The following is a 115,343-nucleotide window of genomic DNA, read 5'->3' as shown; positions in this document are numbered from 1 at the left end:
TAGATGGTGTGCCTATTTCTAATGGAAATGCAAACTCAGGAGAAACTGCTAGAGGAGCAAGTGGATATGATTTTGGGAATTTCGCTTCAGATATTAACCCAGATGATATAGAGAACGTATCTATATTAAAAGGTGCTAGTGCAACAGCACTTTACGGTGAAAGAGGAGCGAATGGAGTTATTTTAATAACTACTAAAAAAGGTACTTCAAAAAATAGATTAGGGGTTACGGTTTCTTCTTCGGTTACATTTGATCAAATAAATAGATCAACGTTGCCTAATTATCAAGATCAATATGGGGGTGGAAATAAAACAACTTTTGATGAAGTTACTATAGATGGAAATACATATAAGGTTGTACAGTACGATGTAGATGAGAGTTGGGGACCAAAATTCGACCCTAATGAGCAAGTATTACATTGGGATGCTTTTGATGCTGCAGATAGTTCAACTTATTTGAAAACAAGACCATGGACAGTAGCTAAGAATGGCCCAGAAGCTTTTTTTAGAACAGGTGTTTTAAAAGTAAATAATGTAGCTTTAGAAGGAGCAGGAGAAAAAGGGAACTTTAGACTTTCTTATACGAATACAGATCAAGAGGGTACGATTCCAAACTCTACTTTAGAAAGAAATGTTGTAGCCTTTAATGGAGGTTTAAACCTAAGTGATAAATTATCTGCTTCGGTTGGGGTACAGTATATTAATACTTATGCAAAGAACCGTCCAGGTTTAGGGTATGATTGGCAAAATTCGTTGTCATTTATGGCGCATGCAGGAATGTGGATGCAAACAAATGTAGATTATGATCGTTTAAAAAATTATACGAATATGGATGGTACTATGAGAACATGGAATAGATCATCTGCTACTAATGGAAACCCTCGTTATTGGGAAAATCCATACTGGACAGTATATAAAAACTATCCTGAAGATACTCGTAATCGTTTAATTGCTAATGCTGTGGTTAATTACGAGTTTAACGACTGGTTATCAGCTATGGGACGTGCTACAATTGATCATTATGATTTTAATATTGAAACGAGAATAGCTAATGGTTCGTTTGCGCAATCAAGATATACTAAGTCTTTAAGATTAGGTACTGAGAAAAATTTTGACTTAATGCTTAATGCAGATAAAGATATTACTGATGATTTTAATATTAAAGGAATGATTGGTATTGGTAAAAGACAAAATAGTACTAAAGGTTTGAGCGGAGGAACTAGAAATGGATTAGTTATTGACGATATTTATTTCTTAAATAATACAGGTTCTTTAGAACGTACTTTAGGTGATTGGGAATCTTTAATAGAAACTCAAAGTGTGTATAGTACGCTTTCTTTAGGGTATAAAAAAATGTTATATCTGGAGTTTTCTGGGCGTAATGATTGGACATCATCTTTACCATCTAGTACTCGTTCATTTTTCTACCCTTCAGTTTCTACGAGTTTTATTTTCTCAGAATTGTTAAGTTCTAATGTGATTAGTTTTGGTAAATTAAGAGCTAACTGGGCACAAGTAGGTAGAGGTACTGGTTTTGCTAGATATACCAATACAATGGCTAATATAGGGAACTTTGGAAATGTTGTAAGGTATGGTACACGAGGAACTAGTGCTAATCCTAATTTAGTTGCAGAAAATTTAGAGTCTTATGAAATTGGTTTAGAAATGCAGTTATTCCAAAACAGAATAGGATTTGATGTATCTTACTATAACAAAAAATCTAAAAATTTAGTAGTAGACGGAACCGTTTCTTCTGCAACAGGTTTTTTTAGACAAACTGACAATATTGGAGAGTTAGAAAATGAAGGATTTGAAGTTGCTATTAATGCTACACCAGTAAAAACAGAGAACTTTACATGGAATACTGGAATTAATTGGGCAACTAATACAAGTCTTGTAAATGCTTTAGCACCAGGTATTGATTCACATACATTGAACTCAAACCATGTAGACGTGGTTTCTAGAGTAGGACAGCCTTACCCTATTTTAGTAGGTACAGATTTTGTAAGAGACGCAAATGGAAACAAAGTAGTAGATGCAGATGGTTACTATAAGCAAACTGAAGATAATGCGGTAATAGGAAATGTAAACCCTAAATGGAGAGCAGGTTTTAGTAATACTTTTACTTATAAAAACTTCTCATTAAGTACATTGATAGATACTAAAATTGGAGGAGATGTATTTTCTCTAACGCATCGTTGGGGTAGACATACAGGTATTTTAGCTGAAACAGTTGGTGTAAATGACTTAGGAAATGATATCCGTTTACCAATTGCAGATGGAGGTGGAATCATTGTTGATGGAGTTAAAGAAGATGGTACTCCTAATGATATAAGAGTAGAAACTAAGGATGCTTTTAACGATTCTCATAACCCTGAAGCAGCTTCTGTATTTGATGCTTCATATGTGAAATTAAGAGAAGTTGCATTATCTTATAATTTCCCAACCCAATTAACTGATAAATTAAATATCTCTACATTGAGTATATCTCTTATCGGTAGAAATTTAGCGATTTTACATAGAAATGTAGATCATATAGATCCAGAATCAACTTATAGTGTTGGTAATGTTCAAGGTTTAGATATAGGTACTTTACCTACCACTAGATCGTATGGAGTTAATGTTAAATTAGGATTTTAATTATTAAAAAAGGAAAAAATGAACGTGTTTAAAAATATATCAAAAGGTATTGTATTAGGAATGTTCTTAGTTATAGGGGCTTCTTGTACTGAAGATTTTGACAAAACAAATACGGATACTAAAAGTCCGGAGGAAGTAGAGCCTAGGTTTTTATTGCCAACTGCTCAGTCATTTTTAATGAATCATTATGTAAATCATAGTGTAAATAGTAATGTAATGTTTGTGCAATCACAACATTTCTCTCAAACATCTTTTAGCAATGAAAGTAATTTTAATTTTAGGGATGGGTTGTTGAATTCATACGTAGGTAATTATTATAATTCTATTTTTCAAGCTATAAAAATTGAAGAATATATTGCAAAAAGAACCGAAGCTGAAATTAGTAAAGAAGAAAGAGCCGCATGGAGTTTAATAGTTACTACATTGAAGGCTTTTGGTATGCAACATGTTACTGATGCAAATGGACCAGCTATTTATAGAGAGGCGTTTGATATTGTAGGGAAGAAAACTCCAGCATATGAGTCTCAAGAAGATGTTTACAAGGGATTAATGCAAGAATTATATACAGTATCTTCTAATGTTGATACTAGTGTTAGTTTAGGATTAGGAGCTCAAGATATCATCTATAAAGGAGATTTATCAAAGTGGCAAAAGTTTGCAAATTCAATTTTATTACGTTATGCAATGCGTGTTTCTGATGTTGCCCCAGATTTGTCTAAAGACTATTTTAATAAGGCTGTAAATGAAAATGGTGGAGTATTTGCTTCTAATGCTGATAACGCTCTTTTTCAATACATAGGAACGCCAAATGGAAGTAGGCTTTATGAAAGTATTTTAACAGGTTGGGGTATACCAGTAGCGCCTAGTAATACTATTTATGATTTACAACAAGCAAATCAAGATCCTAGAATTAATATTTATTGGTCATCTCAACCTTGGGGTAGTTCTGGAGGTATAGTGTATGGAAATACAGGTAGATGGTGGGATTTTTCACATATCAATGCTGCTTATGCAGGATATAAAACAATCGAGGCTTCAAGTTATTGGGCTAAAAACCATTATACAGGGAAACAAGATGCCCCTGGGGTATATATTGATTATGCTGAAGTTGAGTTTTTCTTAGCTGAAGCAGCTGTAAGAGGTGGATATGCGGTGTCTGGATCAGCAAAAGAGCATTACGATAAAGCAGTAGAAGCTTCAATTAGATTTCAAGCAGGAATTGTTGATTGGGCAGCAGCTGATATTGATAATGCAGTTTCAACTTATTTAGCTTTACCTAGTACTAATTTAGATAATGCAACTAATAAATTAGCTAAAATTGGTGAAGAAAAATGGGTAGCATTATTTATGCAATCACCAGAAGCTTGGGCTGAAGCAAGACGTTTAGATTCACCTACATTTAATGTGCCAGCAGGAAAAACTGCAGCTGATATACCAACTAGATTAATTTTCTCAGGAAGAGAAAAAATTATCAATGGTGCTAACGTAGAAAAAGCTAAGGCAATGCTTAAAGGAGGCGCAGATACGTATACTACTAAATTATGGTGGGACGTTAACTAAAAATAGCTAGAAAAAAGGTAAAACCAGAAATATATTATGTAACTATTTGAATTAAATTAAAATTTTTGAACAATTTTATCTTTTGAAAGCAGACTGCCTATATTATATAGGCAGTCTTTTTTTATAGTTATGTATTATTAAAAAAAGGAAGAAGTATATTTGCTAAAAATTTTCACATTGAATACATCAGACTTTATATATGAAGGTAGTTTGAATAAAGTTGAAAAGGCTTTATTTAAATGGAAAACACCAAGCAATATAGCATTGGTTAAATATTGGGGTAAAAGTGAACCTCAATTGCCCAAAAATGCCTCTATAAGCTTTACATTAGATAATTGTTATACACAAACTTCTATAGAGTTTATAAAAATACCAATGGTAGAGAAACCAGTTTTTGAACTTTTTTTTGAAGGTGAAAAAAAGGAAAGTTTTAAACCTAAAATAGCAAAGTTTTTTGATAGAGTTAAAGAGTATTGCCCATATGTTTTTGAATATGAAATGATAATTCGATCTGAAAACTCATTCCCACACAGTAGTGGAATTGCGTCTTCAGCAAGTGGTATGGCTGCAATAGCAATGTGTTTGGTGAGTTTAGAGCAAAAATTGAATCCTGAACTAACAGAAGATTATATAGTTAAAAAAGCTTCTTTTCTAGCGCGGTTAGGCTCAGGTAGTGCAAGTAGAAGTATAGAAGGACCAATGGTTATATGGGGAAAGCATGAAGAGATTGAAGGAAGTTCTGATTTATTTGGAGTTAAGTTTCCATACAAAATTCACCCAATTTTTGATAACTATCAAGATACTATTTTATTAGTAGATAAAGGAGAAAAGCAAGTGTCTAGCACGGTAGGGCATAATTTAATGCATGACCATCCATACGCTAAAGAGCGTTTTAAGCAAGCTAATGAGAATTTAAGTAAACTATCTATAATACTTCAAGAAGGGAATATAAAAGAGTTTGTGAATTTAGTAGAAAGTGAAGCTTTAACGTTACATGCTATGATGCTTACAAGTAATCCTTATTTTATATTAATGAAGCCAAACACATTAGAAATAATTCATAAAATTTGGGAGTATAGAAAGAAAACAGGAAGTAATGTTTGTTTTACTTTAGATGCTGGGGCTAATGTACATGTCTTGTATCCAGAGTCTGAAAAACAGCAGGTTGAGGTTTTCTTAAAGGAAGAGTTAGTAAGATTTTGCCAAAAAAATCAGTATATTTGTGATAATACAGGTATAGGTGCACAACCTTTTTAACTTATTAATTCCCTTAAATTATGAGAAATTCAACATTATTATTCGTAATTCTTGTTGGGTTTTTAACAACATCGTTAATTGCCCAAGAGAAAACGTGGTATGATGCCAATTGGCAAGAAACCACAGAAGATTTGGCAGTTTACTATCGTCCAGAACCTAAAAAAATTAAAGATGGGTATTGGATTGTAGATTATTATAAGAGTGGACAAGTCCAAATGGAAGGGTTTAGCTCTGTAAATGCAGCAGCAGAAGGAAAAGAGAAATTTAATGGGCTGGTAACTTATTTCCATAGCAATGGAAAAGTATCTCACAAGGCAAACTATAAAAATGGCAACTTGCATGGAGTTCGAAAAGTGTTTTATGAAACAGGAGAACTAAAAGAACAAGGAAAATATAAGAATGGTAAGAGAGAAGGAGTATGGAAAATTTTTTATAGAAATGGAAAAATTAAAGAAAAAGGAAAGTATAAAAATGGTGAAAAAGCAGGAGTTTGGAAAACGTTTTATAAAAATACATACTAATAAATTGTAAACTAGTAGTTTTACTTGTATTTTTGCATTGTAATTACAAAAAATGATGAAAGGACCTTTATTTTATGCTAAGATTTTACTCTTTGGAGAGTATGGAATTATTAAAGACTCGAAAGGGTTGGCAATTCCTTTTAACTCATACAAAGGAGCTTTGAAATCTGCAAAAAGTTTAACAGGAGAAGCTAAAAAGTCAAACGAAAGTTTGATTAAGTTTTATAATTATTTAAAAAACTTAGATACAAACATTGTTTCATTTGATTTTGAAAATCTTGAAGAAGATATTAAAAATGGAATGTATTTTGACTCTTCTATACCACAAGGTTATGGAGTTGGAAGCTCTGGAGCATTAGTAGCTTCTGTTTATGATAAGTATGCAAAAGATAAAATAACGGTTTTAGAAAACTTAACTAGAGATAAACTTTTACAATTAAAAGAGATTTTTTCTCTGATGGAATCTTTCTTTCATGGGAAAAGTTCTGGATTAGATCCATTAAACTCTTACTTAAGTTTACCAATTTTAATTAATTCCAAAGAAAATATAGAAGCAACAGGAATACCTTCACAGAAAGAAGGTAAAGGAGCTGTGTTTTTATTAGACTCTGAGCAAATAGGAGAAACTGAACCTATGGTTAGCATTTTTATGAATAAAATGAAAAACGAAGGTTTTAGAAAAATGATTAGCGAGGAATTTTCAACTCATACGGATGCATGTATTGAAGACTTTTTACAAGGAAACATTAAATCGTTATTCGGAAATGTAAAAAAGTTATCAAAGGTAGTTTTAACCAATTTTAAGCCAATGATTCCTAAAGCTTTTCATAAAGTATGGGAAAAAGGTATTCAAACCAATGATTATTATTTAAAATTATGTGGTTCTGGAGGCGGAGGCTATATTTTAGGTTTCACAGAAGATTATGAAAAGGCTAAACAGAGTTTGAAGGATTATAAATTAGAGTTAGTGTATCGTTTTTAAGTATCATTTTACTATGAGTGCACCAAAAGCAAACACTCTTTTTTTTAAAATATTTAGTCTCTTATCGGTAGTCAGAGGATATAACATATTAGTATTAATAGCAGCCCAGTATTTGGCTGCTATTTTTATTTTCTCAGAAAAAAGATCGCTTAAATATGTAATGTCTGATTGGCATTTATTATATCTAGTATTAGCAACTGTTTGTGTAGTAGCTGGGGGATATATTATAAACAATTTTTATGATGTTAAAGCTGATAGGATTAATAGACCTATAAAAGCAGGGCTTGATTCCTATGTAAAACAGGATACAAAATTGTCTTTATATTTTTTTTTAAACTTTATAGGGTTTTGTTTCGGTTTGTTGGTGTCTTGGAGAGCTGCATTTTTTTTTGCCGTCTATATTTTTGGAATATGGTTTTATTCACATAAATTAAAAAAATATCCTTTAATAGGGCTGGTTAGTGTAACTGTATTAACCATTCTTCCATTTTTTACCATTTTTGTGCATTATAAGAACTTCTCAAAAGTTATATTTATACATGCCATGTTTCTTTTTCTAGTGATAATGGTAAGAGAAATAATTAAAGATTTAGAAAATATTCAAGGAGCTATAGCAAATAATTATACTACTTTTCCAGTCAAGTATGGAGAAGTTACGGCTAAAAAAACTATTTTATTACTATTAGTACTAACATTAGTACCCGTAGTATTATTATTTAATTATCCAGCTATTGCTTATATGAAATACTATTTTTACCTAGCAGCAGTAGTGTTAATTTTTGTAGGGTTTTATATTTTTAAAGCTACCCATAGAAGTCAATATCGTTTTTTACATAATGTTTTGAAAATGTTATTATTAATAGGAGTGTTTAGTTTGATTTTTATTGATAAAACCTTAATTTTAGATAAGGTTGTTAATGTTTTAGATTAAAAATCAAATAATTAACGTACATTTGCGGCCGCTAAATTTAAATTAGATATGAATTCAAAAAACTCGTCGAGAGGACGACAAGCTGGGCGTAACAGCAATCCTCGTAATCAAGATAAATTTAAAAAAGATTTTAGAAAACCTAAACCTTCTACTTCTAAAAAAACAGAAAATACCGGAGTACGTTTAAATAAGTTTATTGCCAATTCAGGAATTTGTTCACGAAGAGAAGCGGATACCTATATTGAACACGGAAGTGTTACTGTTAATGGGAAGCTAGTTACTGAAATGGGGTATAAAGTGCAACCTACAGATGAGGTTCGTTTTGATGGAACTACTATTTCTATGGAGCAAAAGCGTTATGTTCTAATGAATAAACCAAAGAACTATATCACCACTATGGAGGATGATAGGGGAAGAAGAACGGTAATGGATTTGATACAAAATGCTACTAAAGAACGTATTTACCCAGTAGGTAGGTTGGACAGAAATACTACAGGTTTATTACTGTTTACAAATGATGGAGAGTTAGCTAAAAAATTGACACATCCTAAACATAATGTACGTAAACTATATCATGCTTCTTTAGATAAAAAACTAACATTAGCAGATTTAGAGAAGTTGAGAGGAGATGTAATCATTGAAGGAAGAAAGGTGTTTATAGATGCAGTATCTTATGTAGAAGGAGAAAAGAAGACAGAAGTAGGTATTGAGATACATTCAGGTAGAAACAGAATAGTACGTAAAATATTTGAACATTTTGGGTATCACGTAATAAAATTAGACCGTGTAATTTTTGCAGGACTTACCAAAAGAAATTTACCAAGAGGTAGATGGCGTGAGTTAACGCAGCAAGAAATTGGTAGTTTACATATGTTATAACAGTAAAAAAATAAAACCTCAAAACTTTGTCTTGAGGTTTTACTTTTTAGGTTACATCTGTTAACTTTTAGAATCACTAACATCTTGTAAAGAAGCAGCAAATTCTTTTTTAGAAAGCCTAGCATCTTTATTTACATCAGCTTTATTAAAGTCTTGTTTTACCATTTCTTTAAGTGACATCCCTTTTTGCTGGGCTATTTTTTTCTCATCTTCGTCGTCTTTTTGTATTTCCCATACTTCAGCAAAAGATAAATAACCATCTCCATTATCATCACCTTGTGAGAATATTAAATTAGTTAAGATTGATTCACCAGATTGTGAAGAGTTTTGTGTAGTACCACAGCTAGCAAAAAATGCCCCCATGATAATGATTGAAAGTTTAGTTGCTTTTTTCATTTTCTTTGTTTGTTTAATTTTAGTTTGTTTTGTTGTATTTGTGTTCTTTAATATTACTGTAAGTAACATTTTATTTATTGAATATATAGCCTTAATTTTTTGTATATAAAGAAGTGTATTTTATAAATAGCCGTAGGTTCGTTACTTTTTTTAGTTTCTAAACCTTGTTATTTAATCTAACCTTTTGGTTATTTAAAGGTAACTAGTTTTTGCTAAATATATTATTTAGTATATGTTAATGTATTGCAAATTTTTTGTAATTATGTTAAGGTAACTTTACTAATAAAAAAGTAGCTTTATAATTGAATTTAAATTAATCAATAATTTTATAAAAATTTATTTTGTTAAAAAAAGAGATTTTTTTAGTCTTGAATTATTACTAAAACAAGTAAACTCACTTGTACATATTAGAATACTTATTAAATTTGAAAAGCGCAGATATCACAAAGAAGTGTACAGTAAGAAAAAGGAATACTCAATAAAAAAACGACTATGCAATGAAGTACTACCTAACCGAAAATAACCTATCAGAAGAAACTAACTATATAGCCCGTATATTAGCAAAACCTTCCATAGATCAAGAAGCGTTAATAGATAAAATGCTAAGTAAGCGAAACCTGATTAGTAAAACCGATGTTGTAGCCGTACTAAATTTTTATTACGAAGAAATAGGAATCTGTATTAATGAAGGAAATAATTTAAACCTACCATTATTTAATCTTAGCTATTCCATAAAAGGTAATTTTGAAAGTGAAGAAGATTATTATAATCCAGAAAAGCATAAACTAGAAGTAAACATTCACTCTAGAAAAATAATCAAGAATATTGAAAAGCACATGCCACTGGAAAAAGTAACAGTACCTAGATATGTTACTCATATAAATACTTTTGAAGACTATGCATCAAAAACAATCAATACCTATTTAACGCCCAATAGCATCTTTGAGATTTTAGGAACTCGACTAAAAATAGCGGGAGAAGACGAAGAAGCGGTAGGTGTGTATTTTGTATCGGAAGACCAAACAGAATACAAAGTATCGCTAGTAGTAAATCAATACAAAAAATTGATAGGGCAAGTTCCCGAATTAGAGGCAGGAAACTATACAATCCGAATCAAAACACAAGCAACCAAAGGGAGCAAAGCCTACTTAAAACATGTTCGTATAATAGATTCGACATTTACGCTTACCGTAGTGTAAAAAATCTACATAAATCAAGATTAAGGTTTTCAACACTTCTCAAGAAACTTCCTGCTAGGAAATACATGCTTATGTTACATTAATAATTAATAGATGTAATAAAGTGGATGTTTATCATCCACTTTATAGGGTGTTGTTGATTTCCACCTTCGGGTGTTGTTGATTTCCACCTTCGGGTGTTGTTGATTTCCACCTTCGGGTGTTGTTGATTTCCACCTTCGGGTGTTGTTGATTTCCACCTTCGGGTGTTGTTGATTTCCACCTTCGGGTGTAAACAATTTAACAAGTAGAAGTAATAACTAAATCATAATGAGTAGCGTCATTACGAACGCAGTTTTACGGAGTGAAGTAATCTGTCAGTAGAATAAAGAGATTGCTTCGTGTCTTGCAATGACGTTGAGTTTTATCATACAAATGTAGTTTACGGAGTAGTATACACATAAGGTATGATGAGAATGATTAATACCAATTATAACTATTATTTTATAGGAGAAAAAAAATAAAAAATCACCCTTTTCGGGTTATATGGTCAGTTTAATTAATGAGTAGCTTTGAGGCGGTTTTTAAGTGTATATACACTTTTCATCAACAAAAAAGATTTAACTAAACTATTATGAAGACAAAGAAATTAAAAGAACATGCTAATGTTCTAAATCTCAAAAGCATTTTTGCAAAAGTAAGTGCAGTGCTTTGTATGCTATTTACCGGTGTACAACTGCAAGCACAAACAGACATTACGCTAACACCAGCAAATTATGGATGTGGGGCAACTATTAAATTATCACCAAATACCAATAATATAGATGTAAGTAAAGCTACCTTTACATGGAACGCTACAGGGCCACTTCTTTTTAAAGATGTAAATGCACCTAGTAATTCAACAGGAACTAGTTCATTAACTATTGCAGGAACTAGTGAAGTAAACTTGGTAGTTAGAGGAACAGGAAAAGTGTTTGTTAAAATTATAGATACTTCTACTACTCCAGATACTGTAGTACGATATGATATAGACATCAATCCTACAAGTAATCAATTGAATCCTAATTTTACGTTGTTGTATGGTGATATTAATCAACCAAATGGTATTCAAACAAGATCGCCATGGATTCCATTAAATGTACAGTCGGGTACATCAAATCCTACACATCAAGTAGTAAGTATTACAGATACAGTGCCTTTAAACGTAGCTTGGTTTGCTTTTGGAGGTATACAAATAACAAGTCAAAGTACTGCGGCTACTCCAGACGCTAACGGAAACTATGTGTCTACTGTAACCATTGCTAGTATTCCAGGAGCTATAAGTAAAGGATTTTTGAGTATTTCTTTTGTAGACGCTTGTACAGGTGTATGCGGAGGAGGACCAAGTAGAACGTGGGAAGTATTAAAAAACTTTACGCCATCTGAAATATTAGGAGTTACCTGTTTAAGAGATAATAATTTAGATGCTAGTAAATCAACAGCCTATACAGTTACAGATGCTATTGCAGGAAATGGACTTTTTGAGTGGGAATTATTAGACTCAAATGGGAATACTTTTGATCCTGCTATTTTAAAAATAGAGTCGAGTGAGTTATACGGAAATGCAGCAGCGGTTATTTACCAAGGAAATGCAAAGCCTTCTAACGTAGGAAATTTTATAATACGAATTTCAAATACGGTATTAGGGAAACATTCATTTGATAGAATTATTACAGCAAGTCCTGCAACACCTAAGTTGTCTCAACAAATTTATTGTGCTGATGCTACAACAGGAGCTACTTTAGAAGTTGAAGTAACCAATCCTGAAGCAGATAAAGTATACACATGGGGTACTGGAGGGAATGCCAATTGGACGGTTACTCCAAAAACAACCAATGGAAGTAAAGTTGAAATTAGCTTTACAGATACTGAGAGTGGTATTATAACAGTTAGTGCAGCCGATATTTCAGAGCCAGATTGTAAAAGTTCATCTGCAACTGCTTTTGTAAATAGATTTGGAGGAGGGAATACAGTAGCTATAGAAGGAGCTACTTGTATACAAAGTAATATAACCAATGATTTTACATTTACCGCTACACCATTTGCTAAATATAAATGGGACATTCCTGCGGAATTAACGAATAATGGTTGGCAACGTAGAGATAATGGAAATACCTTAACATTAATTCCTCCAGCAGGTGGGATTCCAGCAAATACAACAGGAAACTTTACAGTTACAGCTACTTTAGATGGAGCAAATAACTGTACCAATCCTACTACGCCACCATCAGCATCACATAATTTTGAGATAGCGCCAATTGCCCCAGGTATTACTGGAACTATTTGTGTGTTGCCTGATGCTGCTTATAATTATGCAATTGATTACAAAGGCGCTTCAAATGCAGAGGTGACTATAATTGATAGTACTGGGGGAATCAGTAGTCAACACATTACTGCTCCTGCTAATTTTAGTTTTACACCTACTAATGCACATAGAGCGTATACATTAAAAGTTGCTACTTATAACACAGCAGGTTGTGAGTCTGTAGCTACTTCTTTGGTGGTAACAGTACAGCCTAAAGCAACTATAACAAAAGGAGCAATTACTTGTGATAGACAAATTACATTTACAGCAGATACACAAGGTATTGCGGATGCACATCAATGGAGTTATCCGAAAGAATGGACACCGGTAGGACCAATTAATCAACAAGTGATTACTTTGCAATTAGATGGTAATGCAGGTACTGTTAGTGTTACGCCAAGCAATGGTGCTTGTGTAGGTAGTGCTACTAGTTTAGCAATTGCTGCACCATCAAAAGTAACGATTACTTCAAGCGCAGTACTTAATATTGGACATGTAGTAAGTGTAAGCAGTCCAGAACCGTTGATTATGAATTGGTACCAAGCAAGTAGTCAATCAGGATTAGATGCTGCTAATTGTACAGGAGGTACAGCTTATCCACTTAATAATGGGCAATCGGTAACAAATACTTCTATTTTTGCTACCAATGGATTAAATGATTGGTTACGATTGGAGTTAATTAACCCTAATACAGGTTGTAAAAGATGTTTTGTATTTAATGCAGCTACGCCACCAGCATCAAATACTACAGTAGCACCTAGATTATCATCAGGTAAAAAAGTTGCTTTTAAAGCAGACCTTGCTATTAAAACCTATCCTAACCCTACCAGTTCTATTTTGAATATAGAAGTCCCACAACAAGAACAAGTAGAAATGATAGCGTTAGTAAATCTTCAAGGTCAAATGGTTTATAAGAACTATAAAGCAAGTAATATAGAAGCTGTTGAAGTATCTAAATATGCCAAAGGAACGTATGTTTTATACATTCAGAATAAAGGTAGCTATGCTATAAAGAAAGTACTTATAAAATAAAAGAAGAATGATGGATTGTATATAAGTTTAAAAACCACTCAAATGAAACTGTCTAAGAAGTAATTCTTAGGCAGTTTTTTTATAGGCGGTAGCTTTGTTCATTACCAACGCAGTTTACGGATTGAAGTAATCTTTAGTTTAGAGTAAGCGATTAAGAGATTGCTTCTTCCGTTCTCACTCCATCGCAATGATGTTTTAGAATTTTGTTCATTTCCGTCATTACGAACGCAGTTTACGGAGTGAAGTAATCTTTAGTTTAGAGTAAGCGATTAAGAGATTGCTTCTTCCATTTTCACTCCATCGCAATGACGTTATAGGATTTTGTTCATTTCCGTCATTACGAACGTAGTTTACGAAGTGAAGTAATCTCATGAAAAACAGCCGATATTATATAAAAATAAAAACAAAAGGTCGCTTACCATTAGGTAAAACGACCTTTTTAACTTTTGGGAGACTTTATTGTATTACGCTCTTAATAAATTACCTTCTCCTTTACTTGGTAATAAATCGTTTTGAGTTAAGTAGGTATTTACAGCTTTAGCAGCTTCTCTGCCTTCAGAAATAGCCCAAACAATTAAAGATTGTCCTCTACGCATGTCACCAGCAGTAAAAATATTAGGTATATTAGTTTGGTAGTCATTAGTAGCTTTGTAGTTACTACGAGCATCTACTTCAAGCCCTAGTTTTTCTGCTAATGTTTTTTCAGGGCCTAAAAAACCTAGAGAAAGCAATACCAAATCGCACGGCCATACTTTTTCTGTACAAGGCTTTTCAATAAGTTGAGGTCTTTCCCCAGGAACGGTTTTCCATTCTACTTCAACTGTTTTAATAGCTGTTAATTGGTTGTTGTTGTCTACAATAAACTCTTTCGTATTAATCAACCAGTTTCTATCACAGCCTTCCTCATGTGAAGTGCTTGTTTTTAGCTGTAAAGGCCAGTAAGGCCAAGGGGTAGATTTACTTCTGTGATGTGGAGGCTTCGGCATAATTTCAAAATTAGTTACTGACTTAGCTCCTTGACGATTAGCGGTTCCAACACAATCAGAACCAGTATCACCACCACCAATAACAATCACGTGCTTATCTTTAGCAATAATGTTTTTGGTTTGTTCTTGACTAAATAGGTTTTTGGTTTGTTCGGTTAAGTAATCCATTGCTTGGTGAACTCCTTTTCCATCAATACCTTTAATAGGTAAGCTTCTAGGTACAGTAGCACCTCCGCAGAGTACCACAGCATCAAATTCCTTTAACTTATCTACGCTATAATTAACACCTACATTTGTGTTGGTTTTAAAAATAATACCTTCAGCCTCTAAAATACCAACGCGTCTATCAATAATACTTTTTTCTAGTTTAAAATTAGGAATGCCATAACGTAGTAACCCACCAATGGCATCCTCTCTCTCAAAAACAGTTACGGTATGACCCGCTCGATTGAGTTGCTGTGCAGCAGCCAAACCAGCAGGGCCAGAGCCTACAACAGCTACTGTTTTTCCAGTTCTTTCTTTAGGTGGTTTCGGAAAAATCCACCCTTCAGAAAACCCTTTTTCAACAATATATTTTTCAATATTCTCAATAGATACAGGCTCGTCAATAATTCCTAGTACACATGCTTTTTCACAAGGTGCAGGGCATAATCTTCCTGTAAATTCAGGAAAGTTATTAGTGGCATGTAGTATGTGTAAGGCTTTTTTCCATTCACCTCTATGTACCATCTCATTAAAATCAGGAATTAAATTACCCAAAGGGCATCCACTATGACAAAATGGAACCCCGCAGTTCATGCATCTAGAGCCTTGTTCCTTTAGGGTTCCTTGGTTTAATGGAATCGTAAACTCGTCATAGTTTTGTACTCTGTTTTTTACCTCCTGTTGTTTTTCGTTTATTCTTTTATAGATTTTAAATCCTCCTATTTGTCCCATAATTTATGCTGTTAGTTGTTGTTGTTCTACTGCTATTTTTTCTAAAGCTTTTTTGTATTCTTTAGGGTATACTTTAGTAAAGTTATTAACCTCACTTTGCCAATTGTCTAAAATGGTTTTAGCTAATGCGCTGTCTGTGTATTTTAGATGATTTTTAATAAGTGTATTTAGCTCCGCTTTATCTTCAGCAGTCAAAGTCTCTAAGTCAACCATTTCAAGGTTGCAGTTCTTGTTTTTAAAAGTGTCATTTTTATCATAAATAAAAGCAATACCACCACTCATACCAGCACCAAAGTTTTTGCCCGTTTCACCTAAAACAATTACTTTACCTCCAGTCATGTATTCACAACCATGGTCACCAACGCCTTCAACTACTGCTGTAGCTCCAGAATTTCTAACAGCAAAACGTTCTCCTGCTATTCCGTTAATATAAACCTCACCGGTAATAGCTCCATATAAGGTAACATTACCCGTAATAATGCTTTTATGTGCTTTAAAGCTTGCAGTACTTGGTTTTTTTATAATAATTTTTCCTCCAGAAAGTCCTTTTCCTAAGTAGTCATTTGTTTCGCCTTCAACGGTAAGTGTAAGTCCCTTGGTAGCAAAAGCGCCAAAACTTTGACCTGCAGCTCCTGTAAAGTTTAAATTAAGCGTGTCTTCAGGTAACCCATCTTCACCATGAATTTTAGAAATTTCATTAGATAAGATGGCTCCCACAGTACGATCCGTGTTTTTGATTTTATAAGCAAAACTTAATGGTACTTTATTTTGAATAGCCATTTTTGCTTCCGAAAATATTTTCATATCCAATACATTTTCTAGCTGATGGTTTTGCTTTTCGGTATTGTATAATGATGAGGTGTTGTTTTGTGGTTGGTATAAAATGCTAGATAAATCTAACCCCTTAGCTTTGTAATGAGTAATGGCTTTTTTAACGTTTAACTTGTGCGTTTGACCAATCATTTCAGTTAAGGTTCTATAACCTAATTGCGCCATGATTTCACGAAGTTCTTCTGCTACGAAATACATAAAATTAATGACATGCTCTGGAGTTCCTTTGAAGTTTTTTCGAAGCTCAGGATCTTGCGTAGCAATTCCAACAGGACAGGTGTTTAAATGGCAAGCACGCATCATAATACACCCAGAAGCAACTAAAGGAGCAGTGGCAAAACCAAATTCTTCTGCACCTAATAAGGCGGCAATGGCAACATCTCTTCCTGTTTTCAATTGTCCATCACATTCCAATACAACCCTACTTCTTAAATTATTTAGGACTAAGGTTTGTTGCGCTTCTGCAATTCCTAATTCCCAAGGTAATCCCGCGTGTTTTAAAGAGGTAAGAGGCGAGGCACCAGTACCTCCGTCAAACCCTGAAACAAGGATTACATCTGCTTTTGCTTTGGCAACCCCTGCGGCAATGGTACCAACTCCTACTTTTGATACTAATTTTACATTAACTCTAGCTTGACGATTGGCATTTTTTAAATCATAAATAAGCTGAGCTAAATCTTCAATAGAATAAATATCATGATGTGGAGGTGGAGAAATAAGCCCTACAAAAGGCGTTGAGTTTCTAACCTTAGCAATCCAAGGAAATACTTTTTCACCAGGTAATTGTCCACCTTCACCAGGTTTAGCACCTTGTGCCATTTTAATTTGTATCTCTTTGGCATTGGTTAAATAATTACTTGATACTCCAAAACGTCCAGAGGCAACTTGTTTAATAGCACTACTTTTAGAATCGCCGTTATCTAAAGGTTTAAAGCGTTCAATATCTTCACCACCTTCGCCAGAATTACTTTTTCCACCAATTCTATTCATGGCAATAGCAAGGTTTTCATGTGCTTCTTTACTAATAGAACCAAAAGACATAGCTCCGGTTTTAAAGCGTTTTACAATTTCTGTCCAAGGTTCTACTTCGTCAATAGGTATAGGATCTAAATTATTAAACTCTAGCAAGCCTCTAATAGTCATTAAGCTCTTGCTTTGCTCATTAATTTGCTTAGCGTAATTTTTATACGTTTCTTTACTGTTACTTCTTACGGCTTGTTGAAGTTTGGCAATACTGTTAGGGTTAAAAAGATGTTTTTCACCATTTCTTCTCCATCTGTACTCGCCACCCATAGGTAATGATAGTTGTGCGTCAATGTTTTGTTCTGGGAAAGCTTTTTTATGGCGAGTAACAATGTCTTTTTCTAACACATAGAGTCCTATGCCACCAATACGAGAAGGTGTATTTGGGAAATACTTAGTACAAAAAGACTTTTTTAATCCTAAGATTTCAAATATTTGAGAAGCTCTGTATGAATGTAAGGTAGAGATACCTATCTTGTTCATTATTTTTAAAAGTCCTTTTCCAATAGCAGTGTTGTAGTTTTCAATAGCTTCTTCTTCACTGCACTTTTTAATATTGCCTTGACGTACCTCTTGACCAATAATTTCATTTACTAAATAAGGATTAATGGCACTTGCTCCATACCCAAATAGGGTAGCAAAATGGTGTGGTTCTCTAGCTTCGGCAGTTTCAATGACAATGCCAAATTTAGAGCGTTTCCCTTTCTTATACATGGCATGGTGTAAATAAGAGCAGGCGAGTAAAGCTGGAATTGGTGCTTTCTTTTTAGTAACACCTCTATCTGAAAGAATGATAATGTTAGTACCTTTATCTAGTGCTTTCTCTGCTTCAATTAACATATTGTCTAAAGCAGCTTCCAATCCATTAACCCCTTTTTTGTATTTATATAGAATTGAAATAGATTTGGTTTGAAAGTCTGGGTGGTTAATATGTTTTATTTTATCTAAATCAGTATTAGAAATAACTGGATTTTGAATGCGTAACTTTTTAGATTGTTCTGCAGCGATATCAAAAATGTTTCTATCTCCTCCAATAGCTAGGCTGATATCAGTAATTATTTCCTCTCTAATTCCATCTAAAGGCGGATTGGTAACTTGCGCAAATAGTTGTTTAAAGTAGTTGTATAAAAGTTGAGGTTTGTCTGATAAAACGGCTAAAGGTGTATCGGTTCCCATAGAACCAATGGCTTCTTTAGCTTTAATAGCCATAGGTGCTATTACTGTGCTAATATCTTCAAAGGTGTAACCAAAAATTTGTAAACGGGTTTCGTAATCTGTTTCCTCTTTTGTGGGTGGATTGTTTGTGTATGGTACTTTGGCTAATGGCAATGCATGGTCTTTTACCCATTCAGTATATGGATGTTTAGAGACAATTTCGTTTTTTATCTCTTGATCTTCCACAATGCGTCCAGCATTCATATCCACTAAAAACATTTTCCCTGGTTCTAACCTACCGTGCTTCACCACATTTTTTGGATTAACTTCTATGACACCAGTTTCAGAAGCCATGATTACAAAACCATCTTTGGTAACCGTATATCTTGATGGACGTAGCCCATTTCTATCCAATACAGCACCAATATAATTACCATCAGTAAAAGGTACAGAAGCAGGGCCGTCCCAAGGTTCCATTATACAAGAATTATACTCGTAAAAAGCGCGTTTTTCTTCAGACATATACTCGTCTTTTTCCCAAGCTTCAGGAACCATCATCATCAATACTTCTGGTAATGAGCGTCCTGTCATTAGTAATAATTCTAACGCCATGTCCATAGAAGCAGAATCGGATTTTTCTTCAAGAACAATAGGGAATAATTCATCCATGTCTTTGAATAAAGGGCTCTTCATAAGCTCTTGCCTTGCGCGCATTCTACTTACATTACCTTTTAAAGTGTTGATTTCTCCGTTATGGCACATATAGCGAAAAGGCTGTGCTAAATCCCATGAAGGGAATGTATTGGTAGAAAAGCGTTGGTGCACTAATGCTAAGCGAGTTACTACGTCTTTTTCTTTTAAGTCTGTATAATACTCACCAATATCTTCAGGAATTAATAATCCTTTATAAATAATGGTAGTAGTGGAAAGTGATGGTAAATAGAAGTAATTCGCTTCAGAAAGTTTTGAGTTGTAAATAGTATGTTCACTAATCTTTCTAGCAGCATACAGTTTAGCATTGAATGCTAAGTCAGATAATTGTTGGTTGTTCTTGTCAATAAAAATCTGTTTTATGGTAGGTTCAGATTTTGCTGCAATTTCACCTACACAACGATTGTTAACAGGAACTTCTCGCCATCCAATAATACGTAAGTCTTGTTTTTTTATTTCCTTTTCAAAAGTATTAATACAAAATTGTTGCTGGTTTTTTCCTTTAGGAAGAAAAACCATTCCAACTGCATATTCGTTTGCTTCTGGTATTTCAAAGTTACACACTCTTTTAAAAAAGTTGTGCGGAATGTCAATTAAAATTCCTGCTCCGTCACCAGTTTTACCATCAGAGCTTACTGCTCCTCTATGTTCAAGTTTTACTAAGATTTCAAGTGCATTGTGTATAATGGAATTCGATTTTTTTCCGTTAAGGTTGCAAATAAAACCAGCTCCACAATTGTCTCTTTCAAACTCGTTTAAATAAAGTCCTTGATTCTTCATGTTAGCTAATGTTACGTTGTTTGTTATTCGTTTAATCTAAATTCAGGATAGGCGTTAATTCCATGCTCGGATTTGTCCAGTCCTTCTAATTCTTCTTTTGGTGCTACACGTATTCCAATTGTTTTTTTCAAAGGATATATGATTAAAAAAGAAGTAATGATACAGGTGATAGCATAGGTGAATACACCTATTAATTGTGATAAAAACTGACTCCAACCAGCTAATTGACCAAAAATACCAACCGCTAGCGTTCCCCAGATACCGCATACTAAATGAACGGCTATGGCGCCAACAGGGTCGTCTAGTTTCCATTTGTCTATTGCACTTACGGCTATAACCACTAGTGTACCAGAAATGGCTCCAATGATAATAGCATTAGTTGGAGACATTTGATCAGCACCAGCGGTAATTCCTACTAATCCGCCTAAAATTCCGTTTAAAAACATAGTAAGATCATAATTTCTATAAGCAATGGATGAACTTAAGAATGCAAGAACCCCGCCTGATGCTGCTGCCAAACAAGTGGTAACTAAGGTTAATGAGGTTTTAGTAGGATCGGCAGAAAGTACAGATCCTCCATTAAAACCAAACCAACCAAACCATAATATAAGTACTCCAGCAGTAGCTAATGGAATATTATGTCCTGGTATAGCATAAGATTTTCCGTCTTTAAATTTTCCTATTCGTGCTCCTAGTAGCCAAACAGCTATTAAAGCGGCCCAGCCGCCAACTGAATGGACTAAGGTAGAACCAGCAAAGTCATAAAAAGGAGTTTCCATTTTATCTAAAAAACCACCTCCCCATTTCCATGATCCAACTATTGGATATACGAAACCAACATAGATAAAGGTAAAAATGATAAAAGCATTTAATTTCATACGTTCTGCCACAGCTCCAGAAACAATAGTGGCGGCTGTTGCAGCAAACATGCCTTGGAAAAGGAAATCAGTCCAATACGTGTATCCAGTGTTGTATGATAAATCTAAAACACCATTTTGTAAAGGAGCTTGTAAGCCCCAACCAGCAAAACCTAATATTCCATATGAGTTAGTTGTAAAGTCAGGATACATAAAATTAAATCCAATACAGCAATAGAGAAGTAGGCCTACAGTAATGATAAAGATATTTTTAAATAAGATGTTTAAAGTATTCTTTTGTCTCGTTAAGCCTATTTCTAAAAAAGTAAAGCCTAAATGCATTATAAAAACTAATGCAGTACAAATCATCATCCATATATTATTGGTAGAAAGTATATCCATAAATAGTATTTTGTTAGTTAAGTGTATCATTCCCTTTTTCCCCTGTTCTAATTCTGTAGCATTCTTCTATATTGGAAACAAATATTTTTCCATCTCCCACATTTCCAGTAGCTCCAGATGATAGTATAGCATTAATTGTAGCTTCTTTAAACTCATCATTTACTACTATGGATAAATACCTTCTTTGAATGTCGCTAGTGCTGTAAGAAATACCTCTATACACATGCCCTTGCTTTTCATTACCTAATCCAGTTACATCCCAATACGAGAAGAAGTTAACGCCTACCTCATGTAGAGCTTCTTTTACCTCATGAAATTTTGATTTTCTAATAATGGCTTCAATTTTCTTCATTAAAAAGGTTTTAAAAGTGTTGTAAATGTTATGAATGGATACTAAAATTTAGCAACCAAAATTCTAAAGAAGACACCTTACGTGTTTTCAGGAGTAATTCCCATTATGGGAGTAGTTTTGATAATAACTGCCTAAAAAAATAGTTCTTTGATTAAGAGTCTATAGGGATAGGTATTGGGTTGTTGTATATCCGAAATTGATATGATGTATCAATTTTAAAGGGTATCAAAACTAGGTTCGTAAATGATCTTATATGTATGGTTATATAATTGGAAGATGTATGTGTCATTGTTTTTTCAAAAAAGGATATTAATGAACGACACAAATTGAAATAGCTATAAACATATTTAATAACATGCACTAGAAAAGTGCTAACTACAAGTACTTTTAAAATGAATGATATGTCTTTTTTTAAGCTAAACAGTGTGTTTGTATTTGAATTAATGACACTTCAAATTTCATGTAAAAACCCTTAAAAAACAAATGATTACTAGGTTTGGGGGCTTCGAAAACCTTTTCGAAAGAAGTAGCGTGTTAAAAAAGTATAGGTAAAAATGATGATATGATAAATTGGGGTTTTACAACACTTATCAAAAGTTAATCTGGTAAAAAAAAGGTTTAAAAAGTAAGGATTTAATAAAAATGCATTTTTCTTAAAAAAAAGTTGATATTGGTGTTTTTAATATAGGTGTAAAACCCGTTTTTAAGTGTTTTGTTGTTGAAATATTATTTTTATGTTAATTTTTTTAAGAATAATGTAATTAGTTTTGAAAGGGTAACTGGTTTAAAAAAGAGTAATTTCGCTTTTTAGATTATAAATATGGGATATCAACATCAATATATAGTAAACATTCAGTATTTAGGATTTCGTTTTCACGGATGGCAGAAACAACCTAATTTGAAAACAGTACATTGGGCGTTAGATAAAACATTGAAGTTTGTATGTAAGGGAATTCGATGTAAGTCTGTTGGAGTAGGTAGAACTGATGCCAAAGTTTCTGCTGAAGGTTACTTTTTTCAGTTGTTTATAGATGAGGTTTTAAATGTAAAGGATTTTGAAAGGCTGTTTAATATAAATTCACCATCGGATATTCGTTTACAAACTATTGAGAAGATTGAAGATCCTACTTTTAATATTATTCAACAACCAAAAGTTAAAGAGTATCGTTATTATTTCTCTTTTGGAGAGAAAAACCATCCATATTGTGCTCCTTTTTTAACAGGAATTTTAGGTAGTTTGGATGTTTCTTTAATGAAAGAAGGCGCTAAGTTGTTTAAGGGTTTTCATAACTTTAAAAGATATTGTACAAAACCATCTGAAGAAACAAAGGTAGAAAGAACAATTATAGATTGTAAAATTGAAGTAAATGAAGAAATTACGGCTTCTTTTTTTCCAGATAAAAGTTATGTGTTAATTGTTAAAGGAGAAGGTTTTTTAAGAAATCAAATACGTTTAATAATGGGCGCTTTATTTGAACTAGGGAAAGGAAATTATAGTTTAGATTTTATTAAAGACTCATTGAATCCGGATACTTCTATTGAATTTTTAAAAACGATAGCACCAGCATCTGGTTTGCATTTACATGCTATAGAGTTTAAAAATAATGAGTAATACCAATTGATTTTTAGAATATTTTATAAGGTTATTTTACTAAATAATGTCTCCACACCATTTTTCGAATACTTTTAAAGCCTAATTTTTCATATAGTTTTATAGCACTAACATTTTTATCGGCTACATGAAGTATAGGTATTTTTCCTTTATCGAGTATTTTTTTACAAGTATGTGCTACCAATTGTTTCGCAAGACCTCTTCTCGTATAGTTAGGGTGCGTTACTACTGCACTTACTTCTATAAATTCGTTTAGTTGTAGCCTTTCACCTGTAATAGCTACTAGCTTATTGTCAATAAAAATACCATAATAGTCTCCCATTTCAAAAGTTCTTTTTTTATAATAGCCAGGCATTACTAACCATACTAAATCGTAGATTTCTTGTATGTGGTTTTCTGTTAGTTTTTCAATTGTATGGCTGTAAGTAGGTTCAGCTAAAGCTTCTAAAACCATTTGTTCACAAGGAACTGCTTTGTCAAATAAAATAGAGGCTGGTTTTTTAGGTGTTTCACCAACTATAAAAAAATCTTTAGTTAACTCAGCGTACTTTAACATAGCCTGTTGAGTGTCTTCAAAATGAGTAAACGCTCCAAAAGGACATATATCTGGATGGTAAAATTTTACATTATTATAGGTTATTGCAAACTTTTCATGCGTTTCACAGAGTGAATGCCAAACGGGGTTTTCTAATTTCTTAAACGTATCCATGCTATAAAAGTAAAAAAGCCTACCCAATAAAGGTAGACTTTAACATTTTTTAAAGTTTTAATAGTTTTTAAAGCTTGAATACAATACCTAAGCCTACGTTAGACATATTGTTGCCATCATTTGTAATTCCGTTATAGCTTGCTTGTACAGCAATGTTATCAGCAAATTCATAGCTTAGCAAAGGCCTATAATAAAACCCGCCTTTATTTCCTGTGTTTAATCCAATACCATACCCTACATCAGCTCCTAAAGCAAATTCTTCAGAAAGATTAAATCTTGCAGCAGCAGCAACAGGAAGGAATTGAACATCTCCAAAGCCACTATTACCTTCTGTTTTGCCAGAATAATTAATGAAAGCTACAGAAGGACCAATTTTAAAATCATCAGAAACATTAAATAAGTAGTTAGCTTCAGCCGTTAAAGCATAAGAATAAACGTTACTAGTATCACCAAGAGGAAGGCCAAAGTTTGCACCTAAGCTAAATTGTCCGTCAGGTAATTTAAGATCTTCAGATATTGTAAAGCTAGCTCCGTCACTATTGTCATTAGGAAAAATAGGTTGAGCGTTAGCTGGTTCATTTGTTTGAGCGTTTACGAAGATTCCAATCATTAATACAAAGAAAAAGAATAGTTTTTTCATGTTTTAAATTTTAAATGTTAGGGTTGTGCTATCAAACATCATACCATACTGATGTTAATAAAAACACAACTTTAAAATTTAACTTTTGAAAAACTATTCCTTAAAAGTATATATTAAAAATTGTTAGTCTCTTAAAAGACTTCTAGAGATTACTATTTTCTGTATTTCAGAAGTACCTTCATAAATCTGAGTAATTTTTGCATCACGCATTAAACGTTCTACATGGTATTCTTTTACAAAACCATTTCCTCCATGAATTTGTACAGCTTCAACAGTGTGTTCCATAGCTACTTTAGAAGCGTATAATTTAGCCATAGCACCAGAACGGTCATAATTTTTACCAGCATCTTTTTCGCAAGCGGCTTGCATTACTAAGTGGCGAGCAGCTGAAATTTCAGTATACATATCTGCTAACTTAAATGCAATTGCTTGGTGATTGCAGATTTCAGTACCGAAAGCCTTACGTTCTTTAGAATATTTTAAAGCTAGTTCATAAGCTCCTGACGCAATACCTAAAGCTTGAGCAGCAATACCAATGCGTCCTCCTGATAAAGTTTTCATAGCAAATTTAAATCCAAACCCATCTTCACCTATTCTGTTTTCTTTGGGAACTTTTACATCATTAAATTGTAATGTATGCGTATCAGAACCACGAATTCCTAATTTATCTTCTTTAGGTCCAATGTGGAAACCTTCCATGCCTTGCTCAACAATAAATGCATTAATTCCTCTATGTCCTTTGCTTCTGTCTGTTTGTGCTATTACTAAATAAACTCCAGCACGACCACCGTTAGTTATCCAGTTTTTAGTACCATTTAATAAGTAGTAATCACCTTTATCTTCAGCAGTAGTAGCTTGTGAAGTAGCATCACTACCAGCTTCAGGTTCACTTAAGCAAAAAGCACCAATTTGTTCACCAGTAGCTAATTTGGTTAAATATTTTTGTTTTTGCTCTTCAGTTCCATAGGCTTCTAAACCATAACAAACTAATGAGTTGTTTACAGATACCATTACAGAAGCCGAAGCATCTATTTTAGATAATTCTTCCATAATCAATACGTAAGAAACACTATCCATACCGCTACCTCCATATTTAGGATCTACCATGATTCCCATGAAACCTAATTCTCCCATTTTTCTAACTAATTCGTTAGGGAATTCTTGTTTCTCGTCTCTCTCAATAACTCCTGGTAATAACTCGTTTTGTGCAAAATCACGTGCAGCATCACGAATCATTAAATGCTCTTCTGTAAGATTAAAATCCATTATCGTTAATATATTTGTTAAATTCGTAAAAAATGTTCCCAAAGATACTTTTTTAATGTTAAATTTTCAATAGATTTTTCTATTTTCACCAAATATGATAGGAGATTACACGCATGTTATCGGATTAATGTCTGGAACTTCATTAGATGGAGTTGATTTAGTTTATGTTAGATTTAAGAATGAGAATTACACTAATTTTAAAATATTGGCTTCAGAGACTATTCCATATACATTGGAGTGGAAAAAAGAGTTACAAGAAGCAATTTTTTATTCAAAAGAAAAGTTAGCATATATAAATGTAGCATATGGTGTTTTGTTAGCAGATATTCTGAACACTTTTATTGAAAGCAATAAAATATTTAAGGTAGATTTTATTGCTTCTCATGGACATACAATTTTACACCAACCAGAAAAAGGATATACATTACAAATAGGAGATGGTCAAACTATAGCTAATAAAACAAAACAAAAAGTAGTTTGTGATTTTAGGACACAAGATGTAAAGTTAGGTGGTCAAGGAGCTCCGTTAGTACCTATAGGTGATAAAATGTTATTTAGTTCTTATGACTATTGTGTTAACTTAGGAGGTTTTGCTAATGTTTCTTATGAAAAAGAAAACTACAGATTAGCATTTGACATTTGCCCTGTAAATATTGTTTTGAATTTTTATACAAGAAAATTAAATTTAGATTACGATGATGGTGGGCAGTTAGCGAGATCAGGAAAATTAAACAATAAATTACTTGAAGGACTGAATAAAATTCCTTTTTACAGTAAAAGTCCACCAAAGTCTTTAGGATTGGAATGGGTGCAAGAATCTATATTTCCTTTAATTGATACTTTAGAAAAAGATATTCCAGTAATACTAAATACGTTTGTAGAACATGCGGCTATTCAAATAGCTACTATCATAGAAATACCCTCTAAAGTTTTATTTACTGGAGGAGGTGTTTTTAATAGCTATTTAATAGAACGTATTGAATTTTACACAAAACAAAGGGTAGTAGTTGTAGAAAAAGAGCTTATAGAATATAAAGAAGCACTCATATTTGCTTTTTTAGGAATTTTACGTGTTCATAATAAGGTTAACTGTTTGGCTTCAGTAACAGGTGCAACAAAAGATCATTCTTCAGGAGAAATATTTACTCCTAATTTAAAGGAATGTTAAAATCTTAAAATTAACTGGAAACTTTTTGGAATAAAAAAGTTTCCATCGTATTTTAGCAACCGTTTTATTACAAGGTAATTTTAAACTCCACTTTAATGACCTTTAAAACATGGTTTAACAAATTTATAATGTTCAAGATATGTTTTTTTATGGTAAGTTTGTGGAATTAATAAAATCTAAAAATATAAAGAGATGAATCAGCTTTAACTCCCCTTTTGGGGAACTAATTTTTTATGGTAAGAAAGAATATGGAATAGAAAATCATAAAGTTGAACATTAATTTATATACAATGAAAGAATTATTAAAAAAATACGAAGAAAAACAACCAGAAATAGTTTTTAATTGGAAAGATTCCGAAACTGAAGCTGAAGGATGGACTGTCATTAACTCTTTAAGAGGAGGAGCAGCAGGTGGAGGAACTAGAATGCGTAAAGGTTTAGATAAGTACGAAGTAATGTCTTTAGCAAAAACTATGGAGGTGAAGTTCACAGTTTCTGGTCCAGCAATAGGAGGTGCAAAATCTGGCATAAATTTTGATCCACACGATCCTCGTAAAAAAGGAGTGTTAGAAAGATGGTATAAAGCTGTAGCTCCTCTATTGAAAAGTTATTATGGTACTGGTGGAGACTTGAATGTAGATGAAATTCATGAAGTAATTCCAATAACAGAAGATAGTGGTGTTTGGCATCCGCAAGAAGGAGTTTTTAATGGACATTTTAAACCAACTGAGGCCGATAAGATTAATAGAATAGGGCAGTTAAGGCATGGGGTTATTAAAGTAATTGAAGATAAAAACTTATCACCTGATGTTTTAAAAAAGTATACGGTAGCGGATATGATTACTGGGTATGGTGTAGCAGAAGCAGTTCGTCACTATTATGATATTTATGGAGGCAGTGTTTCAGGAAAAAGAGCAATTGTTCAAGGTTTTGGGAATGTTGGATCTGCTGCAGCATATTATTTGGCACAGATGGGAGCTAAAGTAGTTGGGATTATTGATAGAGTTGGAGGAGTTATTAATGAAGAAGGTTTTTCTTTTGAAGAAATAAAACAACTTTTCCTAAATAAAGATGGAAATACTTTAGTGGCTGAGAATATGATTCCTTTTGAAGAAATGAATGAACGTATTTGGAATTTACCATGTGAAATATTTGCTCCATGCGCTGCATCTAGACTAGTAAGACAAGAGCAGATAAATCAAATGATTAATACAGGTTTAGAAGTTATTTCTTGCGGGGCAAATGTGCCTTTTGCTGATAAAGAAATATTCTTTGGGTCTATTATGGAAGATACTGATAAAAAGGTGAGTTTAATTCCAGACTTTATTTCTAATTGTGGAATGGCAAGAGTATTTGCATATTTTATGGAAAGAAGAGTAGAAATGAGTGATGAAGCAATTTTTGAAGATACATCAAGAATAATAAAAAAAGCGTTACAAAAAACGTTTGCAAAAAGCGCTTCAAAAACTAAAATAAGTGAAACGGCCTTTGAGATAGCATTAAAAGAATTAATGTAAGAAGGCTACAAATTTAATACTATGTTTAAATATTTTTTGGGTAATAGCCCTAAGTGGTTTAAAATGACCATGCTTGGTTTTTTAATATTTAATGTTTTTTCTCTTTTTGTTTTTGGGAAAACAATAACTGCTTGGCTTTTTATAGGGGAGTTTATATTTACACTTGCCATGGCACTTAAATGCTATCCGCTTCAATCAGGGGGATTATTGGCAATTGAGGCTTTAGCTTTGGGGTTAACTACGCCTAAAAACGCTTATAATGAAGTAGATCAAAACTTGGAAGTAGTATTGTTGTTGGTCTTTATGGTAGCTGGTATTTATTTTATGAAGCCTTTGTTGATGTATGTATTCAGTAAGGTGTTTACTAAAATAAAGTCAAAACTAGTACTGTCTTTGTTATTTGTATTCTTAGCAGCAGTGCTATCAGCTTTCTTAGACGCTTTAACTGTAACAGCAGTATTAATAAGTGTAGCTGTTGGTTTTTATGGGGTTTATCATAAAATTCATTCGAGTTCTGAAGATTACGATGATGATGGTATATTAGATAGAAAGGAATTAAGTGGGGAAACATTAGAGCAATTTCGTAGCTTTTTAAGAAGTTTAATTATGCATGGAGTTGTAGGTACGGCCTTAGGAGGAGTATGTACGTTAGTTGGGGAGCCACAAAACCTTTTGATTGGAGAGAGAATGGGATGGGATTTTATTGAATTCTTTAAGCAGATGGCACCAATAACGATACCTGTATTGTTTGCAGGTTTGGGGACTACTGCAGTATTAGAAACTACCGGATGGTTTGGTTTTGGTGCAAAATTACCAAAGGTAGCAGCGGAAATAATTGAAAGTTATACTATTGAAGAAGATAAAAAGCGAACAGATAAGCAAAAATATGGTTTAATAGTACAAGGAGTTTCGGCGTTGCTTTTAATTGCTGGACTAGCATTACATATTGCACCTGTTGGTTTTATTGGTTTAGCTTTAATTATTGTACAAACTGCATTTATGGGGATTATTGATGAGCATCAATTAGGACATGCTTTTGAAGAGGCATTACCTTTTACAGGGTTATTAGTGGTGTTTTTTGTAATTGTAGCAATGATTCACGATCAACATTTGTTTAGTCCAATAATTGACTGGGCATTAAAACAAGATCCTGCTTCTCAGCCTGGTCTATTTTACATAGCAAACGGATTCTTATCGGCTATTAGTGATAATGTATTTGTGGCAACGGTGTATATTGGAGAAGTAGAAAATGCCTTTAAAAGTGGGGCTATTGATAGAGCGCATTTTGAGAAACTAGCGATTGCTATCAATACTGGAACCAATTTACCAAGTGTGGCAACGCCAAATGGGCAAGCAGCATTTTTATTCTTATTAACATCGTCTTTAGCACCATTAATTAATTTATCTTATGGTAAAATGGTAAAAATGGCTTTACCTTATACAATAGTATTAGGTGGTTTAGGATATTTAATGGTAAAATTAATCCTATCATAAATTTTAAAACATATTTATTTTATATTTTTAAATCCTGAATTGAAAAGTTCAGGATTTTTTTAAACAATTAAAAAAGAACTAATTCGTTAGTTATTTATCTAAATTTAATTTAATGTTAGCATATTTTCAAGATCAAGAAGAGTTGTTAGAAGGGGTGTCACAAGAAAAAACATTGTCAATCTATAATTTAATTATGGATGGAGGCGTAGGAGGGCAAATAATTATAGCGCTGTTATTTGTTTTATTAGCAGTAGCATTATATATTTATTTTGAACGATTTTTTGCGATTAAAGCAGCTTCTAAAGTAGATAAAAACTTCATGAATCAAATTAAAGATAATATTACGGAAGGGAAACTAGAAAGTGCTAGGGCATTATGTGATAATACAGATACGCCAACCGCAAGATTAATTGGTAAAGGAATTTCTAGAATAGGGAAGCCTTTAGATGATATCAATAAAGCTATTGAGAATGCTGGGAAATTAGAAGTATATCAATTAGAAAAAAATGTAAGTGTTTTGGCAACAATTGCTGGTGCAGCACCAATGATTGGTTTTTTAGGAACGGTAATCGGTATGATTGTTGCAATTCATGAAATAGCTAATTCTGGAGGGCAGATTGATATAAAAATGCTTTCAGATGGATTGTATACAGCAATGACTACAACGGTTGCAGGATTAATTGTTGGTATTATAGCGTATATTTCATACAACCACTTGGTGGTAAGAACAGATAAGGTGGTATATCAAATGGAGGCGAAGTCGGTTGAGTTTTTAGATTTATTAAATGAACCAGTATAATGAATTTAAGAGGTAGAAATAAAGTAGATCCAAGTTTTAATATGTCTTCAATGACAGATATAGTTTTTCTGTTATTGATATTTTTTATGTTAACTTCTACACTGGTAACAGTTAGTGCAATAGATGTATTGTTGCCTAAAGCAGGAGGAAAAACAGAAAACAATACTTCAGTGGCTGTTACAATTACTAAAAATTCATCTTTCTATTTAGATAAGTCGAAAGTGTCTTCAGGAAATTTAGAAAGCGAGTTGTTGAAGAGGGTTGGAGCTGATAAAAAGAAAACTGTGGTAATTAGAGGAGATCAAAACGTTCCTTATAAGAATGTGATGAAGGTGATAGATATTGCTAATAAAAATAAATTAAAAATGATATTGGCTGTAAAAGGCAAGTAAATATGTCGATTTTAGATACAAAACATAAAAAGAAATCAGCAGTTATAACAGCATTAATATTGTTGTTGTTATTGTTTGGAATATTTAATTATGGGATGCAGTACTTGGATCCGCCAATAGAATATGGATTAGCAATTAATTTTGGAAATTCAGAAGTAGGGAGTGGAGAACCTGTGGAGAAAACAAAAGAACAATCGGTTTCAGAGAAAGTAGAAGAGGTTGTGGAAGAAGAAGTAGTTGAGGAAGCTCCTTCGGAAACAATTAAAGAGGAAGTGGTAACTGATGATACAGCAAAAGATGTTCCTGTAATTGAGAAAAGCGAGGAAAAGAAAGAAGAAGTAAAAGAAATAAAAAAAGAGACAAAACCTAAAAAGAAGCCAAAACCAAAACCTTCAAAAGCAACAACGGACGCTTTGAATAGTTTGCTTAATGGAACCTCAAAAGATGGAGCTAATACTGGAGAAGGTGATGACAAAAAAAGCGGAGTTAAAGGAAATGAAAATGGCGACCCTAATTCTTCTAAATATTACGGAAATGCAGGAAGTGGTTCTGGAGGAAATTATAATTTGGCAGGAAGAAAAGCATTGTCAAAACCAATAAAAAAACCAAATTGTCAAGAAGAAGGAATTGTGGTTGTAAGTATAGAGGTAGATAAAAATGGAAAGGTTATAAAAGCAGTTCCAGGTGTAAAAGGGTCTACAAATACCGCTCCATGTTTATTAAAACCAGCCAAAGAAGCAGCTTTAAGAACAAAATGGAATGCTGATGGGAATGCTCCAACAAAACAAAAAGGAACAATTATCTACAAGTTTTCTTTATCACAATAACAAGTAATTTTTATTCAGTTAATGACTTATCAAGAAACATTAGATTGGATGTTTGGACAACTACCAATGTACCAACGTCAAGGTAAAACTGCATTCAAAAAAGATTTAACCAATATTTTAGCGTTATCTAAACATTTGGGAAATCCTGAAAAGCAATTTAAATCAATTCATGTAGGAGGCACTAATGGAAAGGGGTCTACAAGTCATATGATAGCATCAATATTACAGGAAGCTGGTTATAAAGTAGGCTTGTATACTTCACCACATCTTAAAAATTTTACAGAAAGAGTTCGGGTGAATGGAGAAGAGATCTCTAGAGATTCTGTGGTTAGTTTTATTGAAAAAAATAAAGTTTTTTTAGAAAAACAACAATTGTCATTCTTTGAAATGACTGTCGGTTTGGCTTTTAATGAGTTTGCTATAGAGGAGGTGGATATAGCGGTTATAGAAGTTGGTCTAGGAGGTAGATTAGATTCAACAAATATTATAACTCCTGAAGTGTCAGTGATTACTAATATAGGGCTAGATCATACCCAGTTTTTGGGAGAAACGTTGCCAGAAATAGCTTTTGAAAAAGCAGGCATTATAAAAAAAGAAGTTCCAGTTGTCATAGGTGAACGACATTCTGAAACAGAAAAGGTTTTTCTAGATAAAGCTAAAGAATGTAATTCTGATATCTTTTTTGCTTCAGATGCAAGTGATATAATGTATAAAACGGATTTGTTGGGGGCTTATCAGGAGAAAAATATGAAAACGGCCATTGAAGCGATAAGTAAGCTAAAAGACTTTGTGATTTTAAAATCAGATATTGAACGGGGTTTTTTAAATGTAGTAAAGAATACTAATTTAAAAGGAAGGTGGCAAGTTTTACAAGATTCACCAAAAATAATTTGTGATACAGCGCATAATAAAGAAGGACTTTTTTATACGCTAAAACAATTACAAGAAGAAAAATATGAAAATCTACATATTGTTTTAGGTGTAGTTGCTGATAAAAAATTAGAAGAAGTATTACCAATGTTTCCTAAAAAAGCAACGTATTATTTTTGTAAGCCAAAAATTCCAAGAGGACTTTCAGAAAAAGAGTTACAAGAGAAAGCAAAAGAATGTGGATTGATAGGTAGAGGTTTTTCTTCTGTAAAAGAGGCTTTTGTGTCAATGAAGGCTAATTTGAAAGATAAAGATATAGCATATATAGGAGGGAGTACTTTTGTGGTGGCTGAAATTTTATGAAAAAAAGTTTAAAAAAAGTGTTGTCAATTCTAAAAATAGTTATATATTTGCATCCGCAATTAACAAGCAAGGGCGCGTAGCTCAGTTGGTTCAGAGCACTTGGTTTACACCCAAGGGGTCAGGGGTTCGAATCCCTTCGCGCCCACAACCTTGAAAAGTTAATTGCAAACGGGCGCGTAGCTCAGTTGGTTCAGAGCACTTGGTTTACACCCAAGGGGTCAGGGGTTCGAATCCCTTCGCGCCCACAGAAATAAAAGCTGCCTTTCTATGGGTAGCTTTTTTATTTTATATAGCTATGAAATATTACGTGTATATACTGTATTCAAATTATTTGGGTAAATATTATATCGGGTCCACTTCAGATATTGAAAATCGTTTAGAGAGACATTTATCAAATCATAAAGGTTATACGTCTAAAGCGAAAGACTGGAGAGTTGTTTACAAAGAAGAATTTCAGACTAAATCTGAAGCGCTTTTTCGAGAGCGGGAAATAAAAAAATGGAAAAGTAGTAAGAAGATTGAGGTTTTGATAAATCAGGTGTAGCTCAGTTGGTTCAGAGCATCCCGATTATAATCGGGAGAGTCAGGGGTTCGAATCCCTTCGCGCCCACAAATAAAAATCCTCATCAATACCTGATGAGGATTTTTTGTTTAAAAAGAATTTGAGAATTTCATTTTTTGTAAATTCGTTGGCTAAAGTTTTCCCTGTGTAGGAGTGAGGCTGTTGATGTTTGGTTTTGGGGTGATAATTTTTTATTTATGAAGAATTTTGCAATGATTGGAGTGGCTGGTTATATAGCTCCAAGACATTTGAAAGCAATAAAAGATACCGATAATAAGTTAATAGCAGCGCTTGATAAATTTGATAGTGTTGGGGTGATGGATAGTTATTTTCCAGAAACTAAGTTTTTTGTAGAGTTTGAACGTTTCGATCGACATATCGAGAAGATAAAAAGACAGCTAGATATAAAGTTGGATTATGTAAGTATCTGTACGCCTAATTATTTACATGATTCTCATATTAGAATGGCTTTGAGAAGAGGTGCTGATGCGATATGTGAAAAGCCGTTGGTTTTGAATCCATGGAATGTTGATGCACTTCAAGATATAGAAAAAGAATCGGGCAATAAAATTAATACGATTTTACAATTAAGGTTGCATCCGAGTATTATTGCTTTAAAAAACAAAATTGAAAAAGAGAATAAAAAAGAAAAGTATGATGTTGATTTGACTTATATAACCTCACGAGGTGGATGGTATCATGTTTCTTGGAAGGGAGATGAAAGTAAGTCAGGAGGTATTGCTACAAATATAGGGATACATTTTTATGATATGTTGTCTTGGGTCTTTGGTGATGTTCAAGAGAATGTTGTACATTTGAGAGAGAATGATAAATCTGCAGGGTATTTAGAGTTTGAAAAAGCAAGAGTTCGTTGGTTTTTGTCAATTAATGAACAATCACTGCCAGTAGAAGTTAGATTGAAAGGTCAAAGAACATATCGTTCTATAACTGTTGATGGAGAGGAGGTTGAGTTTAGTGGTGGTTTTACGGAGTTGCATACAGAGAGTTATAAAGAAATATTGAACGGAAAAGGTTTTGGATTAAGTGAAGCAAGGAGGTCTATTGAAATGGTACACGAAATAAGGAATAAAGAAATTATAAATTTAGGAGAGAAACATTCTTTTTTGTATTAGAAGATATATATATTTGCCTAGCAAAAAATTAAGAGAAAATGAAAGTAGGAATAACATTTAGTGCATTTGATTTATTACATGCAGGTCATATAAAGATGTTGGAGGAAGCTAAGCGTCAATGTGATTACTTGATTTGTGGTTTGCAAACAGATCCGACTTTGGATAGACCAGAAAAAAACAGACCTGTACAATCTGTAGTGGAAAGATATATTCAGTTAAAAGGATGTAGATATGTGGATGAAATAGTTCCTTATGCAACGGAGCAAGACTTAGAAGATGTTTTACGTTCGTTTCATATTGATGTTCGCATTATTGGAGATGAATATGCTAATAAGCGTTTTACAGGTAGAGATTATTGCGAGAAAAAAGGGATAAAGTTATACTTCAATAAAAGAGAGCATCGCTTTTCAAGTAGTGGGCTAAGAAAAGAAGTTCATCAAAAGGAAAGTTTAAAATCCAAAGATAAATAATTTTATAAATGAATATAGCCATTGTAGGAGTGGGTTATGTAGGCTTGGTCTCTGGAGCCTGTTTTTCTGAAATGGGAAATAAGGTTTTTTGTGTTGATCTTGATAAAGATAAGATTGATAGGTTGAACAAAGGAGAAGTTCCAATATATGAGCCAGGTCTTGAAAGAATGGTTGTTGAGAACTTGGAAAGTGGAAACTTAATTTTTACCACGAATGTAAAGGAGGTTATTAATGAGGTTGAAGTTGTTTTCATTGCAGTTGGAACACCAATGGATAAAGATGGATCTGCTGATTTAACAGGAGTCATGGATGTTGCAGAAAAGATTGGGGAAGTTCTGGAAAAGCAACTTATTGTAGTTAATAAATCAACGGTTCCTGTAGGAACAGCAGATAAAGTTAGAGAAGCAATTAAGATAGAGTTAGATAAAAGAAAAATACGTGTTAAGTTTGATATTGTTTCAAATCCAGAGTTTTTAAAAGAAGGAGATGCTATAAATGATTTTATGAAACCAGATCGAGTTGTTATAGGTGGAGATTCTGAATTAGTCTTTAATAAAATGAAGGAGTTGTATAGCCCCTTTTTTAGAACTCATGATCGATTTATAACCATGGATGTTCGCTCAGCTGAAATGACTAAGTATGCTGCAAATGCAATGTTAGCAACTAAGATTTCATTTATGAATGAAATGGCTAATATTTGTGAAAAAGTAGGTGCTGATATTAGTAATGTAAGGTTAGGAATAGGTTCTGATAATAGGATCGGATATAGTTTTATTTACCCTGGTATAGGGTATGGAGGAACTTGTTTTCCTAAAGATATTTCTGCAATTAAAAAAGTTAGTTTAGATCAAGGGTATGAACCTTTGATAATAAGTGCTGTAGAAAAAGTAAATGAAGAACAAAAGAAGTGTTTTTTGAATAAAATAATTTCAAGGTTTAGTAGAGATTTATCTAAATATACTTTTGCTGTTTGGGGTTTGTCATTTAAACCTGGAACGGATGATATGAGAAAAGCACCGTCAATATACATTGTAAAAGAACTGTGTCGTATGGGAGCTCAAGTAAGAGTGTATGATCCAAAAGCATTAAAAAAAGCAAAGGAAATTTATTTAAAAGGAGAGAGAAATGTAGAGTATTTTGAGAATAAATATGAGGCTTTGAAAGATGCAGATGCTATGGTTTTATTAACAGAATGGAAGGAGTTTCGTTCACCAGACTTTAATAAAATAATAGAAAGATTGAAGCTTCCTGTTATTTTTGATGGAAGAAATCAGTATTTGAAAAATGATTTAGAAAAAAGAGGAATAGAATATTATAGAGTGGGTAAGAAATAATAATCCATGATTAATTTTTATAAAAGATGGTAATTGAAAGTAAACTTGAAGGGAAAAAAATACTAGTAACTGGAGGAGCTGGATTTATAGGTTCAAATCTATGTGAGAAACTTCTTGAGTTAAATAATGAGGTGGTTTGTCTAGATAATTTTGCTACTGGAAAAAAAGAAAATATTGAACATCTGTTTACGAATAATAAGTTTACTTTGTTAAAGGGAGATATCAGAGTTTTGGATGACTGTAAAAAGGCTGTTGCGGAGGTAGATTATGTTTTACACCAAGCCGCATTAGGTTCAGTTCCTCGCTCAATAAAGGATCCTATAACCTCAAATGATGTTAACATAAATGGGTTTTTAAATATGTTGGTAGCATCTAGAGATGCAGGGGTAAAAAGATTCGTATATGCAGCAAGCTCTTCTACTTATGGAGATTCTGAAGCTTTACCAAAAATAGAAGATAAAATAGGAAAACCTTTATCTCCTTATGCAGTTACAAAGTATGTTAACGAGTTATATGCAGATGTTTTTTCTAAAACATATGAGTTAGAAACAATAGGTTTACGTTATTTTAACGTCTTTGGAAGGAAACAAGATCCAAATGGAGCTTATGCAGCTGTAATACCTAAATTTGTTAGTCAATTAATGAAAGGACAATCACCAACTATTAATGGTGATGGTTCGTTTTCCAGAGATTTTACATATATTGATAATGTGATACAAGCTAATATTTTATCATTAATTACTGATAATCCACAAGCAATTAATACAGTGTATAATGTAGCTTTTGGAGATAGAAATACATTGAATGATTTAGTAGGGTATTTGAAAGAATATTTGTCAGAATTTGATAAAAAAATAAATCGTATTGAAGTTAATTACGGACCAAATAGGGTTGGGGACATACCCCATTCTCATGCAAGTATTGATAAAGCAAAAGAAAAACTAAATTACAATCCACAGTTCTCTTTACAAGAAGGTTTAAAAGAATCTGTAAAGTGGTATTGGGAAAATTTATAAAAATGAAACAACCAAAAATAGCAATTATAGGATTAGGTTATGTTGGATTACCTTTAGCAAGATTATTTGCTACTAAATATTCAGTTGTAGGTTTTGATATAAATCAAGAAAGGATAGATGAGTTAATGTCTGGGGTTGACTCAACATTAGAGGTAGAAAATGAAATTTTACAATCTGTTTTGTTGAAAGAGAATTCAAATGAGTTAGGGTTATATTGTTCTAGATCTACTGAAGATATCAAGGATTGTGATTTCTATATAGTTACTGTCCCAACTCCAGTTGATAAAAATAACCGACCAATATTAACTCCTTTAATAAAAGCTAGTGAAACTGTAGGTAGTGTGTTAAAAAAGGATGACATAGTTATTTACGAATCTACTGTATATCCTGGAGCAACAGAAGAAGAATGTATTCCAGTATTAGAACAGGTTTCAGGATTGAAATTTAACCAGGATTTTTATGCAGGATATTCACCAGAAAGAATAAACCCAGGAGATAAAGAACATACTGTAGAGAAAATACTTAAAGTAACATCAGGTTCAACAATTGAAATAGGAAAGAAAATTGATAAATTATATAAATCGGTAATTACTGCAGGAACTCATTTAGCACCTACAATTAAAGTAGCAGAAGCAGCTAAGGTTATTGAAAATTCACAAAGGGATATTAATATTGCTTTTGTTAATGAATTGGCAAAAATTTTTAATTTAATGGATATTAATACTCATGATGTATTGGAAGCTGCAGGAACGAAATGGAATTTTTTACCATTTAAACCAGGTTTAGTAGGAGGACATTGTATAGGAGTAGATCCTTATTATTTAGCTCAAAAAGCTCAAGAGTATGGTTATCATCCAGAAATAATACTAGCAGGTCGAAGGTTAAATGATAGTATGGGAGAATATGTGGCTTCTGAGGTAATTAAGCTAATGATTAAAAATGATATTAAAATCAAAGGAGCAAAAATTCTTGTTTTGGGTATTACATTTAAAGAAAATTGCCCTGATGTTCGTAATACAAAAGCAGTAGATGTAGTTAAGTCTTTAAAAGATTATGGTACCTATGTAACTATTTTTGATCCTTGGGCTGATGAAGAGGAAGTTGAGGAAGAGTATAATTTAAAGTCTACGAGAAAATCTCCAGACGAAAAATTTGATGCTATAGTGTTAGCTGTTGCTCATGAGCAGTATAAGAAAATGAACTTAGATAGCTTCAAAAAAGAAAATTATATAATATACGATGTGAAAAATGTTTTAGAAGAAAATACAAAGTATAATAGTTTGTAATCAATTGTAAGGAACATTTTGTTCCTTTTTACACAAAAAATAAAATGAAAGTAGGGGCAACTTTTAGTACTTTTGATTTATCTCATGCTGGATGTATAAATATGTTAGCGGAAGTAAAAAAACAATGTGACTATTTGATTTGCAGTGTACAAATAGATTCTACAATAGATCACTCAGTAAGAAATAAACCAGTACAATCTGTGGTTGAAAGATATATTCAACTGAGAGGATGTAAGTATATGGATGAAATAGTTCCTTATACTACAGAACAAGATCTAGAAGATATACTTCGCTCATTTCACATTAATGTCTGTATAATAGGTGATGAATATGCTACTAAGATGTTTACAGATAGAAATTATTGTGGAAAAAAAGGAATAAAGTTGTATTTCAATAAAATAGAACATTATTTTTCAAGTAGAGGATTAAGAAAAGAAGTGCATGAGAAAAAAATAGACCTTATAAATAAAAGAAAAATTAAGCAAAACTATTAATCCGTTATATTTATTGTAAATGGTTACTGATCAAACTTAACTTTTATGATATTATTATAATATATGGTAAACTATTGATTACATTTTAGATCGAATGAATTTAAAAAAACAAGCTATAAAAGGAGTAATTTGGACTTTTACTCAGCAGTTTAGTGTCCAAATTATTAATTTTATTGTTCAGGTTGTTTTAGCACGATTGCTAATGCCTGAAGATTTCGGGTTAATAGCTATGATAGCTGTTTTTGTAGCAATTGGACAAAGCTTGAGTGATGGTGGTATGACATCTTCTTTGATTCAGAACAATAATAATACAGAAAAGGATTATGGTACAGTATTTTTAACTAATTTATTTTTTAGTACTCTTATCTACATTATTGTTTTTTCATTATCCCCTCTTGTGGCAAGGTTTTATAATCAACCTATTTTATCGGAATTATTAAGGGTTTATGGAATTACATTTGTAATTTCTGCTTTTTATGTAGTGCAAGTAGCAAAGTTTACAAAAGACTTAAATTTTAAATTACAATTTATTTACCAAATACCGTCTGTAGTTATAGGGGCCTTAACTGGACTAGTTATGGCTTATGCAGGTCTTGAGGTATGGAGCTTAGTTGGCTTAAATATATCTCAAGCAGTTTCTTTTTCCTTAATCTTATGGTTTTTTTATAAGTGGAAGCCTAAAATGATTTTTGATAGAAAAGTATTTAAAAAACATTTTAATTATGGTTATAAACTAACGATTTCAAGCTTGTTGACTAACTTGTATTTGAACTTATATAAAATAGTAATAGGGAAAAAATTTTCTGTACAATTGGTAGGATATTTTACAAATGCAGATAATTTAAGGCAACTTCCAATAAGTCAGATGTCAAATGTTTTAAACACTGTTACATTTCCTGTATTTGCTAGAATACAGAATGATAATGTTAAACTAAAAAGGCTGTATATTGATATTTTGAGTTTAGCTTTAGCAATGAGTTCAGTCTTAATGTTAATTTTAATTTTAGTAGCCAACCCAATGTACATACTAATTTTTGGAGAGAAATGGCTTGCAGCTGTTCCATATTTTAAAATATTATGTATTGCATCAATTTTTTTACCTATTAATATGTATAATCTCAATATTTTAAAGGTTAAAGGAAGAACTGATTTATACTTAAAAGTAGATGTAATAAAGAAGATTATAGGTATAGTAGTATTGATAATAAGTATTCCATTTGGTATTGAAGCAATTGTTTGGTCATTATGCATTACTAATATTTTCTTCGCTTACTTAAATGGTTACTTTAGTGGTAAATTAATTAATTATAGATTATTAAATCAAGTTGTAGATACTTTAAAAATAATCCTAATTTCACTTATTCCTTTTGCAATATTATATTACATTCAACAAGTTACTAATATATTTAATATGTCGAGTGTTGTAGAACTTATTTCAATGCCATTATTATATTTAGTAATATATATACCTGTATTTTATTTTCTCAATAAGAAAAAAGTACAAGACTTTAAAATTATAATTAAAAATATAAGAAAATAGATGAACGCTACTTTAAAAAAGATAATATTAAAATTTATTAGTAAAGAAAATATCGTAAAAATAATACGGAAAGTAATTTTTTTTAGGAATTATACTGATTTTTTTTATAATTATTTTGTAGATGCCATTTTATTCTACAAACATTCAGCTATTTATAGATTAAATACATATCAAAAGAAAGAATCTCTTATCATTTTAAGATATCATTCTATTGAGAAGGGATTGATACATAAACCTTTGAGAGAAAGGTTTGCAAAGGATAAAGTTTCTGAATTACATAAATTACTTAAAGATAAAGATGTAAAAGATAATATACGTAATTCTCAAATTCAGGTTGCTATTAAAATTTTGATAAGATATTATGAGGTACATAGGAGCAAAAGTATAGATATAGAGGATTATTACCCTTTAGATTTATATAGTAATTATTTAAAACTTATAATAACTAAAGAAGATACTTTCAAAGGAGTAATTGATTTTAATCAAGAAACATTTTATAAGGATGTAGAGAAAAACTTTATGCTATTCTCTAATTCAAGAAAAAGTGTGAGGCATTTTACAGGAGAGTTGATTGATGAAAAAAAGATAAAAGAAGCAATTAACTTATCTTTAAATGCCCCATCAGTTTGTAATCGACAAGCGAATAAAGTTTATTTAATTGATAATAAAGAAAAGATAAAACAAATTTTGAATATACAAGGAGGCTTTCTCGGTTTTATTGAAAACGTGAGTCAGCTTTTAATAGTAACAAATAACAGAAGCTACTATTATACTTTAGGAGAGAGAAATCAATTCTATATAGATGGAGGGATTTATTTTATGAACTTGTTATACTCTTTACATTATCATAGGATAGCCAATTGTCCAGCGAATTGGGGCAAAAAAGTCAATGCAGAGCGCAAGTTAACTAAAATTGTTTCCATACCTAAGAATGAAAAAATTATATGTTTATTGCCAATAGGTATAGCTGATGAATTTTTTAGTGTGCCTCTTTCTAAAAGAAGAGAAAAAGAGGAAGTATTATTTAAATTATAACAAGAAATGAAAAAAATAGGAATTTTAACACAACCATTGCATGATAATTATGGTGGCTTATTACAAGCTTATGCATTATCTGAAATACTTAAAGAGTTAGGTAATAATCCTATTATTATTAATAGAAGAGCAGGTCACTCTAATTTTTTTAGAAAAATAGCATTTAATATAAAGCAAAGAATATTTCCAAATAAGTATACTAAATATAATCTAGAAAAAGAAGAAAGAAAGGTAATATCAAAGTATACAAATGGGTTTAGAGATAAGTTAATACCTAATTTAACAGAAGAAATTATAGGGACTAGGAAGATGAGAATGCTTTATAAGGAAGGGTTTAGTGCTTATGTAGTTGGAAGTGATCAATGTTGGAGACCTGGATATTCACCAAAAATTACTAACTATTTTTTAGATTTTGCAGAGAGTGAAGATCAAATTAAAAGAATATCATATGCAGCCTCTTTCGGTACATCTGATTGGGAGTTTTCACCAAAACAAACAAAAAAATGTAAAAGGTTATTGAAGAAATTTGACTCCGTTTCTGTTAGAGAAGATTCTGGAGTTGATTTGTGTTTGAAATATTTTGAGAAAGAAGCACAGCATGTTTTAGACCCAACAATGTTGTTCTCAAGGGATTTTTATGATAAGATTATAGAAAATGAAGGTACAAGGAAAAGTAAAGGTAATTTGAAAGCTTATGTATTAGATAAGACGCATGCGAAATATAAAGTTATTGAATATATCGAAAGTAAATTAAATTTAAAAAGTTTTGAGGTTATGCCAAAAAAGAGATTAGGAAAGTGTAAACCAGAGAATTTATTAGATTATCAGTTTCCTTCTCCTTTTGAATGGATAAGAGGTTTTTATGATGCTAAGTTTGTGATTGCAGACTCTTTTCATGGTACTGTTTTTGCAATTTTATACAATAAACCTTTTATAGCAATTGGGAATCAAGGTAGAGGAATGGCTAGGTTTACTTCGCTACTAAATATGTTTGGTTTGGAAGATAGATTGGTGACAGATTTATCAATATCTAATGTTAATAATATTCTAGAAAAAAAAATTAATTGGAATATGGTTAATAAAGTAATAGAAATTAAAAGGAATGAGTCTATTAATTTTTTAAAGAAAAGTTTACAATAAAATGTTCTCAGTAATTATACCACTTTTTAATAAAGAACAAAGCATAAAAAGTACTTTGAATTCTGTAGTTTTACAGAAATTTTCTGACTTTGAAGTGATTGTAATAAATGATGGATCGACAGATGAAAGTGAAAAAAAGGTTAGAGAGATTAAAGATTCAAGAATACGTTTAATTAATCAAGTAAACGGAGGAGTTTCTAAAGCAAGGAATAGAGGGATTAAAGAAGCTGAAAATGAGTGGATTGTTTTTTTAGATGCAGATGATTTGTGGAGAAATGATCATTTAGATAGCTTAAAAACGAATATATTAAAATATCCAGAATACAAGGCTTTTTGTAACTCATATACTAGGTCAGATTTTAAAACTGAAGAACGAATAGAGGAGAAAGATAAAGATAAAATAGTCGATGATTATTTTATAGAAGGTTTGAAAAGTTTCTTTTTTTGGACAGGTGTTGTTTGTATTCATAAGGATGTGTTTGAAGAAGTTGGAATATTTGATGAGAGATTGTCTAGAGGAGAGGATTTGGATGTGTGGAATAGAGTAGGTAGGAATTATTCAATAATTTGGTCAAAAAAAGTGACAGCAATTTATAAACAGGATACAGAAAATAAATTGACAAGGTCTAAAGTTTTATTAGAAAAATGTTTTGAAAATTATCTTGATTTTAATGATAAGTCTTTAACCGAAAAAGCTTACCTAAAAATGTTAGCTAGAGCAAAGATTATATCTTTGCTCAAACAGTTTATTTTTATCGATGCTCTAAAGCTAATATTAAAATATAATTTAAAAATACTATAAAAGAATTGTAATTATGTGCGGTATATATATGACTAATTTACCTTTTAAAGAAGAGGAAATAAAGTCAAAACTAAATAAGATAAAATATAGAGGTCCTGATTACATTGGAGTTTTAAAAAAGAAAAATATTTCATTAGGTCATTTACGCCTTTCAATTTTAGATTTAGATGAACGTTCGCATCAACCATACGTATATAAACATCTTAGCCTAGTTTTTAATGGAGAGATATATAATTTTTTAGATGTAAAAAGAGAGTTAATTAATCTAGGATATTCTTTTAATACTACTAGTGATACAGAAGTGTTGTTGAAAGGTTATGATGCTTGGGGTCAAGATATTCTTAATAAAATAAATGGAATGTTCGCCTTTGCAATTTTAGATGATGATAAAGAGGAAATTTTTTGTGGAAGAGATAGATTAGGAGTTAAGCCTTTTTATTATTATTGGAAAGATGGGAGTTTTGAAATTTGCAGTCAATTGCAGCCCTTAATAAATGATAAAAGTGAAATTTCTGAAGAATCAATTTCAATTTATTTAGATTATGGATATGTACCAAGCCCTTTTTCTATTTTAAAGAATACATATAAATTAGAACCAGGAAAGTTTTTGGTCATAAACTTAAAAAATAGGACAAAAAAGATTAACGAGTATTGGAACCTTAAAAGAGTAAAAACAGAGAATATACCTTATGAAGAAGCTAAAAAGAAATTACATCTTTTGTTAGAAGATGCGGTTAAAATTAGAATGCAATCTGATGTACCTTTAGGAACATTTCTGTCTGGCGGAATAGATTCAGCACTTGTAACTGCTATAGCTAGTAAAATATCAAAACAAAAAATAAAAACTTTTACCATTGGGTTTGAAGATCCTAGTTTTGATGAAAGTAAAGTAGCTGAAAACTTTTCTTCTATATTAGGAACTGAACATACTACAACATTTTGTAAAGCTGAAGACTTATTCAATCTTATTCCTAAGTTAGTTGAAACATATGATGAGCCGTTTGCAGATAGTTCAGCTTTACCTTCTTTATTATTAAATAAGATTACTAAAAAACATGTAACTGTAGCATTATCTGGAGACGGAGGAGATGAAAGTTTTTTAGGGTATGTGCATTTTGATTTATTGAAAAAATATCAAAAAATAAGCTTAATCCCATATGTTATAAGAAAAGTAATATCAAAATTGCCATTTCATAAATTTATAAAAGCAAAGAAAGAAACTTTTCAAACTCTATTATTATCCAAAGATGTTTATGAGTTTTCAAAATCTATTTTTTTTTGGTTTGATAGCTTACAGCTTCATAAAAAAGAAAAGTGGAAAAAATATTATAACTCTGTTTTTTCAGAAAATCCATTCCAATTTCAGGCGGATTATAATATTAAACTGTGGTTAGAAAACGATAGTAATGTTAAAGTTGATAGAGCTAGTATGGCTTATTCAATGGAAATAAGAAGTCCTTTTTTAGATTATAGGATTGTTGAGTTTTCTAGAAAGTTACCTATACATTATAGGTATGATTCGGGAAATAAAAAAATAATCACAAAAGATATTTTAGAAGAATATTTACCTAGAGAAGCTTTTGAGTTACCTAAGAAGGGATTTTCTATACCTTTGGGGAAATGGATTTCTGGAGAGATGAAAGAAGAGATATTATCTTCTTTAAATGATGATTTCCTAAGGAGTGTGCCTAATTTAAATATAAAAAAAATAAAAAGGCAATTAAAAGATCACATGAATGGTAAAAATGATTATAGTTTCAATATTTGGAAACTTTATGTACTAAATCTTTGGCTAAGAAAAAATAAACTAAAAATCTAATGAAGATATTTAATTTACTTGCTAGACTTTATAGACGTTTTTTTTGGAGTCAAGAAAAAATCGCCAGATTTAACGGTGTTAGAATAGGAGAAGGGTGTGATATTCAAAATGTAAACTTTGGTTCAGAGCCATATTTAATAGAAATAGGAGATCATGTTCAAATTACTAATGGAACAAAAATTTATACTCATGGTGGTGGATGGGTTTTTCGAAAAAAATATCCAAATTTAGATTATTTTGGAAAAGTTATCATTAAAAATAACGTTTATATAGGTAATAATTCTTTAATAATGCCTGGAGTAACAATTGGTAATAATGTAATTATTGGAGCAGGAAGTATTGTGACAAAATCCATTCCAGATAACAAGATAGTTGTAGGAAACCCTGCACGTATTATAGGTGAAACTAAAGATTACCTTGAAAAGATAAGAGAGTACAATGTAAAGTCGAAAAGAATGACATACGAAGAGAAAAAAAAATATTTAATGAGCTTACCTGAAAACAGATTTATTCGTAAATAATAGTTTTAAAAAACGTAGTTATAAAGAGTTTTTAATACATATAATATGGCTTTAAAGAAAGATGAGAATACTTTTGTTCAAGTGATGATTTTTATCATCAGTCCTTTTTTATCTTTACCTTTTATTTTGCATGGAATTTACGAAAAAAACAAAAGAAGTGTTGTTTTTTTGATAGGGGTAATTAGTTTAATGTCATATCTTTATGTGCCTTTGGATACTAATGATAAGGCGTACTATTATTATTTATATGATGATTTTAAGTTAGTTAGTATTTCTGATTTTTTATCATTAAAGCCTGATTATATTTTCTACTTGTTAATATACATATTTTCAATGTTAAATATACCGTTGGATTTTTTATTTTTAGGTATATCATTTATAACAATGTTATTGTTGTACAGTAGTTTTTTTAAGTTGCTTGAAGGTTTTGAAGTAATAAGTAAAAAAAACTTTTTCATTATAACATTTTTAATACTATTCTCAGTTTCACCACCGAGTTTATTTTCTGGAATTAGATTTACTTTAGCTAGTGCCTTAATCTTGTATTCGTTTGTTTATACTTTTTTCAGAAAAAAAATTAATCTACGTAGTATTTTATTAATTATTGGTGCAATTTTAGTTCATTTTAGTGTTCTTGTTTTCTTACCACTTTATTTTATTGTTTTCTTTTTTAAAGAAAGATTTAATAAATTATTTTTAATTTTATTCATATTGTCGTTTGGTTTTTTATTTATTCCTAAAGACTTTTTGATTAGCATTATATCTGGAGTTGGTCTGTCCGAAGTACTTGAGACTAAAGCTCAAAGTTATTTAGGAGGAGAAGACTTTATAACTAATAGTGTTAATTCTGGTAATTTTAATAATCGTATTAGAACCATATTTCAAAGCTTATGGTTTTTTATATCTGCTATTTATATATTGTTAAATAAAACGAAAACCCTTGTTTTAAGAAATATATTTCTTTTAGTAGCTTCATTTACGAATGCATTCTATGTAGTTCCAACAGTATATTTAAGATATTTAGCAATTTCCTTATTTTTTTTCGTCTTTTTACTAATTAATGATTTTGTAAATGGAGCAAAGAATAAAGTCACAATATATATATTATTTATAATATTATCTTTGAACTTTTTTGGAAATATATATTCATTGAGAAAGATATTAGTGAATAGTATTATGGAGATTCATAGTTTAACGTTACCCACTATTTTAATGAAAGATAATATCAATTATGAAGATGTTCAATAAAAAAATTATTCTTGTTATTCCTACTTTAAAGCAAGGAGGAGCAGAGAGGGTTATTTCAGAGCTAGCAAATAATAGTGTAAAATTTGAAAATTTAGAAGTTATTTTAATTTTGTTAGCTAAATCAGAAGATTTTTATGAAATAAATAATCAGGTAAATATTCATAGGTTAGGGTTTGAAGGTAAAGGAAAGTTAAATAAAATAAAATCTCAAATAGGAGTTTTCTTTAGATTAAGGAAACTTTTAAAAGAAGAAAAACCAGATGCAGTTCTTAGTTTTATGGAAAAATATAACTCCTTTACAATTATTGCTAGTACTTTTTTAGGGTTAAAAATTTTCGTATCGGATAGGAATAATCCTATGATAAAGAAATCTATAATAAAGAAATTGTTAAAAAGATTTACTTATAATAAAGCAGAAGGAATTATTGCTCAAACTCAATTAGCAAAAAGTGTTTTAGTAGCGAAAATAAAAAATAAAAATATTAAAGTTATACCTAATCCAGTAAAAAAGATTAAATCGCACAAAATTAAGAAGGAAAAAATTATTTTGAATATTGGTAGATTAGTACCGGAAAAAGGGCAGCAATATCTAATAGAAGCTTTTAGTAAGTTGCAAGATAAAAGTTGGAAGCTTATAATTTTAGGAGAGGGTACTTTAAGAAAAGAATTAGAAAAACAAATTGAGGTTTTAGAGCTAGAAGATAAAATTTTTTTAATGGGGTCAGTTAAAAATGTTGATGAGTGGTTATCAAGAGCTTCTATTTTTGCATTCACATCAATTTCAGAGGGATTTCCCAATGCTTTAGTTGAAGCAATGAGTGCAGGTTTACCTTGCATTAGTTTTGATTGTAATGCTGGCCCAAGGGATATTATAGAGAATGAGAAAAATGGAATTTTAATACCAGTTAGAAGCATAGATTCTTTAGTCAACTCAATAAATAGGTTAATTAAATCTGAGGAATTGAGATATGATTTAGGAATAAAGGCACAAAGAATTAATGATAAGTTAAACGTGAAAAAAATTACACAACGTTATTTAAATTTTTTAGAGGTAAATTAAAACAAATGAGAATAGGAATAGATGCATCAAATGTAGGAAGTGGAGGAGGGGTTACACATTTAAAAGAAATCCTTAATAATTTACCTGAAGAAGAGTGGATAGAGTCAGTAATACTCTTTGCATCGCAACAAGTTCTAGATAAACTTCCTAATTCGAATAAGATTATAAAAAAAACTTATTCAGAATTTAATAAAAAAATAATTCATCGTCTATGGTTTCAAATATTTAAATATGATAATGAAGTAAAAAGGTATTGTGATATATTGCTAGCAGTCACAGGAGATTATATAGGAAATTTCAAACCTTTAATAGGAATGTCTCGTAATATGCTATTATATGAAAGAGATATTTGGAAAGAAATAAACTCGAAGAAAGAAGTAATTAGGTTTTGGCTAAATTTTAAAAAACAAAAAAAAAGCTTTAAAAACTCTGAAGGTATTATTTTTATTTCTCAATATGCAAAAAAACGTGTTAATGAAGTTTTAAATATAACTAATAAAAATCAAGTTTTAATTCATCATGGTGTTTCACCTAAATTTAAAGGAATAATAAATTCACAAGAATTTGTAGGGAATTATGATAATTCTAGACCGTTTAATTTTATTTATGTTTCATCAATTCATGTATATAAATATCAATGGAATGTCGTTAAAGCGATTTCTAATTTAAGAAAAAAAGGTTTTCCAGTAAAACTTACTTTAATAGGAGGTAGTATTTTTAAACCTGCTGAAGACTTATTAATTAAAACAATTAAAGAGGTTGATTCTAATGGTGAATTTATTAGTTACTTAGGTCATTTAGTTTACGAAAATATTGAAAAGGAATATAAAAAGGCAGATGGAATAATATTTGCATCTACTTGTGAGAATATGCCAAATATCTTAATAGAATCTATGTCATCAGCCTTGCCTATAGCATGTAGTTCAAAAGCTCCAATGCCAGAATTCCTAGATAGTGGAGGGTTTTATTTTGAACCTAAGTTGGTCCAATCAATAGAAAATAGTTTGGTAAAATTACTTAACTCTCCTAAAGAAAGAGAATTAATGATTAAAGAAAATTTAGAAAGAATAAAAAAATATTCTTGGAATAAAACAGCAGAAGAAACATTCTCTTTTATCCGAGATACATATAATAAATTTAAAAATGTTGAAAAATAAGACGTTATTAATTACTGGAGGAACAGGTTCATTTGGAAATGCTGTATTGAAAAAATTCTTAAGTACTGATCACTTTAAAGAAATTCGAATTTTTTCACGAGATGAAAAAAAACAGGATGATATGAGGAATCAGTTAAAAAATGAAAAGCTAAAATTTTATATAGGAGACGTAAGAGATTATGATAGTGTAGAAAGAGCAATGAAAGGAGTAGATTATGTTTTTCATGCTGCAGCATTAAAGCAGGTGCCTTCTTGTGAGTTTTTCCCTATAGAAGCTACTAAAACTAATGTTATAGGAACGCAGAATGTAATTGATGCAGCTGCTACAAATGACGTTAAAAAAGTTATTTGTTTAAGTACAGATAAAGCAGCTTATCCAATTAACGCAATGGGAATTTCTAAAGCGTTGATGGAAAAAGTAGCTATAGCAGCTTCAAGAAATTATACAAATACTATTGTTTGTTTAACTCGTTATGGAAACGTAATGGCTTCTAGAGGATCTGTGATTCCTTTATTTATTAATCAAATAAAGAATAATGAACCGTTAACTATTACAGATCCAAAGATGACTCGTTTTTTAATGTCTTTAGATGAGGCAGTAGAATTGGTTTTATTTGCTTTTGAAAATGGTAACTCAGGAGATCTTTTTGTTAATAAGGCACCTGCAGGTACTATAGGAGATTTAGCCCAAGCACTAAGAGAAATGTTTAATGCTACTAATAAAGTTAAAATTATTGGAACTAGGCATGGAGAAAAGCTTTATGAGACCTTATGTACTCGTGAAGAAATGGCAAAAGCAGAAGATATGGGAGATTTTTACAGAATACCTGCAGATAATAGAGACTTAAATTATGCTAGATATTTTTCTGAAGGGGAGGAAGATGTGTCGTTGGTTGAAGATTACCACTCTCATAATACAGAACAGTGTAATGTAGAGAGTATGAAAAGCTTATTGAAGAAATTACCATTAGTTCAACAAGAGTTAAAAGAATTAAATCTATAAAGTATTGTAAATGAGTCCTAAGATTATTTCAGGAGATAGCTTCAAAGATGAAAGAGGGGAATTAAATTTCAATAATTTATTTAATGCTACGGACATTAAAAGAATTTATACAATTCAAAATATAAATACTTCTTTTATAAGAAGATGGCAAGGTCATAAAGTAGAACAAAGATGGTTTGCAGCTCTAGTAGGAAGTTTTAGGATAGAATTAATTTGTATTGATAACTGGGAAAAACCTTCTGCAAATTTAAAGAGAGAGAGATTTGAAATCTCAGATAAACAATTAGATGTTTTGCATATTCCTCCTGGTTTTATTAGTAGTATTCAAGCAAAAGAGCAGAATTCAAAATTACTAGTAATGTCAGATTATCATCTTAATGAAATAGAAGATAATTATAAGTATGATGCAAGTTATTTTAAATAAAAGATATAACCATGAAAAAAATGAAAGTAGCGACAATTTTAGGTACTAGGCCTGAAATTATTAGGTTAGCAGAATGTATTAAAAAATGCGACCAATATTTTAATCATATTTTAATACATACAGGTCAAAATTATGATTATGAGCTTAATGAGATCTTTTTTGAAGACCTAAACCTTAGAAAACCAGATTTTTTTCTTAATGTAGCTGGAAACCATTTAGGGGAAACTATTGGAAATGTTATATCTAAATCTTATGAAGTTCTTGTAGAAGAAAAACCTGACGCTTTACTAGTTTTAGGAGATACAAATAGTGTGTTAAGCACTATAGCTGCTAAAAGATTAAAAATTCCAATTTTTCATATGGAGGCAGGTAATAGATGTTTTGATCAGAATGTTCCTGAAGAAATTAACAGAAAAATTTCAGATCATATTTCAGATATAAATCTTACTTATACTGAGCATAGTAGAAGGTATCTTTTGAGTGAAGGATATAGGAAAGATCATGTTTTTGTAACCGGGTCACCTTTGCGTGAAGTTTTGAATAAATATGAAGATAAAATAAAAACTAGCGATGTTGTTGAAAGATTAAACTTAACTCAAAATAATTATTTTGTTGTTAGTGCTCATCGTGAAGAAAACATAGATTTAAAAAATCATTTCGAAATTTTAGCAAAATCTTTAAATGCTGTTGCGGAAAAATATCAAATGCCTATTATTTTCTCGACACATCCTAGAACAAAAAATAGGATAGCAAAGAATAATATAAAGTTTCATCCTTTAATAACTAATATACCACCTCTAGGTTTTTTTGATTATGTAAAACTACAAAAGAATTCATATGCTGTTTTATCAGATAGTGGAACAATTAGTGAGGAATCGGGTATGATGAGATTTCCTGCAGTAAGTATAAGAACAAGCACGGAAAGACCAGAAGCAATAGATGCAGGAACAGTAGTGTTAGGAGGTATTAGTAAAGAAGAAATACTAAATGCAATAGAAATTACTAAAGGTCTATCAGTAGATGAAGAAACTGTATTACCTTGGGAATACGATGTAACTAATACTTCAGAAAGAGTGGTTAAAGTAATACAAAGTTATACTTCAATAGTCAATAAAGTAATATGGAACAAATAAAAAAAATATTAGTAATAGGGGCTCGTGGTATGGCTGGTCATGTTATTAAAGCGTATTTTGAAACACTAGAAGGTTTTGATGTTTGGGGAATAGCAAGAAATATACAGCCTGAAAATAAATTAATTAATTTAGATGTTTCTAATGTAAATGAATTAGAAATTATCTTAGAAAAACAGAAGTTTGATGTTGTAGTAAATTGTATTGGACTTTTAAACAAAACAGCAGAAGATAATCCTGAATTAGCGATATGGTTTAATAGTTATTTTCCTCATTTATTATCTAAACTTGGGAATATTTACGACTTTAAATTAATACATATAAGTACAGATTGTGTTTTCTCAGGAAAAGAAGGAGGTTATAAAGAGGATGACTTTAAGAATGGAGTTGGATTTTATGCACAATCTAAAGCTTTAGGAGAAGTAATAAACTCAAAAGACTTAACATTTAGAACTTCTATAATTGGACCAGAATTGAAAAAAGATGGTATTGGTTTGTTTCATTGGTTTATGAGTCAGAAAACCAAAATTAATGGGTTTTCAGAGGCTTATTGGTCTGGAATTACTACAATAGAGTTAGCTAAAGCAATCAAGGAAGCTGTAGCTCAAAATCTAACAGGATTGTATCAATTAACTAACAATGAAAAAATAAATAAGTATAACTTATTGCAAGAGTTTAATACTTATTTTAGAAATAAGAGTATAAATATTATTCCTAATCCAAACTATAAAGTAGATAAAAGTTTAGTAAATACAAGATCTAATTTTGAATATAAAGTCCCTAGTTATAACGAGATGATTAGCGAAATGAAAAATTGGATGGATAAATATGAGAAGATTTATGTACATTATTAGTTGTTGTAATTTTCTATTATGAAGATATTAATAGTGACACAATACTTTTGGCCTGAGAGTTTTAGAATAAATGACTTAGCATTAGGACTCTTGGAAAGAGGTCATGAGGTTTCTGTACTTACAGGAAAACCAAATTATCCGAGTGGGAGTTTTTTTGAAGGTTATAGCTTTTCTAAAAAATCAGATGAAGATTGGAAAGGAATTAAAATCTATAGATCTAATTTAATTCCTAGAGGTAAAAGTGGAGGAATCAGATTAATGTTAAATTATCTATCGTTTGCTTTTTTTGCTTTTTTCAAATCATTATTCATAAAAGAAAAATATGATTTAATTTTTGTCTATGAACCTTCACCAATTACTGTTGGAATTCCAGCAGTTTTTTTGTCTAAAAAGTTAAAAGTACCTATGTATTTCTGGGTGCAAGATTTATGGCCTGAGAGTGTGTCAGTGGCAGGGCAAATTGAAAATAAATTTATTCTTGGGATATTAGATAGATTGACACGCTGGATTTATAAAAATTCAAAAAAAGTGTTAATTCAATCAGAAGGCTTTAGAGAATATATTTTAAATCAAAAAGTTAGTAATGATAAGATAATTTATTACCCAAACTCTACAGAATCTATGTTTGGTATAGTTAAGCCATCAGAAAATATTAGAAAACTAGTACCTCGGGTTCCTTTTTCAATAATGTTTGCAGGAAATATTGGTGAGGCACAAGATTTTGAAAATATATTATCTACAGCAAAAAAAATAAAGGGAAATACAAGTGATATACATTTTATAATACTAGGAAGTGGAAGAAAAAAGGACTATGTCTTTCAAAAAATTAAAGAATATGATTTAGAAAGCAATTTTCATCTGTTAGGTTCTTTTCCAGTAGATACAATGCCACATTTTTTTGCATGTAGTGACGCTTTATTAGTTACTTTAAAGAAGAGTAAAATATTCTCTTTAACGATCCCTTCCAAAATTCAATCGTACTTAGCTTGTGGAAAACCAATTATTGCTGGATTAGATGGTGAAGGAGCAAAAGTTATTAAAGAGTCTAAATCAGGTTTTACAGCCCCATCAAGTGACTCTAAAAAATTAGAAAAAGCAATTATGAAGTTGTATACATCTTCATTAGAAGAACGAAAAGAGTTTGGGAATAATGCCATAAAATATTTTAATGATAATTTTGAAAGAGAGAGGTTATTGACCAAGCTTATAGAAATTTTTGAAAATGAATAATGAAAATTTGAATAATATTTTAATTTCTGGTATTTCTGGTTTTGTAGGAGGGAATCTAAAACAGTATCTTCAAAATGCATATGAAGTAATAGGAGTTTCTAGAAAAGAATCCATTGATAATGACATAATCTCTTATGGTAAATTAGATAAAAGTAGTTTTGATAAAAGTACTTCATTTATTCATCTTGCAGGTAAGGCACATGATTTAAAGAAAAACTCAGGTGATAAAGAGTATTATGAAGCAAATACTGAACTAACCAAGAAGCTTTTTAATCAGTTTTTAGAAAGTGATTGTAAGGTTTTCATTTACATGAGTTCAGTGAAAGCTACTGCAGATGTTGTTGATGGAGTATTGGATGAAAACCACATATCCAAGCCTGTGACGGCTTATGGGAAATCTAAATTAGCGGCGGAGGAATATATTTTGTCAAAGCAAGTAACTAATAAGAAAAGAGTATATATACTTAGACCATGTATGATTCATGGCCCAAATAATAAAGGTAACTTAAATTTATTATACAATTTTGTAGAAAAAGGGATACCGTATCCATTTGGAAAGTATGAGAATCAGCGTTCTTTTTTATCTGTAGAAAATCTTTGTTTTTTGATAAGAGAGTTGATTGAAAATGATCAAATACCTGGAGGTGTTTATAATGTAGCTGACGATAAAACTCTCTCTACAAAAGATTTGGTTGAAATTATTGGTCAGACTATTGGTAAGAAAGTGTCTGTTTTAAATATTCCAAAATTTATAATTTCTTTACTAGCAAAAATAGGAGATTACTTACCAATTCCCATAAACTCAGAAAGATTGCAGAAACTAACAGAAAATTATGTTGTTTCCAATAAAAAAATTAAAAAAGTAATGCAGAAAGAGTTTCCTTTAACAGGGAAAAAAGGAATTGAACTAACTGTGAAATCTTTCAATACTTAAAATGAATTACCTAATTGTATTTTTAGTACTAGCTGTTTTATCAGTTGTATATATAAAATTAGCAGATAAACTTAATATTATCGATAAGCCTAATCATAGAAGTTCGCATACTACACCAACGATCAGAGGAGGAGGAATATTATTTTATTTTGCTATTCTGATATACTTTTTTAGCACTAGTTATAATTTTCCTTATTTAATATTAGGAGTTTCATTAATCGCTATAGTTAGTTTCATTGATGATATTATCACCCTGAGTTCAAGTGTACGATTACCTTTTCAGTTCTTAGCGATTTTTTTATGTATGTATCAATTGGAGTTAATACATAATAATTTTGTTTTATTGATCCCAATATTAATTTTTGGTGTAGGATTTATAAATATTTACAATTTTATGGATGGTATAAATGGTATTACAGGACTGTATAGTATAATTGTATTGTTAGGAATGTATACTATTAATTTGAAAGAGGATATCCTTGATATAGAGTTAATAATTTATCCAGTTTTGTCTTTAATTGTTTTTGGTTTTTATAACTTTAGGAAAAAGGCAAGGATGTTTGCGGGCGATATTGGGAGTATTTCAATAGCAGTTTTAATTTTTTTTATTGGAATTCTATTAATAAAAGAGTTAAAATCTCCTATAATTATTCTTTTAGTTGCTGTTTATGGAGCAGATAGTATTTTGACTATTATTTATAGGAAATCAATAGGAGAAAGATTGACGCAACCACATAGACATCATATTTATCAAAAATTAGTTGATAAACTTAAAGTTTCACATTTAAAAGTCTCATTGATTTATTCGATACTACAGTTTTTTATAAATATTATTGTATTCTTAAATTATAAGAAAGATATGGTATTTCAATTAAGTATTATTTTAATAATATCTATTACTTTAAGTACTATTTATTGGAATGTTTTTAGAAAAGTTGAAAGAAAACATTCATAAACAATGAAGCAGTAAAAAAATAGTTTTGAATATTAAATTTATTTTTTTGCTATAAAAGTGTAACAAACTTTAATAAATCTAAATTAGTAATACCAGTATAAAATTGATTTTTTTACTTCCATGAATAATTTTCTATTCAGTTAAGAATACTTAATTTTACTTTTAAAGCGATAAATAAATGAAAGGCATAATACTAGCGGGAGGATCAGGGACAAGACTATACCCTATAACAAAAGGAGTATCAAAACAACTATTACCAGTATACGATAAACCTATGATTTATTATCCATTGTCTGTATTGATGTTAGCTGGTATTAAGGATATATTGATAATTTCTACACCACAAGACTTAGCAAACTTTGAAAACCTACTAGGTTCAGGGAAAGAGTTAGGAATACAATTAAGTTATGCAGAACAACCTTCACCAGATGGATTAGCGCAAGCGTTTATTATAGGGAAAGAATTTATAGGGAATGATGATGTTTGTCTAATATTGGGAGATAATATATTTTATGGGCATGGACTACCAGAGATGTTAAAAAATGCTATTAATAATGTTGAAAAAGAAAAGAAGGCAACCGTTTTTGGATATTATGTAGGAGATCCTGAAAGATATGGTGTTGCAGAATTTGATAATTCTGGAAATGTTACTTCTATAGAAGAAAAACCAAAACAACCCAAATCTAATTATGCCGTTGTAGGGCTATATTTTTATCCAAACAATGTAGTTGGAATAGCAGAAAATGTAAAGCCATCAGATAGGGGAGAATTAGAAATTACTTCAGTAAACCAAAAGTATTTAGAAGATAAAGCATTAAAGGTTGAATTAATGGGAAGAGGTTTTGCTTGGTTAGATACTGGAACACACGATTCGTTAATGGAAGCAGGGCAGTTTATAGAGACAATTGAAAAGAGACAAGGACTAAAGGTAGCCTGCTTAGAGGAAATAGCATTATATATGGGATATATAGATAAAGAGCAAGTAAGAATACTAGCTGAGCCATTAAAGAAAAACAATTACGGTCAGTACCTTTTAAATCTTACTAAATAAACATGAATTTTATTAAGACAGAAATTCCAGAGGTTATTATTATAGAACCAAAAATTTTTGGAGATCATAGAGGTTATTTTCTTGAATCCTTTAATAAGGAACAGTTCGAAGAAAATATTCATAAAATCAATTTTGTTCAAGATAATGAATCAAAATCATCTAGAGGCGTATTAAGAGGATTGCATTTTCAAAAACCTCCTTTTGCACAAGCTAAATTGGTACGATGTATACAAGGAAAAGTGTTGGATGTAGCGGTTGATATAAGAATTGGTTCACCAACTTATGGTAGGTATGTAGCAGTTGAACTTTCAGAAGAAAATAAACGACAATTGTTTGTGCCTAGAGGTTTCGCTCATGGCTATTCTGTATTATCTGAAGAAGCAATTTTTGCTTACAAGGTAGATAACAAATATGCTCCTGAGTATGATAGCGGTATTATATGGAATGATAGTGATTTAAATATTGATTGGCAATTAGAGATTGATGAAGTTAAATTATCAGGAAAAGATGAAAAATTAGCTACATTAAAAGAATTAAAAAGTCCTTTTACCTATTAAAATGAATATACTTGTTACTGGAGCAAATGGTCAATTAGGATCTGAAATAAAAGAATTGTCACCATTATACACAAAGCACAATTTCTTTTTTGAAGGCTCTAAAGAGCTTGACATAACTAACTATGAAAAGGTTAAAGAATATATTAGTTCTAAAGAAATTGAAGCTATCATAAATTGCGCTGCCTATACAGCAGTTGATAAAGCTGAAGAAGAAAAAGAAAAAGCAGATGGTGTAAATAATGCTGGAGTTGCTAATTTAGCCAAAGCAATAGGTACAGGAAAGTTAATTCATATATCTACTGATTATGTTTTTAATGGAGAAAATTTCACACCTTATATAGAAGAAGATTTACCAAATCCTATAGGAGTTTACGGAATTACAAAGTTGGAAGGGGAGCAAAAGGTTTTGAAATCGAATGCTGAAGCTATTATTATAAGAACATCATGGGTTTACTCTAGTTTTGGAAATAATTTTGTGAAAACAATGCTTCGTTTAGGTAAAGAAAGAGAACGATTGAATGTTATTTTTGATCAAGTTGGTTCGCCTACTTATGCAAGAGATTTAGGAAGGTTGTGCCTAGATATTTTAGATAAGGAAGAAAAGATTAATAAGCTAGCAAAAATATATCACTATTCAAATGAAGGTGTGGCTTCTTGGTATGATTTTGCCAAAGCTATTATGGATTTTTCTAAATTACAATGTGTTATTTATCCTATTGAAACAAAAGAATATCCAACACCAGCTAAAAGACCTAATTATTCGCTTTTAAATAAAGCTAAAATTAAAAAAGATTTCAATATTGAAATCCCTTATTGGAGAGATTCATTAAAAGAATGTATTAAAAGAATAGAAAACAAATAGTATGAAGAATATATTAATTACTGGAGGAGCAGGGTTTATTGGATCGCATGTAGTACGATTATTTGTTAATACGTATCCTGATTATAATATTATAAATTTAGATGCTTTAACTTATGCAGGTAACTTGGCTAATCTAAAAGATTTAGAAGATAAACCTAACTATCGTTTTGTAAAAGCAGATATTTGTGATTATAAAAAAATAGAAGATATATTCACTGAGCATGATATTGATGGTGTCATACATTTAGCTGCGGAATCACATGTGGATAGGTCTATTAAAGATCCGTTTTCATTTGCTCAAACAAATGTAATGGGAACTTTAAGTTTACTACAAGCAGCTAAAAATAAATGGAATGGTAAATTTGAAGGTAAACTATTCTACCATGTTTCCACTGATGAAGTTTATGGAAGTTTAGGAGAAGATGGTTTTTTCACTGAAGAAACAGCTTATGACCCACATTCACCATATTCAGCATCTAAAGCCTCTTCTGATCATTTTGTAAGAGCATTTCATGATACATATGGCTTACCAGTAGTAATCTCTAATTGCTCTAATAATTATGGTTCGTATCAATTTCCAGAGAAATTAATTCCTTTATTTATTAATAATATTTGTAATAACAAACCTTTACCTGTGTACGGAAAAGGAGAAAATGTTAGAGATTGGCTGTTTGTAAATGATCATGCAAGAGCCATAGATGTTATTTTTCATAGAGGGAAGCTAGGTGATACTTATAATATTGGTGGGTTTAATGAATGGAAGAATATTGATTTAATAAAAGTAATTATTAAAACAGTAGATAAACTCTTAGGAAGAACAGAAGGAACTTCTGAGAGTTTGATAGCTTACGTTACAGATAGAGCAGGGCATGATTATAGGTATGCTATAGATTCTACCAAACTAAAAGATGAATTAGGATGGGAACCTTCATTACAGTTTGAAGAAGGTATAGAGAAGACTGTAAAATGGTATTTAGACAATGAAGATTGGGTGAAAAATGTAACTAGCGGAAATTATCAAAAATATTATCAAGATATGTACGAAAGTTAGAAAGCATAAGTTCATATGTAATATTAAAAACCTCACAAATTTTAAAGTTTGTGAGGTTTTTAAGTTTAAAAAAATTAGTCATTTTAAGTTCAAAAATAGATAAGTTGGTTATGATAATATAGTATTATGTTTGAAAAAGTAGTATCCTTTATTTTGTTAGTGGGAACATAATTTTGTTGGTGTTAACTTGTTGTTTTTGATTGGTTTAAGTGGTGTTTGAGTTTATGCTTATGAGTTTGTAAAATCATAATAGAGAGTTGATAAACTCATAAGCATGAATTGATAAAAAGATGCTTATCATTTTATAAAACATAAGCACCATTTTGTAAAAACTCTATGAGGAGTTAAAATTTGACTTATATTACCCGAAATTATTGTTGAATGTAACCTAAATTTAGGTTAATAGAACTTAGTTTTAGATAGTATTGTAGAAAGTAAATTGCGCTAAGTTTAAGAAAAAATTACCGCAGGTTTTTATAAAGTTATTTCAATCTACTTAAACTTAAATCTTTATTATATTTAACTATAAATAGACCATTATTAGTTGTTCCTCCAAAAGTTTTTTTATGATAATCAAACTTGTTTTCTATTCTAAAAGAAATTCCTTCTTTAAAAGTATCGGTCAAACTTTCTCCAGACGCTAACCTAATAAGCGTATCATACGTAATATCAAAACCTTTAATGGCATACTCTGAAGGTAAAGCGTTGTTCTTTTTTCTGTATTTTTTATAAAAAGCTTTTATATCTGAAGATTCTTCGTCAGAAAATGCTGTAGATACATAGGTAAAGTTGATGTCTGCCAACTTATTGTTATCCACATTATCATAGGTTTTTGTTTTGTTAGTAGTAAAAACCTGAACAGACATATCATCAGGTAAAGCAATCATGCTATTCAAGGCATCCGCAATAGCAACCTTGTCTTCAGAGGTAATAATTACCCAATTATGCTTTTCAGCCTTCATTTTATCAGTAAAACGCTCTCTTTTTATATACCCATCCTCAGGCTTTAATACATTAACTGTTGAAATTGAATCATGCTTTTTTAATAAAGAAACTAAGTTAGCAATGGCTTTATTAGAGCTAGTTTTGTCATCACCAACAACAAAAATTGTTTCTCCAGCATAATTGTTTTTAAGATAATTGGCCAAAAAACCAACGTAAGCATCTTTTTCAGGAGCTGCTTTAACAACTCTAGAAGATGATATTCTTTTCTGTTTATTTGAAAAATGAGGGAAAATAACTGGAGCTTTTACTTTCTGAGCTACCTTTTCAACTTTGTCAGAATAAAAAGGACCTATAACAGCATCAGCATTATCTAACTCATCATTCTCTAAAATTTGAGTAATATTTTTACCTCTATTACCAGTGTCAAAGACTGAAGAATTAATAGTAATTCCTTGGTGCTTTAAAGAGTCGATAGCCATTTCAGCACCCATATAAAAATCAGTAACCATATTGGTTAGTTTATTACCCTTAAAAATACGTTTAGCACTTAAAGTGTCAAAGTCTACGGCTTTAAAAGGTAATAAAAAGGCAACATTCATAGAGCTGTTTTCTTGAATGCTGTCTTGATAGAATTTAAATTCTTCCGTTTCTTTTACTTCCCCTAAAGGTTTAATTTTTAATAATTGACCAATAGAAAGATTGTTGTCTTTTAAATCAGGATACTCAGGGTTTAGCGCAATTAAATCTTCTTTTGTAATATTGTAAAAACGAGTTAAACTAAAAATAGTTTCTTTACTTTTTACGGTATGTGTTAAGTATTGCTGTAGAACTTCTTCTTTGTTAATAGTTATGGTTTCTTCAATTGCTTTTACCTTTAATGTTTGTCCAACTTTAAGAACATTATTCTTTAATTCAGGAAACTCAGGATTTAATTTACAAAGTTCTTCTTTAGAAATATTATATAGTTTAGTTAAACGATATACAGTTTCTCCTTTTTGAACTTGATGGGTTTCATAACTTTTTACAACTTTCGTTTGAAAGTTTTCACTGTGATTTTTTGTTTCATCTAATGTGTTAGGATTAGACTCAATTTTTTCTTTATCTTCTTTTACAACAGCATACTCTTCATTGGTAGTAACGGAAGAATTACGGTTTTTAATTTTAGGGTTAGGAATTACTATTACAGTATTGGCAATAGGGTTATCACCAACATCAGGATTTAATCTAAGTAAATCTTTCTTATTCATGTTTAACCTTTGCGCAATATCATTTATAGATTCACCTTCTTGAACCTTATAAGAAACATAACGTTTTTGTTGTCCACATGAGATGGTAAAAGTTAGAATTCCTGTTAAAATTAAAAACTGTAATTTCTTCATTTACTTTTAGGTATTTTTCGAGTAGTATAAAATTAAAACGTTATTCCCACTCAATTGTTGCAGGAGGTTTAGAGCTTATATCATAAACAACTCTATTAACTCCTTTTACATTATTAATTATTTTGTTAGATGTTTTTTGTAAAAATTCATAAGGTAAATTTACCCAATCAGCCGTCATACCATCTGTACTTTCTACTGCTCTAAGCGCTACTACTTTTTCATAAGTACGCTCATCTCCCATAACACCAACAGAATTTACTGGTAATAAAATAGCGCCTGCTTGCCACACTTTATCGTATAAGCCATCTTCTTTTAAGCCATTAATAAAAATAGCATCTACTTCTTGTAATATACGAACTTTTTCGGCAGTTATATCCCCTAAAATTCGAATAGCTAATCCTGGGCCTGGAAATGGATGGCGACCTAATAAATTTTTGTCAATACCCATAGATGCACCAACACGTCTAACTTCATCTTTAAAAATCATACGTAAAGGTTCAACTATTTTTAACTTCATAAAATCTGGCAAACCACCAACGTTATGATGACTTTTAATAGTTGCTGAAGGACCTCCATTTACAGAAACAGATTCTATAACATCTGGATAAATAGTTCCTTGTGCCAACCATTTGGCATCTTTTATTTGATTGGCCTCATCATCAAAAACATCAATGAAAACTTTACCAATGGCTTTACGTTTTGCTTCAGGATCAGATAACCCAGCTAAGGCAGACAAAAAACGTGCCGAAGCATCAACACCTTTTACGTTAAGTCCCATTCCTTCGTATTGCTTTAATACATCTGTAAATTCGTTTTTACGTAATAAACCATTGTTTACAAATATACAGTGAAGGTTACTTCCAATAGCTTTATGAAGTAATACAGCAGCTACAGTAGAGTCTACACCTCCAGAAAGTCCTAGAACAACTTTATCATTACCAACTTTAGCTTTTATATCTGAAACTGTTTCATCAACAAAAGAATCAGGGGTCCAAGTTTGTGCTACTCCAGCAATAGAAACTAAAAAGTTTTCAAGTAATTGTTTTCCATCAGTAGAATGGTATACTTCTGGATGAAATTGGATAGCATATGAAGTTTCTCCTTCAATTTTATAAGCTGCATTTATTACATCATGCGTACTCGCTAATAGAACACCATTAGTTGGAAGTTCTTTAATAGTATCAGAATGGCTCATCCATACCTGACTTCCTTCAGAAATATTAGAGAAAAATGTTTCTCCTTCTTTTACATATGAAAGATTAGCTCTTCCATATTCTCTGGTATTAGATGGTGCTACTAATCCACCAGAAAAATGTGCTAAGTATTGTGCACCATAACACACAGCTAATAAAGGTTTTTTACCTCTTATTTCTGATAAATCTGGGTGTGGTGCTTCTTCTGAACGAACTGAAGATGGGCTTCCTGATAAAATAACAGCTTTAAAGTTATCTAAATTTTGTGGAATTTTATTATACGGGTGAATCTCACAATAAATGTTCAATTCTCTAACTCGGCGTGCAATTAATTGTGTGTATTGCGATCCGAAATCTAATATAAGTACATTGTGTTGTTGCATCCGCAAAAATACTATTTAGAAATTAGATTTACGAACTATTTTAAAGAGTTTTTTTGTGCTAAAAAAGTTATACTTTATAAACAATGGCATTCACATTCATACCTGCACCAACAGAGGCTAACATGATAACATCACCTTTATTAATTTGTTGGTTTTCTAGCTCTCCTTTTAAAACTAAGTCTAATAAAGTAGGTACAGTGGCAACAGAACTATTACCAAATTTATGAATGGTCATAGGCATAATTCCTTCTGGAATAGGCTTTCTATATAAACGGTAAAAACGCTTAATTATGGCTTCGTCCATCTTTTCATTAGCTTGATGGATAAATATTTTTTTAAGTTTTTCTATAGGAACTCCACTTTGATCTAAGGCATATTTCATAGCTGCAGGCACTTTAGATAAAGCAAATTCGTATATTTTTCGACCATGCATCTTTATATATCGAACATCTTGGTCGTTATTATCGTTATGTGAACTTCCAAAAAATAAATGATAAGCTTCGTCTTTAGCAAAAGTTTGTGAAGCATGGCTAAGAATACCTAAGTTTCCTGAATTTGAACTTTCTAATATACAAGCACCAGCACCATCACTAAATATCATAGAATCTCTATCATGATGATCAATAACACGAGAGAGTGTTTCCGCTCCTATAATCAAAGCTTTTTTAGCCATGTTAGCTTTTATAAAGGCTTGCGCTTGAATAACACCTTCTACCCAGCCTGGGCAACCAAAAAGGATATCATAAGCAATGCAATTAGGGTTTTCAATTTGGAGTAAATGCTTAACACGGGTAGCTAAACTTGGAATAATATCACTTTGAATCGTTTTATCTTTAACATCACCAAAATTATGGGCTAGTATGATATAATCTAATTCTTCAGGATTAATACCAGCATTTTGAATAGCTCTTTGAGCAGCAAAGTAACCAAGATCAGAAGCGTTTAAATTAGATTTAGCATATCTTCTTTCCTCTATTCCAGTTATTGATTTGAACTTTTCAATAATTACTTGGTTGTTGTTCTCAAATGGTGTACCATCTGAGTTTAAAAAAGCATTATCAGTAAAATGATTGTTGTTTTTTGTAATGCTAGGAATGTAAGATCCTGTTCCAGTAATTATCGCTTTCATCATACTCTCTTTTGTTAAGGAAAGAGTACAAAGAAAACATTTTAAATTACTTTAAGATGTTTATTGCCAGATATTTTTGAATTTTTATGATTTTAATAAAAAACAGTGCTAAAATTTATAAATAAGAACTATCAAAGGAAAAAGGAAGCAAAGAAAGTAAAGATTCTGTTTTTACTATTTTTCCTACTTCTCCCATAAATAATATTTCTATAGGTTGTTTTTGATTAATTTCATACTCAGATAACGTTTGTCTACATGCTCCACAAGGCCCTACAGGTTTATTAACAGTTGTAGTACTTGAGGCGGCTGTGATGGCTATTTTTTTTACAATCATATTTGGATGTTCTGAACCAGCTTTCCATATGGCAACTCGTTCAGCACACATACCAGAAGGATATGCTGCATTTTCTTGGTTATTTCCAGTTATTATTTTTCCATTGTCAAGTAAAATTGCAGCTCCCACATTAAATTTTGAGTAAGGAGCATAAGCTTTACTTCTTGCTTCAATAGCTTTTTCCATTAAGTTTTTATCATTTTCAGATAATTGTGAAATGGTGTCGAAAACTATGGCAGAGGTTGATATGTCTATTTTTTTCATGAATGTTCTAGTCAAAAAAAGCTGTCTAATTAGACAGCTCTTATATTTTTTACGAAGTTACTAAAAAAAATGAATTTTAATAATCTTCATAAATCTCTCCTAAATCAAATGATAAAGAAAAACGTAATGTGTTTTCTAATGGGTTGTTTACGTCAGAGGCATTCATTAAATATGATAAATCTAATGAGAATGCTCTAGCTTTAAAACCTGCCCCTAAAGTAAAATATTGGCGTTGCCCTTTGTTTTCGCTTTCATGGAAATAACCTGCTCTTAACGCAAAAGCTTTATTGTATAAATATTCCGCACCTAAAGCCCAAGTAATTTCTTGTAGTTCTTCACTAAAAGGTCTATCACCTAATGAACTAAACATACCATCAAACCATCCTTTAGTAGATGTAGGGTCAGATGGAACTAATAATTTAGTAAACTCTAAATTTAAACCTAACAAATTGTAATCATCAAAAATAAAATCAAAACCACCACCAAACTTTAAGTTAGTTGGAATGAAGTTTTGTTGATCCGGCGTGTAGCTTACTTTAGGTCCTATATTGGTGATGTTTAAACCTAATCTATAACGTCCATTAAATGTTCCGAAGTTTTCTTCTTCAGATCTATAATATGCAGATACATCTACAGCAAATGAATTAACTGCGTCTAAGTTACTAGAAACATCTAAGTTTGAGTTTATGTATTTTAAACCAACTCCCATAGAGAACGTTTCACTTAACTTTAAAGAATAAATACCAGTTATAGCAAATTCATTAGGGTTAATGGTTCCTGTTGAAGCTCCTGAATTATCAGTTAAGTCAATTTTCCCTAAAGAAAAATATTTAATATCAACTCCCCAAGCAGAATTTTCTTTAAATCTGTGTACATAAGATAAGTTTCCAGCAAAGATGTCGTCTGTTAAATTACGCAACCAAGGTGTGTAATTTAAACCAATACTAATTTCATTTTCATTAAAAGCTGTTTTTGCCGGGTTGTGAAAAATAGCAAAAGCATCAGATGAAGTAGCTACACCAATGTCTCCCATACCACCAGCGCGAGCATCAGGTGTAATTAATAAGAAAGGTGTTGCAGTTGTAATACCTTGTTGCTGTGCTTTAGATGTAAAAGTTACTGCTAAAAATAATAGAAGAATCGTTAATTTTTTCATTTATAATTTTGATTGTTGACAATGCAAATATATAATTTTGTATTTATTAAAGTATGACTAGTTTTTCATACTTTTCTGATACTATATTTGCTATTGTTGATTTGACTTTTAATTTATATATGTATACTCCCTTTGCTAGTTTATTCCCAAAATCATCTAAACCATTCCAAGTAATCTCTCTTGATAGGTTTCCAGTGTTTTGAGATATTTTATTAATTGTTTTAACTAATTTTCCTGAAATAGTAAAAACTTGTACTTGTACCTCTAAAGGTTCATTTGGCTTGTTATGATTAAACCAGAACTCAGTATAGTTAACAAATGGGTTTGGGTAATTCAACACATTTGTTAATGTTAAGCCTGCATCGCTCACAACCACAAAGTTTAACGTTGTCTCTGACGAATTATTGTAGGTATCCCAAGCTTTTATTTTTAAAGTATGAGGTCCTGTAGTTAAGTTTCTAAGTTTATAAGAAACATTCCCTTTAGTGAAATCATCTAATTCGGTTTGATAATAATCATTCAAAACAATAGGTTCAGATTCATTGCCATCTAAAATAGCGACAATATCATGATCTACAGCAGTAATAGAGGTGTTTATTCCACTTATATCAGATAGCTTTAATACAAGATTAGGAGAAGCATTGGTGTTGCCACCATCTATAAAAGACTCATCATTCATAAAAGCTTGAATTTCTGGACCAGTGTTGTCTTCTGGAGCATTCTCATTGATGCCACCAACAGTTACATCAAAATTAGCACCACCTTTATCTATGCTGTTGTTATTAGCATACATACTAATTTTACCTTTTCCGTAAGCTATTTTAACATCTTTAGGAACAATAAATTCAAATTTAAACAGCCCATTATTTACGGAAGATTTTCCTCTAAATAATTTGCTTTCCTGTGAGTCAAATGTATTAATAACACCAAAACCATCGTTATCTAAGGTTTGTTTGTCTATAGATTTATCAAAAACGGTTGTAGATAGTTCGCCATTAAAATTAGTTAAGACTGTATTAGAGTTATCAGTAACAATTCCTTCAAAAGTAACTTTAGAAAGAGCTTTTAAAGTATCTATAGATTGTGTAATCTCTTTATCGTTAATTTTAGTAATTAATATATTGGGTTTAGGTATAGCAAGTTTCATTGCTGGATCACCAAAAAAGAAAATGAAGAATTTTTGAATACTAGACGTCTGATTTTTTGCCTTAACTAAATCTTGGGCTATTGTATTTGTTGAACCATCAAATCCTAAAATGTGTTTGGTTAAATCTTTATTGAACTGTTCCCCTACATTAATGTATACATCTCTCGTAGTTGTAACCATGCTAACAGCTCCTCCATTTTGATTTAAGAATAATTTTTCCCCTGCAGTTACTCTAAGAGGATTGTCAAACCTAGAAAATTCACAAGTAACAGTAATAAATAAAGGCAAAGTATTAAAATTATTCAAAGCTTCAATTTGCGGGATTTCTAATAATCTTTCCCCAGCTAAACCATCTTCTCCACCATGTCCAAAATAATCAAAAATTAAAGTGCCGTTTTCAATAGTATTGCTTACAGCATTTTTAACTTGAGGATATCTTTCACCTCCAGAGGAGTTTTCTTGTTTAAAGGCATCAGCATATAGCTTGTTAATATTGAAGATAGGTTTGTGTTTTTTTATTGAATCAGCAACTTCTTCTAATCCAGACTGTAAAGATTTATCAGCATCTTGGTCAATATCGTCAGCTAATAGTGTAATGGTGTTTCGCCAATCACCAAAAGTTTTGTTGCTGTAATAATTTAAAATCTTATTTACAACAGCAGAGGCTTGTTGTATAGAAGTTACTGGTATTCTTCCAGAAGCAATATCAATAGTATGAGCACTCCACATTTCACCTTCATTAGGTTCTATCATTACATAATAATCATCTGTAACAAATGAAGTAACCAGGTTAAAACTTTCTGGTGCATGATATGTAGGTACAATATTGTTGTTGTCAATGATTCTGTCTTTATAATCGTATGAGGAATCACCAAAAAAACATACATATTTAAGCTTTCTGTCGTTAGAAGAGGTGTCATGTAAATGCTTAATAAAATCCCTTATGCCAGTAATGTCAGGAGCTCCAGAAGCAAATTCATTATAAATTTTATCAAGAGTTACTACACTTGTGGTTAAGTTAGAATTATTTTTATGATAGTTAGCTAGCCTGTTTGCTTCACTAGATAAAGAATTGTTGGTAATAATTAGGTATTGTATATCTTTTAAAGCACGTAAGTTTTGATTTGCTATTTTTCCGTTTGATTCTTTTACAGGTGTAAAAGTGTTGTTGTAGTTAACTACTACATATTCTTCTAAAGTGCCCCCATTGGCTTTAAATGAAAAAACATTTGAAGAAGAATTTAAGTTTTCAATACTTTGGGGAGAAATAGAGTTAGATACATTCCAAAGCTGATTAATATTGTTAGCGTTCTGAATTTGATACTCAACAGTTCCAGTAGTGTTATTTACTTCAAAACTACGGAAGGAAAATTGATTTCCTATTGCTTTTAACTCTTTAAAGCCACTAACCTCTATGAAGTCAAGATATGCTTTAGCAGAGGGCAAACCATTATTATTGTATGTTATGTTAATGTCAACAAAGTCAGAGGTGTTGGAAGGAATAGTGCCTTCCCCAGTTCTATGAGTTGCTAACGAACTTACTCCAGAAATAGAAGCAGCAGGAAAGCTTATATTAGTTAAGTTATTTCCATTAGCTAAAATAGTCATGTTTGAAACTAATGATGAAATAGTAGCAGCACTTACTTTAACTTTAAGATTAGTGCCAGACAATTGTTTAGGAAAGTTTATTTTAAAACTTTGTGAATTTTCAAAACTAAAATCTTTTCCAAACCATTCTCTACCAACAGCAAAAAGATTTCGTGTTTCTACTTCGTGAAAAGTATAGTCATTATATGAGTTGATTGTTTTTATACTGTTTTGAGTTGGTTGTGTTAAAGTAGTTATTCTTTTACCTGGAGAATTATCAATGGTTAAAAAGTAGTACGCTTTATCACTATATATGTTTTGTATGTGAGAGACATTTGAAGATACTGGGTCCACTGACCAATGATGCGGGCCAAGACCATAAAACAGAATAAAATCATCTTGATTAAAAGTATTGTCACTTTCACCATGCACATAAATAGCATTCTCTTGTAAATCGTTATGTCTAAAAGTATCCACTTTTTGAGGGAGCATATTACCTCCATTTCCAAAAATTTTTATATTTTTAGGGTTTACAGTATTAATGTCAATACCTAACTGACTTAGAAAAGAAGCGTCAATTTTAAAAATACCGGTGGTATTAATAGAAAACTTATACCAGTTGCCATTTGATAGAACTGAATTCGATTGACTCATTCCCATTAAAGGAAAAAGTAAATAAAGAATAAATAATTTTTTCATAATTCGTTACAAAATAACGAATTTTAATGTTAGTTATTTTAATCTTTTTCTGTAATTATTGATAATAAAGTTTAAAAAGTATCGTTTTGATGTCTAGCATAGACAGTGTTTTTAATTCAAGAAGTTTGAAAATATAAGTAATTTTAGTTGTTAGGAATGATAAATATTGTAAATTGCAACACCCTTAAAAATAGTTAAAAATACATGAAAAGTACGTTAAAATTATTCAGTTTGTTGGCCATTACGGGATTACTAATTACATCTTGTAGTAGTAAAAAAGGTGGTTCTGGTCAATCAGAATTGACAGGATGGAACTTTAATGACCCTAGTTATGGTGGTTATTTAAAGGGAAAGTATAAGGCAGGAAAAAATGTTCCTCCAGGAATGGTACATATAGAAGGAGGTACGTTTACCATGGGATTGGTTCAGGATGATGTTATGTTTGATTGGAATACAACTCCAAGACAAATGCATGTACGTTCTTTTTATATGGATGAAACTGAGGTAACGAATTCAGAGTACTTACTTTTTACTCAATATACTAAAGATATCTTCCCACCAGAAGAAGATCAATTTAAAAATATCTATAACTCTGTATTACCAGATACATTAGTATGGAGAAAAGGATTAGGTAATACAAACTTGTTATCTGAAAGTTATTTACGTCATCCTTCTTACGCAGAATACCCAGTAGTTGGTGTTAGTTGGATTCAAGCTAATAAGTATTGTAAGTGGCGTACAAATGCTGTAAACTTGAAAATATTAATGGATAAAGGTATTATTAAAAATATCTTTAAAGAAGATTCTCTTGAGTTTAAAGGAAAAAATAATTTTGATACGGATACTTACTTAACAGATCCTTATGCTTTATTTGATGGAGATTCTACTATCTATAAAAAAGGATTACCTGTTCCAAGAAAAAAAGGTGAGCCTAAACCAGAAAAAGGATCATTTACAGGAAGACAAGTTACTTCTACAGATGGTATTTTAGCTCAAAAGTTTAGACTGCCAACTGAAGTAGAATGGGAATATGCAGCAAAAGCTATTTTTGAAAATAGAGAGTATAACAATATTAGAGGTAGAAAGAAGTATGCATGGAGTGGTAAATATACTAGAGATAGAGATAAGAGAAGAAGAGGAGATCAGTTAGCAAACTTTAAGCAAGGAAAAGGTAATTATAGTGGTATCGCTGGATGGAGTAGTGATGGTTCTGATATTCCTAATGCTGTTAGAAGTTATCCGCCAAATGCTTTTGGTTTATATGACATGTCAGGTAATGTTGCTGAATGGGTATCAGATGTTTATAGACCTATTATTGACTCTGAAGCTAATGATTTTAATTATTTTAGAGGTAATATCTTTACAAAGAAGTTAATTAACGAAGATGGTAAAGTTGTTATTGTTGGTGATGAGGTAGGAGAAATAGAATATGATACACTAGAAAATGGAAGAATTGTTCCTAAGGATTTACCAGGAAGTGTTAAATATATTCCTATTACCAAGGAAGATACTTACATGAGAAGAAACTATAACTTAGCAGATAATTCTAGCTTAGGAGATGGAGACCAAGCTTCATCTAAGTTCTATGATTTAGATAAGGATCAGTTAACAGGTACTCCAAGAATGTATAACTCACCTACTAAACCTGAAGCTGAAAAAGACTCATTAGGTAGAGTAATTGATAACTTCCAATACGATGGGAAAAGAAGAACTACTTTAATTAGTGATAAATCTAGAGTGTTTAAGGGAGGTTCTTGGGCTGATAGAGAATACTGGTTAGATCCTGCACAGAGAAGGTATTTTCCAGAGTATATGGCAACCAATTATATAGGTTTTAGATGTGCTACAGACAAAATGGGACCTATGATGATGAACAAGAGAAAAACTGCGACACCTAGGTATACAAATAAATAATAATAAAAATATCTAAATAATTTAAACCTCATTGTTTTCAATGAGGTTTCTTATTTTTACAGAATGAATATAGAGGGAATTTACAAAATATATGCTAATAACTATATAGTAGATACAGATACTAGAAGTATTAGAAAGGGAGCAGTTTTTTTTGCTTTAAAAGGTGGTAATTTTAATGGAAATAAATTTGCTCAAGAAGCATTAGAAAAAGGAGCCTCTTATGCTGTAATAGATGAAAAGGAGTATTTTATTAATGATAGAACTATATTGGTTAATGATGTTTTAAAAACATTACAAGAACTAGCCAATTATCATAGAAACAAGCTAGCTATTCCTATAGTATGTTTAACAGGTAGCAATGGTAAAACAACAACAAAAGAGCTAATATATTCGGTATTAAGTAAAAAATATAATGTTGTAGCTACTAAAGGGAATTTAAATAATCATATTGGAGTACCATTAACCTTATTGTCTATGAATGACAAAACAGAAATAGGTGTGGTAGAAATGGGGGCTAATAATCATGGTGAAATTGCTATGTTGTCTAGAATTACAAATCCTACATATGGTTATATCACAAACTTTGGTAAAGCACATCTTGAAGGTTTTGGTTCTGTAGAAGGAGTGATTAAAGCAAAATCTGAGCTTTATGATTTTTTAAGAGAAAACAATAAAATAGTTATTGTAAACCCAAATGATGAAATTCAGTCGGAAAGAACAAAAAAAATACATAGAGTTTTATTTGATGAATCTTTAAAATATATTTCATCTTCTCCATACGTTATTTTAGACTTCTTGGGAATCAATATAAAGAGTAATCTAATAGGAAAGTATAATTATACTAATATTTGTGCAGCAATAACCATAGGGAAAGTTTTTAAACTAAATATTGAGAAAATAAAAGAGGCTATTGAGGAATATGTTCCAAAGAATAATAGATCTCAAATCATAGAAAAAAATAACTTAAAAGTAATTTTAGATGCCTATAATGCGAATCCAACGAGTATGAAGAATGCTTTAGAAAGTTTTAGTGAACAGGAAAGTGATTTTAAAATAGTTGTATTAGGGGATATGTTTGAGTTGGGAAAGAAGAGTTTAGAAGAACATCAGATAATAGCTGATTTAGTCTCTAGTTATAAATTTAATTATTCTTTTTTAGTAGGAGAACATTTTAATCAAGTTGATACAACTCTAATACAAAATAAAACTTTTGAAGAGTTTAGAGATAGCTTTAAAGGATTAAATTTATCAAAAAACACAACAATTCTTGTTAAAGGGTCAAGAGGTATGGCTTTAGAAAGAGTGATTGAATTGTTATAAATTAGAACGATGAAAATCTATTAAATTATCAATAGGTCTTTGTATTACTCCTTTAATATTAACGTTTTCTTCTAAAGCTATTTCATTTAGAATATCTTCAAAAAAATGAGCTATCGACCCTATAAAATAAATAGGTAATTGCTGATGTTTTTGATAAGATTTTATGTGATAGTTGAAAAATGTTCTAAAACCGTTTTTAACCAATTCTATTACATAATTATCATTTTTATTTTCTATTAAAAACTTAGCAAATGTTGCTAAATATCTATTAGGGTTTTCATCTTTATATAGATGGTGTTTAATTTCATCTGGATTCAAGCTGAAACTATCTGAAAATTTAGAAGCAGTTTGTTTTGGCATTTGTTTGTAAAAATAATCACGAAGTAATTTTTTTCCAAAATAATTACCACTAGCCTCATCCATTAAAGTATACCCTAAAGCAGGGCAAACATATTCAGCTTTATGTCCATTATAATAACAGCTATTAGATCCAGTTCCTAAAATACATACAATTGACTCGTTTTTCCCTGAGGAAGCATAAACAGCTCCAATTATGTCTTCTTCTATTTCAACGGTAGCTTTAGAAAAAAAAGAGGATAGGGTTTCTTTTAATATCTCTTTAGGTGTATTAGTTCCACAACCAGCACCATAAAAGTAAACCTGATTAACTTTTTCGTTGTTAAGGTTTAATAGTTCGTTTTTTATAACTCGGTTGTAAAGTTCATCTTTTGATACTACATTGGGATTTAAACCTAATGTTCTCGTTCTAAAAATTTCATTTTTATTAGCATCAATAGCTACCCAGTCCACTTTAGTTGAACCACCGTCTGCGATTAGTATCATTTGAAGTTTTTTTCAAATATAAACTAACCAATATTTTAAACAAAATGATTTTGAAAGAAACTAATAAGGAATTGGATTGATTTTTGATTGAATAAAAACTGTAAATTTGTAACTTAAATATGAAAGCGTATGATCTTTTTTAAGAAAAAAGAATTGCCGTTAAATGAGGTTTTTAATGATAGTTTTGTAGACATACATTCACATTTGTTACCAGGTATTGATGACGGAGCTAAAAGTATAGAAAACTCAATTGAATTGATAGAGAAAATGTATTCTTATGGAATTAAGAATTTTATAACAACACCTCATGTATTAGGTGATGTGTATCCCAACTCATCTCAGTTAATCAAAGAAAAAGAAACCGAAGTTAAAAAAGAATTGTTGAAAAGAGGGATGAATGATATTTCATTTACAGCTGCAGCTGAATATATGATGGATGAGCAATTTGTTGAGAGGCTTAAGCGTGATGATATTCTTACATTAAAAGATAATTATGTTTTAGTTGAGATGTCTTACTTTAATGCACCTTTTAACTTATATGAAATATTGTTTGATATCCAATTAAAAGGTTATAAACCTGTTTTGGCGCATCCTGAACGTTATAATTTTTATCACAATGATTTTCAACAGTATTATAAACTAAAAAAAGCGGGATGTGTTTTTCAACTCAATTTATTGTCTTTAACAGAGCAATATGGTAAAGGAGTCCAGAAGATAACACAGAAATTACTTAGCGAAAATTTATATGATTTTGTAGGAACAGATACGCATCATATGAATCATTTGAGATTGTTAAAAAAGATAGGAGACAAGAAAGTAGTCAACAAAATAAAAAATTTAATTAGAAATAATGAACTTGACTAGTCCTAAATAACCGTTACAGTTATTTATTGATTAAATATATTAAACATCATCTAAAGTTATAGCTTTAGATGATGTTTTTTTTCGATATGATTTTATTTTCATAATGTTTTGTTGATGTGCTTGGTCAGGAGTTTTAAAATGACATGACCAATGCGGTCTTTTAGAGTTATAAATAGTTATTGATTGTTTTACTATTTTCTCCATTATCTTAATATCTAGATTTGTAGTATTGGTAAAGAACTCTTGTTTCAAGATTCCATTAACCCTTTCAGCTATGGCATTTTGATATGGATCATATGATTCTGTCATACTGCATTTAAGCTTTTGTTTTGACAAAATATCTTGATAGATGTTACTACAGTACTGTATCCCTCTATCTGAATGATGGATAAGTTCCTTCTCTGGATATACTCTGTTTTTTATAGCCATGACCAAGGCTTTTACAGTTGAGTTCACCGCTAAAGTTTTATCCAAATGGTATCCCACAATTTTCTTAGAATATGCATCTGTAATTAATGATAAATACATAGGTTTTTTACGGCTCCCTAAATAAGTAATATCTGCTACCCATACTTGTTCTGGTCGATTTACTTCCAAAGTTTCAATAAGATTAGCATGTTTTCTAAAACGATGATGTGAGTTGGTTGTAATATGGTAACTTTTTTGTCGTTTTATCAATAGTTTATTAGCTCGTAAAATATCAAATAATCGATCCCTTCCTACACCTAAACTGCCTAATTCTTCTGAAAGAATATAATACAGTTTTCTTGTTCCAATTCTTGGCTGTTCCATTCTTACATCCTTAACCAACTCAACAACCTTATTGGCTATGGTGTGAGCTTTGGTAACTCTATAATTAGCTCGATAATACACCTGCCTACTAAACCCGAGTAATTTACAGGTGGAAGAAATACTTTCTTTCTTTTGTAAAACAAACATATCAATTACTCGGTTTTGGAGTTTTTTCTGATAGGAATCTTATACTCTTTCTCAGCTAAATCAATCATCATATCAAATAGTATCGCTTTCTTCTCTACTGCTGCTGCTTGAGCTTTTAAACGATTATTTTGCTTTTCTAATTGACGTAATTTTTGTTCTAACTCTAATAGTTTTTGTTCTGGCGATTTTGGCATAGTAGATGGTGTTTGATGATCCCAATCAAAGTTACCATATTTTCTTAACCATACTAAAACAGTGCTACGACCTTGAATCCCATATTTAAGTTGAGCCTGTTTGTAAGTTAGTTCGCCTTTTTCTACTTCCGATACAACCGAAAGTTTAAAACTCATAGTATAATCTTTCTGTGTACGTTTGCGGTAAATATTGTCATTCATAATGTTACATAATTGTGTAACGCTATTTCAGGACGAGACAACTATTTAAATTAAAGAAGGAGGCTTATTAATTAGCCTCCTTTTTATTAAAATAATTTTTTATACCAAGGTTTAGTACCAATGTCATCTGCAATTCCATATCCATAACCGTATCCGTATCCATATCCGTAACCATAACCTCTTTTTATATCTGTATCATTTAGTATAATAGCAAGATTTGGTAATTTTTTGTCACTATATAATGTTTGAGGTACAACTAACATTCTTTTGTCTAGGTAGTTAGCTCTGGTTACATAGATGACTAAATCAGCATTTTTTGCTATTAATAAAGTATCGGTTACTAAGTTTACTGGAGCTGTATCTATAATTACATAATCATATTGTTGTTTTAACTCAGTGAATATTTCTTTAATTCTAGAATTCATTAATAATTCTGCTGGGTTTGGAGGGATAGCTCCAGATGAAATTATATCTAAGCTAGGAATTTCAGGAATGTTAAATTTTAAAGAGTCTAAATTTATATTGTTATTAGTAATGAAGTTTGTAATACCTTTACGATCAGGTATTTCTAGGTATTCTGTTATTTTGGGAGCTCGTAAATCCATACCAACAAGAATCACTTTTTTACCTGATAATGACAAAGAAGACGCTAAATTAATAGACGTAAATGATTTTCCTTCACCACTAGTAGTTGAGGTGACAAAAATAGTTTTCCCTTCTTTAGTATCTGTATTAGGAATCATAAACTCTAAGTTTGTTCGAATTAGCCTAAAAGCTTCAGCGATACTTGATCTTGCACTTGCATTGATAACTATTTTTTCTTTAATTTCTGAATGTGGAATATCACCTAAGAAAGGGATATTTGTTAATTCTTCAATATCTCTTTTAGTATGGACTTTAGTATCTAACAAATCTCTTAAGTAGATTATAATAAAAGGAATGATTATTCCTAATAATAATGAAGCTAAAAGGATGATTTTCTTTTTAGGGCTTACAGGTATATCAGAACCATAAGCTTTATCAATAATTTTTGCATTTGGAAGAGCAGTAGCTGTTAATGAAATAGCTGTTTCTTCTTTTTTCTTTAATAAATAAGAATATAAGCCAGCTATAATTTCTTGTTGACGAGCAATATCAAGGTATTTACGTTCCTGATTAGGTATAGAGGAAATTTTATAATTAGATCTAGCAGATTCTCTTTTAAGGTTGCCCAGGTTTATTTCTAATAATCTTTCTCGATTGAGAAGACTCTTCTTTAATGAAGACTTGATATTGTTAATGTTATCTTGAACTTCAATGACTACTGTATTTTTCTCACCAGCACTCTTTAATAACCTCTTTTTTTGAAGTATTAGTTGATTATACTCATTAATAGATTTAGCAATGTTAGGTTCATCAAGTCCTAAGTTACTAGGTAATAAATCATCATTAGTATTAACTTCTTTATTAAGTGCTTTTACTAAATCTAATTGTGTAGATGCCTCAATTACTTTTTGTCTATTTAAAGTATTGGTTTGTAAAATTAACTGAGCTTCAGCTTCTATATCAGTAATGTTATTGTTTTTCTTGAATTTTTTAACATTATCATCAATTCTACTTAATTCAGTACCTATACTTTGAAGTCTTTCAGTAATAAAATCACTTGTCTTTTTTGAAACTTTTTTCTTATCATTAATAGCATCTATGTTATACTGCTCAACCAACTCATTTAAAATGTCTTCAGCTTTTTCTTTAACAGTTGATTGTAATGATAATTTTAGAACGCTAGATTTTTTATTAATAGGGTTTATAGAAATAGCCTTTCTGTAAGAGTCTATTATCTTATTGATAGAGCGAACACTAATTTTTATTTTATTACCAATACTCTTTTCTGTAAAAGAGTTAGTTTTACTTATAGTTAATCCTTTTAGCAAAGAATTATTTATTAATTGTCCAAAAGTATTTTCTGAAACCTTAGTTTCTTCTTGATTAAATAATTCAAACTTTTGATCTGAAATTATTTTAATTGATATAACAGAGTCTAGTTCTTTTTTAACATTCTCAAAGTTAATAGAAATAGGTTTGTTGTTATAAATTTCACTTTCTTTTATTCTACCTTCAGAGTGATAGGTAATATCTAAGTTCAATTTATTAATAACGTCAGATATTAGTTTTCTCGACTTGATAATTTCAATTTCATTATCAATATTTTTGCTTGACCCCCCAACAATACCTAAGTCTTCAAAAGCAGCTAATTCTTCAGAAATACCTCCTTTTTTATCATTTTTAATTAAAATAGTAGAAGAAACACTATATTTTGGAGTGCTATATCTTAAAAAAAGAAAAGCACCAATGATTGCTAAAAAAACGCCAAGAGCAAACCAACGCCAATGAATTAAATATTTTTCTAATTCGGCTCTAATATTAATAGTATCGTTATCTTGAATTCCTTTTGTATATTTCTGATCTTTTTCCATTTTATTATCTTGTTAAAACTGAAATTAAAGCAACCAAAACTGAACCTATAGAAATGAATAGTCCTGTATTTTGATTGTAAGATGCAGATTGAGATTTGGCTTTGTTTGGTTTTACATATACAACGTCGTTTTGTTGTAAATAGTAAACAGGAGAGGTAAAGATTTTATTAGAGCGTAAATCTATTTTGTAGACCTTTTTTTCAGAACCCTCTTCTCTGATAACCTCAATATCTCTAATTCCAGAAATGTTTAAATCTCCAGCTAAGCCAACAGCTTCTAATATGGTGATTCTTTCATTAGGGATAGTAAAAGTACCAGGTGTTTTTACATCCCCCAACACACTAACTGAAAAATTTGCAATTCGTATATTAATAGTGGGGTTTTTAATGTATTCAGGATCTAACTTATTTCTAAGTAAATTAATTACTTCTGGTCTTGTTAATCCTCCTATTTTTAATTTTCCTAGTATAGGGAAATCTATATACCCTTCATTATCTATTAAATAAGCTTGTTGTTTAGGAGTTCCTGAAACACTGTTTGTAGCAGTGTTATAAGTAACAGCTGGCAAGTTAAAAGGTTTTACAGCATCCAGATCCAAAGCCGAGATAGTTATTTGTAACAAATCATCTGGTTTAAAGATTGTTTTAAAACTATTGGAGATTTTTGCTTGTTCTATTTGGTCGTTTTGAAAATATACGATTTCCTTTTTAGAGACGCAAGATGAGAGAATTGCTAGTGTAAAAACTAAAACAATTTTTTTTATCCTTTGCATTTGTTTATAATTTTTCGCGAATGTACAAATTTAATTTTTTATTGAAGAGTCTAACTTTTCATATATAGAATTGTTAGATATGTACTCAGGAACAATATCCTTAATAAGTTGAACTGTTTTGTGGTTGTTATGAGTTTTATTACTTTCACACAAGTCTATTATTTTTTTAGAAATTATGGAATAGTTAATTTCTTGATTTTTGGCAATCATTATTTTTTCATGATAGGTAGGGGTCGTGTTTTCTCCATTAGCTAAAAGTTCCTCATATAGTTTTTCACCAGGGCGAAGACCAGTAATTTTAATATCTATATCATCAGGGTATCTAAGTCCAGAAAGGAGAATCATTCTTTTAGCAATATCAAATATTTTAACAGATTTCCCCATGTCAAAAATGTATATTTCTCCTCCATTCCCCATAGTTCCTGCTTCTAAAACCAGTCTGCAAGCTTCAGGAATAGTCATGAAATAGCGTGTAATATCTTTGTGTGTAACTGTTAAAGGACCTCCGTTTTCAATTTGTTTTTTAAAAAGAGGTATAACAGAGCCATTTGACCCCAGTACGTTACCAAAACGAGTTGTGGTAAATTTTGTGTTGTGACTTTTAGAGTTACTTAAGCAACTTATGTACATTTCAGCAACACGTTTTGTAGCTCCCATTACATTAGTAGGGTTCACAGCTTTGTCTGTAGAAACCATTACAAAACGTTCAATTTGGTGTTCAATAGACAAGTCAGCAATATTTTTAGTTCCGCCAATATTAATTTTTACTGCTTCATAAGGACTCATTTCCATTAAAGGGACATGTTTGTATGCAGCGGCATGAAAAACTTTATTTGGTTGGTATATATCAAAAATATCAGCCATTCTAATTCTATCTCTAACATCTGCAACAATAGCTGTAAAGTTTTTTCTTCCTTTTTGAACTAGCTCTTGCTGTAAATCATAAAGATCAGATTCAGCTTGATCAATTAAAACTAAATGTTTGTAATTGTAGTTACTTAATTGTCTAGAAATTTCTGAACCAATTGAGCCAGCAGCTCCTGTAACTAGTATAACTTTATTATTAACATCCCTTTTTACTATTGGGTTGTCTATAGATATAGGTTTCCTGTTTAATAAATCTTCAATTTTTACTTGCTTAATTTGGTTTGCTTCTAGGTCACCATCAATCCATTTAGATAAAGGAGGTACTATTTTTACTTTAACCCCTAGTTTTAAAAGCTTGTCTGTTAAATAAAGAAGCTTTTCAGATTTAATATTTTGAATAGAAATAATTATTTCATCTATTTCTTTACGTTTAACAAACTCTTCATTTATGTTTTTTCCGGTATAAATCTTTATACGGTTAATTTTTTTTCCTAGTTTTTTTGGGTCATCATCTAAAAAACCAACAACTTGATAATTATTTTTAGTGTCTCTATTTAATGCACCGTATGTCATTAAACCAGAATCACCAGCTCCATAGATTAAAACATTTATAATATCATCTAACTCAGAAGAAATTATTTCATAAAAAGCTTTAAAAACATATCTACTGATAATCAATACCAATACCGTAATTAAGTAATGAATGATAACAATTGATCTAGGTATAGTAAATTGAGGGAAAATTTTAAAAGTGCTATTAAATAAAACAACACTAATATTAATCATAGAGAGCAAGGTGACGCCTACAAAAACATTAAAAGCATCTCTTGTACCAGTATGTCTAATAATTCCACGGTATGATCCTACAAGGAGGAAGCTAATTATAGCAACAAAAGCTATAAAAGGAACTTGAGTGTAAAGTTTTTCAATATCAAAATTTAAGCTTGCATTAAAGCGAACGGAATAAGCAAGTATAAAAGAAATACAAACTAATACTACATCTATAACCAACACAACCCACCTTGAGGCGTATCTGTCTATAATCTTTAAAAATAAATTTTTAACCATTTAATATTTGGTAATACTGTAAATGTACAAATTTATTATGGAATGAATAAAATGATAAAAAGCTAGATTTTTTTCATCTGTTGTTTCATCATTTGCATTTGCTCTTTAAGCATTCCATGTTTGTCTAATTTTTTAGCCTCAGCCATTAAAGCAGTAGCCTCTCTTTTGCGTCTTTTGGTCATAGCAATACCAGCTAGCTGTAGCTTTGCCATAGCTAAATCATGATCCATAGCTAAGCCTAATTTAACAGCTTTTTTTAAGAATTTCTCAGCCTGAGTCATATTTGTTTGAGATAACATAATACCATGTAAATAGTTGTAGTATCCTTCTTGCTTTTGAATTAAAGCTGCTGAAGGGTTTTTTATATATCCTAGCCATTTTCTAGCACCGTCAAAGTTTTGTTTACGAAGCTGTAAAAAAGCCAGTAATATAAATTCGTTTTTAAAGTAGAATAAAACAAAAATACCAGCAAGTAAAAGTATTGAAATACCATTCATTATGTGTCCTTGAGTAAACTCATAAATAGACCATAAAGTAATTAAACCTGCTAAAACTAATTTTATATTTTTATTAAACATGATTGCGTGTTGTTCTTTTTAAAATGTTGAGCAAAAGTACATCTTTTATGAAAATGTTTTTACTTCTTATAATATTTTTGATTTTTAAACCAAGCTAAAGTTCCAATAGTAGCAACAAAAGCAATAGAGTAGTATACAGAAGTAGGAGTAATTACTTTATCTCCACTTGCATAAGAGTGTAGACCTGACAAGTAAAAGTTAACACCAAAATAAGTCATCATAACAGAGGCAAAAGCTATAATTGACCAAAGGTTAAAAGTATATTTACCTCTTAAGCCTGGAATTAAACGCATATGTAAAACAAATGCATAAACCATAATCGAAATTAAAGCCCAAGTCTCTTTAGGATCCCAACCCCAATAACGTCCCCAACTTTCATTAGCCCACATACCACCTAAAAAGTTTCCGACAGTAAACATGACTAAACCAACAGTTAAAGCCATTTCATTAATAATAGTTAATTCTTTTATATGCAACTCCATTTTCTTTTTATTCTTTTTTGTGGTAAATATCATTAAGAATAATGTAAAAATTCCTAGTATCATTCCCATGGCAAATGGACCATAACCAGAAACAATAATAGAAACATGTACATATAACCACCAAGAGTTTAACACGGGAACTAGATTTGCTATCTCAGGGTCTAACCAATTTTGATGTGCAAACATTAAGATTACTGAAACTAAAAATGTGGTAGCAGCAATAGTTAAGGGAGAGTTTTTTCCTAATAATAATCCAAATAACATGGTGGCAAATCCTACAAAAATAATAGATTCATAAGCGTTACTCCATGGAGCATTCCCACTAATATACCATCTAGCAGTTAAACCTAAAACATGAAAAATAAACAGTATGATTACAGCTCCAATTAAAACTTTTACAATTTTATGAATCCATGGTTTATTGTTGAAAATTCCTAGAAAGACGAAAAATATAAGAAGTAAACTAACATAACCATAGTATTTAGATAGCTTTACAAAAATATTTGTTTTGTTGTAAGCTATTTCTATGTTAATTTTATCTTTTGAAGGGATTACTTCAGCTCCAAATTTTTGTTGAAACTTTTTGATGCCATTCAATACTTTATTAGTTTCTGTATAATCTCCTGATTTTTTTGAAGCTTGTAACAATTGTAAATATACAGGTAATGATTGACGAACAAATACAGAGTCTGTACCTTTAAAATTTGCTTGAGATGTTTCAGGTTGTGAAACCCATTTGTTGTTCTCGTCTTTTGGAATAGGAAATATTCTTAAAAGACCACCACCTAATGCTTGTGATAATAACCAAACCCTACGTTCAATCTTAATGATATCAGTTTCAAATTTATTTTGAATTTTTTTCTTTTGAGCATCAATTACTAAGTGACCTATTTTAGAGGTACCATCAGCTTTATAGAAATCAATAAAACGAGCATATTTAGTTTCCTGAGGAAGGTCTAATACTTCTCTAATTTGAGTATTTCCTTTTTCTAAATAAATAAAAGGAACATTTAACCAAAACATAGGGCTTTCAGTAATGGATAAAAGTATTTGGCTAGGTTCCATGCCTCTAAAAGTATCACCATGAGCTACTTTTCTTACCAATTCAGAAGCAAATGTGTGTGCAGGTTTCATTCTTCCACCTGCGTCTTGAATAACAAGTGTACTAAATAATTCAGCATGTTCTTTATTAACAATATTTGCTTTAAAAATAGAATCTATTTGTACTTCAGTAATCTCTTTTGCTTTGTGTTGCGTATTGTGCTGACTAAAACTTGTTAATGCTGTAAATAAAGCTATAGTTGTTAGTTTGGCTTTTTTAGAACGAATTTTGACTAATGCATTTTTTAAATCATCAAAACGAGTGTTTTTTGCGAATAAATTGGCTATTAAACCAAAAAACAGTAAAGAATATCCAAAATAGGAAACCCAAGTACCCCAAAAATCATGATTAACAGATAAATGTGTTTGTTCTCTTCCTTCTTCTATTTTATAGCTAGATTGAAAGAGTTTGTAGCCTCTATAATCTAAAATATGATTCATAAATATTCTAAAATCAAAAGTTTCTTCAGAGTCAATTACAGTAACTTCACTAGCATAAGAAGCAGCACTTTCTGAACCAGGATATTTTTCTAATTGAAAATCGTTTAACTTAACCTTAAAAGGTGTCTGAAGCTGTTTTGCTCCATACCATGCTCTAAAATTTAAACCTCCAATACTAAATTGCTTTTGGTCGTTTACATTAAATTGACCTCCTAAAAATTCTTGACGTTTAGTTTCTCCATTGATTGTGATATCAAAAATTACGGTGTCAAATTTTTTAGGATCCTTTTTCCCGCTTACTGTTTTAATAGTTCCTTTTTCAGGTGATTTAGGAATAACAAACTGAAGACCATTAATATTATGTAGGGTTAAAAATTGAAAATGCTGTGCACTATCTTTAACAACAAGTCCTTTTTTCTGATCAGCCATTCTAAGCCAATCACCATTGTTTTTAGAAAGTAATTTTAAACTGCCGTTCTCATAAAAGAAATTAATGGAAGCATTGTTGTTAGGAGCATCAAAACCAACTAAAATATTATGAATGTTTTGAATACTACCTCTTTTAATATAATGTTCGTGCCTGCTTCCACTAGAGCTTTCCACTAAAAATAAATGCTCTATACCGTTTTCATCAATAACTAATTTTTTTTCTGACCAAGGAATATAATCCACTAAATTGAAATGAATTTCGTGTTTTTCACTTTTGTTATTCGGTTGGAAAGTTTCAGTAAAATTAGCTGAGTTTTTGCCCCAAGCAGAAAGTAATAGTTTATTAGCTGTGGTTTTCTGAAATTCATTATTGTCTATTACAACATTTAAGTAATTGGTATCAGATAAAAAGGTATTAGAGGTTTCACCTTCATCTAAAATCATAATACCTTCATAGCTAATATATCTAGTAATACCAGCACCAATTAAAATAAAAAGAAAAGCAACATGGAAAAGTAAAACAGTCCATTTTTCTTTTTTATAAAGACGGTATCTAAAAATATTACCCAAAAAGTTAATAACAAAAAATAGTAGAATTAGCTCAAACCACCAAGTGTTATAAACTAAAGCCTTAGAAGTTTGAGTTCCATAATCATTTTCAATAAAAGTAGCTACTCCCATGGCTATGGCGAATACAAAAAATAAAATAGCCATTAAACGAGTAGAGTAAAGAATATTTAAGATTTTCTTCATCTGGTACGTAGGTATAAAACTGGGCAAATTTACGTATTAATGCTTGAATGGCATTATGATTTGAATCAATTTTAACATAAGTGTATTTGTACAAGCCTTTTTATTGTACAATGTTGCACACATTTTTTCTCAGAATATTTTCGTGTACAGTTACTGTACATAATTTTTTGAGAGAAATTTTTCGAGTACAAATAATAACGAAACATTTCTCATAAAAAATATATAGTTTAAGTGTAGAGAAAGGATTGGAGTAAGAAGGTTTAGTTGCCTATTTTTTCCCCCATTTTCACAAAAGTTTCTATTTTGTTTTTGGTGTTGGTAATTAAATCTGAGTCAATTTGTATTTTATCTTTATCTAGTAGAAGAACAATTGTAGAGCCTCCAAAAGCGAAGTATCCCATTTCGTCACCTTTTTTAATAGGAGTATTGGCTTTGTATGTTTCAATAATACTACCAACCATAGTAGCTCCTACTGGTGCAATAAGTATATCGCCTTTATCTTCTGTTTTTAGAATACAGTATTCGCGTTTGTTTTCGCAAAAAACCTTGGTGAAATTTGATGCTAGTGCATATGGAGAAACAGATAAGTAATCCCCCTTTATTTTAGTCATTGGAGTAGGTGTGCCCTGGTAAGGAAAATGATATCTATGGTAATCGTTAGGGGCAAGTCTTAAAATAATTAATGAGGAGTTTTTATATTGAATAGCAAGTTCTTTGTTGCCTAAAAATTCGTCAAGAGTAAATTCTCTTCCTTTTACAAAGAAGTTGCTAATGTCACTAATGTTTTCAAAAGCAAGAAGTTTTCCGTCTCCAGGAGAAACAATACCATTAGCTATTGGACGAGCGTTAGTTTTAAGTTTTCTATAGAAAAAATCATTGAAAGATATATAGTCTTCTATTGAAAGTTCTGCTTCATCCATATTAATGTTTAAATCTTTTACAAAGCCTTCAATTTTATTGATAGAGCTAGGCTTGTCCATTAGTTTTCCGTACCAAGAGGATAAAAATTTACGTTTAACAATAGGTAGCAAGGCAGTTTTACCAAATGGATTGTTATATAGTAACTTTAAAAAACCTTCGCCTGGTGGTGTTTCAGTGTAAACTGTTCCTGTGGTTCTATCAATAAAATTTATTTTCATAATTTATTCTTCTTCAGTGCTTTCAATTAATATGGTTAACATGTCAATAGCAGCTTGTGCTATTTTGGTACCAGGGCCAAATACGCCTACGGCTCCAGATTCAAATAAAAACTGATAATCTTGTGCTGGGATTACACCACCAACAATTACCATGATGTCTTCTCTGTCATATTTTTGTAATTCAGCAATTACTTGCGGAACTAATGTTTTGTGACCAGCAGCCAATGAAGATATTCCTAAAATGTGAACATCGTTTTCTACGGCTTGTTTAGTAGCTTCTTGAGGGGTTTGAAATAACGGGCCAATATCTACATCAAAACCTAAGTCGGCATAACCAGTAGCTACTACTTTAGCACCTCTGTCATGTCCGTCTTGACCTAGCTTGGCAATCATAATCCTTGGTCTACGTCCTTCAAGTTCTGCAAATTTATCAGCTAATTCGGTTGCTTTTTTAAATAAAGCATCATCTTTTATTTCTTTACTATACACGCCAGATATGGTTTTATGTACTGCTTTATGACGGCCAAAAACAGTTTCTAAAGCGTCGGAAATTTCGCCTAAAGAGGCTCTATCTCTTGCGGCGTTAACGGCTAGGTCTAATAGGTTTCCGTTACCTGTTTTGGCACATTCAGTTAGTTTGTTTAGAGAATCATCAACTGCTTGTTTATTTCTTTTGTTTCTTAGGTTGTTAAGACGTTCTATTTGAGATTGTCTAACAGCTTCGTTGTCTACTTCTAAAATATGAAGCGGATCTTCTTTTTCTAATTGATATTTATTTACGCCTACAATAACATCTTGACCACTGTCTATTTTTGCTTGTTTTTTTGCTGCGGCTTCTTCAATACGCATTTTAGGAATTCCTTTTTCAATGGCTTTTGTCATTCCTCCTAATTCTTCAACTTCTTGAATTAGTTTCCATGCTTTATTGGCAATTTCTTCGGTTAGTTTTTCAACGTGATAACTTCCTGCCCATGGGTCAACAGTTTTAGTAATGTGTGTTTCTTGTTGTAGGTATATTTGAGTATTACGGGCTATTCTGGCAGAAAAATCTGTGGGTAAGGCAATAGCCTCATCTAAAGCGTTTGTGTGTAAACTTTGGGTGCCTCCGAAAGCAGCAGCCATGGCTTCAATAGTAGTTCTAGCTACATTATTAAAGGGGTCTTGTTCTGTTAAACTCCATCCGCTTGTTTGGCAATGTGTACGTAAGGCAAGAGATTTTGGGTTTTGTGGGTTAAATTGCTTTACAATTTTTGCCCATAACATTCTTCCTGCTCTCATTTTGGCAATTTCCATAAAATGATTCATACCTATAGCCCAGAAAAAAGATAAACGTGGTGCAAATGTATCGATATCCATTCCAGCTTCAATTCCTTTTCGTATATATTCAAGACCATCAGCAAGCGTATAAGCTAATTCAATTTCAGGGGTAGCTCCAGCTTCTTGCATGTGGTAACCGGAAATAGAAATTGAATTAAATTTAGGCATGTTTTTGCTAGTGTATTTAAAAATATCAGCAATTATTTTCATTGAAGGAGTAGGAGGGTATATGTAGGTGTTACGAACCATAAATTCCTTTAAAATATCATTTTGAATAGTTCCTGATAATAGCTCAGGAGCTACACCTTGTTCTTCAGCTGCTACAATATAAAAAGCGAGTATAGGTAATACAGCACCATTCATGGTCATAGAAACAGACATTCTATCAAGAGGAATTTGGTTAAATAAGACTTTCATGTCTTCTACAGAATCAATGGCAACACCTGCTTTTCCAACATCACCTTGAACTCTTTCATGGTCGGAGTCATAACCTCTGTGGGTGGCTAGGTCAAAAGCTACAGAAAGTCCTTTTTGGCCTGCTGCTAAATTTCTTCGATAAAAAGCATTGCTTTCTTCTGCAGTAGAAAAACCAGCATATTGTCTTATAGTCCAAGGTCTCCTAACGTACATGGTAGAATAAGGGCCTCTTAAGTTTGGAGCTATACCGGCAGCAAAATTTTCATGTTGAAAAGTTGCGGGTTTAGATTGTTTTTCTTGAACTAAGCTTATGTTTGAGATGTCTTTTCTATTCATTTTTTAAACGTTCTTGTTCAAGCTTTTCAGCTAATCTTTTTTGAATGATTGGTTGTATTAAGGTTTTTTCATTACGAATATTCATGAATGAATTAACTTGTAATTCGTTTTTCATTTTGTCGTTTTCGTTTTGAATTTTATTACTACCTAGTAACACTAATGTCCCGTTGTTAAATTGCGTTTGTTCTTTTTCTGCGGATTCTTTTATTTTTCTCTGGATAGTTCCTTCTTTTAGTTGTTTAAGGAATCCTCCTCCTTTTTCAATTTGTTTAAATACTTCAAGTGCTTGTTGAGCTAATTGTTGTGTTAGGGATTCTATGTAATAAGCTCCATTAGCGATATTTTGTGCTTCTGAAAGTTCACTTTCTTGTTGAAGTATTAAAAGCTGATTTCTTGATATACGTTCTCCAAATTCATTAGTTTTATGGAAAATTTTATCATATGCTACATTAGCTATGGTATCAGCGCCTCCTAATATTGCACTCATGCTTTCAGATGTGGTACGTAACATATTAACATTGTAGTCATACAATGTTTTATTGCGTAAAGTAGGTTGTGTAAAGATGTGTGTGGTTTTATTGCTAATTCCATACTCTTTTAATAAAGAAGACCATAATACTCTATAGGCTCTGAGTTTAGCAATTTCAAAAAAATAATTGCTGCCTTGACTAAAGTTAAAATGTATTTTATTGGAAATGTTACCTCCAAAATAATTAAGATATTCATTAGCGTGTGCTAACGCATAGGCTAATTGTTGAATTATGTTTGCTCCTGCATTTTGATAGATTGAGGCATTAACAGCTATGGTGTTGTTTGTGTTCTTGGTTATTTTAGTTAATGTATCGTGGTCAGATTTTATGTTTTTATACCAGTTACCTGTACGAGCTAAATTTCCAATAATATCAATATTGAAATAAGTGTTTTTCGAATTAGTATAGGTTGCTAATTCTGTAATATATTCTGCTGATAAAAAATTGATTTTAAAAAATAAAAAGGTGTTTTTAATGTCAATGTTTTTTAAAAGAATTTTGTAGTTGATGGTTTGGTTTATTACAAATTCAATACAGCTGGCACCTCTTTTTAGAGAATTTAAAGCAATTGAGTTTGCTTCCTCTTCACTTTCTACTAATATTGTTTGGCAAATATTGAATCCTTTTTTAGGAAGGTTTATTTGCTGGTGAGTTCTATCTTCTTTAGTGTAAAAAGGTTTTATTGTTATACCTTCATTTGTTTTCCATAGTAGTGTGTCATTGTAGTCGGCACCTTTTAAGTCAACTTGAATTTTGTTTTTCCAAGCTTGAGGTGTTATTTCTTGAAATTCTTGAAACAAATAATCGCTCATTATTTTTTTATAGTGTCAAATTCAATAATGTAAATATCTTCATTCTCTTTTTTCATTAGATATTTTTCTCTGGCGTACCTTTCTAATTCTAAAGAGTCCTTTAATTTTTCTATAGTTTCTTTGTCTTTAGCTATTTTTTGTTTGTGGAATTCAATCCATGTTTCAAGTTCTTTAATATCATGGTTAAATTCTCTGTGAGTAAGGTACGAATTTTCGTCAAAAAAAAGCATCCATATAACAAATACTGTTAATATAGCAACATATATGTTGCCAATTATTTTAAAAGATTTGTTTTTTAAAGAGGGCAATTTCATGGTTATAAGCGGTCGTTAATTACAGTTCTTACAATATCAATAGCAACTGTATTTCTACGGTCGTTAGGTATAATGATGTCAGCATAATTTTTGGTGGGTTCAATAAATTGCTGATGCATTGGTTTTAAAGTGTCTTGGTATCTTGTTAAGACTTCTTCAACATCTCTTCCTCTTTCTTTGATGTCTCTTCTTACTCTTCTTATTAATCTTTCGTCGGCATCGGCATGTACAAAAACTTTTATGTCACAAAGATCTCGTAATTCTTTACTGTTAAAAATAAGTATTCCTTCAACAATAATAACTTTTCTAGGGTGTGTTTTAATAGTGTCTTTAGTACGGTTGTGGGCGACAAAAGAATAGATAGGTTGTTCTATTATTTCGTTGCTTTTAAGTTTTCTAAGGTGTTCAACTAAAAGATCAAAATCAATAGCTCTTGGGTGGTCAAAGTTTATTCTTGTTCTTTCTTCATAAGTGAGGTTATCGGTTTCTTTATAGTAGGAATCCTGAGAGATAACACAGACTTCATCAGGTGGAAGTTCGTTGATGATTTGGTTTACTACTGTGGTCTTTCCGCTTCCAGTTCCTCCAGCAATACCGATAACAAAAATATTTTTCATGTAATTAATAAGGTAATTCGGTTAACAAATTTAGAAAAAATAGTGCATAAAAAAAGTGCTAACAAATTTGTTAGCACTTTTTGTTTTGAGCCGATAGAGGGACTCGAACCCACGACCTGCTGATTACAAATCAGCTGCTCTAGCCAGCTGAGCTATATCGGCGTTTGCCTTAAAAGCGTGGCAAATATATAATGTTTTTTGAAACTGAAAAAACTTTTTTTTGTTTTTTTTTGATCTTGTTTTTTTAGTGTCTTTTTATCAGTGTTTTATAGAGTGTGTGCAAGTGTAGAAATTATAAAAGTCAATTATTTTCTGCATCATCTGCAGACATTGATTGCTGTTTTTGTTTTTTACGGTAATAATAATCCTATTTTCTTTTTCTATAGTAACTAATATATGTCCGTTTGGGAAGTATATTGTTAAGTGATTTTGCTTTTGTTCTTGTAAGTGTAAATCGAATTCGCCACTTAACCAATTATTAAATACTTCAAAATGATTGATAGTTGTAATATTGGAAAAGCTAATTTGATGGTATGAATTTTTATAGGTTAGCTTGCTTAACGTTTTATTAGTTTGAATAATGTTTTTTTCAATTATCATGGCATGAATTAAACTTTAAAGAAAATTTTCTTTTTAAATAAATACTGTCCTAAAAACAGATAGAAAATAACAACAACTATGGCATATATTAAGGAAGCTAGTTTTGGGTTATTTAGAATATTGTAAAATAAATTATCAAATAGCCAAGTGTGTAAGTTTTGGGTTTTTGATACTTTTAGTAGATAAAAAGTTTTAGCTACTATCATAGACAGGAAGTAAATGATAATTGCATTTTTACTTACATATGTGAGTATTTTAGGGGTGTTTCTAGTTTGAATATCGTATAAATAATAGAATAAAGCTAATGTTATGGTTGCCCATCCTGCGGTAACTAGTACAAAACTGCTAGACCATATATTTTTATTTATTGGAAACCACAAACTCCATAAATAACCTGAGCCTAATAAATATACAGCATAAGAGAGTAAAAGGTGTTCTTTTTTATGTTCAGTTGTTTTGTTTATTATTTTGCCTGCTAGTATTCCAAGTAAACAGGTTGTAACTGCAGGGATGGTGCTTAAAATGCCTTCAGGGTCAAATGCTTTTTTCCATAAATGATTTCCAAGTACTTTAAAATCTACATAATTTACCCAGTTGTTCAAATTGTTTTCTAATGAAGGATTTATATTATTAGGTAATGGAATAAATTTTAAAAGAATAAAATAAGAAATTAAAAATGCAATTATTAATTGAATTATCATCTTAGTCTTAAATTTAAAAAAAATAATAGAAGAGATGAAAAATACGATACCAATACGTTGTAAAACACCTGGGATTCTAAAAGTTTGGATATTTTCTGTAAAAGGAAAAACAGGTGTATAAATATTTATAAACAATCCTAGAGCAATTAGTTTTAAGCTTCTAATCAATAGTTTTTTGAAGTTTTTTTTATTGAGAGGCTTGTTGTTATAGGCCAAAGAAATAGAAATACCAACAATAAAAAGAAAAAAAGGAAAAATTAAATCGGTAGGTGTTAAGCCATGCCACTCAGCATGAAGCAGAGGAGAGTAAACATGATTCCAGCTTCCAGGATTATTTACTAGAATCATGGCTATTATAGTTATGCCTCTTAATGCATCAACCGATTGTATTCTATTGTTGGTGGTCATTTTGTTACGGGGTTAGTTGTCGCGTAATCCTAGTTTGTGACCAGCAATGGCATAGTATAAAATTAAAATATAACAAGGGAATAAAATCCAATAACTGAAAGTAGATGCTTCAGCCAAAGCTGAAGCTTCGTTAATTCCTTGAGTCATTAATGATGCTTTTTTACTATCTACAAACTGACCATATAAAGGAGGGATAATTGCGCCTCCGGCAATAGCCATAATTAATAAAGCGGAAGCTGTTTTAGTGAATTTCCCAAGCCCCTTAAGAGTTAAAGGCCATACAGCTGGCCAAACTAATGCATTGGCAATTCCTAAAGCTGCAACAAATAAAACAGATGTAAAACCAGAAGTAAAGATTATACATGCAGTAAAAAGTATTCCTAAAATGGCACTTACTCTTAATGCTAAGGCTTGACTGATATATTTTGGTATTAGAATAACACCTAAAGCGTATGTTAATACCATAGCAGCCAAAGTGAATGTTGTGAAAAATTTAGCGTCAGCGCCAGGGATTCCTAAAGATATTCCATAGGCTATAATAGTGTCTCCAGCAATTACTTCTGCACCAACGTATACAAATAAAGTAGCGACACCTAGCCATAAATGAGGAAATTGAAAAATACTAGTTTTTGAATTATTGCTGTTAATGTTTTCTTCATTGGCTTCTGCTTCTACATGTGGTAGTGGAGCTTTTCTAATTAAAACACCTAATATAAATAATACTAAAGCCATTATAATATATGGTGTAATTACACTATCAGCCATAGAGTTTAGGAGTTGATCTTTTTCTGCTTCTGAAACAGTACTTAGCTTCTCTTTTATTTGGTCAATTCCTGATAATAATAGGGCTCCAAATATTAAAGAACCTAGTGCCCCAGCAACTTTATTCGCAATACCCATAATTGCAATTCTTTTAGCGGCACTTTCTATAGGACCTAAAATAGTGATGTATGGATTGGATGCTGTTTGAAGTAAAGTCATTCCCATACCTTGCACAAAAATACCTAGTAAAAATATCCAGTAGGTTCTTGCGTTTGCAGCGGGAATAAATATTAGAGCACCGATAGCCATTATAACAAGGCCTAGTGACATTCCTTTTTTATAACCTATTTTATTTATAACGTATGATGACGGTAGTGCCATGACAACAAATGATATATATGATGCTGATGCAACTAAATATGATTGTGCATCGGTAAGTTCATTTATGGTTTTCATAAAAGGAATAAGTGCTCCATTAATCCAAGTGACAAACCCAAAAATGAAAAATAATCCAGCAATTATTATTATCGGGACAATCATGGTATTGTCAGATGTTGTTTTGTTTGTTTGAGACATAGTTCTATTTTAAGAATTTTTAATGATAGTAGATTTTGTAAGGTGAGCTTGAACTAAAAATAAAGCTGTAGCCCAATATAAATATTTAAAAGTGAAAGAAAGAACAATTTTCTACTAGTAACATATATTTCTAGCTAAACAAAAAAAAAAGAAGGTTAAACAAATCTAAAACTAAGATCAATTTAATTTTCTTTAATTAGGCGTTGGTGTTTTTTAAAATAACTTGTTTAGTGTTGTTAATATACTTGCGACCAATTGGGATTCTTTTGCTGTTAATCTCTATAGAGTTGCCTTCAATGGAAGCTACTTTGTTAATAGCAATTGTGTAAGACCTGTGTATTCGTAAAAAGTTATTACTGGGTAATTCTTCTGTTATACTAGTTAATGATTTGTGAACAATATAATTACCAGTAGTTGTAGATACTTTGATGTAATCTTTTAAGCTTTCAATGTATAGTATGTTGTCGTATAGAACTTTTACTAATTTTTTATCTACTTTTAGAAAAATATATGAATCTTCATTTCCTAATGGAGCCTCCTTGATATTGTGGTTAAGATGTATTTGTTGTGTTAATTTGTTAATAGATTTTAAAAACCTAGGAAAAGGAATTGGTTTTACAAGGTAGTCCAATACATCTAATTCATAACTATCTGCAGCAAATTCCCTATAAGCTGTTGTAATAATAACATATGGTTTAATAGATATATTTTTAAGGAATTCTAATCCATTCATTTTAGGCATATTAATGTCTAGGAATAAAACGTCTACTTTTTCTTTTTCTAGAGTTTCTATTGCTTCTAATGGGTTGTTAAATGTATCTACAATAGTTACATTTTGAAATTCTTCCAAGTGTTTTTTAATAACATTAATTGCTAAAGGCTCATCGTCTATTATAACACAGTTTATCTTCACGTTGTTCAGTTTTAGTTTATAGGGATTTCTAGTTTTATAGTATATAAATTGTTGTTGTGACTAAGATCTAATAGGTAATTGTCTTTAAAAATCAAATCTAATCGTCTTTTGGTGTTGGCGTTACCAATTCCGCTTTTTGTTTTTGGTGTTTCTAAAAAATCAAAAGTATTCTTTAAGGTGAAAATTAAAGTATTGCTTTCGGTTTTCTCGAAACTAATGTAAATATAAAAATCGGTACTAGCCTTATTACCGTGTTTAAAACAATTTTCAATATAAGATAAAAAAATAAGTGGGGGTATTTTTACATTGTTTATATCTCCTATAATATTAACATCTATTTCAGAGTCTTTATTACATCTTAGTAGTTCAAGATCAAGATAGTTTTGAATATAATCTATTTCTTTTAAAAGAGGTACTTTGGTGTCTTTTATTTCATACAATACATATTGCATGATGTCAGAGAGTTTTAAGACAACTGAAGGAGCTTTGTTTGATTTTTCTAAAGCTAAAGAGTAGAGGTTGTTTAGAGTGTTGAAGAAAAAATGAGGTTGAATTTGAGTTTTTAGGAAGTTTAACTCACTTTTTAAATGCTCTTTTTTAAGATTGTCAATTCGCATTCTTTGGTTGGTCCAGTCAACAGTGAGCTTTATAGCTGTAACCAATGCTAAAACATAAAGTTCTCCTAAGGTTACGGCAACAATATGATTAAAGGTAAAAGCTTCTTGGATTCCTTCAGCTTCTGGCCATATGTTTTTAGTGACTAAAAAATAATTAAGCCCTGTTCTAATAATGTATAGAATGCACAAAGATATAACAAGAAGGGAAATGTATCTTTTGTACTTTTTTTGAATTAGAAATTTAGGTATAAAATAGTATACGTTAGTGTATGCTAGTATCATATGTAAAGGAAACTCAACTAAATTGGATTTAAATGAATACCAATAATCGTCAAAGTAACTTCCCCATCTAATAACGTTAAAAATAAAATACCCTACCCAAAAAATAATATGGTATTCTTTTTTTATAGTTCTATTGGAATATTTTTTTTTACTCAAAATGCTAATAAAAGGACTGTTTGGTTCGTAATTTATAACGTTTTTTTAATTGTTCCAAATGCTAAATAAATGTTAATTGATGGTGGTCTATAAATAAAAGCTATTCATTGTTTATTTTGTGTTGTTGGTATATAATTTTTTTTTTAGGGTTTTGTAAGTGCATAACTTTAAGCAAACAATTAATTAACTTATTCATGAAAAAAAATAAAATTTTACTACTATTACTTTGTTTTTCTTTCTTGCTTATTCAGGTAACAATGGCGCAAGAGAAAACGATAACTGGGGTGGTAACCTCCAAGATGGATGGAGAGCCATTGCCAGGAGTAAGTGTTGTTGTTCAGGGGACGACAAAAGGGGTTGAGACTGATTTTGATGGGAATTATCAAATTAAAGTAGCTACAGGTAAAACCTTAGTGTTTAATTATGTAGGTATGAAACAAAAAGCAGTCGTTGTACAAAATCAAACACAATTAAATGTTGCTTTAGAAGAAGATAGTTTGCTTGATGAGGTGGTTGTAACTGCATTAGGTATAAAGAAAGAAAAGAAAGCATTAGGATATGCTGTAAGTAATGTAAAAGCAGAAGATTTGCAAATGGCAAAGGATCCTAATGTTGTGAACTCTTTACAAGGTAGAGTTGCGGGGCTTGAAATTAACCAGGCTTCTGCAGGTGTGGGGAGTGCTAATAGGATGGTGATAAGAGGGAATAACTCTATTACAGGTAGTAATCAGGCTTTATATGTTGTTGATGGGGTGCCGATTGATAATACTGAGAATTCAGGTAATGTTGATGAATGGGGGAATGGGTTCTCCATAGGTAATGGTGTAGCAGATATAAATCCAGATGATATTGAAAGTGTTTCTGTTCTTAAGGGAGCTAACGCAGCAGCTTTGTATGGAGCAAGAGCTTCTAATGGTGTAATTATGATAACGACCAAAAAAGGAAAAAAAGGGAAAATGTCTATAGGGTTCAATTCTTCAGTAACTTTTGAAGAGGTAGCTTTTTTACCAGAATTTCAAAATACGTATGGGCAAGGTTCTTTAGGGGCAATCCCTACGGATGGTTCTTTAAGGTCATTTGGTAGCTGGGGACCAAAACTAGATGGTTCTAATCAATTATTGTGGACAGATAAAAATGGGCGATATGAAGCGAACCCAAATAATGTTAAAGATTTCTTCTCAGGTGGAAGTACAATGATTAACTCATTTTATGTTGATGGAGGAAGTGAAAAAATGACTTCAAGAATCTCCTATACAAGAAGTGATATTCATGGTGTTGTACCTAATAATGAATTGCAAAAAAATGCTTTTGCGGCGTATTCAAAATTAGATATAGGTAAGTTAACGGTAGATTTAAAAGCAAATTATATTAATCAAAAAGTAAATAATAGACCGGCTCTTTCTGTATGGCCAGATAACGTGGTAAATGCTTTATACTCAATGCCGCGTAATGTTAATATTAATGAATTGGAAGCTAACCCTACGGTTGTGCCTCGCTCAGGTTCATTTAACAATCCGTTTAGTTCGGTGAATACTGTAGGTACTGAAGATGTAAGAAATAGAGTGTTTGGGTATGTGAGAGCCAATTATCAATTTAATGATAATTTAAATGCAGTTATAAGAGCGGGTAGTGATTATACTACTCAGAGTTTTTTAGGATGGGCACCTCAAAACCATCCAACCATAGCTGGAGGGCGTGTTTCTGATAATACCTATACAAATCAAGAAACGAATATTGATTTTTTAGTGACTTATACTAGAGAACTAAATGAAGATTTAACGGCTACAGTTACTGGTGGTGGTAACCGCTTAGATTACAAAGGTACTGTAAAGGGAGGTGAAGGAAACGGGTTAAGGCTTCCTGGGATTTATAATGTGTTAAATACGGAAAGTTATGTTTCTGACCAAGGAACTGGTGTTTATGAAAGAAGGGTAAACTCGTTATATTCAACATTAGATCTTGATTTTAGAGGGTATTTATTTGCGCAAATTACAGCAAGAAATGATTGGTCATCAGTTTTGCCATCAAATAACAATTCGTTTTTCTACCCATCGGTATCTTTAAGTGCTGTTATTACTGATATGTTTGGTATAGGATCTGAGGATTTAAATTATTTGAAATTGAGAGGTTCTTGGGCGCAAGTAGGTAGTGATGGAGATATAGGTTCATATATTATTCATTCAAGATATTTAACGGAACCTACGTATTTAAATAATGGAGTTTTAACTACAACGAATGTAAAGCCGAACCCCAATTTATTGCCACAAACAACAAAGTCATTAGAGTTTGGTTTAGAAGGTAAGTTTATTAAAAATAGGTTAGGTGTTGATTTTTCTTATTATGATACACAAACAGAAGATCAGGTAATTCGTTTACCAGCACCTGTTGAGTCTGGATATGAAGAGTTCTTACTGAATGAAGGAACTTTAATAAATAAAGGAATAGAAGTGGGAATTAATTATGATATTATTAAGAAAGAGGATGTTTCTTGGAATCTAGGGATTAATTATTCTCATAATAGAACTACAGTACAAGATTTAAGTACAGATGTTATTCCTTTGGCTCCAATTACAGGGAATACTCCTTTCCGAATTTTAGCAACTAATAATGGGAGATATGGAGATATTGTTGGTTTTGGATACAAAAGAAACGACCAAGGTCAAATTTTAGTTGGAGATGATGGGAGGCCATTGGCTTCTGATGAACAGCAAACATTTGGTAATTTTAACCCTGATTGGTTAGGTGGAGTTACTAGTGATTTTAGATATAAAGACTTTTCTCTTCGTTTTTTAGTTTCTTCAAAAGTAGGTGGGCAAATATTGTCTAGGACAGACATGATATTAGATGTTAACGGTAATAGTACAAGAACTTTGCAAGGAAGAGAAAATGGAATTGTAGTACCAAATAGTATTGTAGAGTCTTCTGGAGCTGTAAATACAACAGCTGTTCCTGCTCAACAATATTATCAAACGGTTGCTGGTGAAAGAATAATAGAAGATTATGTTTTTGATGCAGACTATATTAAGTTAAAAGAGCTAGCGATTGGTTATAACTTACCTAAAACGTTACTTAGTAAGTTAAATATTTCAAGTGCTTCTATTCAGTTAATTGGTCGAAACCTTTTCTTTTTTCATAGAGAAACGGAAAGCTTTGATCCTGAAGTTTCAGGATTTAATACTAGAAATGCACAAGGTATAGAGCTTTTGTCATTACCTGGTACAAGAAGTTATGGTTTAAACTTATCAGTTAAATTTTAAATCTAAAAAGAATGAAAGTAATTAAATATATAAAGAAAATAGTAGGTATTACAGCGCTATGCTTTTGTGTATATTCGTGTACTACAGATTTTGAACAAATTAATACAGATACTAATAATGTTTCATCAGAGACGTTGGATAATATATCTCCTTTACTAACCCAAGTTCAGAGGCATGCTTTTGTAGAAGCACGTTATAATACTTGGAGAGGTAATTTAATTTTTGGAACTCGATTTGCGGAACAGTTTTCATTTAGTTTCTCAGGAACATGGTTTGGAAACGGAGCTGGATTCAGGTATGATAATACTGCATGGAATGATGCAGCTTGGGATACGCCTTTTTCTGAAGTATCAGCGCCTTTAGCTGAGTTGTTGAAGTTAACTTCAGCAGGAGGAAGGTTAGAGGATACTTGTGGTAATGCGGTTGTGAAAGTTATCAAAGGATTTTTCTATCAAAGAATGACTGATGTTTTTGGAGCGGTGCCATATACAGAAGGAGGTTTAGGAGGTATCCCTAAATTTGAAAGCCAACAAGAAGTGTACAAGATGATTATGCAAGATTTATCAAGCGCTATTAATACGTTGAAATCATGTAATGGAGTTATTGATGGTATTGCAGATGGAGATATGGTTTATGCTGGAGATTCACAAAAATGGTTAGCAGCTGCTAATACATTGTTATTGAGAATGGCATTAAGAAGTAAAGATGCTAACGGAGGTAATCAAGCAATTATAACAGAAGCTTTGCAAAATCCATTTATAGCAAGTTCAGCAGATAATTTCCAGATAGCTCAAGATCCTTCAAATGCTGATCCTGTATTTAATGGTTACTATGATATCTGGCACACATTTCAAGGGTGCTGTGGCAATGCAGCTTCATGGGTCGTTTCAGAAACATTGGTTGAGTCTTTTAAATCAAATAATGATCCTAGGTTATTCGGATTTGCAACTCCTGTAGATGGAGGAACTGCTGGTGTATGGAATGATTATTCTGGAGCTAAGGTGGCTGCTAAAGCTTCTTATGCTGCTAGTAGAACATTTGAGAGTTTTTCTAAACCGAATGAACGTATTTGGAATGATGAAAACTTCCCTTTTATAACTATGACATATGCGGAAGCTGAATTATTACAAGCAGAAGCTAAATATGCTACTAATTTAGGTGGAGCTCAGGCTCATTTTGAGAATGCTATAAGAGCTAATGGTCAGGATTGGAATGCTGATGTAGCTTTGGTTGATAGTTATATTACAAATGAAACATCAGCTCAATTGTCTGCAACTCCAGCTACAGCAATGCAGCAAATAGGGTTAAATAGATGGTATGCTGCTTATACAAATGGATATGAGGCTTGGTCAGTAATGAGAAGATTCGATTTAAATGTTTTTCCAGATAAAACGTTTACAAGCACCAATGATTGGGCAGATACAACAGGTGGGGTTAATAATAAAATGGGAAAACGTCTTAATTACTCTCAGGCAACTAAATCACAAAATCCAAATGCAGTTCAATATGCAGTTAGTGTTCAGGGGCCAGATGCTTATTCTACATCATTATGGTGGGATGTTAATTAAGGTGGTAGGTTTACTATTTATATAGAAAGTATAGTTAATAATCATTGAAAATCGGAAGTAGTATTATCTACTTCCGATTTTTTTATTTTTATGCATGTTTCGTAAGGGAGAGGTATAGTTTAAAAAGTGTTGAAATTATGTTTTAAGAATGTTTTTTGTTAAAAAATTGAAAATAAGCTGTTAGTGTATAAAATGTTGTTGTTTGTTGTTTTATTAGTGTTGTTTGGATGTATTTTTTTTAAACATTTTTATAGCTATATAACTTTAAGCAAATAATTAATTAACTTATTCATGAAAAAAAATAAAATTTCACTACTGTTATTTTGTTTTTCTTTTTTACTGATTCAAGTAACAATAGCTCAAGAGAAAACAATAACAGGAGTAGTAACATCTAAAGCGGATGGAGAGCCGCTACCTGGGGTAAGTGTTCTTATTCAAGGAACAACAAAGGGGGTAGAAACTGATTTTGATGGAAATTATGAAATTAAAGTAAATACGGGGGATACGTTGACTTTTACGTACGTAGGTATGAGCCCTAAATCAGTAATAATACTTAATCAAACAACTTTAAACATAGCTTTAGAAGAAGGTAATTTACTTAAAGAGGTTGTGGTGACTGCATTAGGTATAAAAAAGGAGAAAAAAGCATTGACTTATGCAGCTCAAGAAGTAGGAGGAGATGAGTTAACTAAAGTTAAACAAACAAATCCAATTAATAGTTTGTCAGGTAAATCTGCAGGTATAACTATTAATAGAAGTTCTTCAGGGCTGGGAGGTGCTGCCAAGGTGGTATTAAGAGGTAATTCATCAACTACAAATAATGATCCTTTATATGTTATTGATGGAGTTCCAATGCTAAATCAAGGAAATGGTTCAAATGGTTCTGAGCCAGGTACAGATATTTTTGGAGGTCAAACTGGGAATAGAGATGGAGGTGACGCAATGTCAATGATTAACCCTGATGATATTGAGAGTATCTCTGTCTTAAGAGGAGCTTCTGCTGCAGCTCTTTATGGAAGCCAAGGAGGAAATGGAGTGGTTTTGATTACCACAAAGAGCGGGAAAAAAGGAAGATTGTCTGTTAATTTTAGCTCTAGTTTGACTATAGATAATGTATTGTCGTTGCCAAAACTACAGTCAGAATATCAGTCGCCATCTGTGGGGCAGCCAATAGCAGAGAATGGAAATGTAACTGATCCAAAGTCATGGGGAACAAAAGCAAGTGGTTTGCGTAATGATTATGCAGAAAACTTTTTTAATACAGGTTATACTTCAGTTCAAGCAATTACCTTGTCAGTAGGTACAGAGAAAGCGCAGACTTTCTTTTCATATGCAAACACTATTGCAGAAGGGGTAATTCCTGAAAATAGAATGATCCGTAATAATGTAAATGTGAAAGAAACCATGAAGTTTTTTGATGATAAATTAAGTGTTACAGCTAATGTTAATTTATCAGATCAAAGAATAAACAATAGACCAGGGAATGGATTGTATGCTAATGTACTTACGGGGTTGTATTTGAATCCCGTAGGAATTAACCTTGATAATTATAAAAGGTATGAATATTTCAATGTAGAGAATAATATGATGGATCAATATGCGACTTCATTTGATGAGAATATACAACAGAATCCATATTGGTTAATTCATAGAAATCCAAGTGGGGATATTGCTCAAAAAGTTTTAGCGGGTTTAAGTTTAAAATACCAATTTACAGATAACTTTTCATTACAGTCAAGAGGTAGTTTTGATAAATCGTTTTTTACTTATGAGAAAAAAATGTACGCAGGAAGTGATCCTAATCTAGTTCCTAATCATGGTCGATATATATTAGAAAAAACTGAAAATACGCAGCAGTATATAGATTTAATAGGAAATTATAAATTAGATATTTCAGATGATTTTACTGCAAACATATTAGTAGGAACTAGTTTAACAAAGTATAGGTTAGGAGATCAGATTTCTTTAGACTCGGGTTTGTTTAATCTTACACACCCAAACTGGTTTTCAATTCAGAATTTTGCATCAACTAAAAATATAGCTCAAAATGTTTCAAATAGAGAGTTACAGTCTGTTTTTGGGTCGTTAAATTTAGGGTTTAAAGAAATGTTATTTTTAGATGTTACAACTAGAACAGATTGGTCTTCTACTTTAACTAAGCCATTTAGTTATCCATCTGTAGGTTTAACTGGAGTTTTAAGTGAAATGATCGAGATGCCTGATGCAATTAGTTTCGCAAAAGTAAGAGGTTCATATGCTGAGGTAGGTACAGATATACCTGTCTATGCTACAAATCCTTTAGCAGAAATAAGACTAGGAGTTTCTAATTATACGGATCCGCAGATTGGACCAAGGGTTGGTGATGTACTTAAGCCTCAAAGGCAAAAATCATTTGAAGTGGGTACAGAATGGCGATTTTTTGGAAATAGATTAGGTTTAGATTTTACCTATTATAATACAAAGACAACAGACCAGATATTTTATGTGCAAGCTGAGCCAAATACAAAAGGTTATGTTCAAAATATAGTAAATGCGGGTGAAATTAAAAATAGTGGTATAGAGTTAACCTTAACAGGTAAGCCAATCGTTAATGATAATTTTACTTGGGAAACCAATGTAAACTTGGCAACTAATAACAGTGAAGTGGTGTCTGTGCATCCTGAACTTGGAGGGGAAGCGATATTAACACCTCCAGGGGTTAATGGTTATCGTTTTGCTTTAGTAGAAGGAGAGGAATTTGGTAGTATTCAAGCAAGAAAATTATTAAGAAATAGCAACGGAGTACCAATGACTGTGGATGGCGCATTACAAAAAACCGATTTTGAGACTGTAGGGAGTGCTCAGCCAGATTTTACACTAGGTTGGAATAATAGTTTTACACTAGGTAATATTTCTTTTAATTTTTTAATAGATAGTAAGTTTGGAGGAGAGGTGTTAAGTGTTACTGAAGCGGTAAATGATCAGTATGGGGTTTCTCAGGCTACAGCAGACGCTAGAAATGCTAATGGAGGAATGATAAATGTAGTAGATAAAAATGGAGCTAGTGCCCAATTAGATGCAAAGGATTATTTTGGACAAGTTGGTGGAAGAGCAGGTATTTTAGGAGAGTATGTTTACGATGCAACAAATATTAGATTGGCAGAAGTTAGTTTAGGGTATAACTTTGATTTTAAAGATAACTTTATTAAAAAAATGAGAATTTCTTTAATTGGTAATAATTTATTCTTTATTCACAAAGAAGCTCCTTTTGATCCTAATATTACCGCTAGTACTGGGTTGGGATTGCAAGGGGTTGATATTTATGGGCAGCCATCAACAAGAAGTGTAGGGCTTAATATTAACTTAAATTTTTAAGAACAATGAAAAAAGTAATGTACATGTTAATCACTTCTTTGGTCGTAATAACCAGTTGTACGGGTGATTTTGAAAGTATAAATACAAATCCAAATGGTCAAACAGAGAAAGGATTGACACAAAGGTTTTTTCACATTGGAGGTAGGTTTACACCTATGTTTCTAAATGTGATTAATGTGACACCAGCATGGAATTATCAGTTACAGCAAGGGCTAAATGGAGATGTGTATTCAGGTTATATGACACCTCCGACACCGTTTGCTGGAAATGTTAATAATATGACTTATAACTTAATTCAGGGATGGAATAGTTTTGTTTGGTTTGATGCGTATAATGCAGGTACTGTAATGCCAAATATTAAAAATATAAAAGATGCAGTAGCAGAACTTGATGGTGGAGGGATGCAATTTTCTTATTTAGCAGATATTGTGAAAGTAGCAGCTATGCATAGGGTTTCTGATGTTTTTGGGCCAATAAGGTATACAAAATTTAATGACGTAGCTACAACAGGTCAATATGATAACCAAGAAACAGTTTATAAAGCCTTTTTTAGTGAATTAGGAGGAGCGATAGATGGACTGAAGTCTTTTGCTGATGCTAACAACGATAAGTTTAAGCCTTTTGATATGTCTGGTTTTGAAGGGAATTTAGGTAAATGGAGAAAATTTGCTAATTCACTTAGGTTAAGATTAGCAATAAGAATTTCTAAAATAGATCCAGTTTTAGCTAAAATAGAAGGTGAGAAATCTTTAGCAAGTGATGCTGGATTGCTTGACGTGGAAGATATGGTTATACACACTGATGGATTTACACACCCAATATTTACTATCAGTAATTCTTGGGGGGATATTAGAATGAGTGCGGAAATGGAATCAATTTTAAAAGGTTATAATGATCCAAGGATTGGAATTTATTTTCAAAAGTCAACTGATGCTTCTTTAGGTGGAGCGTATAAAGGAATAAGAATGGGAGTTGAAATATCTGCAAAATCGCAATACGTTGGGCATTCACCAATAGGTGAAATAATTTCAAAAGAAGAAATTGTTTGGATGACAGCCTCGGAGACTTATTTCTTAAAGGCTGAAGCGGCTTTGAGAGGTTGGTCTGGAGCAGGAGATGTTAAGCAAAATTATGAAGCAGGTATTACAGCTTCTTTTGTTCAACATAAAATCTCAGGATTAAGTACTTATTTAATGGACGCTACAAATACTCCTAATGACTTTGTTGATGCTTTAAACCCAGTAAATAATATTACATATCCAAGTGATGTAAAAATAGCTTTTAATGATGCAGGAACAAACGAAGAAAAATTAGAACAAATTATTACACAAAAATGGATTGCTATGTTTCCTAATGGTCAAGAAGCTTGGAGTGAGTTTAGAAGAACAGGATATCCAAGAGTATATCCAGTAGTGGTGAATAACAGTGGAGGAGAGATTGATACTAACATACAAATAAGAAGATTGCCGTTTATTCAAGCAGAACTTGATTCTAATGCAAGTAATGTTCAAATAGCTGTTGGTTATTTAAATGGGCCAGATACTGGAGGTACTAGATTATGGTGGGATACCGGAGGAAGTAATTTTTAAAAAGAGTCTTTACTATTAAACTTTGTTTATATGCAAGCGAGAATGGAGAGTCTGTTCTCGCTTGTTTTTAATAGATGTTTTACAACGCTTTGTCGAAAAAAATCGCGAAGACTAAGCTTGTGGTATACTTTTACTAAAGTAAGTTTCATAATATAATTTTAATATGATAATGTATAGCTCTAAAGAAATAGGATATCAGCCAGCAGGGCAATTTGAAGAAACTCGTTTTGAGAAAATTCATAATGTGGTGTTTAAGAATTCTCTGGAAGCATCAAAAATAGTAGCTTCAGAGATAGCAGAACTTATTAGGCAAAAAGCAGAGGTTAATCAACAATGTGTTTTAGGGTTGGCAACAGGGTCTTCTCCAATCAAAGTGTACGAAGAATTGGTGAGATTACATAAAGAGGAAGGTTTAAGTTTTGCAAATGTTATAACATTTAATTTAGATGAATACTGGCCAATGCAGCCAGATGATATTCAAAGTTATTATCATTTTATGCATGAACATTTATTTAATCATATTGATGTGCTTCCTGAAAACGTTCATATTCCAGATGGAACAATAAATCCTGAGGAGGTTTATCAATACTGTGTTGATTATGAGTTGAAAATTAAAGAAGCAGGAGGGTTAGATTTCCAGCTTTTAGGTATTGGAAGAACTGGTCATATAGGTTTTAATGAACCTGGGTCTCATTATAATTCTAGCACAAGGAGTATTACTTTAGATCATATTACAAGAGCTGATGCTTCTTCTAGCTTTTTAGGATTGGATAACGTTCCTAAAAAAGCTATCACAATGGGAATTAGTACAATTAAAAAAGCTAAGAGAGTAGTGTTGTTAGCTTGGGGTGAAGGAAAAGCAGGAGTAATTCAAAAAACTATAGAAGGAGAGATTAGTGCACAAGTTCCAGCTACTTATCTTCAAGAACATGGGAATACAACATTTGTTTTAGATGAGGAAGCTTCCTCTGAGTTAACAAGAATAAAAACTCCTTGGTTGGTAACTTCTAGTGTATGGACAGAAGAATTAAAGAAAAAAGCAATTTTTTGGTTAAGTGATAGGGTTGGGAAGCCAATCTTAATGTTAACTGATAAGGATTATAATGAGTACGGAATGGCAAGTTTGTTGGTTGAGGAAGGAAGTGCTTACGAGTTAAATATTAAAATGTTTAACTCATTACAAAGAACCATAACAGGTTGGCCAGGAGGAAAACCTAATGCAGATGACTCAAAAAGACCAGAAAGAAGTGAGCCAGCTAAAAAAAGAGTTATCATTTTTAGTCCGCATCCAGATGATGATGTAATTTCTATGGGAGGTACTTTTGATAGATTAGTTGAACAAGGCCATGAAGTTCATATAGCATATCAAACATCTGGGAATATAGCAGTGTCTGATGATGATGCTATGCGATTTGCTGAGGTGTCTAAATTCTTAAGTCCTAATTCAGAAAAAATAGATAGTGTTATTTCTTCTATATTGAAGAAAGGGGCAAATGAAATAGATGCATTAGATGTTAGAAAGTTAAAAGGGGAAATAAGGAAGGCGGAGTCATTTGGAGCAACAAGATATTTAGGAGTTCCAGATAAGAATGTACACTTTTTAAATTTACCATTCTATGAGACAGGTAAAGTAAAAAAGGATAACTTATCAGATGCAGATATAAAAATTATGTGTGATTTAATCGCAGAAATAAAACCGCATCAAATTTATGCTGCTGGAGACTTGGCAGATCCTCATGGGACCCATAAAGTGTGTTTAGATGCTCTTTTTGAGTCTTTAGAGGTGTTGAAAAAAGAAAGTTATATGAATGATTGTTGGGTTTGGTTGTATAGAGGAGCTTGGTTTGAATGGCAACCTTATGAAATAGAAATGGCTGTGCCTATGAGTCCAGATCAAGTGGTAAAAAAGAGACATGCTATTTTCTATCACCAATCACAAAAAGATAAAGTGATGTTTCAAGGGGATGATACTAGAGAATTTTGGGTTAGAGCTGAGGATAGGAATAGGTTGACCGCTGAAAAATATCGAAAATTAGGAATGGCTGAATATGCAGCTATAGAAGCTTTTAAACGTTATCACTTTTGATTAAGTAGATGATGGAATAGCAAAAATTAAGGGGATTTTAAAAAATAAAGCTTTGTTAAGCTTTTAAATATTTGATATGTTAAAAAAAATAATAAACAGTTTGCTGTTAGTAAGCTTTGTGCTTTTTGGATTAAAATTTTATGGGCAACATACTTCATCTAACTTATATAATTTGATGCCATGGCCTAAAGAGTTTAAGGCTGATAGTAATGAGGTTAGAATAGATGAAAATTTCACAATTTCTTTAAATAAAAAAGAGCCCAGAGTTTATAATGTAGCAACTAAGTTTATTAGAAGGCTGGTAAATAGAACAGGGGTTTTTGTAGAGAAAGGTTTTCCTTTAATAAATAGCTCTAATGCTACTGTTAAGGTAACTTTTGATAATGTTGGAGATTTAAGTTTGGTAATGGATGAATCTTACAAATTAAAAGTGGGGAAAAAACAAGTTGAGGTAATTGCAAAAACTGACTTAGGAGTGATACGTGGATTAGAAACATTATTACAATTAGTGGATAGTAATGTTGATAGTTTTTATTTTAAAGGAGCGTTTATTAAGGATGAACCACGTTTCGGATGGAGAGGATTAATGATTGATGTAGCAAGACATTACCAACCATTAAGTGTGATTAAAAGAAACTTAGATGCTATGGCTTCGGTAAAGATGAATGTGTTTCATTGGCATCTTTCAGATGATCAAGGGTTTAGAGTAGAGTCTAAAAAGTACCCTAAATTACATCAAGTGGCATCGGATAATCAATATTATACTCATAATGAAATAAAAGAAGTTGTAAGTTATGCACATGACTTAGGAATAAGAGTAGTGCCAGAAATAGATGTTCCTGGTCATGCAACAGCTATTCTCACAGCATATCCTGAGTTTGGTAGTAAAGATAATTATGATTATAAAATAGAAAGATTTGCAGGAGTTTTTCATCCTACACTGAATCCCATTAATGATGAAGTATATACTTTTTTAGATAATTTATTTGCAGAATTAACACCATTGTTCCCTGATAGTTATTTCCATATAGGAGGTGATGAAAATGAAGGGAAACATTGGGATGAAAATCATGAGATACAAAAGTTTAAGAAGAAAGAAGGGTTAACTAGTAATCATGATTTGCAAACATATTTTAATGTTAGGTTAGAAAAGATTTTAAAAAAATACGGAAAAAAATTAATGGGGTGGGATGAAATAATGACGGATCATATGCCTAAAACAGCAGTTATTCATTCTTGGAGAGGGAAACATGAAGGAATTGAAAAAGGGACTATGTATGAGGCTGTTAAAAAAGGTTATAATGCAGTATTATCCAAAGGGTACTATATTGATAGAATGAAGTCAGTAGACCATCATTACCTTTCTGATCCAGCTGGTGAGGAAAAGCTTACAAAAGAAGAGAATGATAGAATGTTAGGAGGTGAAGTAACAATGTGGAGTGAACTAGTTACTCCCTTAACTATAGACTCTCGTATTTGGCCAAGAACAGCTGCTATAGCAGAAAGATTTTGGTCAGAAAAAGAAGTTAGAGATTTAAAAAGTATGAGAAGACGTTTGAGGTATGTTAATGCTCAACTAGAAGAACTTGGAATAACTCATATAAGAAACAAAAATGTTATTCTAAGAAATATCGCTAGGCATAATGATATTGGTTCTTTAAATATTTTAACAGATATTTTTGAACCTTTAAAAATGTATGAACGAAATAAAGGAGGTACTGAATACAAATCTTATTCACCTTTTACGCTTTTTGCGGATGCATGTTCTGCTGATGCAATTGATGCCTATGGATTTAATGAATTAGTAGGAGAGTATTTGGTTAAACCTAATGAGGGTGTTAAGAAGCAATTGATTGTTTATTTTGAAAAATGGAAACAAGGGTATGTTGACTTTTTAAAGCTACCATCAAACCCTAATCTAAAAGAATTGAACAAGCATTACGAAGGATTATCTAAGTTATCTAGAATTTGCCTAGATATTTTAGATGGGGCTAAAATGACAAGTAAAAAGGAGAAGGAAATAAAAAGTTTGATAGCGTATTTGAAACAACCAATGGTGGATACAGAGTTAGTTATTTTATCCTCTTTGGAGAATTTGGTAAAAATGCATACCAAGAAAAAAAATAAAGCATAAGGTTTAAAAATAGCTAATTACTGTTTTTAATCTTTTAATAATTTACAAACTAAGGTGTAACTCTTTAATATTAAACCCTATGAATTATAACGTAACATTAAAAGAAATAGCATTAAAATCAGGAGTATCAGTATCAACAGTTTCTAAAGCTTTGAATGATAGTCACGAAATTAGCACTTTAACTAAAGAAAGGGTATCTAAAATAGCAAAGTCATTAAACTATAGACCTAATTTTTTTGCTAAAAATTTAAAAAAGAGAGAAAACTATATTATAGGGGTCATACTTCCAGATTTAAAAAATGACTTTTTTTCTAATCTTTTAGTTGGTATAACAGAAGAAACCAGTATGAAAAAACATAGAATAATGGTGTATCAAACTTGTAATAGCCCTGAAAAAGAAATGATTTATACTAAATTGTTGTCAGAGGATATTATTGATGGTTTAATTATATCACCTTCATTGTTTCCACAAAGACATGCTGAAGACAACAAATATCTTATTAGGCTTTCTGAAAAGCATTTGCCAATAATTGTTATCAATAAAATGGTAAATAGTATAGTGCATTCTAATAAGAAATTAGTAAAAGATTCTAATGGATTAAAATTAGGGAAAGATTTAGTAAATAACTTATTAGATAAAATAAAACATTATAATTTACAATTAGACGTTTCTTAGAATACTTATTATGATATTAATTGCAGATAGTGGCTCTACAAAATGTGATTGGATTTTACTGGATGATTCTAGTAATAATATAATTACAAGAGAAAGAACCAAAGGAATAAATCCTTCCGTTTTAAAAAAGAAAGATATAGTTGAAATTTTCAACAGTTGTTCAAAGCTTTTTAAATACCAACAATATATACATACCATTTATTTTTTTGGTGCTGGTTGTAATAACTCGGCGAGTGAAGAAAAAATAGAATTAATACTTCGTAATAATTTTGAAAATGTATCTACAGTTATTGTAAAAGAAGATTTAATGTTGGCTGTTTTTGCTGCTTCTCAAGATCCGTCTGTAGTTTGCATTTTAGGAACAGGGTCTAATTGTTGTTTTTTTAATGGAGAGAAGATTGAGCAAAGGGTGAAAGCAATGGGGTATATGTTAATGGATGAGGGAAGTGGCAATCATTTAGGAAAAGAAGTGTTAAAGAGTTATTATTATAAAAAGTTACCAGATGACTTAAGGTTTTCATTAGAAAAAAGCTTTAAAATGAGTGATGAAAAGGTATTGAAGAAGTTATATAGCTCAAAAATGCCTAATAAATACCTTGCAAAGTTTGCTCGTTTTCTATTTGAAAATATAGAGCATCCATATGCCAAAGAAATAATAACTTTATGTGTAAGTGAATTTATAGATAAGCAATTACTTCAGTATAAAGAAGAACTAACAAAAGTACCATTGTATTTTATTGGTTCAGTAGGTTATCACGCTCAAGAGATTATTGAAAAAGAATTATTGAAAAGAGGTATAAAACAGCCTGAAAACTTTATAAGAAGACCGCTTAATGCTTTTATAGAGTCAATCAGTAATCAAAAAGTAGTTCTACAAAAAGTAGTGTAAATTTATTCTACTTTATTTAACTTAAAATCAATGTTGGGTTATCATAAGATACTAGTAAGTAGTTCTATGAATAAAAAGTCGGGATGAAAGGATTCGAACCTTCGATCTCTGGTCCCCCAGACCAGCACTTTAACCGGACTAAGCTACATCCCGATACTAATTTGCAAAACTAAAAAATTCTAGGAATAATCCTAGAATTTCTTATCAAGAATAAATATTATTAATAAGAGCTATTATTAAAATATACTCTCATTTAGAATAACGTTCACCTACTTTAAATATTGCTTTTAAGCAGTTAAAGGTTTTCCTTTTAATCTTTTGTCTATACGTTGCTTAACTGCTGTTAAGCGCTTCATGATGTCCATTAAGTTACTATCTTTAGTTTCTTTATATACTTCATTAATTTCTAATATCAACGCTTTGGCCTCTCTAGAAGCTAATATTCGATCACTAGTAGTAACAAATTTGAACTTTCTGTTTTCAAACTCCTCAGCTTTACTAATTAATTCTGTCATATTTAAGTGTTTCTTCTTTTAATTAAAATTATCTTTACAATTCCGGTTTGGTGTTGATTATAAATTGAAAAGACTTAATATTTGTAGTCTTACATACACGGTTTATTTTCTTATAGCAGCTAAATACTATAAAAAATGGGGTTCAAATATAGGGTTATTTACGGTTTTTTATGTTAAAAAAGAATCAAAATATATTATATTCTGATAAATTTTCATTATATAGGTCTAAAAAGCTAGTTTTTAAACGCTGTTAGTAAAGTACTTCTCTATCAAATATAATAAATCTTTTGAATTTTTAAAATTTTATCTAGTGTTTTTTTTGTATATAAACTAAATATATCTCATATAATTGTGAATTAGGTGCTAAATAAATAGTAAATTAAGAAAAAAATGAATAATACAATAAATATAAAAAATAATGAAACGTGTATTCATGATTCTTTTTTGCATAACAATATTGAATGGTTGTTCAAGTCAAAAAACATTTCAACAGTTTTTTAATACTCATAAGAATGAAATTGGAGTAACCGCTTTTCAAGTTCCTAACTTTATGAGAACAATTTTAAGTAGCATTTCACCTGAAATAAATGGCTTTTTTGGAAATGTTAAAGACTTTAAGTTTATTACATTTAATGATTTATCAGATTTTAAAAGGCAAACTTTGGTTAATGAAATTAATTTAGTGACTGATAATGGGTTTTCGGATATATTACGTGTGAATTCATTAGAAAAGACAAAAATTGTTTCTGTTGTAGAAGATGGGGATATTGTTAGAAAAGCTATTATTTTTAATGCTAATGTTACAAAAGCTTCAGCTTTTTATTTAAAAGGAAATTTTGATCCTAATAAGTTAAAAGTTTTATCTGAAACAAATCAATTTGAAGATTTATCAAGTAAATTATTACAACATTATCAAACTCCATTATCTTCGCCAACTATTGAACCTATAAAAATTAATTAATGAGAGCCTTTTTTTTAATTGTTACGTTATTGATAATAACTTCGTGTAATTCTCAAGGAAAAAGAAAGTTACTTGGAGAAACTGACTTTCAAAGAGAACTGAATAGTAAGTTTAAAGATGCGAGTACTTCACCATTGACTAAAAAAGGATTAAAAAAGTTTAAAGGATTGGAGTTTTTTTCTGTAAATGATAAGTTTAAAGTACTAGCTAAATTGATAAAAACACCAGATGCACCTACTTTTAATTTTCCAACAACTACAAGTAGAGTAGCTGTGTATAAGAAGTATGGAGAAATTGTTTTTGAAATTGATGAAAAAGAATTTAAGTTGGATATTTATAAAGATGTAAATCCTTCAGATAAGTATAAAAATAATTTGTTTCTACCTTTTTTAGATAAAACAAACGGGAAGACTTCTTACGGTGGAGGAAGGTTTATAGATGTATTAACTACTGATGAAAAAGCCAACGGAACTATTGAGATAGACTTTAACAAGGCATACAACCCATATTGTGCTTATAGTGATCGATATTCATGCCCAATAACACCTCAAAATAATTATGTAGATATAGCTATTGAGGCTGGTGTAAAAGCATATAAAAAGTAAAAATCCAGCATTGCTGGATTTTTACTTTTTGTAATTTTTATTTAGAAGGAGGTGTTAATCCTTCCTGACTATCCTGTGCTATCGCATTTGCGATAGCTTTTAAATAAGGTTGTCTTAGTTTTAATTTTGTAGCAGCATGTGCTTTTAAATTAAGTTGTCCAAACATTTCAGCTATTTTAATAGCGGTAGGTAATAAGTGTTCAGTAGGAACAATCTTATCTAGAAAACCAGCATTGATAGCATTTTTAGGGCTGTAAATTTCGGCATTATTAATACTTCTTTCAAGGTAAATTGGTGCTAATCTAGCCTTGGCAATTTCAATTCCAGCATTGTGCATAGTCATTCCTATCATTACTTCGTTAAAACCTATTTTAAAATCTCCTTCAGCACCAATTCTATAATCAGTAGAAAGTAGTAAAAAAGCTCCTTTAGCAATTGCATGCCCACTACAAGCAGTAATAATAGGCATTGGAAAAGATAACATTTTTAAAGATAATTTAGATCCTTTTGTAACTAGTTCAAGGGCTGAATCAGGTGAGGCTACCATACTTTTTAAGTCATAACCAGCTGAAAAAATGCCTGGTTGTCCAGTTAATATTACTGGTTTTTGGTAGCTTTCAGCTTTGTCTAAATATGCATTTAATTCGTCAATTACTTCATGAGAAATAGCATTTGCTTTTCCATTGTTAATTGTAATTATGCTATAATTTGTTTCTTCTTTGTAGTTAATAAAATTACTCATTAAATTATAAAAATGTTTTAATTAAAAAAATGCCTCCAAAAACAGCAAGAAACCCAACTAATAAACTTGAAAGAGAGTATAAAAGAAAGGAAGTATAATCCCCTGTTTTTAAAAAAATATGGTTTTCGTAAGCAAAGGTAGAAAAAGTGGTAAATCCACCACAGAACCCAGTAGCTAGTAATAAGGTGTGATTTGTAGTTAGTGATGTGTTTTTAGTTGCTAGGCCTAAAATAATACCAATAAAAAAACTACCTAAAATGTTAGCCGCAAAAGTTCCAAAAGGAAAACTCTGATGTGAATTGTTTAGTAGTTTACTTATAGCATAGCGTAAAACGCTTCCAGTACCACCACCTATAAATATCAAGAGAAGTTGTTTCATTATTTGCGAAAATAAGAAAACCTCACGAGAAAGTGAGGTTTATATAGTGTTGCTACTACTTATTATTTAATAGGGTAGTAAATATCCGTTTGAATATCTTCAGGCTTTACTTTTGTAGGGTCATTTACATATAGTTCCCATATAGGAAAGGTCATTTCTAATTTGTTTTGAGAAATATAATCAGCTAAGGCTTGATGTGCCATTTCATCACCAACACCATAGTTTCCAAATTTAGAAATCATTAGTGCTTTTCCTTTTGGTAACTTGATAGTTTCCATTCCTTCAGCGGGTTTTACGCTCTTATTTAATAAAAGCCCGATATAGAATTCTGTTTCTTTTGAAGCTTCATCATACTTTGTGTAAACTGAACCAGGAATAAAATCTCCTTCTTTTAACCCGCTTTTAATAGCATAAGTACCAGCTTTAGGTAAATCTGCCATAAAAAGCCTTGTCATTTCATCATGATCTATTTTTATTTTATGTGGATATCCTATAAAAGTTAAACTAGAAGATTCTTTAGCATAAATAGTACTTAATCTACATTTTGGAGCTTCAGGAATTGTACTTGTAATTACT

At 31.2% G+C, this 115,343-nt stretch carries 92 protein-coding genes and 5 tRNA genes (2 of these 97 cut by a window edge); 60 read left to right on the top strand and 37 right to left on the bottom strand.

Going from position 1 to position 115,343, the window contains the following annotated elements:
• The 7 genes from ABNT65_RS11695 to ABNT65_RS11665 all read left to right on the top strand — a co-directional run.
• On the top strand, positions 1-2,639 hold the 3' portion of the coding sequence (locus tag ABNT65_RS11695) for a SusC/RagA family TonB-linked outer membrane protein (protein WP_348706982.1). Its footprint begins 529 nt before the window's first position; only the last 2,639 of its 3,168 coding nucleotides appear in the window; the start codon falls outside the window, past its left edge; the stop codon is at positions 2,637-2,639.
• An 18-nt stretch (positions 2,640-2,657) separates the two neighbouring features.
• Entirely contained in the window at positions 2,658-4,199 is a 1,542-nt protein-coding gene (locus tag ABNT65_RS11690) for a SusD/RagB family nutrient-binding outer membrane lipoprotein (RefSeq protein WP_348706981.1), read from the top strand.
• Between the two features lie 177 nt (positions 4,200-4,376).
• On the top strand, positions 4,377-5,456 hold the full coding sequence (locus ABNT65_RS11685; RefSeq protein WP_348706980.1) for a diphosphomevalonate decarboxylase: 1,080 nt from the start codon (positions 4,377-4,379) through the stop codon (positions 5,454-5,456).
• 20 nt (positions 5,457-5,476) lie between these two features.
• Positions 5,477-5,977, top strand: a complete 501-nt coding sequence (locus ABNT65_RS11680) for a hypothetical protein (RefSeq protein WP_348738203.1) — start codon at positions 5,477-5,479, stop codon at positions 5,975-5,977.
• 55 nt (positions 5,978-6,032) lie between these two features.
• Positions 6,033-6,959: a mevalonate kinase gene (locus ABNT65_RS11675; RefSeq protein ID WP_348707114.1), complete on the top strand. Its 927-nt coding sequence runs from the start codon at positions 6,033-6,035 to the stop codon at positions 6,957-6,959.
• Positions 6,960-6,972: 13 nt separating this feature from the next.
• Entirely contained in the window at positions 6,973-7,890 is a 918-nt protein-coding gene (locus ABNT65_RS11670; protein ID WP_348706978.1) for a geranylgeranylglycerol-phosphate geranylgeranyltransferase, read from the top strand.
• A gap of 48 nt (positions 7,891-7,938) precedes the next feature.
• Entirely contained in the window at positions 7,939-8,769 is an 831-nt protein-coding gene (locus ABNT65_RS11665) for a pseudouridine synthase (protein WP_348706977.1), read from the top strand.
• Between the two features lie 60 nt (positions 8,770-8,829).
• Here the strand turns inward: ABNT65_RS11665 and ABNT65_RS11660 are convergent, their stop codons facing one another.
• Positions 8,830-9,165, bottom strand: a complete 336-nt coding sequence (locus ABNT65_RS11660; RefSeq protein WP_348706976.1) for a hypothetical protein — start codon at positions 9,163-9,165, stop codon at positions 8,830-8,832.
• Between the two features lie 497 nt (positions 9,166-9,662).
• Between ABNT65_RS11660 and ABNT65_RS11655 the strand changes: the two genes are divergently transcribed.
• Both ABNT65_RS11655 and ABNT65_RS11650 read left to right on the top strand, forming a co-directional pair.
• Entirely contained in the window at positions 9,663-10,364 is a 702-nt protein-coding gene (locus tag ABNT65_RS11655; protein WP_348706975.1) for a DNA-binding domain-containing protein, read from the top strand.
• A 613-nt stretch (positions 10,365-10,977) separates the two neighbouring features.
• Positions 10,978-13,719, top strand: a complete 2,742-nt coding sequence (locus ABNT65_RS11650; RefSeq protein ID WP_348745918.1) for a T9SS type A sorting domain-containing protein — start codon at positions 10,978-10,980, stop codon at positions 13,717-13,719.
• 464 nt (positions 13,720-14,183) lie between these two features.
• Here ABNT65_RS11650 and ABNT65_RS11645 read toward each other — a convergent pair whose 3' ends face one another.
• From ABNT65_RS11645 to ABNT65_RS11630, 4 genes are read right to left on the bottom strand one after another with little or no spacing between them, the layout of a single operon-like run.
• Positions 14,184-15,641, bottom strand: coding sequence for a glutamate synthase subunit beta (locus ABNT65_RS11645; RefSeq protein ID WP_348745917.1), 1,458 nt, complete (start codon positions 15,639-15,641; stop codon positions 14,184-14,186).
• 3 nt (positions 15,642-15,644) lie between these two features.
• On the bottom strand, positions 15,645-20,141 hold the full coding sequence (gltB, locus tag ABNT65_RS11640) for a glutamate synthase large subunit (protein ID WP_348745916.1): 4,497 nt from the start codon (positions 20,139-20,141) through the stop codon (positions 15,645-15,647).
• 23 nt (positions 20,142-20,164) lie between these two features.
• Positions 20,165-21,400: an ammonium transporter gene (locus tag ABNT65_RS11635; RefSeq protein ID WP_348745915.1), complete on the bottom strand. Its 1,236-nt coding sequence runs from the start codon at positions 21,398-21,400 to the stop codon at positions 20,165-20,167.
• Positions 21,401-21,413: 13 nt separating this feature from the next.
• On the bottom strand, positions 21,414-21,752 hold the full coding sequence (locus tag ABNT65_RS11630) for a P-II family nitrogen regulator (RefSeq protein WP_348706970.1): 339 nt from the start codon (positions 21,750-21,752) through the stop codon (positions 21,414-21,416).
• Between the two features lie 820 nt (positions 21,753-22,572).
• Here ABNT65_RS11630 and ABNT65_RS11625 point away from each other — a divergent pair.
• A complete protein-coding gene (locus ABNT65_RS11625) occupies positions 22,573-23,364 on the top strand; it encodes a tRNA pseudouridine(38-40) synthase TruA (RefSeq protein WP_348706969.1) in 792 nt (263 codons plus the stop codon).
• Positions 23,365-23,395: 31 nt separating this feature from the next.
• Here the strand turns inward: ABNT65_RS11625 and ABNT65_RS11620 are convergent, their stop codons facing one another.
• From ABNT65_RS11620 to ABNT65_RS11610, 3 genes are all read right to left on the bottom strand, one after another.
• Positions 23,396-24,073: a GNAT family N-acetyltransferase gene (locus ABNT65_RS11620; protein ID WP_348745914.1), complete on the bottom strand. Its 678-nt coding sequence runs from the start codon at positions 24,071-24,073 to the stop codon at positions 23,396-23,398.
• A gap of 67 nt (positions 24,074-24,140) precedes the next feature.
• On the bottom strand, positions 24,141-24,713 hold the full coding sequence (locus tag ABNT65_RS11615; protein ID WP_348745913.1) for a hypothetical protein: 573 nt from the start codon (positions 24,711-24,713) through the stop codon (positions 24,141-24,143).
• A gap of 123 nt (positions 24,714-24,836) precedes the next feature.
• Positions 24,837-25,979: an acyl-CoA dehydrogenase gene (locus ABNT65_RS11610; protein WP_348707113.1), complete on the bottom strand. Its 1,143-nt coding sequence runs from the start codon at positions 25,977-25,979 to the stop codon at positions 24,837-24,839.
• A gap of 94 nt (positions 25,980-26,073) precedes the next feature.
• On the opposite strand from ABNT65_RS11610, the gene ABNT65_RS11605 reads away from it, so the two are divergent.
• The 37 genes from ABNT65_RS11605 to rfbB all read left to right on the top strand — a co-directional run bounded on the left by ABNT65_RS11605 (position 26,074) and on the right by rfbB (position 60,077).
• Positions 26,074-27,147 (top strand): anhydro-N-acetylmuramic acid kinase, encoded by a 1,074-nt coding sequence (locus tag ABNT65_RS11605; protein ID WP_348745912.1) that lies wholly within the window; start codon positions 26,074-26,076, stop codon positions 27,145-27,147.
• Positions 27,148-27,437: 290 nt separating this feature from the next.
• Positions 27,438-28,664, top strand: coding sequence for a Glu/Leu/Phe/Val dehydrogenase dimerization domain-containing protein (locus ABNT65_RS11600; protein ID WP_348706965.1), 1,227 nt, complete (start codon positions 27,438-27,440; stop codon positions 28,662-28,664).
• Between the two features lie 21 nt (positions 28,665-28,685).
• On the top strand, positions 28,686-30,158 hold the full coding sequence (gene nhaB / locus ABNT65_RS11595; RefSeq protein WP_348745911.1) for a sodium/proton antiporter NhaB: 1,473 nt from the start codon (positions 28,686-28,688) through the stop codon (positions 30,156-30,158).
• Between the two features lie 112 nt (positions 30,159-30,270).
• Positions 30,271-30,957, top strand: a complete 687-nt coding sequence (locus ABNT65_RS11590; protein ID WP_348737676.1) for a MotA/TolQ/ExbB proton channel family protein — start codon at positions 30,271-30,273, stop codon at positions 30,955-30,957.
• Positions 30,957-31,349, top strand: coding sequence for a biopolymer transporter ExbD (locus ABNT65_RS11585; protein ID WP_348706962.1), 393 nt, complete (start codon positions 30,957-30,959; stop codon positions 31,347-31,349). The genes ABNT65_RS11590 and ABNT65_RS11585 overlap by 1 nt, the downstream gene beginning before the upstream one ends.
• A 2-nt stretch (positions 31,350-31,351) precedes the next feature.
• Positions 31,352-32,176: an energy transducer TonB gene (locus tag ABNT65_RS11580; protein WP_348737678.1), complete on the top strand. Its 825-nt coding sequence runs from the start codon at positions 31,352-31,354 to the stop codon at positions 32,174-32,176.
• Between the two features lie 21 nt (positions 32,177-32,197).
• Entirely contained in the window at positions 32,198-33,409 is a 1,212-nt protein-coding gene (locus tag ABNT65_RS11575; RefSeq protein WP_348737679.1) for a folylpolyglutamate synthase/dihydrofolate synthase family protein, read from the top strand.
• A gap of 70 nt (positions 33,410-33,479) precedes the next feature.
• Positions 33,480-33,554, top strand: a tRNA-Val gene (locus ABNT65_RS11570).
• Positions 33,555-33,579: 25 nt separating this feature from the next.
• Positions 33,580-33,654, top strand: a tRNA-Val gene (locus ABNT65_RS11565).
• Positions 33,655-33,704: 50 nt separating this feature from the next.
• Positions 33,705-33,953 (top strand): GIY-YIG nuclease family protein, encoded by a 249-nt coding sequence (locus ABNT65_RS11560; protein ID WP_348737681.1) that lies wholly within the window; start codon positions 33,705-33,707, stop codon positions 33,951-33,953.
• Positions 33,948-34,019, top strand: a tRNA-Ile gene (locus ABNT65_RS11555). Before ABNT65_RS11560 ends, ABNT65_RS11555 begins: the two co-directional genes overlap by 6 nt.
• 149 nt (positions 34,020-34,168) lie before the next feature.
• Positions 34,169-35,104 (top strand): Gfo/Idh/MocA family oxidoreductase, encoded by a 936-nt coding sequence (locus ABNT65_RS11550; protein WP_348745910.1) that lies wholly within the window; start codon positions 34,169-34,171, stop codon positions 35,102-35,104.
• A gap of 38 nt (positions 35,105-35,142) precedes the next feature.
• Entirely contained in the window at positions 35,143-35,574 is a 432-nt protein-coding gene (locus ABNT65_RS11545; protein ID WP_348706957.1) for an adenylyltransferase/cytidyltransferase family protein, read from the top strand.
• Positions 35,575-35,582: 8 nt separating this feature from the next.
• On the top strand, positions 35,583-36,908 hold the full coding sequence (locus tag ABNT65_RS11540) for a UDP-glucose/GDP-mannose dehydrogenase family protein (RefSeq protein WP_348745909.1): 1,326 nt from the start codon (positions 35,583-35,585) through the stop codon (positions 36,906-36,908).
• A 26-nt stretch (positions 36,909-36,934) separates the two neighbouring features.
• Entirely contained in the window at positions 36,935-37,924 is a 990-nt protein-coding gene (locus ABNT65_RS11535) for an SDR family oxidoreductase (RefSeq protein WP_348745908.1), read from the top strand.
• Between the two features lie 2 nt (positions 37,925-37,926).
• On the top strand, positions 37,927-39,210 hold the full coding sequence (locus ABNT65_RS11530; RefSeq protein WP_348745907.1) for a nucleotide sugar dehydrogenase: 1,284 nt from the start codon (positions 37,927-37,929) through the stop codon (positions 39,208-39,210).
• Between the two features lie 44 nt (positions 39,211-39,254).
• On the top strand, positions 39,255-39,704 hold the full coding sequence (locus ABNT65_RS11525) for an adenylyltransferase/cytidyltransferase family protein (RefSeq protein WP_348745906.1): 450 nt from the start codon (positions 39,255-39,257) through the stop codon (positions 39,702-39,704).
• 94 nt (positions 39,705-39,798) lie between these two features.
• Positions 39,799-41,244: a lipopolysaccharide biosynthesis protein gene (locus ABNT65_RS11520; protein ID WP_348745905.1), complete on the top strand. Its 1,446-nt coding sequence runs from the start codon at positions 39,799-39,801 to the stop codon at positions 41,242-41,244.
• Positions 41,245-42,279, top strand: coding sequence for a nitroreductase family protein (locus ABNT65_RS11515; protein ID WP_348745904.1), 1,035 nt, complete (start codon positions 41,245-41,247; stop codon positions 42,277-42,279).
• 6 nt (positions 42,280-42,285) lie between these two features.
• A complete protein-coding gene (locus ABNT65_RS11510) occupies positions 42,286-43,419 on the top strand; it encodes a polysaccharide pyruvyl transferase family protein (protein WP_348745903.1) in 1,134 nt (377 codons plus the stop codon).
• A gap of 1 nt (position 43,420) precedes the next feature.
• Positions 43,421-44,221 carry a glycosyltransferase family A protein gene (locus ABNT65_RS11505; protein ID WP_348745902.1) on the top strand — a complete coding sequence of 267 codons (801 nt, stop codon included), beginning with the start codon at positions 43,421-43,423 and terminating at the stop codon, positions 44,219-44,221.
• A 13-nt stretch (positions 44,222-44,234) separates the two neighbouring features.
• Positions 44,235-46,040: an asparagine synthase (glutamine-hydrolyzing) gene (gene asnB / locus ABNT65_RS11500; RefSeq protein ID WP_348745901.1), complete on the top strand. Its 1,806-nt coding sequence runs from the start codon at positions 44,235-44,237 to the stop codon at positions 46,038-46,040.
• Positions 46,040-46,561, top strand: coding sequence for an acyltransferase (locus ABNT65_RS11495; protein WP_348745900.1), 522 nt, complete (start codon positions 46,040-46,042; stop codon positions 46,559-46,561). The genes asnB and ABNT65_RS11495 overlap by 1 nt, the downstream gene beginning before the upstream one ends.
• A gap of 45 nt (positions 46,562-46,606) precedes the next feature.
• On the top strand, positions 46,607-47,809 hold the full coding sequence (locus tag ABNT65_RS11490; protein ID WP_348745899.1) for an EpsG family protein: 1,203 nt from the start codon (positions 46,607-46,609) through the stop codon (positions 47,807-47,809).
• The gene (locus ABNT65_RS11485) at positions 47,793-48,869 is read left to right on the top strand and encodes a glycosyltransferase family 4 protein (protein WP_348745898.1); all 1,077 of its coding nucleotides are present in this window, start codon (positions 47,793-47,795) and stop codon (positions 48,867-48,869) included. Before ABNT65_RS11490 ends, ABNT65_RS11485 begins: the two co-directional genes overlap by 17 nt.
• 5 nt (positions 48,870-48,874) lie before the next feature.
• Complete coding sequence (locus tag ABNT65_RS11480; RefSeq protein WP_348745897.1) at positions 48,875-50,026, top strand: glycosyltransferase family 1 protein; 1,152 nt, start codon at positions 48,875-48,877, stop codon at positions 50,024-50,026.
• Entirely contained in the window at positions 50,013-51,029 is a 1,017-nt protein-coding gene (locus ABNT65_RS11475) for a polysaccharide biosynthesis protein (protein WP_348745896.1), read from the top strand. The genes ABNT65_RS11480 and ABNT65_RS11475 overlap by 14 nt, the downstream gene beginning before the upstream one ends.
• 10 nt (positions 51,030-51,039) lie before the next feature.
• Positions 51,040-51,453, top strand: a complete 414-nt coding sequence (locus tag ABNT65_RS11470) for a WxcM-like domain-containing protein (protein ID WP_348745895.1) — start codon at positions 51,040-51,042, stop codon at positions 51,451-51,453.
• Positions 51,454-51,464: 11 nt separating this feature from the next.
• On the top strand, positions 51,465-52,586 hold the full coding sequence (gene wecB / locus ABNT65_RS11465) for a non-hydrolyzing UDP-N-acetylglucosamine 2-epimerase (RefSeq protein WP_348745894.1): 1,122 nt from the start codon (positions 51,465-51,467) through the stop codon (positions 52,584-52,586).
• Positions 52,574-53,437, top strand: a complete 864-nt coding sequence (locus tag ABNT65_RS11460; protein WP_348745893.1) for an SDR family oxidoreductase — start codon at positions 52,574-52,576, stop codon at positions 53,435-53,437. The genes wecB and ABNT65_RS11460 overlap by 13 nt, the downstream gene beginning before the upstream one ends.
• Before the next feature lie 18 nt (positions 53,438-53,455).
• On the top strand, positions 53,456-54,667 hold the full coding sequence (locus ABNT65_RS11455) for a glycosyltransferase family 4 protein (RefSeq protein ID WP_348745892.1): 1,212 nt from the start codon (positions 53,456-53,458) through the stop codon (positions 54,665-54,667).
• Positions 54,660-55,601: an NAD-dependent epimerase/dehydratase family protein gene (locus tag ABNT65_RS11450; RefSeq protein WP_348745891.1), complete on the top strand. Its 942-nt coding sequence runs from the start codon at positions 54,660-54,662 to the stop codon at positions 55,599-55,601. Before ABNT65_RS11455 ends, ABNT65_RS11450 begins: the two co-directional genes overlap by 8 nt.
• A gap of 1 nt (position 55,602) precedes the next feature.
• The gene (locus ABNT65_RS11445; RefSeq protein ID WP_348745890.1) at positions 55,603-56,556 is read left to right on the top strand and encodes a glycosyltransferase family 4 protein; all 954 of its coding nucleotides are present in this window, start codon (positions 55,603-55,605) and stop codon (positions 56,554-56,556) included.
• A 178-nt stretch (positions 56,557-56,734) separates the two neighbouring features.
• Positions 56,735-57,607 carry a glucose-1-phosphate thymidylyltransferase RfbA gene (gene rfbA / locus ABNT65_RS11440; RefSeq protein WP_348706944.1) on the top strand — a complete coding sequence of 291 codons (873 nt, stop codon included), beginning with the start codon at positions 56,735-56,737 and terminating at the stop codon, positions 57,605-57,607.
• 2 nt (positions 57,608-57,609) lie between these two features.
• Positions 57,610-58,164 (top strand): dTDP-4-dehydrorhamnose 3,5-epimerase, encoded by a 555-nt coding sequence (gene rfbC, locus ABNT65_RS11435; protein ID WP_348745889.1) that lies wholly within the window; start codon positions 57,610-57,612, stop codon positions 58,162-58,164.
• Position 58,165: 1 nt separating this feature from the next.
• Entirely contained in the window at positions 58,166-59,026 is an 861-nt protein-coding gene (gene rfbD / locus ABNT65_RS11430; RefSeq protein WP_348745888.1) for a dTDP-4-dehydrorhamnose reductase, read from the top strand.
• 1 nt (position 59,027) lies between these two features.
• Positions 59,028-60,077 carry a dTDP-glucose 4,6-dehydratase gene (gene rfbB, locus ABNT65_RS11425; protein WP_348745887.1) on the top strand — a complete coding sequence of 350 codons (1,050 nt, stop codon included), beginning with the start codon at positions 59,028-59,030 and terminating at the stop codon, positions 60,075-60,077.
• Between the two features lie 482 nt (positions 60,078-60,559).
• Here rfbB and ABNT65_RS11420 read toward each other — a convergent pair whose 3' ends face one another.
• The 6 genes from ABNT65_RS11420 to porU all read right to left on the bottom strand — a co-directional run bounded on the left by ABNT65_RS11420 (position 60,560) and on the right by porU (position 70,293).
• Complete coding sequence (locus ABNT65_RS11420; protein ID WP_348745886.1) at positions 60,560-62,401, bottom strand: LysM peptidoglycan-binding domain-containing protein; 1,842 nt, start codon at positions 62,399-62,401, stop codon at positions 60,560-60,562.
• A gap of 40 nt (positions 62,402-62,441) precedes the next feature.
• A complete protein-coding gene (gene guaA / locus ABNT65_RS11415; protein WP_348745885.1) occupies positions 62,442-63,977 on the bottom strand; it encodes a glutamine-hydrolyzing GMP synthase in 1,536 nt (511 codons plus the stop codon).
• Between the two features lie 67 nt (positions 63,978-64,044).
• Entirely contained in the window at positions 64,045-65,109 is a 1,065-nt protein-coding gene (locus tag ABNT65_RS11410; protein ID WP_348745884.1) for a 3-oxoacyl-ACP synthase III family protein, read from the bottom strand.
• Between the two features lie 112 nt (positions 65,110-65,221).
• Positions 65,222-65,704 carry a cytidine deaminase gene (gene cdd / locus ABNT65_RS11405; protein WP_348745883.1) on the bottom strand — a complete coding sequence of 161 codons (483 nt, stop codon included), beginning with the start codon at positions 65,702-65,704 and terminating at the stop codon, positions 65,222-65,224.
• 76 nt (positions 65,705-65,780) lie between these two features.
• On the bottom strand, positions 65,781-66,860 hold the full coding sequence (porV, locus tag ABNT65_RS11400; protein WP_348745882.1) for a type IX secretion system outer membrane channel protein PorV: 1,080 nt from the start codon (positions 66,858-66,860) through the stop codon (positions 65,781-65,783).
• A 46-nt stretch (positions 66,861-66,906) separates the two neighbouring features.
• A complete protein-coding gene (gene porU / locus ABNT65_RS11395; RefSeq protein WP_348745881.1) occupies positions 66,907-70,293 on the bottom strand; it encodes a type IX secretion system sortase PorU in 3,387 nt (1,128 codons plus the stop codon).
• Between the two features lie 204 nt (positions 70,294-70,497).
• On the opposite strand from porU, the gene gldJ reads away from it, so the two are divergent.
• Together gldJ and ABNT65_RS11385 are read left to right on the top strand one after the other, a co-directional pair.
• A complete protein-coding gene (gene gldJ, locus ABNT65_RS11390; RefSeq protein ID WP_348706934.1) occupies positions 70,498-72,207 on the top strand; it encodes a gliding motility lipoprotein GldJ in 1,710 nt (569 codons plus the stop codon).
• 63 nt (positions 72,208-72,270) lie between these two features.
• The gene (locus ABNT65_RS11385; protein ID WP_348745880.1) at positions 72,271-73,527 is read left to right on the top strand and encodes a UDP-N-acetylmuramoyl-tripeptide--D-alanyl-D-alanine ligase; all 1,257 of its coding nucleotides are present in this window, start codon (positions 72,271-72,273) and stop codon (positions 73,525-73,527) included.
• Here ABNT65_RS11385 and ABNT65_RS11380 read toward each other — a convergent pair.
• A complete protein-coding gene (locus ABNT65_RS11380) occupies positions 73,522-74,370 on the bottom strand; it encodes an N-acetylglucosamine kinase (RefSeq protein ID WP_348737736.1) in 849 nt (282 codons plus the stop codon). The two genes, ABNT65_RS11385 and ABNT65_RS11380, sit on opposite strands and share 6 nt — an antisense overlap.
• Positions 74,371-74,499: 129 nt before the next feature.
• On the opposite strand from ABNT65_RS11380, the gene ABNT65_RS11375 reads away from it, so the two are divergent.
• The gene (locus ABNT65_RS11375; RefSeq protein ID WP_348745879.1) at positions 74,500-75,234 is read left to right on the top strand and encodes a tyrosine-protein phosphatase; all 735 of its coding nucleotides are present in this window, start codon (positions 74,500-74,502) and stop codon (positions 75,232-75,234) included.
• 39 nt (positions 75,235-75,273) lie between these two features.
• Here the strand turns inward: ABNT65_RS11375 and ABNT65_RS11370 are convergent.
• The 17 genes from ABNT65_RS11370 to ABNT65_RS11290 form a co-directional block, all read right to left on the bottom strand.
• Positions 75,274-76,568 (bottom strand): IS3 family transposase gene (locus ABNT65_RS11370; protein ID WP_412766822.1). Its coding sequence is split into 2 segments (ribosomal slippage): positions 75,274-76,202 and positions 76,202-76,568, totalling 1,296 coding nucleotides; the frame shifts between segments, so codons are not numbered across the junction.
• A gap of 86 nt (positions 76,569-76,654) precedes the next feature.
• Positions 76,655-79,024: a polysaccharide biosynthesis tyrosine autokinase gene (locus tag ABNT65_RS11365; RefSeq protein ID WP_348745877.1), complete on the bottom strand. Its 2,370-nt coding sequence runs from the start codon at positions 79,022-79,024 to the stop codon at positions 76,655-76,657.
• A 4-nt stretch (positions 79,025-79,028) separates the two neighbouring features.
• Positions 79,029-79,796, bottom strand: coding sequence for a polysaccharide biosynthesis/export family protein (locus tag ABNT65_RS11360; protein WP_348745876.1), 768 nt, complete (start codon positions 79,794-79,796; stop codon positions 79,029-79,031).
• Between the two features lie 30 nt (positions 79,797-79,826).
• The gene (locus ABNT65_RS11355; protein ID WP_348745875.1) at positions 79,827-81,731 is read right to left on the bottom strand and encodes a nucleoside-diphosphate sugar epimerase/dehydratase; all 1,905 of its coding nucleotides are present in this window, start codon (positions 81,729-81,731) and stop codon (positions 79,827-79,829) included.
• A 62-nt stretch (positions 81,732-81,793) separates the two neighbouring features.
• The gene (locus ABNT65_RS11350) at positions 81,794-82,309 is read right to left on the bottom strand and encodes a DUF2892 domain-containing protein (RefSeq protein ID WP_348706927.1); all 516 of its coding nucleotides are present in this window, start codon (positions 82,307-82,309) and stop codon (positions 81,794-81,796) included.
• Positions 82,310-82,368: 59 nt separating this feature from the next.
• Positions 82,369-85,515, bottom strand: a complete 3,147-nt coding sequence (gene ccsA, locus ABNT65_RS11345; protein ID WP_348745874.1) for a cytochrome c biogenesis protein CcsA — start codon at positions 85,513-85,515, stop codon at positions 82,369-82,371.
• Positions 85,516-85,775: 260 nt separating this feature from the next.
• Entirely contained in the window at positions 85,776-86,654 is an 879-nt protein-coding gene (locus tag ABNT65_RS11340) for a phosphatidylserine decarboxylase (RefSeq protein WP_348706925.1), read from the bottom strand.
• Between the two features lie 3 nt (positions 86,655-86,657).
• A complete protein-coding gene (gene scpA / locus ABNT65_RS11335; RefSeq protein WP_348706924.1) occupies positions 86,658-88,724 on the bottom strand; it encodes a methylmalonyl-CoA mutase in 2,067 nt (688 codons plus the stop codon).
• On the bottom strand, positions 88,717-90,066 hold the full coding sequence (locus ABNT65_RS11330; protein ID WP_348706923.1) for a methylmalonyl-CoA mutase subunit beta: 1,350 nt from the start codon (positions 90,064-90,066) through the stop codon (positions 88,717-88,719). Before ABNT65_RS11330 ends, scpA begins: the two co-directional genes overlap by 8 nt.
• The gene (locus tag ABNT65_RS11325; RefSeq protein WP_348706922.1) at positions 90,066-90,380 is read right to left on the bottom strand and encodes a septum formation initiator family protein; all 315 of its coding nucleotides are present in this window, start codon (positions 90,378-90,380) and stop codon (positions 90,066-90,068) included. Before ABNT65_RS11325 ends, ABNT65_RS11330 begins: the two co-directional genes overlap by 1 nt.
• A gap of 2 nt (positions 90,381-90,382) precedes the next feature.
• Entirely contained in the window at positions 90,383-90,988 is a 606-nt protein-coding gene (gene udk / locus ABNT65_RS11320) for a uridine kinase (RefSeq protein ID WP_348707112.1), read from the bottom strand.
• A 97-nt stretch (positions 90,989-91,085) separates the two neighbouring features.
• Positions 91,086-91,159: transfer RNA gene (locus tag ABNT65_RS11315), tRNA-Thr, on the bottom strand.
• 96 nt (positions 91,160-91,255) lie between these two features.
• Positions 91,256-91,597 carry a hypothetical protein gene (locus tag ABNT65_RS11310; RefSeq protein ID WP_348745873.1) on the bottom strand — a complete coding sequence of 114 codons (342 nt, stop codon included), beginning with the start codon at positions 91,595-91,597 and terminating at the stop codon, positions 91,256-91,258.
• 8 nt (positions 91,598-91,605) lie between these two features.
• Positions 91,606-92,706, bottom strand: coding sequence for an acyltransferase family protein (locus ABNT65_RS11305; RefSeq protein WP_348745872.1), 1,101 nt, complete (start codon positions 92,704-92,706; stop codon positions 91,606-91,608).
• Between the two features lie 12 nt (positions 92,707-92,718).
• On the bottom strand, positions 92,719-94,044 hold the full coding sequence (locus ABNT65_RS11300) for a sugar MFS transporter (protein WP_348745871.1): 1,326 nt from the start codon (positions 94,042-94,044) through the stop codon (positions 92,719-92,721).
• A 196-nt stretch (positions 94,045-94,240) separates the two neighbouring features.
• Complete coding sequence (locus ABNT65_RS11295) at positions 94,241-94,957, bottom strand: LytTR family DNA-binding domain-containing protein (RefSeq protein ID WP_348706918.1); 717 nt, start codon at positions 94,955-94,957, stop codon at positions 94,241-94,243.
• 11 nt (positions 94,958-94,968) lie between these two features.
• The gene (locus tag ABNT65_RS11290; RefSeq protein ID WP_348745870.1) at positions 94,969-96,012 is read right to left on the bottom strand and encodes a histidine kinase; all 1,044 of its coding nucleotides are present in this window, start codon (positions 96,010-96,012) and stop codon (positions 94,969-94,971) included.
• 194 nt (positions 96,013-96,206) lie between these two features.
• Here ABNT65_RS11290 and ABNT65_RS11285 point away from each other — a divergent pair, with 194 nt between their 5' ends.
• The 8 genes from ABNT65_RS11285 (at position 96,207) to ABNT65_RS11250 (ending at position 111,565) form a co-directional block, all read left to right on the top strand.
• Positions 96,207-99,269 (top strand): SusC/RagA family TonB-linked outer membrane protein, encoded by a 3,063-nt coding sequence (locus ABNT65_RS11285; protein ID WP_348745869.1) that lies wholly within the window; start codon positions 96,207-96,209, stop codon positions 99,267-99,269.
• Between the two features lie 11 nt (positions 99,270-99,280).
• Entirely contained in the window at positions 99,281-100,837 is a 1,557-nt protein-coding gene (locus ABNT65_RS11280; RefSeq protein WP_348706915.1) for a SusD/RagB family nutrient-binding outer membrane lipoprotein, read from the top strand.
• 291 nt (positions 100,838-101,128) lie between these two features.
• Positions 101,129-104,191, top strand: coding sequence for a SusC/RagA family TonB-linked outer membrane protein (locus ABNT65_RS11275; protein ID WP_348745868.1), 3,063 nt, complete (start codon positions 101,129-101,131; stop codon positions 104,189-104,191).
• 5 nt (positions 104,192-104,196) lie between these two features.
• Complete coding sequence (locus tag ABNT65_RS11270; RefSeq protein ID WP_348745867.1) at positions 104,197-105,780, top strand: RagB/SusD family nutrient uptake outer membrane protein; 1,584 nt, start codon at positions 104,197-104,199, stop codon at positions 105,778-105,780.
• 163 nt (positions 105,781-105,943) lie between these two features.
• A complete protein-coding gene (gene nagB, locus ABNT65_RS11265; RefSeq protein ID WP_412766821.1) occupies positions 105,944-107,866 on the top strand; it encodes a glucosamine-6-phosphate deaminase in 1,923 nt (640 codons plus the stop codon).
• Positions 107,867-107,942: 76 nt separating this feature from the next.
• Positions 107,943-110,000 carry a beta-N-acetylhexosaminidase gene (locus tag ABNT65_RS11260; protein WP_348745866.1) on the top strand — a complete coding sequence of 686 codons (2,058 nt, stop codon included), beginning with the start codon at positions 107,943-107,945 and terminating at the stop codon, positions 109,998-110,000.
• Positions 110,001-110,079: 79 nt separating this feature from the next.
• The gene (locus ABNT65_RS11255) at positions 110,080-110,676 is read left to right on the top strand and encodes a LacI family DNA-binding transcriptional regulator (RefSeq protein ID WP_348706911.1); all 597 of its coding nucleotides are present in this window, start codon (positions 110,080-110,082) and stop codon (positions 110,674-110,676) included.
• Between the two features lie 10 nt (positions 110,677-110,686).
• On the top strand, positions 110,687-111,565 hold the full coding sequence (locus ABNT65_RS11250; RefSeq protein WP_348706910.1) for a BadF/BadG/BcrA/BcrD ATPase family protein: 879 nt from the start codon (positions 110,687-110,689) through the stop codon (positions 111,563-111,565).
• A 78-nt stretch (positions 111,566-111,643) separates the two neighbouring features.
• On the opposite strand, the gene ABNT65_RS11245 is transcribed toward ABNT65_RS11250, so the two are convergent.
• Together ABNT65_RS11245 and ABNT65_RS11240 are read right to left on the bottom strand one after the other, a co-directional pair.
• Positions 111,644-111,718: transfer RNA gene (locus ABNT65_RS11245), tRNA-Pro, on the bottom strand.
• Between the two features lie 134 nt (positions 111,719-111,852).
• On the bottom strand, positions 111,853-112,080 hold the full coding sequence (locus tag ABNT65_RS11240) for a hypothetical protein (protein WP_348706909.1): 228 nt from the start codon (positions 112,078-112,080) through the stop codon (positions 111,853-111,855).
• Positions 112,081-112,498: 418 nt separating this feature from the next.
• On the opposite strand from ABNT65_RS11240, the gene ABNT65_RS11235 reads away from it, so the two are divergent.
• On the top strand, positions 112,499-113,041 hold the full coding sequence (locus tag ABNT65_RS11235) for a DUF4252 domain-containing protein (protein ID WP_348706908.1): 543 nt from the start codon (positions 112,499-112,501) through the stop codon (positions 113,039-113,041).
• Positions 113,041-113,646 (top strand): DUF1684 domain-containing protein, encoded by a 606-nt coding sequence (locus tag ABNT65_RS11230; protein WP_348706907.1) that lies wholly within the window; start codon positions 113,041-113,043, stop codon positions 113,644-113,646. Before ABNT65_RS11235 ends, ABNT65_RS11230 begins: the two co-directional genes overlap by 1 nt.
• 37 nt (positions 113,647-113,683) lie before the next feature.
• Here the strand turns inward: ABNT65_RS11230 and ABNT65_RS11225 are convergent, their stop codons facing one another.
• The 3 genes from ABNT65_RS11225 to ABNT65_RS11215 form a co-directional block, all read right to left on the bottom strand.
• Positions 113,684-114,388, bottom strand: coding sequence for a crotonase/enoyl-CoA hydratase family protein (locus tag ABNT65_RS11225; RefSeq protein ID WP_348706906.1), 705 nt, complete (start codon positions 114,386-114,388; stop codon positions 113,684-113,686).
• 4 nt (positions 114,389-114,392) lie between these two features.
• Complete coding sequence (gene crcB, locus ABNT65_RS11220) at positions 114,393-114,767, bottom strand: fluoride efflux transporter CrcB (protein ID WP_348706905.1); 375 nt, start codon at positions 114,765-114,767, stop codon at positions 114,393-114,395.
• 62 nt (positions 114,768-114,829) lie between these two features.
• Positions 114,830-115,343 carry the 3' portion of an SRPBCC family protein gene (locus ABNT65_RS11215; RefSeq protein WP_348706904.1) on the bottom strand. Its footprint extends 512 nt past the window's final position, so 514 of the gene's 1,026 nt are visible here — the last part of the coding sequence; its start codon lies off the right edge, out of view; it ends in the stop codon at positions 114,830-114,832.

Source organism: Tenacibaculum sp. 190524A02b (assembly GCF_964036645.1).
Classification (GTDB): Bacteria; Bacteroidota; Bacteroidia; order Flavobacteriales; family Flavobacteriaceae; genus Polaribacter; species Polaribacter vairaonense.
The sequence above is the reverse complement of the archived record's forward strand: the minus strand, read 5'-3'. Positions and strand labels throughout refer to the sequence as shown.

Coding starts and splice junctions, on each gene's coding strand:
- ABNT65_RS11280 (WP_348706915.1), top strand. CDS start 99,281: ATGAAAGTAATTAAATATATAAAGAAAATAGTAGGTATTACAGCGCTA.
- ABNT65_RS11305 (WP_348745872.1), bottom strand. CDS start 92,706: ATGACCACCAACAATAGAATACAATCGGTTGATGCATTAAGAGGCATA.
- ABNT65_RS11680 (WP_348738203.1), top strand. CDS start 5,477: ATGAGAAATTCAACATTATTATTCGTAATTCTTGTTGGGTTTTTAACA.
- rfbB (WP_348745887.1), top strand. CDS start 59,028: ATGAAGAATATATTAATTACTGGAGGAGCAGGGTTTATTGGATCGCAT.
- ABNT65_RS11505 (WP_348745902.1), top strand. CDS start 43,421: ATGTTCTCAGTAATTATACCACTTTTTAATAAAGAACAAAGCATAAAA.
- ABNT65_RS11630 (WP_348706970.1), bottom strand. CDS start 21,752: ATGAAGAAAATTGAAGCCATTATTAGAAAATCAAAATTTCATGAGGTA.
- rfbC (WP_348745889.1), top strand. CDS start 57,610: ATGAATTTTATTAAGACAGAAATTCCAGAGGTTATTATTATAGAACCA.
- ABNT65_RS11655 (WP_348706975.1), top strand. CDS start 9,663: ATGAAGTACTACCTAACCGAAAATAACCTATCAGAAGAAACTAACTAT.
- nhaB (WP_348745911.1), top strand. CDS start 28,686: ATGTTTAAATATTTTTTGGGTAATAGCCCTAAGTGGTTTAAAATGACC.
- ABNT65_RS11495 (WP_348745900.1), top strand. CDS start 46,040: ATGAAGATATTTAATTTACTTGCTAGACTTTATAGACGTTTTTTTTGG.
- ABNT65_RS11510 (WP_348745903.1), top strand. CDS start 42,286: ATGAAAAAAATAGGAATTTTAACACAACCATTGCATGATAATTATGGT.
- ABNT65_RS11360 (WP_348745876.1), bottom strand. CDS start 79,796: ATGCAAAGGATAAAAAAAATTGTTTTAGTTTTTACACTAGCAATTCTC.
- ABNT65_RS11470 (WP_348745895.1), top strand. CDS start 51,040: ATGAGTCCTAAGATTATTTCAGGAGATAGCTTCAAAGATGAAAGAGGG.
- ABNT65_RS11650 (WP_348745918.1), top strand. CDS start 10,978: ATGAAGACAAAGAAATTAAAAGAACATGCTAATGTTCTAAATCTCAAA.
- ABNT65_RS11235 (WP_348706908.1), top strand. CDS start 112,499: ATGAAACGTGTATTCATGATTCTTTTTTGCATAACAATATTGAATGGT.
- ABNT65_RS11610 (WP_348707113.1), bottom strand. CDS start 25,979: ATGGATTTTAATCTTACAGAAGAGCATTTAATGATTCGTGATGCTGCA.
- ABNT65_RS11540 (WP_348745909.1), top strand. CDS start 35,583: ATGAATATAGCCATTGTAGGAGTGGGTTATGTAGGCTTGGTCTCTGGA.
- wecB (WP_348745894.1), top strand. CDS start 51,465: ATGAAAAAAATGAAAGTAGCGACAATTTTAGGTACTAGGCCTGAAATT.
- ABNT65_RS11560 (WP_348737681.1), top strand. CDS start 33,705: ATGAAATATTACGTGTATATACTGTATTCAAATTATTTGGGTAAATAT.
- ABNT65_RS11590 (WP_348737676.1), top strand. CDS start 30,271: ATGTTAGCATATTTTCAAGATCAAGAAGAGTTGTTAGAAGGGGTGTCA.
- ABNT65_RS11240 (WP_348706909.1), bottom strand. CDS start 112,080: ATGACAGAATTAATTAGTAAAGCTGAGGAGTTTGAAAACAGAAAGTTC.
- ABNT65_RS11385 (WP_348745880.1), top strand. CDS start 72,271: ATGAATATAGAGGGAATTTACAAAATATATGCTAATAACTATATAGTA.
- ABNT65_RS11310 (WP_348745873.1), bottom strand. CDS start 91,597: ATGATAATTGAAAAAAACATTATTCAAACTAATAAAACGTTAAGCAAG.
- ABNT65_RS11410 (WP_348745884.1), bottom strand. CDS start 65,109: ATGATGAAAGCGATAATTACTGGAACAGGATCTTACATTCCTAGCATT.
- porU (WP_348745881.1), bottom strand. CDS start 70,293: ATGAAAAAATTATTTATTCTTTATTTACTTTTTCCTTTAATGGGAATG.
- ABNT65_RS11230 (WP_348706907.1), top strand. CDS start 113,041: ATGAGAGCCTTTTTTTTAATTGTTACGTTATTGATAATAACTTCGTGT.
- ABNT65_RS11575 (WP_348737679.1), top strand. CDS start 32,198: ATGACTTATCAAGAAACATTAGATTGGATGTTTGGACAACTACCAATG.
- ABNT65_RS11600 (WP_348706965.1), top strand. CDS start 27,438: ATGAAAGAATTATTAAAAAAATACGAAGAAAAACAACCAGAAATAGTT.
- ABNT65_RS11615 (WP_348745913.1), bottom strand. CDS start 24,713: ATGAAAAAACTATTCTTTTTCTTTGTATTAATGATTGGAATCTTCGTA.
- ABNT65_RS11605 (WP_348745912.1), top strand. CDS start 26,074: ATGATAGGAGATTACACGCATGTTATCGGATTAATGTCTGGAACTTCA.
- ABNT65_RS11520 (WP_348745905.1), top strand. CDS start 39,799: ATGAATTTAAAAAAACAAGCTATAAAAGGAGTAATTTGGACTTTTACT.
- ABNT65_RS11580 (WP_348737678.1), top strand. CDS start 31,352: ATGTCGATTTTAGATACAAAACATAAAAAGAAATCAGCAGTTATAACA.
- ABNT65_RS11690 (WP_348706981.1), top strand. CDS start 2,658: ATGAACGTGTTTAAAAATATATCAAAAGGTATTGTATTAGGAATGTTC.
- ABNT65_RS11675 (WP_348707114.1), top strand. CDS start 6,033: ATGAAAGGACCTTTATTTTATGCTAAGATTTTACTCTTTGGAGAGTAT.
- ABNT65_RS11645 (WP_348745917.1), bottom strand. CDS start 15,641: ATGGGACAAATAGGAGGATTTAAAATCTATAAAAGAATAAACGAAAAA.
- ABNT65_RS11330 (WP_348706923.1), bottom strand. CDS start 90,066: ATGAGCGATTATTTGTTTCAAGAATTTCAAGAAATAACACCTCAAGCT.
- ABNT65_RS11550 (WP_348745910.1), top strand. CDS start 34,169: ATGAAGAATTTTGCAATGATTGGAGTGGCTGGTTATATAGCTCCAAGA.
- ABNT65_RS11275 (WP_348745868.1), top strand. CDS start 101,129: ATGAAAAAAAATAAAATTTCACTACTGTTATTTTGTTTTTCTTTTTTA.
- guaA (WP_348745885.1), bottom strand. CDS start 63,977: ATGCAACAACACAATGTACTTATATTAGATTTCGGATCGCAATACACA.
- rfbD (WP_348745888.1), top strand. CDS start 58,166: ATGAATATACTTGTTACTGGAGCAAATGGTCAATTAGGATCTGAAATA.
- ABNT65_RS11535 (WP_348745908.1), top strand. CDS start 36,935: ATGGTAATTGAAAGTAAACTTGAAGGGAAAAAAATACTAGTAACTGGA.
- ABNT65_RS11670 (WP_348706978.1), top strand. CDS start 6,973: ATGAGTGCACCAAAAGCAAACACTCTTTTTTTTAAAATATTTAGTCTC.
- ABNT65_RS11325 (WP_348706922.1), bottom strand. CDS start 90,380: ATGAAATTGCCCTCTTTAAAAAACAAATCTTTTAAAATAATTGGCAAC.
- scpA (WP_348706924.1), bottom strand. CDS start 88,724: ATGAATAGAAAAGACATCTCAAACATAAGCTTAGTTCAAGAAAAACAA.
- ABNT65_RS11460 (WP_348745893.1), top strand. CDS start 52,574: ATGGAACAAATAAAAAAAATATTAGTAATAGGGGCTCGTGGTATGGCT.
- ABNT65_RS11285 (WP_348745869.1), top strand. CDS start 96,207: ATGAAAAAAAATAAAATTTTACTACTATTACTTTGTTTTTCTTTCTTG.
- ABNT65_RS11625 (WP_348706969.1), top strand. CDS start 22,573: ATGGGATATCAACATCAATATATAGTAAACATTCAGTATTTAGGATTT.
- ABNT65_RS11450 (WP_348745891.1), top strand. CDS start 54,660: ATGAATAATGAAAATTTGAATAATATTTTAATTTCTGGTATTTCTGGT.
- ABNT65_RS11350 (WP_348706927.1), bottom strand. CDS start 82,309: ATGTTTAATAAAAATATAAAATTAGTTTTAGCAGGTTTAATTACTTTA.
- ABNT65_RS11485 (WP_348745898.1), top strand. CDS start 47,793: ATGAAGATGTTCAATAAAAAAATTATTCTTGTTATTCCTACTTTAAAG.
- ABNT65_RS11300 (WP_348745871.1), bottom strand. CDS start 94,044: ATGTCTCAAACAAACAAAACAACATCTGACAATACCATGATTGTCCCG.
- ABNT65_RS11375 (WP_348745879.1), top strand. CDS start 74,500: ATGATCTTTTTTAAGAAAAAAGAATTGCCGTTAAATGAGGTTTTTAAT.
- ABNT65_RS11420 (WP_348745886.1), bottom strand. CDS start 62,401: ATGAAGAAATTACAGTTTTTAATTTTAACAGGAATTCTAACTTTTACC.
- ABNT65_RS11530 (WP_348745907.1), top strand. CDS start 37,927: ATGAAACAACCAAAAATAGCAATTATAGGATTAGGTTATGTTGGATTA.
- gltB (WP_348745916.1), bottom strand. CDS start 20,141: ATGAAGAATCAAGGACTTTATTTAAACGAGTTTGAAAGAGACAATTGT.
- ABNT65_RS11665 (WP_348706977.1), top strand. CDS start 7,939: ATGAATTCAAAAAACTCGTCGAGAGGACGACAAGCTGGGCGTAACAGC.
- ABNT65_RS11365 (WP_348745877.1), bottom strand. CDS start 79,024: ATGGAAAAAGATCAGAAATATACAAAAGGAATTCAAGATAACGATACT.
- porV (WP_348745882.1), bottom strand. CDS start 66,860: ATGAAAAAATTAACGATTCTTCTATTATTTTTAGCAGTAACTTTTACA.
- cdd (WP_348745883.1), bottom strand. CDS start 65,704: ATGAAAAAAATAGACATATCAACCTCTGCCATAGTTTTCGACACCATT.
- rfbA (WP_348706944.1), top strand. CDS start 56,735: ATGAAAGGCATAATACTAGCGGGAGGATCAGGGACAAGACTATACCCT.
- ABNT65_RS11270 (WP_348745867.1), top strand. CDS start 104,197: ATGAAAAAAGTAATGTACATGTTAATCACTTCTTTGGTCGTAATAACC.
- ABNT65_RS11515 (WP_348745904.1), top strand. CDS start 41,245: ATGAACGCTACTTTAAAAAAGATAATATTAAAATTTATTAGTAAAGAA.
- ABNT65_RS11250 (WP_348706910.1), top strand. CDS start 110,687: ATGATATTAATTGCAGATAGTGGCTCTACAAAATGTGATTGGATTTTA.
- asnB (WP_348745901.1), top strand. CDS start 44,235: ATGTGCGGTATATATATGACTAATTTACCTTTTAAAGAAGAGGAAATA.
- ABNT65_RS11525 (WP_348745906.1), top strand. CDS start 39,255: ATGAAAGTAGGGGCAACTTTTAGTACTTTTGATTTATCTCATGCTGGA.
- ABNT65_RS11255 (WP_348706911.1), top strand. CDS start 110,080: ATGAATTATAACGTAACATTAAAAGAAATAGCATTAAAATCAGGAGTA.
- nagB (WP_412766821.1), top strand. CDS start 105,944: ATGATAATGTATAGCTCTAAAGAAATAGGATATCAGCCAGCAGGGCAA.
- ABNT65_RS11585 (WP_348706962.1), top strand. CDS start 30,957: ATGAATTTAAGAGGTAGAAATAAAGTAGATCCAAGTTTTAATATGTCT.
- ABNT65_RS11660 (WP_348706976.1), bottom strand. CDS start 9,165: ATGAAAAAAGCAACTAAACTTTCAATCATTATCATGGGGGCATTTTTT.
- ABNT65_RS11455 (WP_348745892.1), top strand. CDS start 53,456: ATGAAGATATTAATAGTGACACAATACTTTTGGCCTGAGAGTTTTAGA.
- crcB (WP_348706905.1), bottom strand. CDS start 114,767: ATGAAACAACTTCTCTTGATATTTATAGGTGGTGGTACTGGAAGCGTT.
- ABNT65_RS11355 (WP_348745875.1), bottom strand. CDS start 81,731: ATGGTTAAAAATTTATTTTTAAAGATTATAGACAGATACGCCTCAAGG.
- ABNT65_RS11480 (WP_348745897.1), top strand. CDS start 48,875: ATGAGAATAGGAATAGATGCATCAAATGTAGGAAGTGGAGGAGGGGTT.
- ABNT65_RS11225 (WP_348706906.1), bottom strand. CDS start 114,388: ATGAGTAATTTTATTAACTACAAAGAAGAAACAAATTATAGCATAATT.
- gldJ (WP_348706934.1), top strand. CDS start 70,498: ATGAAAAGTACGTTAAAATTATTCAGTTTGTTGGCCATTACGGGATTA.
- ABNT65_RS11620 (WP_348745914.1), bottom strand. CDS start 24,073: ATGGATACGTTTAAGAAATTAGAAAACCCCGTTTGGCATTCACTCTGT.
- ABNT65_RS11380 (WP_348737736.1), bottom strand. CDS start 74,370: ATGATACTAATCGCAGACGGTGGTTCAACTAAAGTGGACTGGGTAGCT.
- ABNT65_RS11445 (WP_348745890.1), top strand. CDS start 55,603: ATGAATTACCTAATTGTATTTTTAGTACTAGCTGTTTTATCAGTTGTA.
- ABNT65_RS11490 (WP_348745899.1), top strand. CDS start 46,607: ATGGCTTTAAAGAAAGATGAGAATACTTTTGTTCAAGTGATGATTTTT.
- ABNT65_RS11260 (WP_348745866.1), top strand. CDS start 107,943: ATGTTAAAAAAAATAATAAACAGTTTGCTGTTAGTAAGCTTTGTGCTT.
- ABNT65_RS11545 (WP_348706957.1), top strand. CDS start 35,143: ATGAAAGTAGGAATAACATTTAGTGCATTTGATTTATTACATGCAGGT.
- ABNT65_RS11340 (WP_348706925.1), bottom strand. CDS start 86,654: ATGAAAATAAATTTTATTGATAGAACCACAGGAACAGTTTACACTGAA.
- ABNT65_RS11475 (WP_348745896.1), top strand. CDS start 50,013: ATGTTGAAAAATAAGACGTTATTAATTACTGGAGGAACAGGTTCATTT.
- ccsA (WP_348745874.1), bottom strand. CDS start 85,515: ATGAAGAAAATCTTAAATATTCTTTACTCTACTCGTTTAATGGCTATT.
- ABNT65_RS11635 (WP_348745915.1), bottom strand. CDS start 21,400: ATGGATATACTTTCTACCAATAATATATGGATGATGATTTGTACTGCA.